Below are 114293 nucleotides of genomic sequence, written 5' to 3' on the forward strand. Positions count from 1 at the left end.
GTAGTCTTCCGGTTCCGCATACCCGACAGGTAGTTAAGAAAGCTGGCGACACGACTGATCGCAATACCAGTGGTCGAAAGGTGAACTTTCTCGATCGCGCGATGCCGTGGCTCGAAACCGTCGTTTGGGACCAGACCCGACAGTCGAATGCGGCGCGATGATCGCCGCCGCCAGAGCGAGGCTCAGTCGCCGCTAAGCGTTGTCCGATGATGTCGACGCCGGGAAAGCCGTCGCCTGAGGTGGCTCTCGCCCCGGAAGCGGTAGATGCGACACGCGCCACGCGAAATTTGATCGGCGCCGAGGTCACGCCATTGACGGGGCAGCCGAAGCGGTCGCGTCGGTGACGGGCAAGCGCTGCATCTGCTCCAATTCCGGCACAGAGCGCCTGCGCGCCATGCTAACCCGCACGCATCTGCTGCCCTTTTTCGATGGCGTGGTGTTTTCGTCGCTCGACACCCCGTCGGGCAAGCCGAAGCCCGCGCCCGACGTCTTCCTCTACGGTGCGGAGAAGATGGGCGCCGATCCCGCCAGAACCTTTGTCGTCGAGGATTCGGTGCACGGCGTTGCCGGCGCGAAGGCAGCAGGAATGAGGGTGATCGGATTCACCGGCGCCTCGCACAGCCATCCCGGCCATGCCGACCTCCTGATGGAGGCGGGCGCCGAGACCGCGATCCGCCGATGGGCCGACTTCGCGCCCATGCTGGCCGCGCTGTCGGAATGGTCGGAAGACGCCTGAGCCTAGCGCTTGGCGTTCGAGGGCTCGTCGAAGCCGACGAGGACGCGGATGTTGCGCGCCGTCGGGTTCGGCATCGAGATGCTGGCATCGCTGAACACGAACTGCGTGGCACCGGCGATGTCCGTGACGTTGACCTGATGGGTCTTCACGTCCGACTGAACCTGCTCGGTGTCGCGGAAAACCGTGACGCGCAGCGGCAGGTTGACCTGACCGGCGCTGCCCTGAGGGCCGGGGACCACACGGCCCGCCACGGCGATCGTCATGTTCATGATGCCGTTCTGATAGGTGCAGCTTCGCGTGGTGTCGCTGATCGACGCCTGATAGATCACGGACGAGGGATCGTCAGCAGCGTTGCGCTGGTACGTCGTGTGGACCGCGCCGTCGCTGCGCAGCGCAACCGACGGGCAGTAGGCCAGAAGCTCCTGCTGTGTAACCCGCGTGTCGGGCGCCGCGGCTGGCTGGGCGTTGCCGCCGCCCCCGAGGTTGAGCGCGCCGAGAGTGTCGCCGGACTGGCATCCGGAGACGGCGAGTATAAAGCCTGCAAGCGGCGATACCCGCCAGCTTTCTGCGTTCAAACAAACTGACAGCCATAAACTGCACTTCCCTCATGCAAAGCTGGCGTTCTATACCAACGCCGCAATGAAAATGCGACCATTGGATTGCGGTTTTTCCGTAGCCGGATTCAAGGTCCCGACGATGGACGAGCAATCATGCGTTATGTGAGCACCAGGGGCAGCGCGCCCGCACTCGGTTTCCGCGACGTGCTGCTGGCTGGGCTGGCTCGGGACGGCGGCCTCTACGTGCCGGCCGAATGGCCGAAGTTCAGCGAGGCCGACATCCGCGCCATGCGTGGGCTGGCCTATCCGGAACTGGCGGTGCGGCTGCTCACCCCGTTTGTCGGCGGCGAGATCGACGAGGCGACGTTCGCCCGCATCGTCCGGGAAGCTTACGCCACCTTCCGCCACGAAGCCGTCTGTCCCATCGTCCAGACCGGGCCCAACGAATTCGTGCTCGAACTCTTCCACGGTCCGACGCTGGCGTTCAAGGACGTGGCGATGCAGCTTCTGGCCCGCCTGATGGATCACGTCCTGGCGGAGCGCGGCGAGCGGGCGACGATTGCCGGCGCGACCTCTGGCGACACGGGTGGCGCGGCCATAGACGCGTTTGCCGGCCGCGACCGCACCGACATCTTCATCCTGTTTCCGCATGGCAAGGTCTCGCCGGTGCAGCAGCGCCAGATGACGACGTCGACGGCGGCCAACGTGCACGCGATCGCCGTCGAAGGCAATTTCGACGATTGCCAGGACCTCGTGAAGGGCATGTTCAACCACCATGCCTTCCGCGACAGGGTGCGGCTGTCCGGTGTGAACTCGATCAACTGGGCGCGCATCATGGCCCAGATCGTCTATTATTTCTCGTCGGCGCTTTCGCTCGGCGCGCCCGACCGGGCCGTTTCGTTCACCGTGCCGACCGGCAATTTCGGCGACATCTTCGCCGCTTATGCGGCCAAGCGTATGGGCCTGTCGATCGACCGTCTGGTCATCGCCACCAACGACAACGACATTCTGGCGCGTACGCTCGCCACCGGCACCTACGAGACACGCGGCGTGATGGAGACCACGTCGCCATCGATGGACATCCAGGTCTCGTCCAATTTCGAGCGACTGCTGTTCGAGGCGCATGGCCGAGACGCCGACAGTGTCGTGCGGGCGATGCAGGGGCTGCGTCAGTCCGGCAGCTTCGAGATCGGCAAGCCGGCGCTCGAGGCGATCCGCACCGAATTCGACGCCGGCCGCTCGTCAATGGCCGAGACGGCCGACACGATCCGCGACGTGCTTGCGAAATCCGGCTACCTCATCGATCCCCACACGGCCACGGCCGTGAAGGTCGCGCGCGAGAAGGCGGAGTCGACAACGCCGATGGTCGTGCTTTCCACAGCCCATCCGGCAAAGTTCCCGGCGGCCGTCGAGGCCGCATGCGGCGTGTCTCCGGCCCTGCCGGTATGGCTCGGCGACCTGATGGAACGGCCCGAGAAATTTGCGGTGCTTCCATCCGATCCGAAAATGTTGGAAGATCATCTCAGCCGCCTGTCCAGAGCGGCCCGCGAGAGTTCAGGGAGTTAAGCCTATATGGGTGTTGAGGTAAGCCGTCTGTCGAACGGCCTGACGGTCGCCACCGAAACCCTTCCCCACATCGAGTCCGTTGCCCTTGGCGTCTGGGTCAAATCCGGCGCCCGCAACGAACGCGACGACGAGCACGGCCTGGCGCATCTGCTGGAACATATGGCCTTCAAGGGCACTGGCGGCAGAAGCGCATGGAGGATCGCCTCCGAGATCGAGGATGTGGGCGGGGAGATCAATGCGGCGACAAGCGTCGAGACCACCTCCTTCTTTGCGCGGGTGCTCAAGGACGACGTTCCGCTCGCAGTGGACATCCTCGCTGACATCCTGACCGACTCAAAGTTTGACCCGCAGGAACTCGAGCGCGAACAGCACGTGATCCTTCAGGAGATCGGTGCCGCTCACGACACGCCCGACGACATCGTGTTCGACCGCTTCACCGAGACTGCATTCCGCGATCAGACGCTCGGACGCTCAATTCTCGGAACGCCGGAAACGGTGAAATCCTTCACCTCGGAGCAACTACATAAATTCATCGAGCGGCAGTATGGGGCAGACCGCATGGTGGTGGTCGCCGCCGGCGGCGTGACCCATGACGAGTTCGTCCGTGAGGTGGAGAAGCGTCTCGGCGGGTTCCGTGCCCAAGCCAAGATAGAAGAGCCTCGCCAGGCGATCTATACAGGCGGCGACTATCGCGAAAGCCGTGACCTGATGGATGCCCAGATCGTGCTTGGTTTCGAGGGCCGCGCCTATCATGTGCGCGACTTTTACGCCTCGCAGGTGCTTTCCATGATCCTCGGTGGGGGCATGTCGTCCCGGCTTTTCCAGGAAGTGCGGGAGAAGCGCGGGCTCTGTTATTCCGTCTACGCGTTTCATTGGGGCTTTTCGGACACCGGTGTTTTCGGCGTCCACGCTGCCACGGGGCGCAGCGACATAGCCGAACTCGTGCCCGTGCTCATCGAGGAACTCCAGCGCGCCGGCAAGGACATCAGTCAGGAGGAGCTTAACCGTGCGCGGGCCCAATATCGTGCGGGGCTCATGATGTCTCGCGAGAGTGCTGCGAGCCGCGCAGGGCAGATCGCGCGCCAGCTTCTGCTGTTTGGGCGTCCGATCGATACCGACGAACTGGTCGACCGGTTGTCCAAGCTGACCATCGAACGCCTGACGGACCTGTCTTCGCGCCTGTTCTCTACAAGGCCGACGATTGCCGCTGTCGGTCCGGTCGGCATGCTGCCCACCTTCGAGACCGTCAACGACCGCCTGTTGGGCATTGCGCCGGCCGCGCGCAAGCTCGCCGTCTGATCTCCAGCATCAATGCCGGCGCTGCCGTTCTTCAGCCGTCCGAAGCTGACGCTCAAGGGCACGCGTGTTACGCTGCGCTTGCCCGCACCATCCGACTACCACGAATGGGCGGCGTTGAGGCACGAGAGCCGCGCCTTCCTGGAACCGTGGGAGCCGCGCTGGGCGCGTGACGAACTGGAGCGCGCAGGCTGGCGCCACCGCATCCGCCGCTACCGAGAGGAATTTGCGGCGGGCACTGCCATTGCGTTCCTGATTTTCGAGAACGAGACTGATCGGCTCATCGGCGGCGTCACCATCGGCAATATCCGCTACGGCGTCTCGCAATCGGCACAGATTGGGTACTGGATGGGCGAGCGTTACGCCGGCAAGGGGTACATGCAGGATGCCATCCGCGCTCTGATTTCCCATGCGTTCGGCGCGATGAGGTTGCACCGTATCGAGGCCGCCTGTATTCCAGAAAACGCACGTTCGATCCGCGTGCTTGAAAAAGCCGGATTCACACGTGAAGGACTGTTGCGTTCATACCTGCGCATCAACGGGGTCTGGCAGGATCACTACATATACGCCCTGATCGCGGACGAGCGTCGGGACGCTGAAACAAAAGGCTGAACGTTTGAGATCGACAGTGCGAACGGGGCAACGGCTCGCATGCGCCTTTCTGGCGCTGGTATTTGCGATGCTGGCATTTCCCGCTTCCGCGATCGAGCCGATCAAGATTTCGCGTGAGGATGTCGCGCTCGACCTGTCGCGCGCCGTCGAAATCTACCGCTTCCAGGGCGAGAATTTTCAGGTGTCGACGGCTCCCGGCGTCGATGGAATCGTGCGGCGCATCGAGGTCGAAGCGCTGGACGAGCGCTCAAGCGGCGACTGGGCGGTCTTCGCCCTCGCCAACACGACCGACGAGCAGCTCGACCGGCTGATCGTCGCGCCGCATTTCAGGCTGGTTGGATCGGGTCTGGTCTGGCCCGACCTCGGTTCGAACCGCATCGCCGCGATCACGCCGAGCGAGGGTTTCGCGCTCGACCGCCAGGCCAGCCGCGACGCGGACGTTTTCCTCGTCACCCTCAATCCGGGATCGGTCGTCACCTTCATCGCCGAACTTTCGTCCCCACGGCTGCCGCAGGTCTATCTGTGGGAACCGGAGGCCTACAAGGACACCACAAACTCCTACACGCTGTTCCGTGGCATCGTGATCGGCATTGCCGGTCTGCTGGCCTTGTTTCTCACCATCCTTTTCGTGGTCAAGGGCACGTCGATGTTCCCCGCCACGGCGGCGCTTTCGTGGGCGGTGCTGGCATATATCTGCATCGACTTCGGCTTCCTCAATCAGGTGTTGGACATTACAGCCGGCAATGAGCAGCTATGGCGCGCAGGCACCGAGGTAGCGCTGGCGGCCACCTTCGTGGTCTTCCTGTTCACCTATCTGAACTTGAATCGCTGGCATTTGCATTTCAGCTACGGCGCTGTCGCGTGGATAATGGCGCTTCTGGCTCTCGCCGGCGTGGCGCTCTTCGACGCGTCGATTGCTGCCGGGGTGGCGCGTTTCTCTTTCGCGCTGACGGCGGTCGCCGGTATCGGCCTCATCGCCTATCTGTCGTTCCAGGGCTATGATCGCGCGATCATGCTGGTGCCGAGCTGGCTGATGATCCTTGCATGGCTTGTCGGCTCTTGGATGGCTGTGACGGGCGTGCTGGACAACGACATCGTCCAACCCGCGCTGGGTGGCGGTCTCATCCTGATCATTCTGCTGATCGGCTTCACGGTCATGCAGCACGCCTTTGCGGGCGGTGCCCTGCATCAGGGGCTTTTCAGCGACATGGAGCGGCAGGCGCTGGCCGTGACCGGGGCCGGCGACATCGTCTGGGACTGGGATGTGCTGCGCGACCGCGTGGTGACGAAACCCGACGTCTCCAAACAGCTCGGTCTTGCGCCTGGAACCCTCCATGGAGCCGCCCGCAACTGGCTGCCGGCGCTGCATGTCGATGATCGCGATACGTTCCGTACGACGCTCGATGTGATACTCGAACATCGCCGCGGCCGCGTCTCGCAATCCTTCCGGCTGCGCGGCGCCGACGGCCATTATCATTGGTTCACATTGCGCGCCCGGCCGGTCATCGGCTCCGACGGCGAGGTCATCCGTTGCGTCGGGACGCTGGTCGACGTGACCGAGCAGAAGAAGGCGGAAGAGCGTCTGCTGCACGATGCCGTTCACGACAACCTGACCGGACTGCCGAGCCGCGAACTGTTTCTCAACCGGCTGGAAGCGGTGATCTCCATCGCGCGGACCGAGGAGAGTGTTCGCCCGACCGTAATGGTGATCGACATCGACCGCTTCAAGCAGGTCAATGACGGGCTCGGCATCTCCGCTGGCGACACAATCCTGCTGACGATTGCGAGGCGTCTGCACAGGCTTCTCAAGCCACGCGATTCGCTTTCCCGCTTCGGTGGCGATCAGTTCGCGCTGCTGCTGCTTTCCGAACAGGATCCCGCACGCATCGCAGGCGTCGCGGATGCGGTGAAACAGGCGATCAACGCGCCGATCACCTTCGCCAAGCGCGAGATCGTGCTGGCCGCGTCCATTGGCCTCGTTTCGTGGAACTCGTCGCAGGCCGGGGCCGAGGACATGGTGAAGGACGCGGAACTGGCCATGCATCAGGCCAAGCGCTTCGGGGGTGACCGTATCGAGCCTTTCCGGCCTGCATTCCGTTCCGTGGGTACGGACAGGCTGCAGCTTGAATCGGACCTTCGCCGTGCGGTCGAGCGCTCGGAGCTGAGGCTTGCCTACCAGCCGATCGTGCGCCTCGAAGATCGTTCGATCGCCGGCTTCGAGGCGTTGCTGCGCTGGGAGCATCCACGGCGCGGATCGATTCCACCTTCCGATTTCATTCCTGTGGCCGAAAGCTGCGGATTGATCGTGCAGCTTGGCCTGTTTGCGATGCAACAGGCAGCGGACGATCTTGCTTCGTGGCAGAAACAGGTCGGCGACGTGCCGCTTTCAGTCTCGGTGAATCTGTCGAGCCGCCAACTCATCCGCCGGGACCTCGTAAGCGACGTGCGGTCCATCGTGGCTCGAGCCAATCTCAAGCCGCGCTGCTTCCGGCTGGAATTGACGGAGTCGCTCGTGATGGACAATCCCGAGCAATCGGCCCACATCCTGGCCAAGCTCAAGCAGTTGGGTATCGGCCTGTCGCTCGACGATTTCGGCACCGGCTATTCGTCGCTCGCCTATCTCACCCGCTTTCCGTTCGACACGATCAAGATCGACAAGAGCTTCGTCGACGATGCCAGCCCGAAGCGGGCAGTGCTGCTGCGGTCGATGGTCAACATGGCGCATGAACTCGGCCTGTCGGTCGTTGCAGAGGGCGTTGCCGACGAAAACGATGCGCTGGAGCTTCGCCAGATGGGTTGCGAATACGTGCAGAGCTATATGTTCGGCCCGCCCATGCAGGCCGACGCGGCGGTCAAGCTGCTCAAGGAGCAGTTCCCGCTGGTGCAGGCCTGATACGCCAGCGCCCGCTCGGAGAATACTGCCGATATGCCTGCGTTTCGATCAGGCGTGGCCGGCCTCGATGCTCAGATGCGCGGGGTTGATGCCGAGTGAGGCGAGAATCCGATCGTATTTGCGGTCGAGATCGGGATCGAACAGCAGGTCCATGGTGGCAGGGCAGGTGAGCCAGCCATTCTCGGCGATCTCGTGCTCCAGCTGTCCGGCACCCCATCCCGAATAACCCAGCGCCATCAGCGCGTGGCGGGGCCCGCTGCCCGCCGAGATTGCGCGCAGGATATCGACGGTTGCCGTCAGGCAGATCTCATCCGACACCGGCATCGAGGATTCGACCATGTAGTCGTCGCTGTGAAGAACGAAGCCGCGGCTTCGGTCGACGGGTCCACCATGACGGATGACGAGATCACGCGCCTGCGGCGGCAGGCGGATCGCCTGCTTCTCGTCGAGTACGCCAAGCTGCACCAGCAGGTCCGGGAACAGCATTTCCTGAACCTGATTGATGATCAGGCCCATCGCGCCTTCCTCGCTGTGCGCGCAGATGTAGATAACCGAGCGCGCGAAGCGCTCGTCCTTCATGCCCGGCATGGCGATGAGGAACTGGTCGTCTAGGAAGCCAGCCCGCGCCGACGTCTTTGAACCCGGAATATCCATGATGGAAGGCTAGCCTGTTTCCTTGCCGCTTGAAAGACGTAGCGAGCCCGCAATCGGGCTGCGGCTTTTCGCTCACACAATTATGATGATGAGCATATCGCCGCCGATTGCGAAACAGACGGAACCGTACCAAGTTCCAGCCCATGAAAATCACCCGCATTTCCGCATCGCTGCTTGTCCTTGCCGTGGCCGGCGCAGGTCACGCTCAGGCTGCTTCCAGCGAATGGCATGACGTCGAGGGAGGCGCGATACGCATCGTGACCAGCGGCGCGCCCGATGCCAGCGGGCAGGTGCGCGGCGCTCTGGAGATCAAGCTCGATCGTGGCTGGAAAACCTACTGGCGCGACCCTGGCGAGTCGGGTGTGCCTCCGACGGTCGCGATCCTGGCTGACGGGAACGAGACGCCGGTCCAGATCGACTACCCGGCGCCCAAGCGGTTCGATGACGGTTATTCCATCTGGGCCGGCTACGACAAATCGGTTTCGCTCGGGCTCACATTCACGCTGCCCGACGATACGGAACACGAACAGGTAGAGGCGGATGTCTTTCTCGGCGTCTGCGAAAGCATCTGCGTGCCGGTGCAGGCGCGGCTGACCCTGGACCCGAATGCCAACGCTCATGCCGGAGATGACATGACCGCCGTCGCTGCGGCATTTGCCGCGATGCCGGGGCCGGCACGAGCGGGATTTGAGGCCAGAGCGGTCGATATGTCGGGTGATCGGATGCAGGTCGAGGCAAAGTTGCCAGAGAATGTGAAGCCGCTGGAACTTTTCGTGGCCGGAACCGAAACGCTGGTGCTGGGCACGGCCGAGCTAGATGTTGCATCACGCACTTTCAGCATAGCCGTCCACGATCGCGACGAGGCTGGCGGCGACAAACAGCTTGCCTACACGCTGATCACCAGCGCGGGCGCGGTCAGCGGAACCCTCGATCTGCCGTGACCTGTTGCGTTCGCGCTGGGCAAAGGCTAACCGTTTCGTCCCACCAATAACCAATCTCCCGCTCTGCCTGAGGTAAACACGATGACGATCGCCGTTGGACAGAAACTGCCCGATGTCAGCTTGAAGACGATGACCGAAGACGGGATGAAAGACCTGAACACGGCGGATATCTTCGCCGGCAAGAAGGTCGTCCTGTTCGGCGTTCCAGGCGCGTTCACGCCGACCTGCTCCAACAACCATCTGCCCGGCTATCTCGAGAATTACGATGCGATCCTGGCGCGCGGCGTCGACACCATCGCCGTCGTCGCCGTCAACGACGCCTTCGTGATGTCGGCCTGGGCCCGCTTCACCGGCGGCGAGGGCAAGCTGCTCTATCTGGCCGACGGCAGCGGTGACTTCGCCAAGGCGACCGGGCTCGATCTCGACATGTCCGCACGCGGCCTCGGCCTGCGCTCGGCGCGTTTCTCGATGATCGTCGAAGATGGCACGGTCACCGCGCTGAACATCGAGGATTCTCCCGGCAGCGCCGTCACGTCGGGCGCCGCGGTGATCCTGGAGCAGCTCTGACCGCTACGGCTTCGCGGCGTCGATCCTGACCTTGTCAGGGTAGAAGGCGCCGTGGCTGGCTATGGCGGTCATCTCGTCGTAGGGCTCTTCGTAAACTCACAGGACATCGGCGGCTGCCGCGCCGTGGGCGCGGACGCTCCAGTAGGTCGCATCGCCCTTGAACGGACAATGCGTGGTCGTCGCGCTTTTCTCGAAATGCTCGAGATAGATATCCTCCAGGGGAAGATAGAGGACGGGCGGATAACTGCCTTCGCGCAGCTCGAGCGCCCGTTCGGATGATGCGATCACCGTGTCGCCAAAGCGAACCGTTACCGTGCCCGTGTAGGGCTCGACAACGATCCGATGGTCCGGTCGACGCTGGAAACCGGGTGCGGGGTTGGGCATGGCTTGCTCCTTCGTCGCTTCTCAAAGCTGAAGGTAGGAATGCCAGCCGGGATGTGAAGGGCTAGCCGGCTAGCTGGCGCGCAACCCTTGCGTCGAGACCCATGCCTCGCAATCGTCGAGGGCCTTTTCCAGCCGGTCGAAAAGCTCTTCCAACTCGCTCTCCGTAATGATCATCGGCGGGCACAGCGCGATGGTGTCGCCGATCCCGCGCAGGATCGCACCATGCGCCTCGCAGAACCGCGCGCATTGCGCGCCGACGCCGGACTTGGCGTCGAAGCTGCGCCTGGTCGCCTTGTCGGCTACCAGCTCCACGCCGCCGACAAGCCCGCAATAGCGTGCTTCGCCGACCAGCGGATGGTCCGCCAGTTTGCGCATGCGCTTCTCGAAAACCGGAGCAAGCTTGCGGACGTGGCCGAGTATGTCGCGCCGCTGGTAAATCTCGATCGCCTTGACCCCCAGCGCGCAGCCGAGCGGATGGCCGCCATAGGTGAAGCCGTGGCCGAAGGTGCCGATCTTGGCCGAATGGTCCACATAGGCCTGATAGATGTCCTCCGGCACCATGACGGCGCCCAGCGGCGCATAGGCTGCCGTCAGCTGTTTGGCGGCCGAGATGGTCGTCGGCTTCATGCCGAGCGTCTGGCAACCCCACCAGTTGCCGGTACGTCCGAAACCGTTGATGACCTCGTCGTCGATCAGGATGATGTCGTGCTCGTCGAGCACTTCCTGAATGGCCGGATAGTAGCCGGCCGGCGGCACGATCACGCCGCCGGCGCCCATCACGGGTTCGGCGATCATCGCCGCGATGGTGTCCGGCCCCTCGCGCTCGATGAGATCGCGCAGCGAGCCCACGATCCGCGCCACGAACTCGGCCTCGCTCTCGCCCTCCGCTCCGAAGCGATAGTAGTGCGGGCAGTCGGTATGCAGCACCCGGTCAACCGGAAGATCCCAGCCCATATGGTTATAGGGCAGGCCGGTCAGCGATGCCGACATGACGGTCACGCCATGGTAGGCTTTCATCCGCGAGATGATCTTCTTCTTGTCGGGCCTGCCGAGCGCGTTGTTCATGTACCAGGCAAGCTTCACCTGGGTGTCGTTGGCCTCCGATCCTGAGGAGGTGAAGAACACCTTGGAGATCGGCATCGGCGCGATCTCCTTCAGCTTCTCGGCGAGCTCGATCGCCGATTCCGTGCCCTTGGCACCGAACAGGTGATAGTAGGGAAGCGAACGGAGCTGCGCGGTGGCGGCCTCCACCATCTCCTCGTCGCCGAAGCCGAGGCCCGCGCACCACAGACCGGACATGCCTTCGATATAGGGCTTTCCCTGCGTGTCGTAGACGTAGACACCTTCGCCGCGCTCGATCACCAATGGCCCCATCTCACCGAGCTTGTGGATCGGCGTGTATGGATGCAGCACGGACGCAATGTCGCGTGCCTGAAGATTGGTGAGCGGGATCGGCTGGGTCATCATGGCCTCCTTGGTGGAGACCAAACCTACCTGCTAACGGATGGTCGCGTAAGGTCGCGCGGAAGCTGGTTCACATCGCCGTGGATGCTGGACCATCCCGGCGATGTTTCAGGCGGCGGTCGCCCAGCAGTCCGCGAGGCTCGCATAGGCGGCCGCAATTCGTGCAATCGGCAGGTCGCTCTCGGATGCCGGGATGACACTGGCGCTTTCCCCGCTGCATGGCAGGTCGATGATCGCGATCTCGCGGCCTTCGGCACTTTCGAGCGCGATCGCCGCCACCCAGTGGCCGACACCTTCCTTCTCGATCTTCATCTGGAACAGGAGCACGCCGCCGACGGCCTCGACCGTTTCGCGGATCGTCGTCTCGTACTGTTCCTCGCCGATCTCCTTGCGGCCGAGCTCCAGCTCGATCTCGACGGCTTCGAGCGATGCTATGACGGCGGGCGGGGGAGGGGGCTGAAGGGGCGGAGGAGTAGTTTCCGCAACTGACATATTCATGGGACGCCTCTTACGACACTGAATCCCTTACCGCCCCGCATTAACGGTTCGGTCGCAAAGATGGCGGCTTTGTGGCGAACGGTCCGAGGATGCCCGGACGACCTTGGAATCGAGGGGTTGAAGCACCCTTCCGGTTTCCCGGATTTGCCGCCGCCAACCACATGCCAGGGTGAATTTCGAAGGCGGGAGACTGGACAAGCCGCGTGTTCCGGCGAAGACTGCCGACAGCCAAAAAAGGAGGAGGAACGCGATGCATGGATTGATGCAGGATTGGCCGCTGCTCTGCCACAAGATACTGGACCACGCGGCAACGCAGCACGGCGCGCGCGAGATCGTTTCGCGCTCGGTCGAGGGGCCGATCGTGCGCACGACCTATGCCGAGACACGCCAGCGCGCGCTGAAGGCGGCACAGCTTCTCGAACGCGAGGGCTTTGCCGCCGGAGACCGGATCGCCACGCTGGCCTGGAATACCGGGCGGCATCTGGAGGCCTGGTACGGCATCATGGGTGTTGGCGGTGTCTACCACACGCTCAATCCGAGGCTTTTCCCCGAACAGATCGCATGGATCATGAACCATGCCGAGGACAAGGCGCTGTTCGTCGACCTGACCTTCGTGCCGCTGGCCGAGAAGATCGTCCCGCAGGTGCCGTCCGTGAAGCGCGTGATCGTCTTCACCGACAAGGCGAACATGCCGCAGACCTCACTCCCGAACGCGATAGCCTATGAGGAATGGCTAGCCGAAGCGGACGGCGACTTCCGCTGGAAGCAGCTTGAGGAAACGGCTGCCTGCGGCATGTGCTATACGTCGGGCACCACCGGCGATCCGAAGGGCGTGGTCTATTCCCATCGCTCGAACGTGCTTCACGCCATGATCGCCCTTGTGCCTGATGCGATGGGGCTTTCCTCGCGCGATACGGTGCTGCCGGTGGTGCCTATGTTCCACGCCAATGCGTGGGGGCTTGCACAGAGCGGACCCATGTGCGGGGCAAAGCTCGTCATGCCCGGCGGGCGCATGGACGGCGAGGCGATTTACGAACTGCTGGACACTGAGAAGGTGACCTTCACCGCCGCGGTGCCGACCGTGTGGTTGATGCTGCTGCAGCATCTGGAGGAAACCGGCAAGAAGCTGCCACATCTGAAGAAAGTAGTGATCGGCGGCTCTGCCTGCCCGCGCGCCATGACCAAGAAGTTCCAGGAGAACTACGACGTCGAGGTCATCCACGCATGGGGCATGACCGAAATGTCTCCACTCGGCACGCTGGCGACGATCAAGCCGGAATATCTGGAACTGGAAGGCGACGCCAAGCTCGACATACAGCAGAAGCAGGGTTTCGCGCCCTTCGGCGTGGAGATGAAGGTCACCGACGACGAAAACCATGACCAGCCGTGGGATGGAAAGACTTTCGGCAGGCTCAAGGTGCGCGGCCCGGCGGTGGCGCGCGCCTATTACGGCGGCGCCGGCACCGAGCAGTTCGATGATGAAGGCTGGTTCGACACGGGCGATGTCGCCCACATCGATCCGCAGGGCTACATGCAGATCACCGACCGGGCCAAGGACGTGATCAAGTCCGGCGGTGAGTGGATCTCGACCATCGATCTGGAAAACCTTGCGGTCGGGCATCCTGACGTCGCTGAGGCCGCTGTTATCGGTATCGCGCATCCGAAATGGGATGAACGGCCTTTGCTGGTCGTCGTGCGCAAGCCGGGCAAGGAGCCATCCAAGGACGAGCTACTCGGCTTCATGGAAGGGAAGATCGCAAAATGGTGGATGCCGGACGACGTGGTCTTCGTTGACGAGATTCCCCATACCGCCACCGGCAAGATCCAGAAGACGACGCTGCGCAAGCAGTTCGAAACCTACGAGCTGCCGACAGCCTGAGGCCTTCGCCCGCAAACCTTACCCCGCTGCCGTGTTATCTTCGACCGGCAGCGGGAACCATGACAGGAAGCATTCGAAAGCCCCACGGTCGCCGGTGAGCTCAACATCCTTGCTGGCAAGGGCACGATCCAGATCGGTATTGTTGGCAAGCAGCGAGTCCAGTGTCGAGGCCTCGGTTACCACCTCGGCGTCGGCATTGCCGTCGTGCCGATGCGCTGCGACTTCGAATTCTCCGTTACTTACCCGAACGCTGAACGGCACACCGTCGAGAACGAGCGAGAGCCGTAACGCCGCGTCGCCCGCAATCGTCGGGTCGAACAGTGTTCGGAGCGACAGCACCACCGACGCCGCGCTGATCGGCCTGCCCTGTGGCAGGGCAGGCGACTGTGCGCCCCACCGCCCGAGCTCGACCAAGACCGGCTCCAGCGCGCGACCCCAAGGGGTAAGTTCGTAGACGGATGATGCTGCCGGCGGCGGGAGACGGCGCCGGGTGATGATCCCTGCCACCTCCAGGTCTTCCAGCCGCTGTGTCAGGATGTTGGGCGTGATCGTGCGCAGGTCGGCCTTCAGGTCAGAGAAGCGCTTCGGCCCGAACATCAGCTCGCGAACCACCAGCAAAGCCCAGCGCTCGCCGATCAGATCCAGTGCAAACGCTGCGGCGCAGCCATCGTCGTAACTCCGTTTTCCAGCCATATGTCTCTTTTTCGTATTCGTCAGTAGCAAAATAATACCATCAGATTATAATAGCATACTACGTTATCCGGCCCACATGAAGCCGAGAAACGAAAAGGCAAAACCTCAGCCGTCTCGCGGCGTTGGAAAACCGGAGCCATTCATGACGACCACCGCGGCAATGCAATCAACCGCGACACCCCGCGCAACCGTCAAGGAATGGACGGGGCTGGCGGTGCTTGCGCTTCCCTGCATCCTCTATTCCATGGACCTGACGGTGCTGAACCTGGCGGTTCCAAAACTCACCGCCGATCTCGGCCCGAGCGCGGTCGAACTTCTCTGGATCGTCGACATCTACGGTTTCGTGCTGGCTGGCGCGCTGCTTTCCATGGGCGTTCTCGGAGACCGCGTCGGGCGTCGGCGTCTGCTGATGATAGGTGCTGCCGCATTCGGTCTTGCATCGATCGCCGCTGCGTTCTCGACCACAGTATGGATGCTGATCGCGGCCCGGGCGCTTTTAGGGCTGGCTGCGGCAACCCTTGCGCCTTCGACCCTGTCGCTTGTGACAAACATGTTTCGCGATCCCGCGCAGCGCACCTTTGCGATCGGTGTCTGGATCGCAAGCTTTTCGTCGGGCGCCGCGATCGGGCCGGTGCTGGGCGGCGTGGTGCTTGAATATTACTGGTGGGGCGCCGTTTTCCTGCTCAACGTGCCGATCATGGTGCTGTTGCTGGCGGTGGGGCCGTGGCTGCTTCCCGAAGCACGTGAAGCCGATGCGCCCTGGCCGGACTTCGTGAGCGCCGCCTTGTCGATAGTGGCCGTCCTGTCACTGGTCTATGGAATCAAGCTCTTTGCACATTCCGGTCCCAGCCTCGCCGTCGGTGCGGCGTTGGTTGTGGGCGTGCTGGTGGCGGCCCTCTTCGTGCGTCGGCAGAAACGTCTGGCCGATCCACTCATCGACCTGGCACTCTTCCGGCGACCGGCATTCAGCACGGCGCTGACGGTCAACATCTTCGGCTTCTTTATCGCTTTCGGCTCGTTTCTGCTGATCGCGCAATATCTCCAGCTCGCATTGGGCCTTTCCCCCTTGGAGGCGGGGCTGTGGTCGGCGCCTTCCGGCATCACCTTCGTGGTCGGCGCGCTGCTCACGCCGCTGATGACTCGCCTTGTCGCCCCGCAGAGGCTGGTTGCCCTGGCCTTGACGGTTGCTGCGGGGGCTTCCTGATGCTCGGCATCGGCGACGATCCGGACCTCGCGCGGGTCGTTGCGGGCTATGTCATCTTTCGTTCGGTCTAGCGCCCGTGTTCACGCTGACGACCGACCTGATCGTCTCGGCTGCCCCGCCGGAGCGTGCAGGCTCGGCCGCCGGCATTGCCGAAACCAGCACGGAGCTTGGCGGCGCGCTGGGTATCGCACTTCTGGGTAGCCTCGCTTCAGCGCTCTATCGACTAGACCTGAAGAGCAGCATTCAAGGTGTCGTTTCCGACACCGCGCTAGCCGAAGCAGGCGAAGCGCTTGGTCGCGTGTCTTCGCTTGCGGCGGAATTGCCGACCGCGCAGGGCGCTGCTCTGGTCGCGGCTGCGCAGTCTGCTTTCGGCAACGGCTTCCAGATGGCGGCACTGGCGAGCGCTGCCATCGCTCTTGGGACGGCTGCCGCCACGTTTCTGGTCATCGGACGGCAGTCAACTCCCGGAGGAGGTCCCTTTGACGCTCCGATAGCAAGCCGGTAAGAGGCTCGAACAGTCTCAGGCATGGCAAGGCACGGATGGCGACAGGACCGGAACGGCGGGTTTCGCCGATGGCGCAGCGAGCGAGGAGGATTGCCGGCTTTTCGCTCGTGCTTTTGATCGTTGCCGGTGTCGGCCATCGTTACGGGATGGTCGAGACCGTCGCGTATTTCTGGATTCTGGCGCTTGTGGCCGGACTGGCACTCCTGGCGCTGGGGCTGGCCGCCGGCGGTTTCTGGCGGCTTTGGCTGTATGGCGAAAAGGCCGGCAAAGCGTCGCTTGCCGCAACCCTTCTCGCGGTGATCGTGCTCGCACCCTACGCGGCCGGCGCTTATTTCGTACTGCGCTACCCCGTGCTGAACGACATCTCGACCGACCTCGTCGAGCCACCGCAGTTCGTTCTTGCTCCTGCGCGCCGCAGCGGGGCCATGAACGCCATCGTGCCGATCACGCGCGAGGCCGCCGCGTTGCAGACCGAACATTATCCGGATTTGAGCGGGCGCCGTTACGACGCCTCGATGAGCAGGGTCATGAATGCCGCCGCGGCGGTGATTGCCGCGCGAGGCTGGAAACCCTATGCGCGCTTGCCTCTGGAGGCCGAGCACGGGGAAGTTTCCATCGAACTGGAAGCGCTGACGCTGCTGGTCCGCTTCCCGGCCGATGCGGTGCTGCGACTGACGGACGAGGGCGCGTCGACCTTCGTCGACATGCGCCTGAACACCCGCTACGCCAAGCACGACCTTGGCGACAATGCACGGCGCATCCGCGCCTTCATGTCCGACCTGGACGCCGAGTTCGCGCGGCAGTCGCTGGAGATCATCGATATCCCGGCCTCAGACGAGGAAGAAGACCCGGTCGATTGACGGCTCACCTTCGGACGCCGCGATGCCTCGGCCGACAAGGTCCTCCAGATGTGCGAGCACTGACAAGCCGGCTGCGCCGTAGAGGCGCGGATCGGTGTCTCGGTAAATGGCTGCGACCATCTCGGGAATGGTGCGGTCGCCGCGGCGAAGCCGCTCGATGATGGCCCGCTCACGCATCTTGCGATGCGCCTTCAGTCCCCGCATGAAGGCGGCAGGCTGGGTCACCGGCCCGCCATGGCCAGGCAGGAACAGTCGATCGTCGCGGCCCAGAAGGCGGTCTAGCGAAGCCATGTAATCGGACATCGCCCCATCGGGCGGCGCCACGATGGATGTCGACCAGGCCATCACATGATCGGCCGAAAACAACATGCCCGTTCCCTCCAATGCGAAGGAAACGTGGTTGGCGGTGTGGCCGGGCGTATGGATTGCGCGCAGCGCCCAGCCGTCACCCTCGACCAGTTCGTCATCGGCCAGTGTGACATCCGGCATGAAATCCGTGTCGCCGCTGGCGTCCAGCGGATTGATCTCGCCGATGCGCAGCGGCCTTGCCGGCCGATGCGGTCCTTCGGCCAGCACGGTCGCGCCGGTTCGCTCCGCCAGCTTCCGGGTCAGCGGCGAATGATCGACGTGGGTGTGGCTGACGAAGATATGACTCACCGGCCTGCCTGCAATCGCCCGTATGAGAGCACCGAAATGCGCGTCGTCTTCCGGACCCGGATCGATGACCGCCAGTGTGTCTCGTCCAACCAGATAGCTGTTGGTGCCGTGAAAGGTGAAGGCGCTCGGATTGTTGACCGTGATTCGCGCCACATCGGGCGCGACCTCGACCGCCTCGCCATAGGCGGGTTCGAACTTTGTATCGAAATCGAGTGCCATGGAGAGGTGCCGTAGCGATGTGGAAAGGGCAGGCGAAACGAGTTGCCGCATATCATGGAAGACCATATAGGGGAACCATCGCACCGGGCAGCCTTGCCCGCCGACACTCTGATGGAGAACGACATGTCCGCCGCAATCCTGTCTCGTCCGCTGGTTTCGCTCGCATTGCCCGAAAAGGGCGTTGCGCGTTATGCCGTGCTCGCCTTCCTGGCAGTCGCCGGCACGCTGCTGCTCACCCTGTCGGCCAAGACCAAGGTGGTGCTCGGCCCGGTCGACATGTCGCTGCAGACGCTTGCCGTGCTCGGCATTGCCGCAAACCTTCGGGCTCCGGCTCGGCGTTGCGACGCTGCTGCTCTACATGGCCGAGGGCGCCATGGGCTTCCCCGTCTTCCAGTCGACCCCCGAGAAGGGAATCGGCATCGCCTACATGATGGGCACCACCGGCGGCTTCCTCGCCGGCTTCGTCGTCATGGCGGCAATCGTCGGCTGGGCCGCCGATCGCGGCTGGGATCGCAACCCATTCAAGCTCTTCGGCGCCATGCTTGCTGCCGAGATCGTCATGATGGCGATGGGCTTAGCCTGGCTCGCCGGTATCATCGGCGCTTCGGCATCCTGGCAGTTCGGCGTTGCGCCATTCATCCTGCCGGACCTCATCAAGGTTGCGCTCGCCGCGGCAATCGTGCCGGCCGTATGGGCGCTGTTTGCCCGCCGCTAAAGGCGCTTGAGACACCCCAAGAAAAAAGAAGGGCCGGTCGATCGACCGGCCCTTCTGCGTTTAGCTGTGTTCGGTCTCAGCGACCGATGAAGTCCACGATGGTCGCGATGATGCGATCCTGATCCTCCGTCGAGAGGTAGGGGTGCATTGGCAGGCACAGGATTCGCGACGGCAGTTCTTCCGAGAGCGCCAGCCCGCCCGGCGCGGTCTGGTACTGAGAATACGCCACCTGCTGGTGCAGCGGCTTGACGTAGTAGATCACCGACGGGATGCCCTGGGCCTGCAAATGAGCTTTCAGCTCGTCCCGGCGCGGGGTTTCGATGGCATACTGCGCCCACGCCGAACGACTGCCGGCGGAAACCTCAGGCACCTTGACGACGCCCTGCAGGCCTTCCTTGTAGCGCCGCGCGACCGCCTGGCGCTTTTCCATCTCGTCTTCGAGGATGGCGAGTTTCTCGATCAGAATGGCGGCCTGCAGCGTGTCGAGACGCGAATTGATGCCGACATGGACGTTGTCGTACTGCGTCTCGCCCTTGCCGTGGAAGGCCAGCGAGCGCAGCTTCTCAGCCATCTCGTCGTCGTTTGTGAACATCGCACCGCCGTCGCCGTAGCAGCCCAGCGGCTTTGCGGGGTAGAAGCTGGTGGAGCCGACCTGGCCGAAGCTGCCGCACATGCCGTTGCCGAACTTGCCACCGATTGCCTGGGCCGCGTCTTCGATGACGGCGAGCCCGTGGCGCTCGGCGATCGCGGTGATCGCGGAATAGTCGGCGGAAAGGCCGAAGAGATCGACGGGGATGATGGCGCGCGGGGTCAGCCGACCTTCCGCCTTGACCATCTCGATAGCGTCCTCGAGGCTGGCGGGGTCGATGTTGTAGGTATCCGGATCGATCTCGACGAAGACCGGCTCGGCCTGCCTGAGCGCGACAACTTCAGCCGTGGCAGCAAAGGTGAAGGAGGGGCAGAAAACGGCGTCGCCGGGGCCGACCCCATAGGCCATGAGCGGGAGCAGCAGCGCGTCGGTACCATTGGCACAGGCGACCACGTGCTTGACCCCGACATAGTCGGCCAGCGCGTTTTCGAATTCGGCTACTTGCGGCCCGAGTATGTATCGGCCGTCGTCGACGACACGGTCGATCGCCGCTTTAAGCTTGTCGCGAATGCGCTCCCGTTGAGCGCCCAGATCGATGAATTGCATGTCTTCCCGTTCACTGTGATGCGGCCCGCCTGCCTTGCGGTGACGCTGTTAGCAGAGTTGGGGGAGACCGAAAGCGTGGCGGTGAAGTGACTTGGGCCGCGGGGAGGTCGAGCGTCGATGGCTGGGGCGCCTGGATTCGAACCAGGGAATGGCGGTACCAAAAACCGCTGCCTTACCGCTTGGCTACGCCCCAACGCGGCCGGCCGTTCCATATCGCGTGCGCCCGACGTCGTAAAGCCTCAACTTCGCGGTCGGCGCTGAACCGGGCCTCGCGGCAGATACGAAAAATCATGCAGGCCGCACGGGGTAGGGCTGCCGGTATTTTCTGCCGTTCGGCGCAAATTTGAAAAACGCGGTTTTGTCCGCACCCTGGGGCGTCGGGTAATTTTGCATCATGCCCGCTGTCGACTGGGGCGCGCCGCCAAACAGCTCGTTTTGGCGGCATCTCGCGAAATGGTGCCTATCGGATATGAAGCAAACTTTGTCAGCGCAGCGCCCAGCGCTTTCCCATCTGGACAGGCTGGAGGCCGAGGCGATCCACATCTTCCGGGAGGTGGCGGCAACCTTCGCCCGCCCGGTGATGCTCTATTCGGTTGGCAAGGATTCGTCCGTGCTGCTTCACCTGGCCATGAAGGCCTTCTATCCGGCGAAGCCTCCGTTCCCGTTCCTGCATGTCGACACCACCTGGAAGTTCCGCGAGATGATCGCCTTCCGTGACGGGATGGCGGCGACGCACGGCCTCGACCTGCTGGTCCATATCAATCAGGAAGGCGTTGAGCAGGGCATCAACCCGATCGACAGCGGCTCCAACGTCCACACCCATGTGATGAAGACGCAGGGGCTGCGCCAGGCGCTCGACAAATACGGTTTCGACGCCGCTTTCGGCGGTGCCCGGCGTGATGAGGAAAATCGCGCGCCAAGGAGCGTATCTTCTCTTTCCGCGACGACAAGCACGGCTGGGACCCCAAGAACCAGCGCCCGGAAATGTGGAAGATTTACAACACGCGGATCAACCAGGGCGAATCGATCCGGGTCTTTCCGCTCTCCAATTGGACCGAACTCGATATCTGGCAGTACATTCTTCAGGAGAACATCCCGATCGTGCCGCTCTATTTCGCCGCGAAGCGGCCGGTGGTCGAGCGCGACGGCATGTTGATCATGGTCGACGATGGCAGGCTGAAGCTGCAGCCCGGCGAAGTGGTCAGTGAGCGTCTCGTGCGTTTCCGCACGCTTGGTTGCTACCCGCTCACCGGCGCGATCGAATCCGATGCCGATACGCTGGAGGGGATCGTCTCCGAAATGCTGACGGCACGCACCTCCGAACGCCAGGGGCGTCTCATCGACCGTGACGAGGCGGGTTCGATGGAGAAGAAGAAGCGGGAAGGGTATTTTTGATCATGCTCCAGAAATGTGGCAGAGGCTCGGTCCCCATCAAGCGATGTCCTGGACTATCTAGCGGAGCAGGAACGGAAGTCGATGCTCCGCTTCCTGACCTGCGGTTCCGTGGACGACGGCAAGTCGACGCTGATCGGCAGGCTTCTCTATGACACCAAGTTGATCTTCGACGACCAGCTCGCGACCCTCGAGCGGGATTCCAAGAAGCACGGCACCACCGGCGACGAGATCGATTTCGCACTGCTGGTTGACGGACTTGAGGCTGAGCGCGAGCAGGGCATCACGATCGATGTCGCCTACCGGTTCTTTTCGACGCCCAAGCGCAAATTCATCGTCGCCGATGCGCCGGGGCACGAACAATACACCCGCAACATGGCAACCGGAGCGTCGACGGCCGATCTCGCCATCGTGCTGGTCGATGCGCGCAAGGGTATCTTGCCGCAGACCCGCCGCCACTCGTTCATCGCCTCGCTCCTTGGCATTCGCCACATTTTGCTGGCAGTGAACAAGATCGACCTCGTCGACTACGATAGGTCGACTTTCGACAGCATCGCCTCGGAGTATCGGGCGTTCGCCGGCCAGCTCGGTTTCGCCTCCGTCGTGCCGGTCCCCGTTTCGGCGCGCTACGGGGAGAACGTCGTCACGCGTTCAGTAAACACCGGCTGGTACCACGGCCCGACGATGATCGAGCATCTGGAGACAGTGAAGGTTGACGAGGACCGGGCACAGAAACCCTTCCGCTTTCCCGTCCAGTATGTGAACCGGCCCAATCTGGATTTCCGCGGTTTCGCAGGCACGATAGCTTCCGGCACTGTGCGGCAGGGCGATGAGGTTGTGGTCGCCAAGTCCGGCAAGACGTCACGCGTCAGCCGTATCGTTGCAGCCGGCGGCGATCTCGCTATCGCGCGCGAAGGGCAGGCTGTGACGCTGGTTCTCGACGACGAGGTTGAAGTATCGCGCGGCAACATCCTGGTCGCGCCGGATGCGCGCCCGCAGGTGGCCGACCAGTTCGCGGTCAACCTCGTTTGGTTCGATGAGCACGCCCTGATTCCCGGACGGTCCTATCTCTTGAGAACCGAGACAGACCAGGTTGGCGCTACCGTTACGGAACTTAAGTATCGTACGAATATCAATAACTTCGCGCATGAGGCGGCGAAATCGATGGAGATGAACGAGGTTGGTGTTTGCAACATCTCGGTGCAATCGCCCCTCGCGTTCGACAAGTTCGCCGACGACCGGACGACCGGCGCATTCGTGCTGATCGACCGCATAACTAACACCACGGTCGGTGCAGGCATGATTCTGCATCCGCTGCGCAGGGCTGCCAATATTCACTGGCAGGCACTGGATGTGAACAAGAAGGCCCGCGCCGACCTGAAACATCAGAAGCCAGCGGTGCTGTGGTTCACAGGCCTGTCGGGTTCCGGTAAGTCGACCATCGCGAACCTGCTTGAAAAGAAGCTGCACGCCTCCGGGCGTCACACCTACATTCTCGATGGCGACAATGTACGCCACGGCCTCAACCGCGACCTCGGCTTCACCGAGGAAGATCGCGTAGAGAACATTCGCCGGGTGGCCGAGGTGGCGCGCCTGATGGCCGATGCGGGTCTGATCGTGCTCGTCTCCTTCATCTCGCCCTTCCGTGCCGAACGCCGGATGGCCCGCGAACTGATGAGCGATGGCGAATTCGTCGAGGTGTTTGTGGACACGCCGTTCGAGGAGTGCGCGCGGCGCGACCCGAAGGGGCTCTATGCGCGGGCGCTCAAGGGTGAGATCGCCAACTTCACGGGCGTCGATTCCCCTTACGAGGCACCGGAGAATGCGGATGTTCATCTGGAGACCGCCGGACGCGCGCCAGAGGAGATGGCCGACGAACTGGAAAATTGGTTGCGCCAGCGCGGCTATTGCTGACGGTGCGCCGACGCTGTATCGCGATGGCCATGCAGATATTGCCTGACGACAGAGCCGTGAATGCCGTTCTTGAACCCCTCGCATTGGCGGCGGGGCGGCGGATCATGGAAATTTGCGACCGTGGCTTTGCCGCCGAGCAGAAATCCGATTGCTCGCCAGTGACCGAAGCCGATCGGGACGCCGAGGCAATCATCCTCAAAGGACTTCGCGAGAGCTTTCCCGGCATTCCCGTTGTTGCCGAAGAGGAGGCCGCTGAGGGGCACGCGCCCGATTCTGTCGGCAGTGTCTTCTTTCTCGTCGATCCGCTGGACGGCACGCGGGAGTTCGTCAGCGGCAATGGCGACTTCACCGTCAACATTGCGCTGGTGCGTGACGGCACGCCTGTCATCGGCGTGGTCTATGCACCCGCGCGGAGGGAACTCTATTCGGGCTATCCCGGTTCGGCGTCACTGGTTGCGACCGATGCCGACCATAAAGCGCGCGACCGTCGCGCTATCGTTGTGCGCGATGGCTGCGCGCCGCTGACCGTCGTCGCAAGTCGCTCCCACAACACGCCTGACACCGATGCCTTCATTGGCCGTTACGAGCCCGCGCTGCGCATTTCCGTCGGATCGTCGCTGAAATTCTGCCTGCTTGCATGTGGCGAGGCGGACCTCTACCCGCGCCTCGGGCGTACGATGCAGTGGGACACTGCGGCAGGCGACGCGGTGCTACGAGCAGCAGGCGGCATGACCCGCACTCTGGACGGCAAGCCGTTTCGTTATGGTGCGGGCACAGCGGAAGGCGACGCACCTTTCGCGAACCCGCATTTCGTTGCCGAAGGCCGGCTGCCGCGCGATTAGGCTGCGGCGACCATAACGGCCGAATAACCCGTTTCCCGTGTGATCTCACCGTCAAGCGCATGTGGCAAAAAGGCTGCCATGGGCCGCGCGGGATTTGCCATTCGCGCCCGCATGCCTATAACCCGCCCCGAGACCCGAAGGCGAATTGCACGATGACCACGATTGCCACCCCGTACTATCTGATCGACAAGCAGAAGCTGCTTCGCAACATGGAGAAGATCGCCTATGTGCGCCAAGCCTCTGGCGCCAAGGCGCTGCTGGCGCTCAAATGCTTTGCGACATGGTCGGTCTTCGACCTCATGCGCGACTACATGGATGGTACCACCTCCTCGTCGCTCAACGAGGTGCGGCTGGGGCGTGAGAAGTTCGGTGGCGAAACCCACGCCTATTCGGTCGCCTACGCGGATCACGAGATCGACGAGGTAGTTTCCCACGCCGACAAGATCATCTTCAACTCCATCGGCCAGTTCGAGCGCTTCGCCGATCGGGCGACCGACATTGCGTGCGGGCTTCGGCTCAATCCGCAGGTCTCGTCATCGAGTTTCGATCTCGCCGACCCGGCGCGCCCGTTCAGCCGGCTGGGTGAATGGGACGTTGCCAAGGTCGAGACGGTGATGGACCGGGTAACCGGCTTCATGATCCACAACAACTGCGAGAACGCCGATTTTGACCTGTTCGACCGGATGCTCGGCCAGATCGAGGAACGGTTCGGCACGCTGCTGTCGCGCGTCGACTGGGTCAGCCTCGGCGGCGGCATCCATTTCACCGGCGACGACTACCCGATCGACGCATTCTGCGCGCGACTGAAGGCGTTTGCCGAGCGCTACGGCGTGCAGGTGTATCTCGAGCCGGGCGAAGCTTCGATCACCAGGAGCACGACGCTCGAGGTGACGGTGCTCGACACGCTCTTCAATGGCAAGAACCTCGCCATTGTCGACAGCTCCATTGAAGCGCACATGCTTGACCTGCTGATCTATCGCGAGACCGCCAAGATCGAACCCAACGAGGGCGGGCACACCTACATGGTGTGCGGCAAGTCGTGCCTTGCGGGCGATATCTTCGGCGAGTTTCGCTTCCCGGACGAACTCAAGGTCGGAGACCGGATCTCCGTCCAGGATGCCGCCGGTTATACCATGGTCAAGAAGAACTGGTTCAACGGAGTGAAGATGCCGTCGATCGCGGTGCGCGAGCTCGACGGAACCGTAAAGGTCGTGCGCGAGTTCGGCTTCGACGATTATGCTGCGAGCCTTTCGTAGGCCCGTCCCGTTTCAAGCAGTCTTGAAGGAGACAGACCCCCGAAATGAAGAAAAACGTTCTCATCATCGGCGCCGGCGGCGTGGCGCAGGTCGTGGCGCACAAATGCGCGCAGAACAACGACGTTCTCGGCGACATTCATGTCGCCTCGCGAACCGTCGAGAAATGCCACGCCATCGTGGATTCGATCAACGAAAAGAAGGCTCTGAAGACCGACGGCCGGGTCGAGGCTCATGCACTTGATGCAATGGATGTCGGCGCGACAAAGGCGCTGATCGAGAAGACGGGCGCTGAAATCGTCATCAATGTGGGCTCGGCCTTCGTCAACATGTCGGTACTGTCTGCCTGCATCGAGACGGGCGCGGCCTATATCGACACCGCCATTCACGAGGATCCGCTGAAGATCTGCGAGACGCCGCCGTGGTACGCCAACTACGAATGGAAGCGGCGCGAGGAATGCGAGAAGGCCGGCGTTACGGCCGTTCTGGGCGCGGGCTTCGACCCTGGCGTGGTGAACGCCTATGCCAAGCTAGCCTATGACGAATATTTCGACCGCGTCGACACGATCGACATCATCGACGTCAATGCCGGCAGCCATGGCCGCTGGTTCGCGACCAATTTCGACCCGGAGATCAATTTCCGCGAGTTCACGGGGCAGGTCTGGTCCTGGCAGAGCAACGAATGGGTTTCGAACAAGATGTTCGAGGTCCGCAAGGAATGGGACCTGCCGGTGGTCGGCACCAGCACGACCTACATGACCGGGCACGACGAGGTGCACTCCCTGTCGCAGAATCTCGGCGTGCCGACAGTGCGCTTCTGGATGGGCTTCGGCGACCACTACGTCAACGTCTTTACCGTGCTCAACAACCTGGGGCTCCTGTCCGAGCAGCCGGTCACCACCGCAGAAGGGCTGGACGTCGTGCCGCTGAAGGTGGTGAAGGCCGTGCTGCCCGATCCGTCATCGCTCGCGCCGAGCTACACCGGAAAGACCTGCATTGGCGACCTGGTCAAGGGCGTGAAGGACGGCAAAGAGCGCGAGGTCTTCATCTACAACGTGGCCGACCACAAGGAAGCCTACGAGGAGGTTGGCAGCCAGGGCATCTCCTACACTGCCGGCGTTCCTGCGGTCGCGGCCGCGATGCTGATTGCGACCGGAGAGTGGGACGTGAAGAAGATGGCCAATGTCGAAAACCTGCCGCCGCGTCCGTTCCTCGCGGTGCTCGACAGGATCGGCCTGCCGACGCGGATCCGTGAAGGCGAGGACGACAGGGCGCTCGACTTCGCCTAGTTTCCACTGAACGTGCCTGTAACCCGCCTCGGCCAGACGCCGGGGCGGGTTAGTTTTTGGCCGTTGCCAGCATGCGCTGGTAGAACATGCCGATGCCGATCAGCACGCCGCCCAGCCCCATGAAGGAGAGGGCGCGCAGCACGCCTTCGAGCTGGCGCATGTCGTAGAGGAAGACCTTGGCCACGGCCACGACGACCAGCACCGCCGAGGCGAGACGCAGGGCCCGCGAACCGAAGCGTAGTCCGGCGACCAGCAGGAGTACCCCGAGCACCAGCCAGACGGCGGAGTGTGTGTACGCCTCGACTTCGCCCATGCCCTTCCAGGCCCCGATGAACTCGCCCTGGAACAGCCGCCGTACGGAGAGCGTGACATAGGCAAAGCCAAGCGCTGCCGCACAGATGGACAGCATCGCGACGTACCAGTCCGGCCGGATGCCCCGAGCGCGCCATGCCAGCGCAGCCAGCGCGACCGCGGGCATCAGATAGCCAAGCAGCAGAAGGTTGACGACGGGAATGGTGCCCGTGGACTCGTTTGTGAGCAGCGGGTTGAGGCCAATGAAATGCGCGCTCGCGATGAACAGGACCGAAAGCATGCCGAGCCCGATGGAACCACATCGGAACACGGGGCTCGGCGAGCGCCTGTCCAGCGCCAGGAGTACCGCGCCGCCGCCGATGGCGATGAGCGTGTAGATGGATTGCTCCCCGAGTGTCGGCTCGCTCGCATCGATGACGCCGCCATACATCGCATGCCGCGCCAGCATGCCCGCACCCACCATCGCGAAAAGCGCCGAGAAAGCTTCCATCGCCAGCCGCGCCCTGCCGTCGGTGGTGCGCAGCAATTGCCATGCGGCATAGGCGAATGCCGCAGCAGGCAGCAGGTAGCCCGGCGTCAGCGCGTTGAAGAACGGCGTCGTGCCGAGGAATTCCGGACCGGCGATGGTCGGATCGACAATCACCCTGCCAAGCGTCACTGCCGCGAAGCCGGTTGATAGCCAGCCGAGCACAGGCCACCGCCGCAGTCGTGTCAACGCAGCCGGCAAAGCTGCGGCGATGCCGGACAGCACTGTTGTCAGTACCGGACCGAAACCGGTGACGAGCGCGAGGCACATGGCTGCCGCTGCGCCTGCTGCGAGGAAGGTAACCGCCCAGCCACCGGTCTGCGGTGGTTGCTCGGCTCGGGCGACCAGTTCTGCCGCTGCACCCAATGCTCCCGCAAGGACGAATGCCGCTGCGGCAAAACGCCAGTCGATGTTGAGATTGCCGTGGAGGAACCAGGTGATCGCGAGTGTGCTGACGGGTACCACCGCAGCCCAAAACGCCCAGCTCAACGCCTGAACAGGATTGGCTGCGACCGAACGCCTGGCCATCGCAATGCCACCGGCAAAAAACAGGATCGCGATGGCGGCGGAATAAGGCGCGAAGCCGCCGGCGCCGATATCCGCCCAGATTCCGTCCATGGCGAAGCGGCCGCCATAGAGGTCGAAAATGAAATCGCCATTCAGAATGCGCAGGCCCTGGAGGACGATTGCCGCCAGTCCGGCTGCGTGCAGCATCGCAATCGCGCGGGCGCGCCATGCGGCCACGCCGAGCATGGCGGTTATCAACGCCGCGGCCCAGACATTGCTGGAGGTCGTGCCGTCGAGATTGACCGTAGTGAGCGCCATGAGCGCGGCGAAGATCGCAGCGACCACGGACGCGGCATCGGTAGTGCGGGTGGTGTCGGCATCGGACCGTCTGGCAAGCCAGATGCCACCGAGAACGGCAAGTCCCAACAGATGCAGGAATACGAGTGGGCCCGCCTCAGGTACGGGAGCGCCGGCGAGATAGGCGACGCTCCACAGGCCAGCGCCCAGATATGCGCCCGATGCCAGCAACTGCCAGCGCCTTGTGGCTGCGACGGCAACGGCCGCGCTCAGCACGATCGCCAGGTAGATGAAAAGCGTCCACGCGCTCGGCGCGTCGGACGCGACCAGTAACGGCGTCAGGTAGGAGCCAAGAAGCCCGAGGCCGGCGAGCGCCTGTCCGTGAATGAGCGCTGCGGCGACGGTGGCCAGCGCTAATGCGCCAAGCAGCACGAACGCGGCAGTCGGCCCGATGAAACCGTAGATTCCATGAGCAGCGTAGGTGGCGCCAAACAGTGTGAAGGCACCGGCGGCCGTCAGAATGGCAGGGATATAGGCGGCATCCAGCCCTCCAACGGGCGATCGGAAGCCGCGCCGTCTTGCCAATTCGCCCGCGCCGGCCAGCAGTGCGCCGAACACAGAGGCGAAAGTGAGTCGTACGCCGGGGCCGAATATGCCGGCCTCGATCGAGTAGCGGACAAGGAAGACACCGCCCAGCGCCAGCGCTAGACCCCCGACCCAGACAGCCCAACGCGTGCCAAGCGTCGTTTCAAGATCCGGCTTTCGGGTCACTTCCGTGACGTCGGCCGGGGCGGTTGCCGCTGCTTCGTCGCTTGTGGCGCGTGCCGCAGCAGCCAGAGCCCAAGGGCTTGGCGACTGCTCCTCAATATCGGGCTCGCCTTCCTCGACCGGCGCGGGTTCGACAGGCTCGACGGTGCCCTCTTTGATGGAAACAAGCGTTGCTTCCGTTACCGCCGCGGGCGCTACGTTGGCGGCCATTGAACTGTCAGCCGCGACCCGTGCCTGCAACGCAACGAGCTGACGTTCTAGTTCACCGAGACGCGTGTGCTGTTTGCGCAGCACGGCGAACACCGCGATGGCGGCTATGATGACGATGAATTCCATCGCGGGGCTTCCCTCTCTCCCGGCGCGAGTCGCCGCAGAAGGATGGCTACCGCCTATTGCCCGTTCGTTCAATCTGGCCGTGCATTGGCGGTCTTTTGCCGCCCTGACCGGTGAGCAGCCGGTTTAAATCCGCCTAGCTGCCCGCAGCACCCGGTTGAGAAGCCTTCTCGTTCGCCTGTTGAACCGGCCGGTCGCGCGCGAGCAGGTCGCGCAACACGATCTCGGTCTCGATCAGCAGGTTTCTCACTTCATGCGCAGGCAATGCATCCAGATGTTCCAGAGCCGATTGCACATTCAGCAAAAGATCAACGCCACGCTGGTGAAGTTTCAAGTTGGCCCCCTGTAACCCGCATAAAGCGCGATTTTAGCCGCTGAAATGTTACCGCGCAAACGAGAGTTTGCATCCTTGTGCAACAAATAGCCGCTCGAAAAAGTCTGGGAGCATGCGGATTGGAGATGTGCCTCAGGGCAGGAAGGCGACTTCCAGATGGCGGTCCGCTCTCGCGACAACCCGGCATCTCTTTTCAATCAGTTCCGGTCCGATACGCAGCGCGAAACCGTCAGGAACGCCGTTCGTGCTCGATACATCGATGCCGGCACCGTCTTCCCCAACGACCGCACCGTACAGTCGACGGTCGAGGAGCGGTTCTGAAAGATAATGAGGCCGGATTTCAGGACGCGACGCCGATCCGATATCTGCGGAGCTGCCGTGCAGCGGTTGCGCCCCTCATGCTTCGAAACATACATCGCAGTATCTGCCGCAGCCAGCAGCGCGGCAAAATCGGAGACCCCGCGATCAAGCGTCGCAACGCCGAAGCTTCCGGTAATATTCAGTTTTTGAGGGCCGACGTCGATGGGGCTGGAGGAAAGTGCGCTGCGCAACTTTTCGGCCGCGTCCAGCGCGCCCTGGAGGGGCGTCTGGGGCATCAGAATGGCGAATTCCTCGCCGCCCACTCGCCCGAACAGGTCCGATTCGCGCAACGCCGAGCGAACGGTGTTGGCGGCGCCTGACAGCACCAGATCGCCCGCCTTGTGGCCGTGGTTGTCATTGACGGCTTTGAAATGGTCGAGATCGAAGGTCACACAGGACAGGCTATGGCTGTGCCGGCGCGCCGCGGCGAATGTGCGATTGCTTTCTTCCATGAACACGCGGCGAGCCACGCAGCCGGTCAGGTCGTCGGTCGCGACATGCCTGCTGAGTTCCATCATGTTCATCGCGATTGCCGCGATATCGGACAGGATTTGCGTTTCGCGCGCTGTCCATTTGCGCGGCCGATAATCGATGGCACATACAGTGCCAACGACCTCGCCTTCGCGGGCCCGAAGCGGAACGCCGGCATAAAAGCGTATGCCTGACGTTCCCGTCACGAAGGGATTGTCGAGAAATCGGGGATCGAGTGCTGCATCCTCCACGACCATATGTTCGCCGGAGACGATGACGTGCTTGCAGAATGTGTCAGGCCTCGCCGCCTCCTCATTCGCAAGACCGGTATGGGCCTTGTACCACTGACGGTGCGCATCCATCAGGGAAATGATGGCAACCGGCACGTCGAATACGCTTTCGATGAGCGAGGCGAGTTGCTGGAAGGCGGGGTCGCGGGGCGTATCCAGGATGTCGAGCCGATCCAGGGCTTCGAGGCGCAGGGCCTCGTCGACACTCAGCAGCGGACTTGGAACGGCGAGCACATTCTGAGTCATAATCTCTCCTGCCACGCCCACACCGACATGCCCCAAATCAATTAGCGGCGGGTTAATTGCGACGGGTATGCCGCCGACGGCTCCCACGCGGGTTCAGTCGCAGGTCTGCACGCCTATCCAGAGCGCGACGAAACGCATGTTCTGAGAAGTATCGGGAAATGGCCAGATCGTTGGCCGGCATGGTCGGAGTGGCAGGATTTGAACCTGCGACCCCCTCGTCCCGAACGAGGTGCGCTACCAGGCTGCGCTACACTCCGTGACCAGCAGGCCGGGCTTATAGCGTTCGGCCGCATCGCCCGCAAGCCCGAACCGGCGGACAATCGCTATTTATACGCCGGGCGTCAGTAAGGGCTGTCGACGTCCCCCGTCTCCACGTACACCGACTTGAGTTGCGAGTAGTGGGAAAGCGCGGCCAGCGAATTCTCTCGGCCGATGCCGGACTGCCTGGCGCCGCCGAAAGGCAGTTCGACCGGCGTTAGATTGTAGGTATTGATCCAGCAGGTTCCCGCTTGGAGCTCGCCGATCACCCGGTGCGCGCGCGGCAGATCACGTGTGAACACGCCGGCCGCCAACCCGAATTCGGTATTGTTGGCGCGTTCGATCGCCTCGACCTCGTCGGAGAAGGAGAGCACGCTCATGACCGGCCCGAAAATTTCCTCGCGCGCGATGCGCATGTCGTCGGTCACGGCGGTGAAGATGGTCGGTTCCACGAACAGGCCGTTCTCGAAACCCTGAAGCTGGGGCACGGTGCCGCCATAATGGAGCTTGGCGCCTTCGGACTTGCCGATCTCGATGTAGTCCGTGACTTTCTCGTGCTGCGCCTTGTTGATCAGCGGTCCCATCTGAGTGTCAGGGTCGAGCGGGTCGCCGATGACGATCTTGCTCGTGCGGGCGGTCAGGCGTTCGAGGAAACGCTCATAGATGCCGTCCTGCACGAAGACGCGGGTGCCGTTCGAACATACCTGCCCGGTGGAATAGAAATTGCCAAGCATCGCGCCGCTGACGGCGTTTTCCACGTCGGCGTCGTCGAAAATGATGATCGGCGACTTGCCGCCCAGTTCCATCGTCGCGTGCTTCATGTGCGAGCCGGCCAGCGACAGAACCTTCTTGCCGGTCGGCACCGAGCCCGTCAGCGAGACCTTGGCGACTGCCGGGTGCGCGACCAGTGCGGCGCCAACGTCGCCGAAGCCCTGAACGACGTTGAAAAGCCCCGCAGGCAAACCGGCTTCCGTGTAAATCTCGGCAAGCCGGAGCGCGGATAGCGGCGTGACCTCGGACGGCTTGAAGATCATGGCGTTGCCCATGGCCAGCGCCGGCGCCGATTTCCAGCCAGCGATCTGGATCGGATAATTCCACGCACCGATACCGACGCACACACCCAGCGGCTCGCGCCGCGTGTAGGCGAAGGGGCCGCCGCCAAGGTCGACATATTCGCCATGATAGCCCGCAACCGCGCCGCCGAAGAATTCGAGGGCCTCGGCTGCCGATGCAGGATCGGCGACCGTGGTTTCCTGCAATGGCTTGCCGGTATCCAGCGTTTCAAGCCGCGCGATCTCGTCGTTATGCCGGTAAAGCAGCTCGGCTGCGCGACGCAGGATGCGGCCGCGCTCGGCGGGGCGCATACGGGCCCATTGCTCCTGGGCGGCGCGTGCGGCTTCGACTGCTAGTTCGACAATATTGCCGGTCGCCGCGTGCAGCCGCGCGATCACCTCGCCGGTGGCGGGATAGATCACCTCGAGCGGCTGGCCCTGTTCGTCGTCGACGAAACGGCCGTTGATGTAGTGCGATGCCTTGGGCTGGGCGCGCATACCGGAACTCCTATCGGTCGGAAATCTGCCAGCGTGGATTGATCCACGGCTCCTGATTGGATGGGCTGAGCGGCTGGCGGCCGAGGATGTGGTCGGACGCCTTTTCGCCCACCATAATGGAAGGTGCGTTGAGATTGCCATTGGTGATGCGCGGGAAGATCGAGGAATCAGCCACACGCAGCGCCTCCACACCGATAACCCGGCATTCTGGGTCGACAACGCTCCGGGGTCGTCGGCGGCTCCCATCCGGCAGGTGCCGCATGGATGGTAGGCGCTCTCCGCATGCTCCCGGATGAAATCGTCGAGCTGGTCGTCACTCTGAACGTGCTCGCCGGGCGAGATTTCGCGGCCACGGTAAAGGTCGAACGCCGCCTGTCCGAAAATCTCCCGGGTGAGCCGGATGCAGTGGCGGAAGTCCGACCAGTCGTCAGGGTGGGACATATAATTGAAGCGGATGAGCGGCTTTTCGCTGGGATCGCCCGAGCGAAGCGTGACGGCCCCGCGCGACCTGGAGCGCATCGGCCCGACATGGGCCTGGAAGCCGTGCGCCTTCGCCGCCGCCTTGCCGTCATAGCGGATGGCGACGGGGATGAAGTGATACTGGATGTCGGGATAGTCGACGCCTGCTGCCGAACGCAGGAAGGCGGCCGCCTCGAAATGGTTGCTCGCGCCAAGGCCAGACTTGAAGAACAGCCACTCGGCGCCGATGAGCGCCTTGGACCACAGGTTCAGCTTCGAATAGAGCGTGATCGGCTGGAGCGATTCCTGCTGGATGTAGAGCTCCATGTGGTCCTGCAGGTTCTGGCCGACTCCTGGCCTGTCGGCGACGACAGCGATGCCGTTTTCCCGCAGATGGTCGGCGGGCCCGATGCCGGAAAGCATCAGCAGTTTTGGCGAGTTGATCGAGGAGGCGGCAAGCACCACCTCACGTCGCGCCTTAACGACCTGAATCTTTCCGCGAGCTTCGATTTCCACACCGACGGCGCGTTGATTCTCGATGACCACACGCCGCGCGAAGCCGTTGACGAGATTCACGTTTCTGCGTTTCAGCGCGGGGCGGAGATAGGCGTTGGCGACGGACCAGCGGCGACCTTTGTGGATCGTCTGCTCCATCGGGCCGAAGCCTTCCTGCTTGGCGCCGTTGTAGTCCCGCGTGAGCTCGAAACCGGCCTGTCTGCCTGCTTCGACGAAGGCCGAATAGAGCGGGTTCTTCCGCGGCCCGCGTTGCACGTGGAGAGGGCCGTCATGGCCACGCCAGCCATCTTCGCCGCCATGCGAATTTTCCATCCGCTTGTAGTACGGCAGCACGTCGGCATAGCCCCAGCCGGCCGCGCCCTCATCCGCCCAGTGGTCGAAATCGCGGGCATGTCCGCGCACGTAGACCATGCCGTTGATGGACGACGAGCCGCCGATCACCTTGCCACGCGGCGTCGCCAGCACCCGCCCGCCGAGATGAGGCTCGGGCTCGCTCTGGAAGCCCCAGTCGTAGCGCCGCATGTTCATCGGGAAGGACAGGGCAGCCGGCATCTGGATGAATGGGCCGATGTCGGTGCCGCCATACTCGATCACGATCACCGAGTGCTTGCCGTCCTCCGACAGCCTGTAGGCCATGGCGGCACCGGCCGAGCCCGAGCCGACGATGACGAAATCCGCTTCAAGCATCGCCGACATGCCGCATGAAATCGGCCAGCGCGACATTGCCGCCAGACGAGACCACGAGGATCGTCTTGCCGGCGACGTCCGCTTTGCCCGCAAGCAGGGCGGCGAGCGAGGCGGCGCCCGACGGTTCGAGCACCAGCTTCAGCCGCTCGAAGGCGAATTTCATCGCGCTTCGCACTTCCGCATCGCTGATCGTGACGGGACGGGCGCCAGCCTTTTCCATTGCCGCGAAGGGTGCGACGCCCGGGCGACGTGCCATCAGCCCGTCGCAGATTGACGGCGGGGTCGTCAGCGGAACCGTTTCGATCCCGCCTTTCGAAAGCGAGGTGCCCATGCCGTTGAAGCGTTCGGGTTCGATGGCGATGATCTCGGTTGCCGGCGAAAGGTAGTGAAAGGCGAGCGCCACGCCGCCGATCAGTCCACCGCCGCCAACGGGACAGAAGACCATGTCGGCCGCCGCATTGAGTGCGGCGAGCTGGTCGATCGCTTCGATGCCGACGCCGCCCTGGCCGGCCACGACCTCGGGATCGTCGAACGGATGGAGAAGGGTCAGCCCTTCATCCACGGCTATCTTCTGCGCGCGCTCCAGAGCGACTTCCTCCCGCGCCCGGCTGCCATGCTCCGTTTGAACCACGCGTGCTCCGTAGCCGCGCGTGGCGTCGCTCTTGGCCTTCGGCGCATCGATGGGCATGACGATGGTGACGGGCACGCCGAGCGCCTGGCCTGCCGCAGCCAGACCCTGCGCGAAATTGCCGGAGGAGTAGGCGACGACCCCGCGTTTGGCCTCTTCGGTTGAAAGCTGCTTCAGGCGCCAGTACGCACCGCGCACCTTGAAGGAGCTCGCCCATTGCAGCGACTCCGGTTTGACGAAGACGCGCGCCGCACCGGTGAGCGCGGCAAGTGCGGCCGATTCAAGCAGCGGCGTAAGCTGCGTTGCCTGCGAGGTTGCTGCATAAGCGCGGCGAAGATGCTCCAGATCCGGGATCATTTGGCCCTCAACGCGTCGTAGGAAACCATCACGTGCTCGGCATACGCCGGACGGGCGACAAGCCTGTCGTAGTAGGCGCGCAGGTTGGGGGTATCGGCGCGGTCGAAGTCGAGCGTGAAATAGCGATAAAGCAGCGTGCCTACGATCATGTCGGCAAAGCAGGGTTCGTCGCCGCCGAGATACGGACCGTCCGCGAGCCGCGCGTCGAGCATCCGAGCCAGCGGCTTAAGCTTTTCCACGGCGGTCGTGAACGCGGCGGCATCACGGTTTTCCGGCTTCTGGAGAAGCGACCAGAAGACGCCCGTGAGAAAGACAGGGCCGAAGCTTGTCTTGATCCACTCCGCCCATTTGTCGACCCGCGCGCGCTCGAACGGATCGGTAGGCCAGAACGCCCCGGAGCCGTACTTGGCTCCGAGGTAGCGCACGATCGTAGCACTCTCCCACAAGGGTTCGGCATCGCCGTCGATGAGCACCGGCACGAGGCCGTTGGGGTTCATCGCCCGGAACTCTGGCGTGTCGACCTTTCCGAAGCTGTGCCCGGCGTCGATACGATGGCATTCAAGACCGATCTCTGCCAAGGCCCACATCACGATCTGGACGTTCGAAGATGTTGCGCGGCCCCATACGGTGATCATCTCATTCTCCCCTTGGAAAGCGTTGGCGGTCTTCCAGTACGTTCAGGTCCATGTGATTGCGCATGTAGCGCTCGGACGCCTTCTGCAGCGGCTGGAAGTCCCACGGATAATATGCGCCGTTGCGCAGCGCCGGGTAGACAACCCAGCGCCGAGCCTGGCTCTCACGCACCTCGGCGTCGAAGCGGGCCAGATCCCAGCGGGCACGCACCGTCTCCATGAACCGCTGGACGGTGGCCTGATTGACGGGATCGGCCGCGAGATTGGTCAACTCCCGCGGATCGGCTTCCAGATCGAAGAGTTGCGGCGGATCGAGCTCGCAATGGACGAACTTCCAGCGTCCCTCTCGGATCGCGACCAGCGGGGCGTAGGATCCTTCGGCGGCATATTCCATCAGCACCGGTTCAGCGCGCGGCTCGCCACGTGTCAGTGGCAGCAGCGACTGCCCGTCGGCCCACGGCGCCACCGCACTCAAATCCACGCCTGCGAGGTCGCAAAGCGTGGGCAGGATGTCGAGGTTCGATACCGGGCTGTCATGGCGGCCGGCCGGGATTCCGGCGCCGGCAATCATCAACGGCACCCGCGCGGAGCCTTCGAAGAAGCTCATCTTGAACCAGAGGCCGCGCTCGCCGAGCATGTCGCCGTGATCGGAGCAGAACAAGATGACGGTGTCGTCCAGCATGCGCGTGCGCTCGAGCGTGTCGAGCAATTCGCCAACCTTGTCATCGAGATATGAGATGTTGGCGAAATAGCCGCGCCGCGAGCGTCGGACGTCTTCCGGCTGGATGTCGAATGAATCGTAGTCGCTGGCCTTGTAGAGGCGCTGCGAATGCGGGTCCTGCCGCTCGTATGGGATGAAACCGACTTCCGGGTCCAGCCGCTCGCAATTCTCGTAGAGGTCCCAGTATTTGCGTCGCGCGACATAGGGGTCGTGCGGGTGAGTGAAGGAGACGGTCAGGCACCACGGACGGCGCGCTTCATCCTGCGATGCGCGGGAAAGCTGGTAGAGCTTCTGGACGGCGTGGTGCGCGACCTCGTCGTCATATTCGAGCTGGTTGGTCGTCTCGGCCACGCCGGCCCCGGTGACGGACCCAAGGTTGTGATACCACCAGTCGATGCGCTCGCCCGGCTTGCGGTAGTCGGGCGTCCAGCCGAAATCGGCGGGATAGACATCGGTGGTCAGCCTTTCCTCGAAGCCGTGAAGCTGGTCCGGTCCGACGAAGTGCATCTTGCCGGAAAGGCAGGTCTGGTAGCCGGCCAAGCGCAGATGATGCGCGAAGGTGGGGATCGACGAAGCAAACTCGGCAGCGTTGTCGTAGACGCCGGTGCGTGACGGCAGCATGCCGCTCATGAAGGCAGCGCGGCCGGGTGCGCAGAGCGGCGAGGCGGTATAGTTGTTGGCGAACCGGGCCGAGCGCTGCGCCAGCGCCTTCAGGTGCGGCGCGTGCAGGAAGTCGGCCGGCCCGTCGGGAAACAGCGTCCCGTTGAGCTGGTCGACCATGATGACGAGAATGTTCGGCCTGCCGGTCATGTGCGAGCGGTCTCCCTTGTCAGCCGGGTTTCAAGATAGTCATCGACGAGCGCGACGGCGCTTGCCGCATCCGCAGCGCCATCCACGAGCGCGCGGCGGATGTAGAGCCCGTCGATCAATGCCGCGATACCTTCCGCGGTACGCTCGGCTTCGCGCTCCGGCAGCAGTTCGCGCAGTCCGCTCATGAGATTGGAATGAAGCCGACGCGTATAGACGCGCAGCAGGCGGCGCATGGGGGCGGAGCGCTGCGCTTCGACGTAGAAGGCGAGCCAGGCCGCGATCGTTTCGCGGCGGAACTGGCTGTGCGCGAAGTTGACCGCGATCACCGCGCTGACGCGGCCGAGCGGGTCCGAGACGCCGGCAAGCGCGGCCACCGAATCCCTGCCGAGCTCGCGCAGTATGTGCCGCATGGTTGCTTCGAGCAGGTCGTTCTTGCCGCCGAAATAATGATGCGCGAGTGCCGCCGAAACGCCGGCGCGCGTGGCGATTTCGGACATCGTGACGTCGAGCGAGCCGCGTTCGCCTATGGCGAGCACGGCGGCATCGATCAGCGCCTTGCGGCGCAGGGGTTCCATTCCAATCTTGGGCATAGCGACTCCTGAAGGGAGCCTATTATTGATTGACCAATCAATCAAGAAAAACGGCGTGTTCGCGCTTGCGAAAAAGGCTTTACGGCGGCGCACAAACAGTTCATCGTTGAACAATATATAAGTATGCGCCGAACCGGATCGGCCATGTTATGTTGAAGTCAGGGAGAGAAGAATGACAGCTTGTATCGTGGGCTGGGCCCATTCGCAGTTCGGCAAGCTTTCCGACGAAACCGTGGAAAGCCTGATCGTCAAGGTGACCAACGACGCCCTCGAGCACGCCGGCATCGGGCCTGAGGATGTCGACGAGATCGTTCTCGGCCATTTCAACGCAGGTTTTTCCGCGCAGGACTTTACCGCGAGCCTCGTTCTGCAGGCCGATGACAGGCTGCGCTTCAAGCCGGCGACGCGCGTCGAAAACGCCTGCGCGACCGGTTCCGCAGCCGTGCGCCAGGGCATCCGCGCTCTGGAGGCGAGGGCTGCGCGCGTGGTTCTGGTGGTGGGCGTCGAGCAGATGACGACGACGCCGGGACCCGAGATCGGAAAGAACCTTCTGAAAGCCTCCTACGTGGTTGAGGAAGGCGACATCCCGGCGGGCTTCGCCGGCCAGTTCGGCAAGATCGCCGCCGCCTATTTCCAGCGTCACGGCGACCAGTCGGACGCGCTCGCCCGCATCGCGGCGAAGAACCACAAGAACGGCGTCGAAAACCCCTATGCGCATATGCGCAAGGATTTCGGCTACGAGTTCTGCCGCACCGAAAGCGATAAGAACCCCTTCGTCGCCGGCCCGCTGAAGCGCACCGACTGTTCGCTGGTCTCAGATGGTGCGGCGGCGATCGTGTTGACAGACGCGACCACCGCGTTGTCGATGAAGCGCGCCGTCGCTTTCCGCGCCAACGAGCACGTGCAGGATTTCCTGCCGATGTCGAAGCGCGACATCCTTCTGTTCGAAGGCTGCGAGGCAGCCTGGGAGCGCGCGCTGAAGAAGGCTGGTGTGTCGCTTGACGACCTGTCTTTCGTCGAGACGCATGACTGTTTCACCATCGCCGAACTGATCGAGTACGAGGCGATGGGGCTGGCTCCGCGGGGGCAGGGCGGCAAGGTGGCGCTTGAGGGCCAGACGGAGAAGGGCGGCCGGCTGCCTGTCAATCCGTCCGGTGGGCTCAAGGCCAAGGGTCATCCGATCGGGGCCACGGGCGTGTCGATGCATGCGCTGACCGCGATGCAGCTTACCGGCGAAGCCGGCGGCATCCAGGTCGAGGGCGCAAAGCTCGGCGGCATCTTCAACATGGGCGGCGCCGCCGTCGCCAACTACGTGTCCATCCTCGAACGGATCAAATGAAGCCATCCGCCATCGTCACTGGGGGCGCATCTGGCATTGGCCTTGCCACTGTCGAATGGCTCCTCGACGATGGTTGGCCGGTAGCCGTGCTCGATTCCGATCCGGTGGCGCTCGTTGCCGCTGAGGACATGTTTGCGGGTGAGAGCGCGGTCTTCATCGGCGTCGACGTCACCGACGAGGAGATGGTCGCGGAAGCTTTTGACCAGGCCGTCGACGCGCTCGGCCCGCTGGGCGGGCTCGTCAACTCCGCCGGCATAGCCATGGACGTGTCGGTGATGGAAACCACGGCCGAAAAGTTCCGCGAAGTGCTCGACGTCAATCTCGTCGGCACGCTCATCGCCTCGAAGGCGGCGGTGGAGCGGAAGGCCGAGACGCTGTCGATCGTCAACATCGCATCCGTCTCCGGTTTGCGTGCAAATCAGGGCCGCTGCGCGTACGGCGCGTCGAAGGCCGGCGTGAGGCTGATGTCGGAGGTGATGGCTGTGGAGCTTGCCACCCGCGAGGTTCGGGTCAATTGCGTGGCGCCGGGCCCGATCGACACGCCGATGGTCGCGCGGCTGCATGGCGAGCACGCCCGCAGACAGTGGCTCGATCGCCTACCTCAAAGGCGTTACGGAGAGCCGGACGAGGTTGCGGCCGCGATCGCGTTCCTGCTGTCGCCGGAGGCCAGCTACATCACCGGCCAGACGATCGCGGTCGATGGCGGCTTCATGGCAGCCGGGATCATCCGCCGGGACAATTCGTAACACGGGAGACTATTCGACATGAGGAAATGGGCTGCGGTCCTGGCGATGACGCTTGCCACCACTTTTGTGGCTTCGGCGCAGGATGCCGATGTCGACGCCTACGTGCAGGCGTTCTGCAGCCTGCGCGAAGCCGATGGCGGCGCGGCGCGGATCTATCTGCTGAGCCCCGGTCTGACCGAAGTGGTGACGGCCGCGCTGGAGAAGAACGCGGCGATACAAGCCGAAACGCCTGACGAGAAGCCGCCGCTGGGCGATGGCGTTCCCTATCAGGGTTTCCAGGACTACGCGCCGGTCTGCGAACCCGGCAAATCCGTCGCGGAAGGCGACAAGGTTGTAGCCGAGGTGAAATACGCATTTCCGGACCAACAGGACGCCGACGCGATGGACCGGCTGGTGCTCGTGAAGGGCGAGGGTGAGGTCTACGTGATCGACGATATCCGCTATGGTGCGGAGGGCGACGAGAACACGCTGCGCAGCGCGCTTGCCGGTGCCTTCGCCGACTAGCATCCGCAAGGCGGTGGCAATCGACCGGAGAAGAGGAATGCTGACGTCACGCGAGCCGGAGAAGGAAGCGGCGAAACTCGTCATCGACCGGCTCTGGTGCGTAAATGATCCGACCTCGGACGGCTTCGAGACGCTGCTGCCATCGGGCCGGGCGCAGATCATCTTCAGCTTTCAAGTTCCGCTCGATGAGCATGACCCGACAGCGCCGCAACCCCGCGCCGGCTCGCTGCATGTGCTGCAGGGGCCATCGACGCAGCCGCGCCGCATAGCGCGCGCGTCGCAGGTGTCGTCCTGCGGCGTGAGCCTCCGGCCGGGCGGTGCAGGCGCGCTCTTTGGCCCGGTGATCGACCAGACGACCGATAAGGTCATCGACCTCTCCCGCTTTTGGGGTGATGAAGCCGGGCAGATCCAGAAGCGGTTGAAAGCACTCGAATCGCATGATGCACGCCTCGATCTCCTCGAAGCGGAAGTCGAAAAGCCGCCTGCGCGACTTGGCAGCCGCCGCGCTGCTGGCCCGCGGCATCGAGCGCATGAGGAAGGGTGTCGCTATCAAGGACGTTTGCGCGGGCGAAGGGCTTTCACCGTACGTCTTCAGGAAACTCTTCGTCGCCAATGTCGGCATGACGCCGAAGCGCTATCTCAGGATCGCGAGGTTCCGCGACGCGCTCGGGCGTCTCACGCCGGCTTCCTCACTGTCCGACCTGGCATTCGATGCGGATTTCGCAGACCAGTCGCACATGACGCGCGAGATCGAACAGTTCGCGGCCATGACGCCCGGTCGCCTGCGCGCGAGCAATCGACCCTATGCCGGCCACGTTCGCGATCCTTCCGCGTAGCTTTTCGTTCAAGACGCATCACTGCTCATGACGCTAATGCCGGGCCCCTCAGTAGCTGCAGGAGATCGCCATGCCAGATGTTGCCAGCCCACGGGCGGCCTTTCCCCGCCTGATCGTTCGTGACGCCGATGCCGCGATCGGCTTCTTTGAAAAAAGGCACTTGGGGCCCGGCTCATCGAACGCTTTGCCGAGCCAGGCGGACGTGTGGCCTTTGCCAGATTGGCCTCGGGAGATTTTACCTTTTCACTGAGCGAAGAGGTGCCCGAATGGGGATGGACCTCGCCGATCACGCTGGGCGGTTCTCCGGTCCTTATGCAACTTGACCTGGACGACTGCGACGCTGTCGCTGCTCGGATGGAGGCCGAGGGCGCGGAGATCGTCATCCCGATCAAGGATCGTCCTTATGGCAAACGGGAAGGTCGGCTGCGCGACCCTTTCGGCCATCTTTGGATTCTCAGCCGGGAGCTGACGGCATGATGGTTCTACGCATCGTTCCGAACATCGCGGCCGAGAAGGTTGCCGAGGTTCGCGACTTCTACACCGAGCTCTTCGGGCTCGAAATAGTTATGGATTTCGGCTGGATCGCGACGCTTGCCACCGATGCCGCCACGAACCCGCAGGTCAGTATCATGTCGGTAGGTGGTTCCGGCGCGCCGGTTCCCGACCTTTCGATCGAGGTCGACGACGTAGACGAAGCCTATCGCCGCGCTATCGCGATGGGATGCACGATCATTCATGACCTGACCGATGAGCCGTGGGGTGTGCGGCGTTTCTTTACCGAGGATCCGACCGGCAAGCTGCTCAACGTGCTCTCGCACCGGAAATGAGGCCTACCAGATGTCGGCGACGCCAATGCTGCCCAATGCCGGCACCTTGAGCGCCGGGTTCACGAAGTCGACGCCGGCGACGACACCGAGCAGATGGACCTCCAGCCCGCTCCGCGCCCCTAGGGCGAAACCGGCCAGGCCGCCCAGCGTGACATGAAGGTCCCGCCGATCGGGCGCCAGCCGCACGGAGGCAAATCCGGGGGCATAGTCGCGCCCGGTCGCGTTTGGCGGTAGCCTGATGCCGATGCCGGGGACCTCTCGCAGCACATGGGCGACGAAGCTGTTCGAGTTCGGCCCCGGCCAGATGCGATAGCCGCCATTGTTACGCCAGGGGTAGTCGGCAATCGCCGCTTCGACCTGCGGAATGAGACGCTCAGCCTCTTCGCCGGTGATGGAATGGACGAAGAAGGGCCGGTTCGAGTACCAGTGCGCGTCGGCGGGATAGCCGTTGCGCCGGATCGGCATACCCCAGCCGACCTTGTCGTAGCGCTCGTAGTTCGCCTCGCCGGGGCGCTTGATGACGATCCAGCTATGCACGGCGAGAGCACCCTTGAGCCCACCAGTGCGCGCCGCCAGCACATGGATGGCGGCCCCGGGCGCCTGCGCGGGCGGAAGCACGCCACTGGACTGCCAGTTTGCGGCACGCCATGAGGCCGGACGGTCCAGCATCGCCCACCAGGCCGAGGTGGCGGCGACGGGCAACAGGAACACGACCACGAAGACGGCGAATGTGCCCTTGAGAATCTGGAACAAGCGAAAGCCTTTGCGTCGAACGGTATCAGAGATTACAGCCTCGGAACGCGAAATTCCGGTGAGATAATGGCAAATCCAGTCCTCGTTGAAGTCACGCGCGGTAACATCGTCGAGAGCCGGCATCGCGGCGCGGCCATGGTGGTCGATGCCGACGGCAAGGTGGTGCTCTCGATCGGCGATGTCGAGCGTCCGGTTTTCCCTCGATCGGCGGTGAAATCTATACAGGCACTGCCGTTGTTGGAATCGGGCGCCGCCGACGCTTACGGATTCGGTGAACGCGAGATCGCGCTGGCCTGCGCGTCGCATTCGGGCGAGCCGGAACATGCCGCGCTCGCGACCGCCATGCTTGCAAAGGCCGGGCTGGACGAAACGGCACTGGAGTGCGGCGCGCACTGGCCGTCTGGGCAGGAGGCGGCGCTGGACCTTGCTGCCGGCGGCGGAAAGCCCGGAGCCCGGCACAACAACTGCTCCGGCAAGCATTCAGGATTTTTGTGCACCTGCCGCCATGTCGGCCTGGAGCACAAGGGCTACGTGCGCGCCGGGCATTCGCTGCAGGAGATGGTGCGTGAGGCGATGGAGGCGGTGACCGGGGCCGCTCACGGCGCGGATGTCTGCGGCACCGATGGCTGTTCGATCCCGACCTATGCGGTGCCGCTGAAGAACCTCGCGCTCGGCTTTGCCCGCATGGCGACGGGGCAGGGGCTCGGGACGGAGCGGGCGCGCGCTGCAAGGCGCATTCTGGCCGCCTGCATGGCGGAACCGTTTTATGTTGCGGGCACCGACCGACTGGATACCCGCCTGATGAAGGCTACGGCCGGCCGAATCATGGTCAAGACCGGCGCAGAGGGCGTTTATTGCGCCGCCGTGCCCGAGCTTGGTCTGGGCGTCGCCATCAAGTGCGACGATGGCGCTGGCCGGGCCGCCGAGGTGGCGGTGGCAGCCATCCTGGCGAAGTTGTTGGCAGACAATGCCGAACTGGCAGGCGCTTTCCGGGATATGGCAAATCCTGTGCTGCGCAACTGGAACGGGATACAGGTCGGCCGGCTGAGGCCGACTGCCGAGCTTGTCTAGCTCACGAGATTACGCTCGACCCTCAGATGGGCGAAGCGGGTATCGTCGTCGCCGGCGAGATCGCCTGTGGCGGGATCGGCCCAGCGGTATCCGACCACCCCGCGCTCCACGGCTTCGATGATGTTGTCGGCGACAATCGCCGAACCAGCGCCTTCGACCACCGAGACGGCGATGCCTTCGCCCGCCATGCGGATGACATTGCCGGTCGCAGCTACATTGCGCAGGAACGGTCCCCAGCCGAGCATCATGCCGTAGCGGGGTGCTTTCTCGATCACGTTACCGCTGACAGCGGCTTCGGCCTCGACGCTGATGCCGATGCCGAAACCGACGGCCTCGAAGGCTTCGTAAGGAGCTTCATCGACGAGGTTTCGCACGATGTTGCCGTTGCAAACGGCCATGCGGCCACCCTCGTTGGAATTGGCGATGGATATGCCGACTGCCGCCCCGTCGACGATATTGGAACTAATGACAGCCCCTTCGAACGAGAATTCGGAGTATATCGCCGTTTCTCCCGAGCGCAGGCACTGGTTGCCGGTGATGTGGACGTTGCCGGCGCTGTTCGCGCGAATGGCCGAGAAGGCGCAGTCGGCAACGTGGTTGTTCGAGACGATGACGTTGTCGGCGCGGAAGACATTGATGCCGTTGCCATATTGGCCGGTACCGCCGCTGCGCGCGCCGATCCGCTCGATGCGGTTGTTGATGACGATCGAACCGTCGCCCGCCGCCTCCCAGCGATGCACGAGAATGCCGCCATCGGCACAGTCGGCGACGACGTTCGATGCGATCCGCATCCGGCCGGCTTCGACGCTATAGAGCGCGTACTCGGCAGCACCCGTGATCGTCGATCGCTCGACGGAGCCCGAGACGCGCTCTAGCGCGATTGCCGAGCGCGCGCTGTCGGTCACTTCGCACCGGTCCATGGTGAAGGAAGCCACACGGCGCATCTCGACCAGCGCCTGGGCCTGTTCGCCGAGCGGCCGGTTGGCACCGTCGATCGAGAAGCCCGTGAGGTCCACGGTAGAGGCGTCTTCGGCGGCGAAAAGGAAGCCGCCGCCACCATAGACGATACGGGTCGTGCCCGGCACGCCGATCAGCCGCGTTTCGCGCGGGAAGCGGATGTTGGAGACGACATAATCGCCCGGCGGCAGGAATACGGGCGCGCCGCGCTCGTCGGCCGCGTCGAGCATCTTCTGGAAATTGCGGCTCTGGTCGTCGACAGCGCCGGGCCGGACGCCGAATTCTTCCGCGTTGATGGAGCCGCGGATGGCGGCCGTCACGGTCAGGTCCGACAGAGGTGAAGCCATCGCGCGCGTTGCCAGCCCGCCAAGCGCGAGGCCAATACCTGTTGCGAGAAACTTCCGTCTGTCCATCTTCGATACAATCCCGTCCTGTCAGACAAGCCGAAGCATGAAGCGTGCCATGCGTCGGTGGATCGGCTCGCGCTTGCCGATTCCGGGGTTCGGACCTAGATTCACTCCATGAGCAGAGCTTTTACCCGAGAAGACGATGGCGACGGCGCGCTGCCCGATATTGGAGAGCGGCCCGTCAGCCAACACCGAAACCTGGTGACCCGCGAAGGGCTTGCCGCGATCGATCACGAAGTCACGCGATTGCGCGAAGAGCTCGCACGCGCGGAGGCGGAAGGCGTGCGCGAACGCATAGCGCTCGTTTCGCGAGATCTGCGCTATTGGAATGCACGGCGCGAAACGGCCGAACTGTCAGAGCCGCATGACGACAAGGTCGTACGTTTCGGCATGCATGTCATTATCGTCAACGACGACGATGAACGGCGCACCTGGAAAATCGTGGGCGAGGACGAGACGGACGTCTCAGCCGGCAAGATTTCCCACGTTTCGTCAATGGCACAGGCGCTTTTCGGCAAGAGCGTCGGAGACGTCGTGACCGTTAGCGGCAAGGATTGGGAAATCGTCGAACTCGGCCTTTAAGGCGTGTCGCGATAACAGACCAAGTCAATCGTCCAGAAGCGCATCGAGACGCACGGGCGGCAGCTTCTCGCAGAAGACCACCCCGTCCGATGGGGGATTGCGGCGCTCCGTTGAAAGCGTCGGCGCGGCGCCCTCGTCTGTACCCTGCCCGTGCAGCGTGGTGCCGACGATCTTCAAACGGTCATCGCGCAAACGCTGGGTGCGTCTTTCGCGCGCCTCGACAACCCGCTTCTGAAGCCGACCAGCAGCGAGACTGGCAAGCAGACCGCCTTCGGATTCGATCTGCCGGAATTCCTCCCAGGCTGCCTCGCACAGCGAAGCGGTGAGGATATCCAGGTCTTCGGAGCCGGTCTGCGGATCGCCGAGCAGGCTGAGATTGGTCTCGTTCGCCAGAATGAGCTGCGCATTGCGTGCAAGCCGCCGCGCTTTGGATTCCGGCAATCCGTGTGGAAGCGTATGCGGCAGCACGCTGATTGTGTCGGCCCCGCCAGCCGCCGCGGCGAACGCTGCCAGCGTAGAGCGCAGAATGTTCGTCTCGACAGCCCGCGCACTCATCATCCTGTACGACGTTTCGACGTGCACCTTGGTCGGCGAAGGCGGAATACCGCATGCTTCCTGCGCCTTGGACCATAGCTTGCGCAGAGCCCGCACCTTCGCGACCGACAGGAACTGATCCTGGTCGACGGACAAGGCGAAACCGATGTGAGGCGTAGCATAGACAAGCGGCTGGCGCGCTTCCTGGAACATGCGCAGGTGAGAGACGGCACTGGCCAGCATCGCGCCGAGCTCCTGTGCCTCCGTCGCGCCGGCGTTGTGGAACACGCGGCCGTCAGCCTCCAGAAGCACAGCCGGAATGCCCATGCCGAAGAAATGCGCCAGCGATTGCGGCATTGATGCCTGCAAGGCCTCGATCGACATCCGCAGACTGCCGTTGCCGGCAAAGATGGCGGCTGGATCGATGCCGAAGGACAGTCCCAAACGCGTCGGGTCAACCTTCTTGCGGCGCATCAGTTCGACGATCCAGTCGACGGACGCGCGGCTCGACGGATGAACGTCGATGCGCAGATAGATCCTGTTCAGGGGAATGTTGTGGAGGGCTGCTGCAAGCGCCTCGGGCTTGGCAGGAAGGCCGAAGCCGAAAGCGTTCGGGGCATCCTCGAAGACGATTGCCAGGCCGGTTGCCCCGTTGGCGATGTCTTCCTGAGCCTGCGCATTCGCACGCTTGGCATCCGAATCGTCTACGCGCTGCACGACGGTCCATCCTGCCGCCGCTCGTGACATCAGCCCAGGCCGAGACCGGTCCTGCCTGATGCTTTCGAATTGCAGGTCGGCATAGGATGGCACTGCGGGCGCTTCGGTGTGCGCAGCCGTGGGGCCACGCACCGATTCCAGCCATTGCGAACGGCCGATCGGCGGAAAACTGCCGGTATTTATGATTGCAGCTTCCATGCCTGCTCCCATCTCCGCCTTATGGCGAGCGTCGTCGCAAGTTTAGGATGCACGCCAGCTTGCTGCAATGCGAAGCGGCACCCCCGATAGGCTTATCACGGCTGATGACGGCATTTCATGAACGCGTGTGTTCATTCGGCAACGGCTAGCATCATCCGCATTGGCAGGGTCCGCCGGGGTGGCTATACCGGCTGGGCAGCCCGTGCCGGCCACGGAAACGATAGCGGAGAGGGAACTCATGTGGGACGAGCAGCAGAAGAGCATATTTCTGGGGGCCAGTCGCAAGCCGGATGACAGCTATCAGCAGCCCGAGGAATTACTGCTGAAGTTCGGCAATCGCCACGGGCTCGTGACTGGCGCGACCGGCACCGGCAAGACGGTGACCCTGCAGATCCTGGCAGAAGGTTTCTCCAATGCGGGTGTTCCGGTCTTCTGCGCCGACATAAAGGGCGACCTGTCCGGCATAGCAATGATGGGCGAGGCCAAGGACTTTCTGCTGAAGCGCGCCGAAACGATCAAGCTGGAGCCGTATGAGTTCGGCGAGTTTCCGGTCATCTTCTGGGACCTGTTCGGCGAGCAGGGGCATCCGATCCGGGCGACCGTTTCGGAAATGGGACCGCTGCTCCTGTCGCGCCTGATGAACCTCTCCGAGGCGCAGGAAGGCGTCATGAACATTGCCTTCCGCATCGCCGACGAAGAAGGCCTGCTGCTCCTCGATATGAAAGACCTGCAGGCGATGCTGGCCAACATGGCCGAACGTGCGTCGGAGATCGGTGCGCGCTACGGCAACGTATCGCGGCAGTCGGTCGGCGCGATCCAGCGCCAGCTCCTGGTGCTGGAACAGCAGGGTGGTACCTACTTCTTCGGCGAGCCGGCGCTGAAGATCAGCGACATCATGCGCACCACGCGCGACGGGCGCGGCGCGATCAACGTGCTGGCAGCCGACAAGCTGATGATGAATCCGCGGCTTTATGCAACCTTTCTGCTCTGGCTGCTCTCCGAACTGTTCGAGGAACTGCCCGAGGTCGGCGATCCGGACAAGCCGAAGCTGGTGTTCTTCTTCGATGAGGCGCACCTGCTGTTTGACGAAGCGCCGCGCGCGCTGGTCGAACGCGTCGAGCAGGTGGTGAGGCTGATCCGCTCGAAAGGCGTGGGCGTTTATTTCGTCACGCAAAACCCGCTGGATGTGCCGGAAACGGTGCTGGCGCAGCTCGGCAACCGCATCCAGCATGCCCTGCGCGCCTATACGCCGCGCGAGCAAAAGGCGGTGAAGACGGCCGCTGATACGTTCCGCCCCAACCCGGATTTCAATTGTTTCGAGACCATCACCCAACTCGGCACCGGCGAGGCGCTGGTTTCGACGCTGCAGGAAAAAGGCATCCCCTCGATGGTGCAGCGCACGCTTATCCGGCCGCCTTCTGCGCGGATGGGTCCGATCACCCCGGACGAGCGCAAGAAGGTGATGGGACTGAGCCCCGTGGCTGGCCAATACGATCAGGCCGTGGACCGCGAGTCGGCGTACGAACTTCTTCAAAAGAAGGCCGAGGAGGCAGCCAAGACCGCCGAGCAGGAAGAACGACAGGCCGAGAAAGAAGCCGCGAGCGAAGGCGGTTCCGGCTGGACGCTACCCGATTTTGGCGGCTCCAGTGGCGGAAAAGCGCCGCGTAAGACTTCCGGACGTAGCGGCTACCAGCGTCAGACCGTGACGGAAGCCGCCATCAAGTCAGTCGTGCGCACGGTTGGTTCGACGCTCGGCCGCGAACTTGTCCGCGGTATTCTGGGCAGCTTGCGCAAGCGGTAGCGCTAATAAAGAAGCGGCGGAGCGCTGACTCCGCCGCTGAACTCTCACCTGCGCATCATCACTTCAGGCAGTGACGCGCAGGCCCGACGTGACAACGATTGGCGACTTTTCCGCCACGCGGTCATACAGGTCCATGACATCCTGGTTGATAAGGCGCACGCAACCTGAAGACACCGATTTGCCGATCGACCACCATTCCGGCGAGCCGTGAAGGCGGTAGAGCGTATCCTTGCCATCCTGGTAGATGTAGAGAGCGCGCGCGCCGAGGGGATTATTCACGCCGGCGGGCATCCCGCCTTCCCACTCGTTGGTACCCGGCACCTGCCGTGCGGTGTATTTTTTCAGCTCAGGCTGGCGCGCGATCATTTCTTCCGGCGGGAACCAGCGCGGCCAATGCTGCTTCCATTCGATCACGCCATTGCCCGACCACTCGAAGCCCTGACGGCCAAGCCCGACGCCGTAGCGCATCGCGCGACCAAAGCGCTGCACGACGTATAGGAAGTGGTTGGAGGTGTCTACCACGACCGTTCCAGGCCGTTCGCCCGTTGGGTCCGGTACGACCTGACGCAGATATTGCTTGTCGATCCGGTCGAACGGCACTGCCGGTACGGCGTGTCCACCGTCGTTCACCGCCGCGTACATGGAAACCGGCGCTCCCAGTTCGGGTTCGATAGGGCGAGCTTCCTCGATCACACGGTCACGTCGGGGCGGGCCGCTCGTAGTGCAGCCCGCGAGGGCGGTTGCAGCGGCCGCAGCCGTTGCGGACGCAAGCAAAGAGCGTCGGGTCATCAATGGATTGGTGGGGGCGGCGGACACGTCGGCTCCTTGGACGATTCAAGCGACAGAAATGAAGCGGAAGCCGGACACGAGTTTCTCCCCGAAACCAATCCCCGATCCGGCTCCGTGGACAGGTGATCCTGACTTTGTCAGAAACATGGATAACAATTACCTAACACAGCCGGTGCTCGACCACTGTTGCCGCACCGCAACAGAGGCGGCAAATGACTTTCAACGGCGTGGTTGTCGGAGCTAGAGGGCCTACAGCCCGTCGAGCGACGGAAGGATGAGCGCGGGCGGGTGATCCCTGTATTCGTCCGGCTGGCCGGTCCGATTGATCCACACTGTCCTGAACCCGAATTTGTGAGCTCCCGCGACATCCCAGCGGTTGGAGGACTGGAATGACACCGACTGCGGGTAGAGGCGCCATGCGGTCGTGACCATCTCGTAGACATCTGGAACGGTCTTGTAGCGACCGATCTCATCAACGGAGAACACTTCGTCGACGACGGTGTCGAGCGCGGCCGATTTTACGGCCGATTCCAGCATGGCCGGCGAACCGTTGGACAGGATCGCAATGCGCCCCCGGCGGCCTTGAGTGCTGCGAGTACGGCCGGAACCTCGGGAAAGCAGTCGAGTCGCCAATAGGCGTCCAGCAGTTTGCCGCGCAGCGCGGATCGGCGGTCGGAACCTTGAGGAACGCATAGTCGAGCGCTTCTTCCGTCAACTGCCAGAAGTCCCGGTAGCTGCCCATCAGTGTCCGGACCCATGAATATTCAAGCTGCTTGGCCCGCCAGATCTCCGAAAGGACCTGTCCATCGGGCCCTATTTCGCCGGCATGGCGGCGCACGGCCGCGTGCACGTCGAACAGTGTACCGTAGGCGTCGAAGACATAAGCGGAATGGGTCATGGCAGTTGCACCTTTCGCGGCCGACTTGATCCCAATGGCAGGATGCGGTCAAGCGATGGCTGCCGTTGGGGCTGGACCGAAAGAAGCCGCCTCGCTGTCGGTTGACGCGGCGCGGCAAAGGCCGTTCGATGGTGTACATCAGAAGAAGGAAAGCCAGCATGAGCCTGTCCACCCCAGCGCAAACAACCACATGGACATTCGTCGATGGCGACTGGCACGAGGGCAACGTGGCCGTTGTCGGCCCGCGCAGCCACATCATGTGGCTCGGCTCAAGCGTCTTCGATGGCGCACGCTGGTTTGAAGGGGTTGCCCCCGACCTCGATCTTCATTGCAAACGCGTCAATGTTTCCGCGATCGCGCTCGGCCTGAAGCCGACCAAGACCCCCGAGGAAATCGTCGCGCTGACCTGGGAAGGGTTGAAGAAGTTCGACGGTAAGACAGCGGTCTACATACGGCCGATGTACTGGGCCGAGCACGGCGGCTATATGGGCGTGCCCGCCGATCACGAATCGACGCGCTTCTGCCTGTGCCTCTACGAAGCGCCGATGCTGGAGCCGACCGGCTTCTCGGTTTCCGTGTCGCCGTTCCGTCGCCCTACCATCGAGACGATGCCGACCAACGCCAAGGCCGGCTGCCTTTATCCCAACAACGGCCGCGCAATTCTCGAGGCGAAGATGCGCGGCTTCGACAACGCGCTGGTGCTCGACATGCTCGGTAACGTGGCCGAGACAGGGTCTTCGAACATCTTCATGGTCAAGGACGGTCATGTGCTCACGCCGGCGCCGAACGGCACCTTCCTGTCCGGCATCACCCGATCCCGCACGCTGACGCTGCTTGCCGAGGCGGGCTACAAAGTGGGCGAGCGCACGCTCAGCGTTCGCGATTTCATGGAGGCCGATGAAATCTTCTCCACCGGCAACCACTCGAAAGTCGTGCCAATCGTGCGTATCGAGAACCGCGACCTCCAGCCGGGGCCGGTCGCCAAGAAGGCCCGCGAACTCTATTGGGAATGGGCCCACTCCTGATCTTTGGCCTGATCGCGGAGCAATTTTCACATTCCGCGCGGAACGGTGTTGCGCCCGTGCGGATTGCCCCTATGTAGAAGCTGAGCCATCAACCCATTCATTTAAGCAAGGGAGAATTTGCCATGGCCTTCGAACTGCCCGAACTGCCTTACGATTACGAGGCCCTGCAGCCCTACATGTCGAAGGAAACGCTGGAGTTCCACCACGACAAGCATCACAAGGCCTATGTCGACAACGGCAACAAGCTGGCTGCCGAAGCGGGCATGGAAGATCTCTCGCTGGAAGAGATCGTGAAGCAGTCGTACGGCAAGAATCCCGGTCTCTTCAACAATGCGGGCCAGCATTACAACCACATCCATTTCTGGAAGTGGATGAAGAAGGGCGGCGGCGGCAAGAGCTTGCCGGGCGCGCTGCAGAAGGCGGTCGACAGCGACCTCGGTGGCTACGACAAGTTCCGCTCAGATTTCATCAATGCCGGCACCACCCAGTTCGGTTCCGGCTGGGCGTGGCTGACGGTCAAGAACGGCAAGCTCGAGATCACCAAGACGCCGAACGGCGAGAACCCGCTGGTGCACGGTGCCGAGCCGATCCTCGGCGTCGATGTTTGGGAGCATTCCTATTACATCGACTACCGCAACGCGCGGCCGAAATATCTGGAAGCCTTTGTCGACAGCCTGATCAACTGGGATTACGTGCTGGAGCGGTACGAAGCGGCGACCAAATAAGCTCCGTATCGATCGGACATTGGAAAGGCCCCGGGCGACCGGGGCCTTTTATTTTGCCCGGACGCGGCGCGCGATCACGCAACCGTGACGAGTGTGCCGGGCGATTTGACTTTGACTATGCGAAGAATCCGCGAAGATCGGTCCGAAATTCCGTTCCAGCCATTGCCAGATATCGGAGCCCTTCATGAAATTGTTCGCATATGCCGCAGCAGCTCTTACGGCCATGAGCGTCGCCGCCGCCGCCGACGCGTTGGAAGACCGGCAGAACCTGATGAAGGAGCGTGGCAGCTTGATGCGCATTCTGGCGCCGATCGCCCAGGAAAAGCAGCCGTTTGACGCGGCAACCGTGCTCGATGCGCTTGAGAAGATGAACGCGAACGCGCAGGCCACCACCGACGTGGCGGCACTTTGGCCCGAGGGAAGCAATACCGGCGATACCGAATCGTCTCCGAAAGTATGGGAGGACATGGCAGGGTTCCAGGCAGCCAACGACAAGTTCGCCGCCGACACGGCAGCGGCAGTCGCGGCTGCCCCGCAGGATCTCGCCGCATTCCAGGCGGTCTTCCGCCCCGTCGCCAGCAATTGCGGCTCCTGCCACGAAGCCTATCGCATGTAGGCTCGGGCCATCGCATTCGCCTCGATGTCCCGTTCCGGCAAATTTCTGCTGAGCCTGGCCGTGTTGGCGCTGGCCGGAGTCGCAGCCTTCTGGTTCGCCAGTGCGCCGCAGCCGCTGGATGATGCAGCGCTGGCCGAACTCGAAGGCGGCGATGCCGGGCGGGGCGAACAGATATTCTGGGCAGGCGGCTGCGCCTCCTGCCATGCGGCGCCCGGAGCGACTGGCGACGACCGGTTGGTTCTTGTCGGTGGTGTCAGGCTTGAGACCCCGTTCGGGAACTTCGTCGCGCCGAATATCTCCCAGCACCCACAGGATGGCATTGGCGGCTGGTCGGCCGGCGATCTGGGCAACGCCATGTTGCGCGGCGTTTCGCCGGCGGGCGAGCATTATTATCCTGCCTTTCCATATGGGTCATATACCCGGATGAAGCCCGGTGACGTAGCCGACCTTCACGCGTTCCTGATCACGCTTCCGGAGGTGGAGGGCAAGGCGCCGCAAAGCGAAATCGCTTTCCCGTTCAGCATGCGACGCGGCATCGGTCTCTGGAAGATGCTCTTCCTGAACGATGAGCCTGTCGTGGCGCTCGACAATCCATCCGAAACGATCGCGCGCGGTCAATACCTTGTCGAGGGTCCCGGCCATTGCGGCGAGTGTCACACGCCCCGCAACGCGCTCGGTGGGCTCGACAGGGGGCAATGGCTTGCCGGAGGTCCCGCTGCCGAAGGTGGGGGCAGGGTGCCCAACATCACCTCCGGCGAGGGCGGGATAGGCGACTGGAGCGAGGCCGAAATCGCAGACCTGCTCGAGACCGGTTTCACGCCCGATTTCGATTCAGTCGGTGGCTCGATGGCGTCGGTCATACGCAACATGGCGGAACTGCCGTCTTCGGACCGTGACGCCATCGCCGCCTATCTGAAGGCCATACCCGGACATCCTGATGGATCCTGAACGATCCTAGGCCTTGCCTACGACCTTCAGTGCGAAAGCGTAGCCGTAGGCGATTTCCTCAAGGCGGGAGAAACGGCCCGACGCACCTGCGTGGCCCGCGTCCATGTTGATGCGGAACAGGACCGGATTGTCGTCGGTCTTGCGCGCGCGCAGCCGCGCGACCCATTTGGCAGGCTCCCAATAGGTAACGCGCGGATCGGTGAGGCCGGCGACCGCGAGGATCGGCGGATAGGCCTGGGCGGACACGTTGTCGTAAGGTGAATAGGCCGCAATCGTTCGATAGTCGGCCGCAGATTCAATCGGGTTGCCCCATTCCGGCCATTCCGGCGGGGTCAGCGGCAGGGTTGCGTCGAGCATTGTGTTGAGCACGTCGACGAACGGAACCTCCGCGATGATGCCGGCGAATGCCTCTGGCGCCATGTTTGCGACGGCACCCATCAGCATGCCGCCCGCAGATCCACCCTGAGCGACGATGCGGTCGTGGCTGGTCAGCTTCTCGGCAACGAGGCGGCGCGCGGCGGCAATGAAATCGGTGAAGGTGTTTTGCTTGCGGTCCCGCTTGCCGTCTTCGTACCAGCCATAGCCCTTGTCCTTGCCGCCGCGGACATGCGCGATGGCATAGACGAACCCGCGATCGACCAGCGAAAGACAGTTCGTGTTGAAGGATGCCGGGATCGCGATGCCGTAGGAGCCATAGCCGTAAAGCAGGCATGGCGCGGTGCCGTCGAGCGGCGTGTCCTTGCGGTAGAGCAATGACACGGGAACCAGTTCGCCATCCGCCGACGGCGCGAGCAGACGCCGTGTCACATAGTCGTTCGGGTTGTGGCCGGAAGGCACTTCCTGCGTTTTCAGAAGCACACGCTCGCGGGTGCGCATGTCGTAATCGTAGACCTGCGCGGGGGTGGTCATCGACGAGTAGCTGAAGCGGATGATGTCGGTTTCGTATTCGTAAGAGCCGGCCAGTCCAAGCGAATAGGCTTCTTCCTCGAAGGCCACCACGTGCTCTTCGCCCGTAGCTCGGTGGCGCACGACGATGCGCGGCAGCCCATCCTTGCGTTCCAGCCGGACAAGGTAGTCCCGGAAACCCATGACTGACAGGATCAGCCGTCCAGGCTCGTGCGGGACCAGTTCGGACCAGTTCGCCTCGCGCGGATCGGACACCGGTGCCGTCATGATGCGAAAGTCCTTCGCGCCCCCGAGTTCGTGAGGACGAAGAAGACATCGCCGCCTTCCTCCAGATCGTACTGAATGCCCGCTTCGCGGGCTTTCACGAGAACCGGTTCCGCGTCGGGTCTGGCAGCGGGCAGCAGACGGTACTCGCTCGTTTCGTGATCGCTGATCGAGATCATGATCCAGTCGTTCAGGCGGGTTCCGCCCACGCTCATGAAGAAGCCCGGATCGGTTTCCTCGTAGACCAGCCTGTCCTGCGCGGTATCGGTGCCAATGCGGTGGTGGAAGACCTGCGAGGGGCGATGGTTGTCATCCAGCCTGGTGTAGAAAAAGCCGTTGTCGGTGGCATCCCACTGGCCTTCTCCGCCGGTGTCGGCGATCAGGTCTGCGAGGTCCTCGCCGGTCTGAAGGTCGCGAACCTTGAGCGTGTAGAACTCGGAACCCTTGTCGTCGAAGCCCCACACAAGCCGCTCGTGGTCGCCAGCGTGATCGACGCCTCCGATACGGAAATAGGCCTTGCCCTCGGCTTCCGCGTCACCATCGATGAGTATGGCCTCCTCCCCACCTTCGCGCGGAACGCGGAAAAAACGCGGATGCTGGCCGCCGGTGCGGTAGGACGTACCGTAGGCGAAAGGACCATCCTTCATCGGCACGCTCGAATCGTCTTCCTTGATCCGCCCCTTCATCTCGCCGAAGAGTGTTTCGCGAAGGGGGCCGTGTCGGCCATCAGCGCCGTTTGATACGCGTTTTCCGCCTCCAGGTGCGACCGGATCGCCGGATCGAGCTTCGACGGATCCTTGAACATCTCCTGCCAGTTGTCGGCGCGCAGCCAGGCGTATTCGTCGACGCGCTCGATTCCGTGACGCACATCGCTATGCGGGCGTTGTTCGGCGCCTGGCGCGGTGGCGGTCGAAAACCTTGCTGTCGATGACATGTTGCTTGCTACTCCTCGTCGATGGTCGTGGGAACCGACATGTACTGGCCCGCCGGTCAGACGCGCAGGCCATGCGAATAGGCAGATGTGGTGAGGGGCGCAAGGGATGCCAAGCCCAGACGATTTCGGACCGGGAAGCCACGCCTGGCGTCTTCGGTCCGACAGCTAGGCCTCGTCTATGACAACTATTGAATTGAGCAAATGCCCAAAGAAGATCGATATGTCTTATACTGATACTTAATTTGATTTTTTGGGAAAATAGAAGATGAAGAATTGACTTGCTGTACTGTTGGCCCCATGTATGCGGCGTAACGCGAATCGGAAGGTGCAACACAAATGCGCCCGTGCGTTATATTCCGGGAGCGGACATGCCTCGGAAGGTGCAATTTCTTACCATACTGGGGCCAAATGATGGACATTACCGAAACTCCCGCGAGAAATGACGAGATGCTGATCGAGCTGACCGCCGATGTGGTGGCAGCTTATGTCAGCAACAATCCGGTTCCGGTCGGCGATCTTCCTAATCTGATCGCGGACGTTCATGCTGCACTCGGTCGCGTCGGCGGTGCGCCGGAAGTGGCGCCGGTAGACAAGCAGAAGCCGGCGGTGAATCCGAAGAAGTCGGTTCACGACGACTATATTGTCTGTCTCGAGGACGGAAAGAAGTTCAAGTCGCTGAAGCGGCACCTGATGACCCATTACGGGCTGACGCCCGACCAGTACCGCGACAAGTGGGGTCTGGATGCGAGCTATCCGATGGTCGCGCCGAACTATGCGGCAGCGCGCTCTCAGCTTGCGAAGAAGATGGGCCTGGGCCGCAAGCGCAAATAGGCGCTGGGTCCTACATCGCTTTGATTAGACGAAAGCGGCGTCGGTGGCGCCGCTTTCGTGCGTTAAGGCCACTAGTCGAGCAGCGTGCCCGCACTGTGTCGCAGTCGGTTCAGCGTTTGCTTCAATGCGATGTGCCGATTGAGATCGTAGCTCCAGTGGCGGCGCATGCCCCGCAGACGCTCGCGCTCGATCAGCCGCTCAAGCTTGAGCGCAATCCTTTTCTTTTCAACCCGCGGCGCCGATAGCGCGTCGGCAAGATCCACCCCGCACGTGAGAAAAAGCGCCGCCGTCTGCCCGGCAACGCGCTGTTCGTGATGCTTTTTGCGCTGGAAGGCATGGATGTCGCTGCAAAGTGTGTCCACCGGAAAGCTCCTTCTTGTCTTGATGCCTGGATCATCGGTGGTGGCTGGACCCGGTGGATAAAGTCATGCGCGGAAATGACGGTGGCCAGAAAAATCGGCTTCAATTTCAGAGCCATAGGAATTTTCCGGGTTAAATTAGTTCTCTGTTTGTTCACACTCTGATGGCGCCTTGATATAAGAAATCATTCCTATTCATGGGGTGAGATCTTGTTGTCCACGGCGCTAAAACAAACGGATGAGACGGAAGGCGATACCGCAGCAGTTGCTCAATCGCCTGCTGCCCGTCTGCAGAAGCTTTCCCCCGCCGAACGAGTGCCTGCGATCTGCGATGCGGTGATCGACATCGCTGCTGCGCTTTTCAATGTCAGCGGGCGTGAACTGCGCCATCCCGGCCGCTCGAGTCTGAGCGTCAGCAGGGTCAGGCAGATCGCAATGTATGTGACCCATGTCGCTCTTGGGCTGAGCATGCGCGAGGTCGGTCAAGGTTTTGGCCGCGACCGGACGACCGTCCTTCACGCGTGCCACCAGATTGAGGACATGCGGGACGATCAGGAATTCGACGGCATCGTTGCGATGACCGAGCGGGTGATGACGGCGGCGCTGGGGCGTCCGGGAGAATAGAGAGGCTTACATGATGCAAGGTAAGGGGGCTGTGCGCGCGATGCGGTTTCTTGCAAGGGGAGCTGCATCCTTGCGCAAGGCAGGCGCGGGCGGCGCAACACTGCTTGAGGGCGGTGATCGCGGAACGATCGCGATCGAGACGGATGCGCTGGGGCGCCTGGCGAATGCGGGGCTGGTCTCGATTTCCGATGAAGAAATCAGGCTGACGGAGGTCGGAACGCGCTCGCTACGAGAAGTGACTACCATGCAGGTGGAACAACCGCAGGCCCGCAGTGAGATCGGCGCCGCCACGGTTGTGGTGGAGGGCGCGAGCCAGTCTGTATCGATCAACCATGCCGAGTCGCCACTTGCACTTTTGTGGCGACGCAAGGCGCGCGACGGCTCACGCTTCCTAGAAGCACGGGAGTTTCGGGCAGGCGAGCGCCTCAGGTCTGATTATACCCGCGGGCAGCTTGTGCCGCGCCTGGGCGTCAACTGGAACAGCTTCGGCACGGGGCACGCGGACGGCGGCGGTGCGGGCGGCATCGCCGACCTGACCGACGCGGCTCTCGCGGCGCGCAAGCGGGTCGACCACGCGATCAGCGCGGTGGGCCCGGAACTTGCGGGCGTGCTGGTCGATGTATGCTGCTTCCTCAAAGGGCTCGAGCAGGTGGAGGCCGAACGAAGATGGCCGGCACGCTCGGCAAAGGTGGTGCTGAAATCTGCGCTTTCGGCGCTGGCACGACACTACGAACCGAACCCCGCCTCTCGGGCTCGGGAGCCTCTGCTCCATTGGGGAACGGATGATTACCGTCCGACCATTCGCTGAGCTGATCAGGATACTGCGGGCGCGGACAACGCGTCTTCCGCCTCGCGGCGGATGCGCTGAACCATCGAGCGCAATCCATTGGCCCGCTGTGGCGTGAGATGCTCGTCGAGCCCCAGTTCCCGCAGCGTTGCTTCCGCATCGGTGGCAAGGATTTGCGATGCCTTACGGTCGGAATACAGTGCAAGCAGGATAGCGACCAGCCCTCGCACGATATGGGCGTCGGAATCGCCGAGGAACTTCAGCGTCGGATCATCGCCCTTGCCCCGGGTCGTGTGCAGCCAGACCTGGCTGGCGCAACCGCGCACCTTGTGGGCGTCATCACGAGCGTCGTCCGGATAGGGAGGCAGGTCTCCGCCCAGTTCGATCACGTACCGATAGCGATCCTCCCAATCGTCGAGGAAGGCGAAGTCGTCGCGGATGGTTTCGATCGTGGCGCTCATCGCCCGGATATAGAGTGTGCCGCCTTCGCTGTCACTCCTGCGGGCGTGCCACGGGCTCGGAGGGCGTCGGCACCGATCCGGTGTGGATCGGCTCAACCGGCGGGACAAGGTCTGAACTCGCAGCCATATTGGACGTCTCGCCGAAATGCTCGTCCAGCAAGCCGTAGGCGATACGCGCGCCTTCGCGGGCCCGGACACCGATCGTCTGCATGGCAGACCGTCCCACGTCACAGACATCCGGCTGACGTTCACACAACCCCGCCATATCGCCGATTGCCGCACGGGCCGCAAAGAAGGCCTCGATGGCTCCCACGGTGGGCTGGCCTTCGTTGTTCTCGGCCCCGCCGAACGGAATCAGCAAGAGCACCAGCGACAGCCAGAAAGCAGACTTGATCAGGAACCCCATGACTTCACCCTCGATATCAGCGCGGACTCATCCCCAATTCCGCGAATGCAGTCATACAATGCACGACGCGCGCAAAAGACCGCTTGCGGCACTCGGTCAGATTCGCATCAAATTCAGTTCAAATTTTAGCTTTCCGCATTCGTATCGATCTTGAATCTGAGTTGATACGAATGCTTGTTAGGTCAGTCGCTGCTTAACTATATGAAATTGCGTGCATAATTGGCCTGCCTGATTGGCCGGCGTCTCATTTCGAGGTGCCGGTTCGGGACGATCCCGCCCTTACCCTCTGTTTACCATGGCGCGAATTCGGCCCTTTCTGCAGCGAATAATCCTTTGGAAAGCGGTGTCTCGGGGCCGATCGCGGCGTCGCGTTTATTCATTCCTTAAACCGCGGCTGCGAGTGTCGGGGCCAATGAGATTGATCCGCAAAAGCGGACACTGTGCGAGTGCGTTGAGTTGAGTGCAGATGCAACCAGACCGGGCAACTGGATCACAGGGCTGATCGCGGTAAGCGAGCGCCTTGTCCATCCTGCCGTGCACGGAAATGAGCGTGAACGGCAGCATCGCCTGCTGGTCGCGCTTCTGGCTGGACCCTTCATCCTGACGGCCGCGATCGTGCAAGTTACGATGCCGGCTTATGGCCCTTCGGTCAGCATGGCGCTTCTATGTGCCACCTACGGGCTGAGCTGGCTGGCGGCGCTGACAACAAGTACTCGGGGCTCTTCCCGCACAATGGAGATCGCGGTGCTCGCGGGCGCGGCAGGCGTCTCCGGTCTGCTGGTCGCTTTGGGCGGCGGTTTCAGTGCGCCGCTGGCGGTTCTTGTGGCTGCATTGGCGGCTGAAATCTATTGGATCAGCCGTTCGCGCAACGCCGCCATGATCGGCGGCGCGATGGCTTTCGGTTCAGCCGTTCTATTTGGTCAGGCAATTGCAGCCGAGGGCGCATCGATGTCGGCCTGGGTCTGGGCGACGCCATTGCTCTACGTCGCGACGCTCGTTGGCCGTTTGCTGAAGTATGAGCCACGGAATCAAAACGGTGCCGTCGATCTCGCCAGCGTTCTGCCTGAAGCCTGTTTCGATGCGCTGGTTGCAAGGATCACCCGCGTTGGCGAAGTGGAGAACGCGTCGAGCCACGCCTTGGCCACGCTTGGCGTCGAGCCCGAGTTGCTGCTTGGCACCGGACTGTTCGAGCGCATTCATGTGGCAGACCGGGTCGCGTTTCTGTGCACGGTGGCAGACGTTCACGACAGCGGCAGGCCGGCGCGGTGCGAGCTGCGTATCCGCATGCCGATGACGGTCGACGGGAGCAGGGGCGGCTACCGGCACTTCGATCTCGAGATTCTGCGCGCACGCAAGGGTGACGATACGGTTGTCGCCATCGTGCGCGACGGACGGGAAATAGCCGAGCTTCGCGGCGAACTTGCGCGCGCCGTTGAACAGGCGGGTGCGATGGAAGTGGCCAAGAGCAGGTTCCTCGCCGCAGTCAGTCACGAGCTGCGCACACCGCTGAACGCGATCATCGGGTTCTCGGACATGCTTTTGCATCCGGAAATTTCCGGCGAGTTGGCGGCCAAGCAGGCCGAGCACGTGCAGTTGATCGGCGAAGCGGGCAATCATCTGCTGTCGGTCGTCAATGCGATCCTGGACGTCTCGAAGATCGAGTCGGGCTCCTATCAGATCTATGTCGAGCCGTTCGATCTTAAGCCGGCCGTGGAGATGTGCCGGGCGATGCTGGAGCCGCAGGCAAAGGCAAAGAACATTGCGCTGTCCGTCAGGCTGCCGCAGGGGTTGAGCCCGATTGCGGGAGACCAGCGGGCGGTGCAGCAGATCCTGCTCAACCTTTTGTCCAACGCCATCAAGTTCACGCCTGACGGTGGCAGCGTCAGCGTCAGCGCGGCTTCGCACGGCGATACTGTTCGTATTTTCGTCAACGATACAGGCATCGGCCTGTCATCGGACGAGCTGGCTCAGGTCGGAAGGCCGTTCGTGCAAGTGCACAACGACTATACGCGCCAATTCCAGGGGACGGGCCTCGGGCTGTCGCTGGTCAAGGGGCTGGTTGAATTGCATAAGGGCACGATGACCATCGAGAGCGCCACGGGGCTGGGCACGACGGTGACAATCGGCCTGCCATCGGCAGCGCCCAGCGAGCTGGGCGGCGATGATGACGAGAACGAAGTTGAGGCAACACGAGGCGAGAAAGGGGAGAGATATGGCATCGCGCTCCGCAAGACCGCCTAGGCGCCGTACGGCGGCTGAGGAAATTTTTGACGAGGGAAGCGGCGTCGCAGCTTTCCTGATGCGCCATAGGATGGCGGTGGGCGGCTTGACCGCATTCGCAGTGGCGTTTTCCTATGTCGCGGCAAATGCGGTCTGGTATCAGCCCCATGCCCACGGCAGCGCATTCTTCGCAACGCGGCCGCTCGTGGCTACGCCGGAAAGTGAATTCGCAGGCGGCGGAGCAGAGATCGCCGACGGCGAGACGGTGATCCGGCTGGAGCGCGAGGAGCAGACTTCGTCGGCAGAGTTGCCGTCAGCTCGACCGCAGACGACGCAGACACCGGCGATAGAGACGCTGATCGCCGCGCCCGCGCCGAACCCGGCCGAAGTGCCCATGCCGGCAATCTCGCCGCGAGGCGATCCGGTCGTAGAGGACGTCCAGCGCATTCTGGCCGAGCTGAAGCTTTACGACGGCAAGATCGACGGGCTGACTGGCCCGCAAACCCGCAGCGCCATCGAGGGCTATCGCAAGATGGTCGGCCTGAGCGTCTCAGCGGAAATCGACGATCAGCTTCTGACGCAGCTTGGCGCGGCGCCGCGTTCGGTAAGCGGGGCCCCGCCTTTGCCTGAGGGTTCGCCAGGTACTGACCTGATCGAGACGTCGTCGGCTGGGGTCGGCGATGCCACCGTCAAGCGTATCCAGGCCGGCTTGAAAGCGTTCGGGAATGAGGGGATCGAGGTCGACGGGGTCGTGGGTTCCAGGACGAGGTCGGCGATACTCGAGTTTCAGTCGCTGTTCGGCCTTCCCGAGACCGGCGAGCCCGACGAGGCGCTCTATGCGAAGATGCGCGAGATCGGCCTTGCGGACTGAGTTCCGCACATGCGTCTAACAACCGATTTCTGGGTTTCATCGATCGTCCGACGGGCCTTTTCCGCCGGCGGTTTCGCTGCTGTCGCGCGGCGCGGCGCCAGCGAGGCGGGGGCTGTGATGATTACCCAGCGCGACCGCATGGGACAGACCCGACTTTACGGACCGGCGCCTCAAACCAGCTATGAGGATGCGAAGCCAGACCAGCGGCTTTTCGTTGAGCTTCTGAATTCGGATGACGAGCAATCGATCCACGACAAGATAGAACGGGAACTGCGGTTCGATCCGGATATCTGGGTGGTTGAGCTCGAAGTCGACGACGCACTGTTCGCAGAACTTGTGAACGTTACGACGCCCTGAGCCTCGTCGATGATGGGCCCCGTTGGTTGGCCGGTTCTCGATGAAGATTCTCGTGCGGCGATTCGCGCCATGCTTCGACAAATCTCGATGCGGTTTCGGAGCTTACGGCAGCGTAGGCATCGAGAAATGCGGCGATGGAGCGGATGTCCTGGCTGCGGTCGCGGCGGACGCACTGCATCAGCAGAAACGCCTGCTCATCTGAAAGACATAGCGCACGCAGGGCAACGATGAAGGACGAGACATCGCTGTCGTCGGCGATCGCGGCCGCGCGCTGGAGGCCGATGCCGAGTGCGTCCGCAAGCGCCGTGTGGAAAAGGGTGGGTGCGCCGGTGAGCGCAGTGGACCTCAACTTGAGATAGGGTGTGGGCTCGCTGTCCCAACGCAGATTCACTACCGTGCCCGGCGGCAATGCGCTTTCCTGTGCCAGGGCTCCCGCAGGTCGCATCATGTGACGGAGACGCTCGCGCGCCTCCTCGGCGGCACCGGTTTCCTTCTCGGTCGATACTGGCGAATGCTCCATGGCGCCGACCATCTGCACCAGGCGCCTGATTCGGTCGTCGAGCCCGGCGCGTGCGGCGATCGCCCGCGCGTGCCCTAGTCCATGGCGCCCGATGAGGGCGACCAGGTCGATATTTGTCAGCACCGGGGAACTGACAAGCAACGGCGCGGAGATATCCGCAGGTAGATCGGCAAGGCGGCGGACCAAGGCAGCGGGCGCGTGGGGCGTTTCTGAAAGAGCTGCCGCCACGAAGCGCAGCGTTTCATCCGAAACCCGCCCCAGCAGGGGTGTCGCCAGGTCGTCCAGTTGTGCGATTTCGCGTCGCGTCGGGCGCGGGGTCGCGCAGAAAGCCGTAACCGACGCCCGCAGAAGCCGTTCCGGTCGGCCGGCGGCGCGATGCGAATTGTACGGGTGGGATGCCAAGCGATACACGTGGAAACGTCCGATACGCAAATCAACACAAACGGGTGTCGTGCCTATCGAGCTGGCTGCGAGTCCCCGTATCGACTCAAATTAGAGTGTATTCGTTAGCGTCGTGTTAACCCTCTGATGCGCTTAGTTGGGACGGAGGCGTAGCGTTCTGCTCCGGTCTAACCGAGAAAAGAGCATAGTCATGGCTACCATACTTCCCTTCGTGGTCCGCCCACGCGCGACGGCATCGGCCCCGGACCGACAGGGACACGGCACGATCATCATCTTTCCGGGCATTCGTTATGAGAAGGCGCGCGAGAGCATCGAGCGCGACGGTCATGAGACCCCGGCTACGGTTGATGGCGGGTCGCGCAAGGGCAAGCGCAAGGCACGCTAGGGCAACGTTCGCCCGCAATCAGCCTGAGACGCAGCTCAGCCCTGCCAGATAGCGCGTGACCGTCGGCTCCCAGCTTTCATCGGGAGCGAAGGCGCGCACCACCACGATGCCTTCGTCGACATCGGCTTCGACGAAGACAGCGCGGTCGTAATCCGCCGGCAGCGCATTGCGCAGGTCGATCATCTGTTCGGAAGTGGCGACGACGAAATCGAGCGCTCCGTCGGTCGAGGACCGATCGTTCAGGCTGAAGATGTTCTGGCCCGCCCTGTCGTAGACGGAGATCGACCAATAGGGGACGTCGCCCCGGCCGGTCATGTGAAGGGTGCCGTCACGCAGGTCGAACCGGCACGCCGCCGCATCGAATAGCGGGTCCAGCGAAGAGATCAGCGGCGCGGCATCGGCTGGATCAAGGCGCGTCACGGCATAGTAGTTGGCTTGTCTGGACAGAATCGACCACGCGTCGCGCTCGGAATAGGAGGGCAGCATCAGCAAAATGGCGATGTGCACGATGCCCGCGCCCACCAGGCCCAACACCAGTGCATGCAACAGCCCCGTCCAGAACGGGCGCGTGGTGCGGGGCTCAGCCATCGCAGCCCTCGCGCAGCACCTGCGGAAGCTCCACGTCGGCGATCCGGGCGCTGGATGCTACCGCAGTATCGTAGAGGGTCAGCACGAGAGCAAATGCACCGCTGCCGTCAACGGCAAGCCAGTTACCGGGCACAGGATTGCGGGAGACGGTGGTTGCCACAGTGTTGTCGGACTGCCGCAGCAGTGCGTAGGAATGCAGGGCAGGAACGCTGTCGTCGGGAGCAATAAATCCGCCGTCTGCATCGCGCGCCGAAAGCGTCCAGAAACGCGCGGGAGGCAGGCTGCCCTCGACTCGGTAGTCGCATTCGCGACGCAGAAGTGCGCCTGACGCATCGCGTGTGGCGGTAAAGACGAGCCCCTCGGCATAGCCCAGGGCGAGATCGGCTTCGCGCGAGAACCTGGCTTTCGAATAGGGGTCCGCGGCCGGCGTGCCGCGCTTGGGATACGCTGTCCAGTTGCCGATGGTAACGGTTCCGAACTCGAAATCGCGCTCGACCACAAGCCAAACGCTTGCAGCACCGCCACCGATGGCGATCGCAAGTGTCAGTGCGGTCAGGAAGATCGTCTTCAGCATCGATTGCTATCGAGGTCAGTCATTGTTCAGGCGGGATATGGCAACTGTCGCGCGCACACAGCGGTTGCCGTCCTGCCCGCGAAAGTCAAGGCAGAGCTGTCACCTACAGCGAGGAAAGTGTTTCCGGTCCCGGCGGAACCTCGAGACGCGGCGCGTTGCGGAATTCGCCGGACATCTCACTCAGCAGGCGTGTGGTGCGTGCCGACAGGACGGAAGGCCTTTCATCCTGGGCCGCCTCGCCGTTTTCGCCATCTGCACTTGCGACAGCGGCGTCGGCTGGCTTGTCGATAAACGGATTCTCGATGCCTGGGATAGGTTTGAGCTCGACGTTCTGGTGCGCGTACTCCATCAGCCTCTGCCACACCATCGCGGGGACGGAACCGCCGGTCATGTTGCGGGTCGAAGTGTAATCGTCGTTGCCGAGCCAGACGGCCGCCGTGTAGTTGCCGGTAAAGCCCACATACCACGCATCGCGATAGGCCTGGGTCGTGCCGGTTTTGCCCGCTGAACGGATACCGGGGAGGGCGGCGCGCCGCCCGGTGCCAATCTCCGGGATCTGCACGAGGATGGAATTCATCGATGCCGCAGCCTGCTCGGACACCACGCGTCGCGGTTCGGGTGCGTCGCGGCCATAATCGTAGACGATGTCGCCGGAATGGGTCAGGAGCTGCGTGATGCCGTGACGCTTGCCCACGAATCCGCCCGTTGCAAGCGTGAGATAGCCGGTGGCCTGGTCCATGACGGTCATGCCCGACGTGCCGAGCACCATGGTCTTGTGGCCGTTGAGTTCGGACTCGACGCCCATCGCCTTGGTCGTCTCGATGACCGCCGGAATGCCCAGATGGTCCTTTGCAAGCCGCACCGGCACAGTGTTGAGCGAGCGGATCAGCGCGTTGGAAAGCGGGACGCGGCCTGCATAACTGCGACCGTAGTTGCGCGGTGACCAGCCGCCCCACGAGATCGGCGCGTCGGAGATGACGGAATCGGGCGTGAAGCCCGCTTCCATCGCTGCCGTGTAGACATAGACCTTGAAGGACGAGCCGGTCTGGCGTTGTGCGCGCGTGGCACGGTTGAACTGGCTGCGTGCATAGTCGCGCCCGCCGACGATGGCGCGGACCGCGCCGTTGTTTTCCAGCACGACCATTGCGCCCTCGGTCACGCGGTAGGCCTGGCCGTGCTGACGCAGGTTGAACTCGACCGATTCCTCGGCTGCCTTCTGCAGGTTGAGGTCGATGGTGGTCCGTGCGACCAGCGCATGGGGCCCATTCTTCGGCGCGATCTTCTTGACCTCCTCGAACGCCCAGTCGAGGAAGTAGTCGGGGCTGTCCTGACTGCCACGGTCTATCGCGGTGGCCGGATGCAGACGCGCGGAAAGCACCTGCCCCTCGGTCATGAAGCCGCTTTCGACAAGGTTGGAGAGCACAACGTTTGCGCGGCCGCGCGCGGCGGGCAGGTTGATATGCGGCGCGTAGTTGCCGGGAGCCTTGAACAGGCCGGCGAGCATCGCTGCCTCGGCGAGGTTAACCTCCTTGATGCCCTTGTCGAAGTAGAAATCTGCGGCGGCCGTGATACCGAACGTACCGCCGCCCATATAGGCGCGGTCGAGATAGAGCTGGAGGATTTCCTTCTTGGAGAGGTTCCACTCCAGCCAAAGCGCCAGATAGGCTTCCTTGATCTTTCGCTCCACCGAGCGCTCATTCGTCAGAAACAGGTTCTTGGCGAGCTGCTGCGTGATGGTGGAGCCGCCCTGGACGACCGAGTTGGCGCGCACGTTTTCGCCCATGGCGCGGGCAAGGCCGATGAAGTCGATGCCGAAATGCTCGAAGAACCGCCGGTCTTCTGTCGCCAGAACCGCCTTGATGACATGGTCTGGTATCTCGTCGACAGGCACGGAATCGCGCTGGATGATGCCGCGTTGTCCGATCTCGTTGCCGTAGCGGTCGAGGAAGGTGACGGCATAGTCGCCCTGGCTGCGCCAGTCCTTGGCGGTTTCCTCGAAGGCGGGCAGCGCCAGCGCCAGCATGACGATCGTGCCCAGCGTGCCGAGCGTGAACCCTTCGCTGCCAAGCTCGACGAGCGCGCGCCGCCAGCCGGTCACCCGGAAGCGGCGAAAGAAGATGGTGATGTTTTCCCAGGCCTCTCGAGCCTTCAAGCCCGCTTCGTAGAGGCTGGAATCGATCCAAGCATCGATGGCGAGCAGACGCGTTGCCCGCGCGGCCTTCGATTTTCTCGCCTCGAACGGATTTTCCATTACACCCACGCCACGCGATCGACCCCGCCTTGCCCGAGTGTCGCTCGATCAGCGGGCAGTCTACGCAGGGTCAACTTACGACTTTTCTTGCCTATTTCGATACCGGGAACAAGGACTAGTCCGATAAATCCGTGGTGATCGTAAATTTCGCAGCGGCAGTGTGTGAAGAAGGTCGCACTCGCTGGCGATGGCCGGTGCGGGTCGTATCCACCCTTTCAGCCGGCTTCCATGATCGTAAGATCCGTGAAGCGCCGCACCGTGCGCAATCGGCTGAATAGGGGGACGGCGAAGGAGCCCGCGTAAGCTGCCGCGACGAAGACCAGCGCGGCATCTGGCGATGCCGTTCCCGCTATGAAGCCGCCAAGAAGCGCTCCCACGGGCCTGATCCCGTAGATGGCTGTCTGGATGACGGCATTGACGCGGCCGAGCATGGCCGCGGGCGTGACCAACTGGCGGACGGAGTTCTGCGTGGTGAGCCACATTGACGGGCCGAAACCCAGAATGAAGAAAGCAGCATAGACCGGCAGGACCGAACCGCCGGGAGCGACCGCAAACAGCAAGAGGATGGCAGCCACCGAGCTGCCCGGCCCGAAAAGCAGGAAGAAACTGGTGGGCAGCACCGCCGATAGACGACCAACGGTGAAGGCGCCGAGTGTGGCCGCCAGCCCGAAAGCCGAGAGCGCGATGCCGAACACGCCCGGTTCGGCTAGATAGATGTCGACTGCCAGCGGCACCATGATCGCGAGCAGGGCCGCGAAGGCGAGGTTCCACAGGACGGCGCAGAGCGCGATCGGCAGCAGGAGCTGATGCCGCAGGACGAAGCGGCCACCTTCGCGGATGAGGCTGAAAATTCCGGCTGGCTGTGGCGGCGAGACCGGAAAGCGCGGCAGCCCGATTGCGGCGGCCAGCGCCAGAAGCCCGCCCGCGGCAGCAACGACGAAGACCCAGTTTGCTGTCCGGGTCGTAATAATGAGGCCGATTGCGAGCGGAACGGCGAAGGAGCAGAGCGCGCGTGCGAGGTCGAGGCGGGCATTGGCCCTTGCGAGATCGGATGGCTGGGCAAGGCGCGGCAAGATCGACAGGCTGACCAGCACGAAAACGACGATGCCGAATCCGCCGACAACGACGAAGGCGCCGAACCCGACGAGGCTGCCCCCGAGAATGCTCAGGGCAGCACCGCCGAAACCGGCAAGCGAGATGACAGTGGAGGCGATGGCGACCGTGCGCGCCTGGGCACGGTCTATGATGAGGCCGAAGGGCAGGGAGCCCAGCAAATGGGCCATCGACTGGCATGCAACGAGTAGGCCTATCACCTGGGCCGGCGCGCCGAAAACGAGCGCGGCGACCAGCGGGACCGCGACGAGCGCGATCTGGTCTGCGAGATGCATGCCGTAGGCGGCGAAGGTCAGGTTGCGGATGGCGCGCATGGAAAGGCCCCAACGTTGATGTTGGGGCGCAGCTAGCGCTTGCGCAGCCACATGCTCCACCCGAAACCTGCCAACCGGATCAGGCGCGGGCCTTCCTGCCTAATCGGGCAGGCGGAGCCTTACCGGCTTCGGGCTGTCGCGCAGGATCGTACCCTTGGCCTCCATGTCAAGCTGGGCGGCCTTGAGCCACCAGCCGGCCTTGTCGCCGCCCGGAAAGAGGTCCTGGGGCAGCAGTGGCAACAGCTTGGCCTTGGCCTCGGCCACAGTGAGCCCCGGCGAGGAACTTGGCAGGACCGCAAGCAGCGCGTCGCGCATCGCTTCGTATTTGGCTCGGTTAACCCGCACGGTGCGACCGGGCGAGACGGCGTTTTCGATTTCGATCTTGCCTTCAGCGGGCATCGAGGGTGCCTTTCACATAGTCGATCTTGGGAACGCGGAAGCCCATGGCGGCCCAGGCGATGACCAGCTTGGCATAGAAGCGCAACGTATGTGTCTTCGGGTTCGGCACGTCGTCGGGCAGTTGCACGCCGGGCGGCGTGTCGCGGGTCATGGTGCGCAGGTCTAGTGGGGGCAGGGTGCCCTGGGGCCAGAGTGTGCCGAAAAGGTCCAGCCAGTGCCCATCGGTGAAATCGAGGAAGATCGGCGTGTTGCAACAGGTAGCGACCACGCGCCTTGTCTTGCTGTCTGCGGTGAGGCGGTGCTCGCGCAGGAACTCGGCCCCTCGCACGCAGCGGACGCGATCCTTGCGGTAGACGACGTGGAACGTCGCGCCCTTCTCGTCGACGATCGGTTCCGCGCCGGGCAGGGTGGCGAAGAACGCGCCGGCCTTCTGGCAGTCGGAACACAGGCATTCGGCGGTGAGGATCGGCGCGCCTTCTACGCGCATCGCTACCTTTCCGCAGGTGCAGCTCAGTTCGGTATGGCTGGCCATCGGTAGTCTCCATGAGATTATTAAATAGACTGGACGGTCCAGTTTGATTTGTCAAGCGGCCGTGGTATACTTTGCCGGTTCATGCCAAGAGCAGGTGCCATGTCGAACGGAGCCGCCACCCGCACGCGAAGAAGCCGCGAGAAGATCATCGCGGCGGCGGAAGAGGTGTTTCTGCACAACGGTTTCCTGGGCGCCAACATGGATACGGTGGCCGAGCACGCCGGCGTTTCCAAGCAGACTGTCTATGCGCATTTCCATTCCAAGGAGGCGCTGTTCATCCAGGTCGTCGAGGCGATGACCGGGGGGCTGCTCGCGAAATCCGTGAAGACGAGGAGGATGTGTTCGGCGACCGCTCGGTGCGCGATTTCCTCATGCAGTTGGCGCTGGATCAGCTCACCGTTGTGCTCACGCCGCGGCTGATGCGGTTGCGGCGCATGGTGATCGGCGAGGTGGAGCGTTTTCCGGAGCTCGGCCGATCCCTGCACGACAACGGGCCGGGGCGCTCGATCCGCCGGATGGAGCGGGCGTTTGCGCACTATACGCGGATCGGTCAGCTTGCGACGCCGGACCCGAGGGCGGCAGCCGTGCAGTTCAACTGGATCCTGATGGCCGCGCCGACGAGCGCGGCGATGCTGCTGGGCGATGCGGGTATCCCGAAACCGGCCGAACTTCGCAGCCACGCCGCCGAGGCGGTGCGCATCTTCCTGTGTGCCTTCGGGCCGGATGCGCCTCGGGTGGAGTGAGGCGGCAGGGCAACGAACTCGGGCTTAACGCGGCGCCAATCACCCCCACTCCGTCTTGCTTTGCAAGCCACCTCTCCCCTAAAAAGGGGTAGAGGAAGGGTTCCAGGCGGTTCGTCTAGCGCTTCCTCTCCCCCGTCGAACGGGGAGAGGTGGCTTGCGAAGCAAGACGGAGTGGGGGCGATCCCGCGTCCGTTAACCTGTGGGTTCTCTGCCGTGGGTGAGGCCGCTGCTTTCTTGACTTGCCATATGGCGAATACTATATTGCCATTTGGCAAGGAGATTTCGACATGGCACAGCCTGTCACATCCGACGAACTGCTCGACGTATCGGAGGCCGACGAGCGGGCAGCCATCGTCAAGGCACTGACGCGCATCGCCGCGCTCTGGAACCTCACCAACGATGAGGCGGCCGCGCTGGCCGGCGTGAACGTGCGGACATGGTCGCGCATGAAGGGCGGCACCTTCTCCGGCACGCTGAACCAGGACCAGGAGATGCGGGCGAGCCTGCTGGTGGGCCTCTTCAAGGGGCTGCGGCTGCTCTTCAACGGACCGCTGACCTATGAATGGCCGAAACGTGCCAATCAGGGTTTTGACGGCCGGGCGCCGGTGGAGCTGATGGTGCGTGACGGCATTCCCGAAATGGTGCGGATGCGCCGCCACATCGACGCCCTCAGGGGTGGCGCGTGAGCGCTTGCGACGTCCAGTTCATCGACGAACAGAACACGCATCGTCTTCTCTCCAGCGCCTATGTCGACGAGCCGGCCATCGCGCCGCTCTGCGACGACGAGGGCGAGAAGGCGATACTGGACAGGCTGGAGGCAAGAACCAGCAACCGGCTGCTGGGGCAGGACGGCCAGCTCGACGAGGTGGACCCGAGGGAACTGCTGACGGAGACGTTCGGCTATGGCTGGTCCTTCGTCAACGCCGCGTTTTCCTACACGCGCATCGGCGGCAACCGGTTCAACCGGGAAGGGCGGGGCGCATGGTATGCCGCGCTCGCCGTCGAAACCTGCCTGGCGGAGATCGCCTTTCACCTCGGCCGCGAACTGAAGAACACCGGCGAGACCGAGAACGTCACCCAATATGTGCAACTGATGGCCCATATCGCCGGCCCGATGGCATGCCTGCTCGAGCACCGCGACGCCGCAAGCCTGAACCCCGACCCGCTGGTCGGCTATCCGGCGGGGCAGGCTTTCGCGGCCGACATCCGCGCCAGGGATCTCGTCGGCATCCGCTACCCTTCGGTGCGCCACGCCGGCGGCGTATGCCTCGCGGCTCTGAAACCCTCCTGCATCAAGACCGTGACGCGCGGTGACGCGTTCGTGCTTACTTGGTCGGGCGGGGAGGGGCCGGTGGTTGAGAGGGTTTAGGTTTGGTGGGAGTGGTTCTTGTGAGAATGCGACGACGTGTTGCGAGGCATGGCCGAAAGCAAGGGCCTTACCTATCGGCGGATTGGTGAAGCCGGTCATGCCTAAACAGAAGGCGCGGAAGCTTCTCCGCAGGCGCAAGGGGTTCGGCCCGAAATAGCACACGAGGCGACCCATCATCGCCCACCAGGAATACCTCTGCCGCATCTCCTTCGCATGGCGACGGGAGCATCTCTGGTGGGTAAGTGATGCTCATGATATGTAAGACCCGCTTGAGGGAGGAATAATCGATGGCGAGGGCACAATACTTCGTGGTCCGACATGAAGGGCAGTGGAAGATCAGTTTTGAAGGAAACCACTACGGGCCTTACGACACACAAAAGGCCGCTATCAAAATAGCGATCGATACAGCCAAAAAATCTGGCGACAGCGGGCACGATGCACAGGTGCTTGTGCAGGGCACGGATAGCAAGTTCAGGACGGAATGGACGTACGGAAACGATCCGTACCCACCTCCGGGTTAGGCTTATCCCTTAGATACCGAAGGCGGGGACTTCTTGTCTCCGTCCTTTTCATTCGCCGCCTTGTCGTGCGGCTTCGGTGGTGACTTGAGCATCCGCTTAAGCGTCTCGTTGAACCGCTCTTCCTCTGTCTTTTTTCGATGTCCGACAAAAGCAAACTCCGAAAGCTTCATGAACAGTGGCGATCCTACCGCTACAACAGGCGAATTGAAATCGCAGTTGGGCGGATCGCCACCGAATGGTCACGGCTCGAATATGCCACCAATCAGCTCCTTTTAGAGATGATGGCCATGCCGAACCCAACGCTCTCCCGAGTGATAGGGAATGAGATGGGGCACCGAAACAAGCTGTCCGCTATTCGCGCCCTCGCTATCAAGATGATGGAGCCGAAAGACGCCAAGTTTGTGGTCGAGCTGATTAACTTCATCGACAACGAACTGCGGCCATGCCGCAACGACTTCGTTCATGGGATATTCAAAGGTCTGCCTGACACCCGCGCGCTTTACCACAGGACCCGAATAACCAAACCAAAGCCCTACGAACTGCACGTCGATGTCGAAAGGGTTGGTTGGGATTGTTGAGGTGTCAGATATGCCGCGCGCGGCCATTCGGGATTGCATGAGGGCGGTCCTGTTTTTGTCAATGCACTTCAACGCGGATGAAGCCGAAGTGAGTCCGACTGTGACCTGGATGGACACCGCGAAGGACTGCCTGCACTACGCTAGAGGGGCCATGGACGAATACAAGCGCGCGGCGATCTCGGAAAGTGAGTAGTGACCGTAAGCGTCCTACGGCAGATATTCGCGGAGTACCGCCACGCCCGCCTCAACCATCTGAGGCGTGACTTCGATCTCGTATTCGGTGCCGGTCTGTCGCTTTTCGGTATCTCACATGATCCGTGCTTTTTCTGGCATGACCTAGGAAAAAATTCCTTGACACCGTGACGGTGCTTTGGTAGGTTGTCGCTATCGTCGAAGAATTGCGCCTGACGGCGGCGTCTCCGGCACAATCTTTCCCGAACGGATCATTGTCTTTCATGGCCAGGCAGACCAGGCGGCGGTGCGTTATCGCGGCTGCGCGGTGGGGTGCCGTGCGCGCGGTTGCTGAAGGTGGTGCGACGCCGGGGAACCTTGCAGCGGCGCTGGGGTGCAGCGAGGCAACGGTGCGGCGGCGTGCGAATGGCGAGGGCTGGGTTTGGCGTTCGCGAAACGCGGATGCGGTTTCCGCGCCGCAGGTCGCCGGTGGCGCGGCTGACGATGGTTTTGTTGAGCCGCAGCCGGGGAGGACCCGGTGTCGATGATGGCGAGATGCGCGGCGCATGTCGCCCGCCAGGTCGGCGCGCTGGTCTCGCGTGCCGAGACGGGGAGCAAATCCAGAAGACCGAGATCGAGGCGCTTGTCGCCCTCATGCGCATGATGGAGCGCTGGGACGCGCTGGCCACGGAACGCTCGCAACAAGAAAAAGAAGAATTGGGCGATGAAGAGCTGGCCGCCATACTCGGGCGCATCAACGATCGCATCATCGAACTGGCTGAGGGACTTGCAGGCCAACTGGTCGCGGCGCGTGCTGACGCCCGACCGGCTGAAGCTGCTTCGTGACGCTTGGGTCGGACAGGCGCGGCTGGCGCAATATCCGCTCGGGTCCGAATTGCTGGGCCTGCCGCCGATTGTCAACTGGCTGGTCGTCGGTGGACGCGGCTCCGGCAAGACGCGGCTCGGCGCGGAATGGGTGAACGCGCTGGCGCGCGGGCTCGGCCCGTTCTCGCACCGGCACAGGCATATGCGCATCGCGCTGGTGGGCGAGACGCTGGGCGACGTGCGCGAGGTGATGGTGGACGGACCTTCGGGCATCGCGACGATCGCGCGCCAGGATCGGCCACGCTACGAGCCGACGCGGCGCAGGCTTTTGTGGGATAGCGGCGCGGTGGCGCAGGCGTTCTCCTCGGAGGACCCCGAAAGCCTGCGCGGGCCGCAGTTCGAGGCAGCCTGGTGCGACGAGGCGGCCAAGTGGAAGAATGCGACGGCGTGTTTCGACATGCTGCAGTTCGGGCTGCGGCTGGGGCGGCAGCCGCGCCAGCTCGTGACAACGACGCCCAAGCCGGTGCCGCTCATCAAGCGGCTGCTGGCCGATCCGGCGTTCACCGTGACGCGCATGGCGACGCGGGAGAATGCGGGAAACCTCGCAGCGGGCTTTCTGGAGGCGGTGCGCGCCCGCTATGCGGGCTCCCGGCTCGGTCGCCAAGAGCTCGACGGCGAGATGATCGAGGATCGCGCCGATGCGCTGTGGACGCGCGCGGCGCTGGATATGCCGGCCGCGCCGGTCGGGATGCTGCGGCGCATCGTCGTCGCGGTGGACCCGCCGACAACATCGCGGCGGACTTCGGATGCGTGCGGCATCGTGGTGGCTGGTCTCGATGAAAGCGACCGCGCGATCGTGATCGAGGACGCGACGATGGCGCGGCAAGGCCGCAGGACTGGGCGGCGCGCGCGGTGGCGCGGTTTCACGCTCACGAGGCGGATTGCGTGGTCGCCGAAGTCAACCAGGGCGGCGAGATGGTGACGGCCGTGCTGCGCACGGTCGACCCCACCGTGCCGGTGAAGGAAGTGAGGGCAAGCCGCGGCAAGTGGCTGCGCGCCGAGCCGGTCGCAGCACTCTATGCGCAGGGGCGGGTGGTACATGCGCGCCACTTTCCAGAACTCGAGGACGAGATGTGCGATTTCGGCCCCGACGGGCTTTCGGGCGGCCGCTCGCCCGACCGTGTCGACGCACTGGTGTGGGCGATCACCGAACTGCTGCTTGGCCGGGCGAACCGGCCGCGCATCCGCAATCTGAGCTGAACGGGATATGATGATGGGTTGGAACTGGCCGTGGAGACGGGGCCGGCGCGATGGCGCGCGCCTCGAACGCAAGGACGGCTACGGCTTCGTGGCGCTGCACGCGCAGGGCGACGCCCGCTGGACGCGGCGCGACTATGCGGCGCTGGCGCGCGAGGGGTTCATGCACAATCCGGTCGTGCACCGGGCGGTGCGCATGGTGGCGGAATCAGCCGCCGCCGTGCCGTGGCTGCTCTATGACGGCGCGGAGGAACTGAGCGAACACCCGCTGCTGGAACTCCTGGCGCGCCCCAACCAGCGAAGCGCCGGCGCAGGCTTCTTCGAGACGCTCTACGGCCACCTGCTGATGTCGGGCAACGCCTATGTCGAGCTGATCGAGGCGGCGGACGCACGCGAACTGCACCTGCTGCGGCCGGATCGGGTGGCGGTGGCGGCCGACGCGTCCGGCTGGCCGGTGGCGCTCGAATACCGGCAGGGCGCGACGAAGCGGCGGATTCCGCTGGATGATGGCGCGCTGCATCTGTCGCTGTTTCACCCCCTCGACGACCACTACGGCTTTCCACCCCTGCAGGCGGCGCTGATGGCGCTGGACATCCACAACGCGGCGGGGCGCTGGAACAAGGCACTGCTGGACAACTCGGCGCGCCCTTCCGGCGCGCTGGTCTATGCGCCGAAGGAGGGCGGAAACCTCAGCGAGGAGCAGTATGAGCGGCTGAAGGTGGAGCTGGAGGACGGCTATTCGGGCGCGTCGCGGGCCGGCCGACCGATGCTGCTGGAAGGCGGCCTCGACTGGAAGGCGATGGGGCTTTCGCCGAAGGACATGGACTTCATGGAGGCGCGAAACGGCGCCAGCCGCGACATCGCGCTGGCCTTCGGCGTGCCGCCTATGCTGCTCGGTATCCCCGGCGACAACACCTATTCGAACTACCAGGAAGCCAACCGGGCCTTCTACCGCATGACCGTGCTGCCGCTGGTGGCGCGCACGGCGGTGGAACTGTCGGCCTGGCTCGGGCCGCGCTTCGGGAGCGGATTGAGGCTCGGCTTCGACGCCGACCGGATCGACGGCCTCTCGGCAGAGCGCGAAGCGCTTTGGGCGCGGCTGGGTGCTGCCGACTTCCTGACCGACGACGAAAAGCGCGAGGCGGTCGGCTATGGGCCGCGCGGTTGAGGCCACCGGCATTCGGAGCGGAAACGAAATGACGGATGCAAGCTGGCTTTGGCTGGCCAAGTTCGGCGGCGCCGTGGCCGGCTCGGCCATCTCTCTCGCCTATGTGCTGCCGGCCGGGCGGCGCGAAGCGGCGATCCGCTTCGGCATCGGGGTTGCGAGCGGGTTGGCATTCGGCGGAACGGCCGGACTGAAGATCGCGGTGGAGCTGGGCATCGAGGAGAGCCTCGGCCCCCACGAACTGGTGCTGATGGGATCGGCGGCGGCGAGCCTGAGCGCCTGGTGGGCGCTGGGTCTCGTCATGCGCGTATTCAGGGCGAACGGGCGCAATCGGAGCAACGAACATGATGCATGAGATGCCGCTGGCCGCGCGCGAGCGCAAGTTCACCGACGTGTCCATCGGCACCATCGGACGGGACGGTACGTTTTCGGGCTATGCGAGCCTGTTCGGCAAGGTCGACCTGGCGCGCGACATGGTGGAGCCCGGCGCGTTCGCGCGCGCCTTGAGGCTGCGCGGTGCCACCGGCGTGCGCATGCTCTACCAGCACGACCCGGCACAGCCGATCGGCACATGGCTGGAACTGCGCGAGGACGAGCGCGGCCTGTTCGTGCGCGGTCGGCTGGCACGCGGCGTGGCGCGGGCCGGCGAGGTGCTGGAGCTGATGCGCAGCGGTGCGCTCGACGGGCTCTCCATAGGCTTTCGGACAGTGAAGGCGCGCCGGGATACGAAATCCGGCGTGCGCCGGATCGTCGAGGCCGACCTTTGGGAAATCTCGATCGTGACCTTTCCGATGCTGCCGGGCGCGCGGATCGAAAGCGTCAAGGATGATGCATCCGCGCTGCCATCGGTGCGGGACTTCGAACGTTGGCTGACGCGCGACGCGAAGCTGACACGCGGGGAGGCGCGCACCGTGATCGCGCGCGGCTTCTCCAGCCTGCTGCGCGAGCGGGATGCCGCGCGAGGCACACCGAACCGCCTTGCCGGGCGAATACGCGAGGCGACACGACTGATCAGAAATGAGGACCAACAGACATGACGACCCATGAGGCCGCACCCGAAATCAAATCGGAAGGCGGCGGCTTTGCCGCGCTTTCGGATACGTTCGACGAATTCATGACCACCTTCGCGGAATTCCGCGAGGCAAACGACCGGCGCCTGCGCGAGATCGAGACACGCAAGGGCGCCGACACCGTGACCAGCGACAAGGTCGACCGCATCTCCGAAGCGCTCGACCGCCAGAAGCAGGTGCTGGACAACCTGGCGCTGAAGCGCGTGCGGCCGGCACTTGGCCGCGACGATGCGTTTTCGGTCGCCGGGGCCGAGCGCAAGCAGGCATTCGACGCCTATCTGCGCTCGGGCGACGAACATGCACTGCGGTCGATCGAGACCAAGGACATGTCATACGGGTCCGGGCCCGACGGCGGCTATCTCGTGCCCGACGAGGTGGAGGCCGAGATCGGCCGGCGCCTTGCGGTGATCTCCCCGATCCGGTCAATCGCTTCGGTGCGACAGGTTTCGTCGGCGGTGCTGAAGAAGCCGTTCATGACCTCTGGCCCGGTGGTCGGATGGGTCGGCGAGACGGCGGCACGTCCGAAGACCACGTCGCCGGTTCTGGATGCGCTCCAGTTTCCGACGGCGGAGATCTACGCGATGCCTGCGGCGACGCCGTCGCTGCTCGACGACAGTGTGGTCGACCTCGACCAGTGGATCGTCGGCGAGGTGGAATCCGCCTTCGCCGAACAGGAGGGCACCGCCTTCGTCAGCGGTGACGGCAGCGACAAGCCGCGCGGCTTCCTCGACTACGATCAGGAGCCGGAGGCAAGCTGGGCGTGGGAGAAGATCGGCTACATCGCGACGGGTGTCGACGGCGCCTTTGCGGCCAGCCACCCTTCCGACAAGCTGATCGACACGATCTACGCGCTGAAGGCCGGCTATCGGCAGAACGCCAACTGGGTCATGAACCGCAAGACCCAGGCCGCGATCCGCAAGATGAAGGACGCCGACGGCAATTATCTGTGGCAGCCGCCGGCGGTGCCCGGCGGTCGCGCGGTGCTGATGGGCTTCCCGGTCGTCGAGGCCGAAGACATGCCCGACATCGCCACCGACGCCACCGCGATCGCCTTCGGCGACTTCCAGCGCGGCTACCTTGTCGTGGATCGCGCCGGCGTGCGAGTGCTGCGTGATCCGTATTCCGCCAAGCCCTACGTGCTCTTCTACATCACCAAGCGGGTGGGCGGCGGCGTGCAGGACTTCAACGCGATCAAGCTGGTCAAATTCGGCGTGGCATAAGACCCGGCGATAGTCCCTTCGCCGACAAACCACGCCGCGACGGCCCCGGTTCCCCTTGCCGGGGCCGTCTTCTTTTCATCCGCACCCTTCGAGGCATGCATGACACTATTGCGAACCGTGGCGCCCTCGGCCGAGCCCGTCACGCTGGTGGACGCCAAGCGCAACCTGCGCATCGACCATGACAGCGAGGACGCGCTGCTGGATGGCCTGATACGCGCCGCGCGCGAGGAGGTGGAAGCCGCATGCGGCCTGGCGCTGGTCGACCAGTCGTGGCGGCTGGTGCTGGACAGGATGCCATCGACGCAGCGCGTGCTGCTCCGCAGGCATCCGGTGCGCGAGGTACTTTCCGTGACGATCTACGACGAGGACGGTGCGGCGTCCGTGACCGATCCGGCCCGGTATCAGCTCGACGCCCACGCACGGCCGGCGCGTTTGCATTTCGTGGACGGCCCGGAGCCGGGCCGTGCAATGAACGGGATCGAGATCGACTTCACAGCAGGTTTCGGCGAAGCGGGGACCGATGTGCCCGATTTGCTGAAACGAGCCATGCTGTTGCTGGTCGCGCACTGGTACGAGTTCCGCGCGCATTTTGCGCCGTCCGCGCAGCCGGTTTCGTATCCGCCGGGTTACGAGCGCCTGATCGCTCCCTGGCGGACGCGGAGGCTGTAGATGCGGACGGAATTCATCGACCCGGGATCGTTCCGTCACGAACTCGTCCTGGAAACGGTTTCGACAATTCCCGATGGGGCAGGCGGGTACACTGAAGCGTGGGCGGAGGCCGGCACGATCTTCGCGCGGATCGAGCCGTTGGCAGCGAAGAGCCGATACGGCGCCGATCAGACGCTCGAGAAGGTAACGCATCGTGTTACGCTGCGTTACCGCGAAGACCTGCGCAGCGGCATGCGACTGCGCAAGCTTGGGCGGCTGTTCGACATCGTGACTGTCCACGATCCCGATGAGACGGCACGCTATCTGGTTTGCACGGTGACGGAGGCGGGGCTTTGAAGGCGGCGATGAAATTGACGCTCGACGGCCTGATGCGAGCGTTGCAGATGAAGGCAGCAGGTGCGCTGGACACCAAGGCCGCGGCAAGCGCGATGCGGGCGCGGCGAAAGGCCATGACGGAGGCGCGGGACCGTGAGGCGACATCGCGCGCCAGGAGGCAGCAATGAGCTCGGCGGCTACCGCGCTGCGCAAGGCCGTGTATGCAGCATTGAGCGGGAATGGCGACCTGACGGCAAAGCTCGGTGAGAGCCGCATCCACGACCATGCGCCCGCCAATGTGGCGTTTCCCTATCTGACGTTCGGCCTGACCTCGATGCAGGACTGGAGCACCGACACCGAGGATGGCAGCGAGCATGTCTTCACGGTCCATGTCTGGTCGAAGGCCAAGGGCCTGTCGGAGACGCTCGATGTGATGGAAATCGTGCGCTCCACGCTGCACGACGCGAACCTGGCGTTGGAAGGGCACCATCTGGTTAATCTGCGTCGCGAATTCGAGGAAGCGCGTTTCGACGACGATCTCGCGGTTCATCACGGCACCCTGCGGTTCCGCGCCGTGACCGAACCGGTCGACTGACCCTTTCATTTCTTCACATCATTGCAACACAGAGGAGGCTCGCTGTGGCAGCACAGAAGGGCAAGGATCTTCTTTTGAAGGTCGACAATGGCGGCGCGTTCACGACTGTCGCGGGTTTGCGCACCAAACGTCTCGCCTTCAACAGCGAGACCGTGGACATCACCGATGCCGATTCCACCGGGCGCTGGCGCGAGCTTCTGGCCGGCAGCGGAGTGCAGCGCGCATCGCTGAGCGGCGCAGGCATCTTCAAGGACGCGCAGTCGGACGCACTTATCCGGATCGCCTTCTTTGGCGGATCGGTCACGTCATGGCAGTTCGCCATACCGGATTTCGGGACGGTAGAGGGGCCGTTCCAGGTGACGGCGCTTGAATATACGGGCAACCACGACGGCGAGGTGACATTCGAGATCGCGCTCGAATCCGCCGGCGCAATCGCGTTTGCGGCCGCGTGATGCCGGCGAACAGGAGACGCGGCGAAATCGCCGCCATCATTGCCGGTCGCGATTGCGTGCTATGCCTGACGCTCGGGGCGCTCGCGGAACTGGAAACCGCGTTCGGTGTCGATGATCTCGGTGCCCTGGCCGAGCGGTTTGCCTCGGGCAGGCTCTCGGCACGTGATCTCACGCGCATCATCGCAGCCGGATTGCGAGGTGCGGGTGCGGCCGTGAGCGACGACGATGTCGCGGGAATGACCGTCGAGGGCGGTGTAGCCGGCTTTGCCCGCATCGTAGCCGATCTGCTCAAGGCAACGTTCGGGGATTCCGGCGAGACCCGGCCGGACCCTTGAACGCCGCAGGCGGCAAGGCGCGTCAGTTCCCGTGGGATCAGGTGATCGCCATCGGGCTGGGCCGGCTGCGGCTTTCCCCGCGCGACTTCTGGGTGATGACGCCGCGCGAACTTGCCGGCGTCTTGCGCGGTTTGAATGTGGTGTCGGGCACCGTGGCAGCGCCACGGCGTGGAACGCTTGAAGCGCTGATGAACAGGTTCCCGGACGGTGCTGAAAGGCAGGATCGATGAACGACTCTCTCAAGCCGCTGGAGATCCAGTTCGAGATGGACACGCAGCCTTTCGCGGATGCGATGCGGGAACTGGCGGACCTGTCCGACGCGTTCGGCCGGCAGCTTACGGGTGCGCTCAGGGATGCGGCGATCAATGGCCGGTCGCTGGAGGACGTGCTCCAGCGCATCGGTCTGAACCTGGCGAGCATGGCGCTGAGCCAGGGGCTAAAGCCGCTGTCGGGCCTGATATCCGACCTGCTGCCGCGTCTCATCGGTGGATTGCCATTCGCCACGGAGGCCGGCGCGATGAGAATGCCGGACTTCTTTCCAGACGTGGAAGCGATCTCCATGGGCGCGCCGATACCGTCATCGGCCTCGACTGGCGCCGAAGCCGGTCAGACCGCAGCGCGTGCCGGGTTGCCGGTCAATGTCGTCTTCAACGTGACGGCTCAGGATGCGGCCTCCTTCCGCAAATCCGAGGCGCAGATCACCGGCATGCTGGCGCGTGCGGTGTCGCGCGGCGCGCGCACATTGTGAACCGGAGAGGCAGATGGACAGCTTTCACGAGGTCCGCTTTCCTGTCGGCGTGTCGTTCGGCGCGACGGGCGGGCCGGAACGCCGCAACGAGATCGTCGCGCTGACATCGGGACGGGAACGCCGAAACCTGCGGTTCGCGCAGTCGCGTCGGCACTTCGATGCGGGCACGGGCGTGCGATCGCTCGCCGATCTCTACGAGATCATCTCGTTTTTCGAGGCGCGTCGCGGCTCATTCCACGGCTTCCGCTTTCGCGATCCGTTCGACATGAAATCATGTCCACCGGACAATGCGCCGTCTGCCACGGATCAGATCATTGGCACCGGCGACGCCGCGACGGCGAGTTTCCAGCTCATCAAGCGCTATGGCAGCGGTGCGGATTCCTACCTGCGCCGGATATGCAAGCCCGTGGAGGGTAGCGTGCGGGTTTCCGTTGACGGCATGGAACGCAGCGACCCGGCAGATTTCACCGTCGACCATGAAATCGGCATCGTGACTTTCGGGCCGAGTGCCATCCCGGCAAACGGCCAGGTCGTTCGCGCCGGATACGAATTCGACGTGCCTGCCCGATTCGACACCGAGCGCATCGCCATCAGCCTGAGCGCCTTCAAGGCCGGGCAGATCCCGTCCATCCCGATCGTGGAGATCGAACCGTGAGCAGCTTCTCGCCTGCATTTCGGGAGCATCTCGATCGTGAATGCACGACGCTCTGCCATTGCTGGCGCGTCGCCCGGCGCGATGGCCAGACCTATGGCTTTACCGACCACGACAGGGTGTTGATCGTGGACGGACAGACCTTCGAGCCCGAAAGCGGCTTCGCCCAGAGCGAGGCGCGCACGTCGCTTGGCATGGCACCGGACAGCGTCGATGTGGAAGGCGCGCTTTCATCGGACCGGCTGACGGAGGAGGACATCCAGTCGGGACTGTTCGATGGCGCCACGGTCGAGACGCTGCTTGTAAACTGGTGCGAACCTGACCAGTTCGCAACGATCCGCACTGCTATCGTGGGCAAAATGACGCGCGCCGATGGTCGATTTGTTGCGGAACTGGAAAGCGTCGCAGCAAGTCTTGACCGGCCCAGCGGGCGCTATCTGCGCCGTGGCTGCGACGCGCGCCTTGGCGATGCGCGGTGCAGGGTGGACCTGGGCGCCGCCGAGTTCAACGGCAGTGGCGCGGTCATTGCGATCGCGGCACCGGGCATGCTTCGCGTCAGCGGCCTGGCGGATTTTGTGGCGGGCTGGTTCTCGTTCGGCGAGATCACCTGGACGAGCGGCGAGCTTGCCGGACGAACGTCGGCGATCGTCGATCACCGCAACGCATCCGGCACTGTGATGTTGGCCGTGCCGTCCGGGGAGCGTCAGCCGGCGCCGGGTGATGCGTTCACCGTGCTTGCCGGGTGCGACAAGCGTTTCGCGACGTGCAAGGCCAAGTTCTCCAACCCGATCAACTTTCGTGGCTTCCCGCATTTGCCAGGCAATGACGCGGCCTACGGCTATGTCTCAGAAGGCGGGAATTTCGATGGGGGCCAATCGTAGAATGAACCCTGAACTGGAAGACCGTAAAGCGGCTGCAGCAGTTTTGGCCGAAGCGGTAACATGGATCGGCACGCCATATCGCCACCAGGGATCGACCAAGGGCGTGGGATGCGACTGCCTCGGCCTCGTTCGCGGGATATGGCGTGCCGTCTATGGCAAGGAACCGGAGGCGCCGGGACCTTATGCGCCGGACTGGGCGGAAGCAGGAGGTCGGGACCGCCTGTTGGAGGCTGCTGGCCGACACTGTGCGGAGAAGGCTATCCACGAAGCACTGCCCGGCGACCTCATCGTTTTCCGCTGGCGGGTTCATCACGCGGCGAAACATGTGGGCATCCTGATGAGCGAGGACCGTTTTCTTCATGCCTATGAAGGGCATGCAGTGACGGCTTCTGCGCTGATCCCGCAATGGCGTCGCCGGATCGCCGGCGTTTTCGTCTTTCCCGACCTTCCGCCGTACTGAGGAAGCATTTCGATCATGGCGACTATCGTTCTGCAGGCTGCCGGGGCCTTTCTCGGCGGCATTCTTGGGCCTGTCGGAGCCGCTCTGGGTTCCGCAGCCGGCGCGATGGCCGGCTATATGCTCGATCGCAGCCTGTTGCAGAGCTTCCAGCATGTGGAAGGGCCGCGACTGAGCTCGATGCGCCCGTTCATGGCGGAGGAAGGCGCGCCGGTCGCGCGCGTTTACGGCACAGTGCGAACCGGCGGCAACGTCATCTGGGCAACACGCTTCGAGGAAAGCAGCCAGTCGCGGCGCGAGGGCGCCAAGGGTGGGCCGAAGGTGACCACTTATGCCTACTTTGCCAATGTGGCATTCGCGCTGTGCGAGGGCGAGATCAGCGGTGTGCGCCGTGTATGGGCGGATGGGAAGGAGCTGGACCTCGAGCAGATTACGATGCGCATCTATCGAGGGAGCGAGGACCAGCCGGTCGACCCGCTGATCGCTGCAAAGCAGGGCGAGGGCAATGCGCCCGCCTATCGCGGCATGGCTTGTGTGGTCTTCGAGCGGTTTCCGTTGGCCGAATACGGCAATCGCATTCCGCAATTCCAGTTCGAGGTTATGCGGGCGACGGGTTCGTTGAACGACAAGGTAAAGGCGGTCGTGCTGCTGCCCGGTTCAACCGAATATGGCCTGCTGCCGCGCGCCGTCACCCGCGCGCCTCGGCCGGGCGTGACGGAGCAGATCAACAGGAACATGCTCCAGGGCGCATCGGACCTTGTGGCGTCGCTGGACGAATTGCAGGCGCTGTGTCCGGATCTCGAAGAGGTCGCCATCGTGGTCACCTGGTTCGGCAGCGATCTGCGCGCCGGTTCGTGCACGATCCGGCCGGCAGTCATGCACAGCGACACTCACGGCTATTCGGAACCGTGGAGCGTCGGAGGCATAACGCGCGCTGCTGCTACCACGGTGAGCTCGGTCGACGACCATGCATCGTTTGGCGGCACGCCGTCCGATCGCTCGGTCATCGAGTGCATCGGCGAGATCAGGAGTCGCGGCCTGCGGGCGATGCTCTATCCATTCGTCATGATGGACATCCCGCCGGAGAACACCCTCCCCAACCCGTATGGAGGAGAAAGCCAGCCCGCCTTTCCCTGGCGCGGGCGCATAACCTGTAATCCCGCGCCCGGCGCGGAAGGAAGCGTCGACAAGTCTGTCGGCGCACGCACGCAGGTGGCGTCCTTTTGCGGGAGCGCGGAGGTCGCCGATTTCGAGGTTCATGGAGGCGGGGTCGCGTATACGGGCGACGGCAGCGACTGGGGTTATCGCCGGCTAATCCTGCATTACGCGCATCTCGCGGTTGCTGCGGGCGGTGTCGACGGGTTGCTGCTTGGATCGGAAATGCGCGGGCTGACGACGCTTCGTGACGAAGCGAATGCGTTTCCTTTCGTGGAAGCGCTTTGCCAACTGGCCGGCGAGGTGCGGGATTTGCTCGGCCCCGAGGTGGCCATTACTTATGGGGCCGACTGGTCGGAATATTTCGGTCATCAGCCGGCCGACGGGTCCGGTGACGTATTCTTTCACCTCGATCAGCTGTGGTCGCACGACGCAATAACCGCGGTTGGCATCGACAACTACATGCCGCTCTCCGACTGGCGCGACGAGGACTACGCCGGAGGAAATCCCGACGGGTTCCGCAGCCCTTACGACGTGGACGGATTGCGCGGGCAGATCGCCTCCGGGGAAGGGTATGGCTGGTATTATGCCAGCAATGCTGCCCGTGCCGACCGACACCGGTCGCCGATTACGGACGGTGCTTATGGAAAACCCTGGGTCTTCCGGTTCAAGGACATCAGGTCGTGGTGGGAGAACCAACACCACAACCGGATCGGCGGCATCGAAGCGGGCGTGCCGACGGACTGGGTACCGGGTTCGAAACCTGTCTGGTTCACGGAAATAGGGTGTCCAGCGGTCGACAAGGGGCCGAACCAGCCAAACGTGTTTCCCGACGCATTGTCGTCAGAGGCGGCGTTGCCGCATTTCTCATCGGGCGGGCGTTCGGATGACGCTCAGCGGCAGTTCCTGTTGGCGCATCTCGACCACTGGAATCCGGCCAGCGCCGTCTTCGATCCGGCGCAGAACCCTCTCTCGCCGATCTATGGCGGCCGGATGGTCGATGCGGATCGGCTATATATCTGGGCCTGGGACGCGCGTCCTTTTCCTGCGTTTCCGGCGCATTCGGCGCTCTGGAAGGATGCGATCAACTGGCACAAGGGGCACTGGCTGAATGGCCGGCTTTCGGGCATTGCACTGAGCGATCTGGTTCGGGCGATCCTGGCCGATCACGGTTTCACCAATGTCGACGCTGCGCGCTTGAGTGGTACGCTTTCAGGCTACATGCTCGAGGCGCCGACCACGGCGCGCGCGGCGCTTGAACCGCTGGCGGAATTGTGCGGCCTTGCCGTGCGCGACGAGGCCGGCACAATCCGCTTTCAAGATGCGAACGCGTTCGAGGGCGATTCAGTCAAGATCACAGAGATGATCGTTGAGGAACAGGCGGCTACGCTGGAGCGCGTCCGCCTTCCCGATCGCGAACTGGCGACGGAAGCGGAGCTCGCCTTCGCCGACCCGTTTCAGAGCTATCAGCCGGCGCTTGCGCGAGCCGCTTCGCCGGGTGCCGCCAAGGGCGGAAGCCGCGCGCTCAGCATTCCAGGGTGCCTCGAGATAGGGGCCGCATCCGCTTTGCTGGACGACTGGCTGGCACGACAGCGCAATGGAAGGGAGAGTATCGCATTTTCGGTGCCACCCGGACAGGTCGACATCGCTCCGGGGACGCTTATCTCAATGGCAGGCGAGACTGGCGGACGCGAGTATGTCGTAAACGAAGTGGAGATCGGCCTAAGCCGACGGGTTTCGGCACGGCAGGTCGTACGCTCCGCGCCGACGCCGTGGCATGTCACCAGCCTGGCAGGTGCCGACACGCGTCCGTCCGTTCCCGGGGCGCCCTATGTGGTTCTGCTGGATTTGCCGATGTTACCGGGTAGCACGACACCGGAAGACCAGTTCCGCGTTGCCGCCTACGCGTCACCATGGCGAACACAGGCAGCTTATGCCTCGCCGGAGGAAACCGGTTTCGCCCTTACCGCCAGCATCGCCGCACAGGCGACCATAGGCGAACTGGTGGAGGCGAAGGGGCAGGGGCCGGAAGGAAGACTGGACCATCACGGGGCGATCACTGTTGCCTTGTTCGATGGCGCGATGGCTAGCGTACCGACCCTTCAGCTTCTGAACGGCGCAAACATGGCCGCCATCCGCGCCGACAACGGCGTTTGGGAAATCGTCCAGTTCGGCGATGCGGAAGAAATAGCGCCATCGGTCTGGCGGCTGACCAGGCTGCTGCGCGGCCAGCAGGGAACCGGCGATGCGCTGGCTGTCGGCGTCTCCGCGGGCGCCCCGTTTGTTCTGCTGGACCACGCCGTCGTCAAGGCCGGTCTGCCGCCCGAGCAAGCGGGGCTCGCCCTGAACTGGATGGTCGGACCAAGCGGCCAGGATTTTGGTGGGCCTACGCATGTCGGACTGGCAACGGCAGGCGGCGTCAGCGCGCGGTTGCCTCTGGCGCCTGTGCATCTGCGCCTAGCCAGGCAATCCGGTGGCGATGCACTCGTCACATGGACAAGACGCGGCCGGATCGATGCCGATAGCTGGCTTTCCGAGGAGATACCGCTGGGCGAGGAATACGAACGCTACCGCGTCGAGGTGCGGGACACGGGTGGTGCAATGGTTCGCACGGCAGAAACGGCTGCCGCGAACTGGATCTACGACGCGGCGTGGATCGCTTCCGATCTTCCAGCCCTGCCGGCGGGCATCGAAATCACCGTCCGGCAGATCAGCGCTACGGCCGGGGCAGGGCTGCCGACGACCCGGGCGTTCCTGATTTTGTGAACCGGCTCGCAATAATCGCAATCAACAAGGAGAGTAGTGCATGGAAATCCGCAAACCGTGGTATCTTTCACGAACGATCTGGGCCGCGCTCGTAATGGTTGGCGCGACGACGGCTGGCGCGTTCGGGATATCGGTCGAGGAAGGCGAGACGCAGGCGATTGTCAACGCAATCCTGCAGGCCGTCGCCGCCGTCGCCGGGGTTGCCGCCATATTCGGGCGACTGGCCGCGACCACCCGGATCGACTGAACGGGCCATATAGCAATTGTTCATTCCGTGTTCAGCCGCGTTGGGTTAGAAACACGCCATGACCCAGTTCCGAACCCTTCTGCGTAAAGCGACCATCGGCATTTCGATGGCAGGCGTGTTCGCATCCTCCGTTGTGGCGGCACCCCTTGCGGTGCCGTCAGTGCCGGGCGCGCCCAATCTGGTTGTACCGGTGTCGGGCGACTGCTACGCCATCGGAATGCAACAAGCAGCCCAGGTAGGCGGCCAGCTTGCCCGGGCCACGCCGGAGGTGCGCGGAGGCCAGCAGGTCTGCGTGATCGTGGTGCTGATGCCAGCGCGGGATGGCCAGCGCCCGCGGCGCAATGAGATCGTCGTGCCGATGGGCTGAAGACAGAAGCCGGCAGCCACTTTGCCGGTATGCCCGAATCCGGCAATATCCGCCGAGGGTCAACTTTATCCGACAGGAAACCCCATGCGCATACTCGTGGTCGAGGACGACAAGGACCTTAACAGGCAGATCGCCGATGCGCTGACCGATTCCGGCTATGTGGTCGATCGCGCCTACGATGGCGAGGAAGGGCATTTCCTTGGCGATACCGAGCCCTACGATGCAGTGGTACTGGATATTGGGCTGCCGCAGATGGACGGTATCAGCGTGGTCGAGCGCTGGCGGCGCGACGGCCGTAAGATGCCGGTTCTGATCCTGACGGCGCGTGACCGCTGGAGTGACAAGGTTTCCGGCATTGACGCAGGCGCCGACGATTACGTCACCAAACCTTTCCACATAGAGGAAGTGCTGGCGCGGCTACGCGCGCTCATACGCCGCGCTGCCGGCCATGCGTCTTCCGAACTGAGCTGCGGCCCGCTGCGTCTCGACACCAAATCCTCCAAGGCGGACGTGAATGGCGTGCCGCTCAAGCTCACGTCCCACGAGTTCCGTCTGCTCGCCTATCTGATGCATCATATGGACGAGGTGGTGTCGCGCACCGAGCTGGTCGAGCATCTTTACGATCAGGATTTCGATCGCGATTCCAACACGATAGAAGTGTTTGTGGGCCGGTTGCGCAAGAAGATGGGTGTCGATCTCATCGAAACCGTGCGCGGCATGGGGTATCGCATGCGCGAGGTGCAGGATTGACCGGCGCGCGCGAGCGCAAGACCTGATCGGCGGGCGGCGATGTCATCGCTGAGGCGCCGGTTCAACTCCCTTACGTTTCGAGTCGTCGCCTTCTCGACTCTTTGGGCCGTGGTGGCGCTCGTTGTCATCTCGACAGTGATCTCCTCGCTTTTCCGGCAGGTCAGCGAACGCGGCTTCGAAAGCCTGCTGACGGCGCATCTCTTCAATCTCATCAGTTCCGTGGGCGTCGGCGACGGCGGCAGGCTGGAGGGAACGCCCAATCTGGGCGATCTGCGATTCACCGTGCCGCAATCGGGGTGGTACTGGTCGGTCGAGCCGGTATCCGGCGTCAGCGGTCAGCTCAGCTCGCTGTCGCTGACGAAGCCGGTTCCGTCACCGCCTTCGTCCCAGGTGCCGTTCAGCAGCGAATTCCAGCGCAGCTATGTCACCAACGGGCTGGGAGGGGAGACGATCGAGGTGTTCGAGAGCGAGTTCGTGCTCGACGGTGACAACAGCATCGCCCGCTTCCGCGTGATGGGTAATCGCACAGAACTTGAAGCCGACATCTCCGATTTCGAACATCGGCTATACCTTTACCTGACGATCTTCGGCGCCGGTATGATTGCAATCAACGCGCTGGCCATCATTGTCGGTCTCGATCCGTTACGGCGTGTGAGCCGATCGCTGGCCGAGATCAGGGCCGGCGCGGCGCAGAGGCTCGACGGCAACTTTCCGGTCGAAATCGCGCCTCTTGCCAACGAGACGAACGAACTCATCGAAAGCAACCGGCGCATCGTCGAGCGATCGCGGACGCAGGTGGGTAACCTCGCGCACTCTCTGAAAACACCTCTGGCCGTGCTGACGAATGAGGCGCGTGCCATCGGCGGCGCGAAAGGTGGGCTGATCGCGGACCAAGCCGCTTCCATGCGCCAGCAGGTGGAGCACTATCTCCAACGCGCCCGGATGGCCGCGCAACGCGACACGATCGTTTTCCGTACGCCGGTAAAAGCGACACTTGAGCGAATGGTCCGTGTCGTGGGCAAGCTCAACCCGCAGACGCGGCTGTTGACACACTTTCCGCAAGACGAGCTCGTATTCGCAGGCGAGCGGGAGGATCTGGAGGAGATTGTCGGAAATCTCCTCGAGAATGCGATGAAATGGGGTCGGAAGACGGTTTCTATTGGCCTGGAGGCGACGCCGGAAGAAGGCCAGCATCGCAGCTTCAGCCTGATCGTCGAGGATGACGGGCCTGGCATTCCCGAAGAGAAGACGCGCGACGCCCTCATCCGCGGGCGGCGGCTGGACGAAACGAAACCGGGTACGGGACTTGGTCTCGCCATCGTCGCTGATTTGGTCAAGGAGTATGGTGGCAGCCTTCAACTGTCCCGCTCGGAGCTGGGCGGGCTCAAAGTGTCGGTGGTACTGCGTCGTGCCCAGGAATGATGCTTAAATTGCCGTCATGCCATTTATGCGCCAAAGTCGCAGGCAAGAAGGCTTGAACTGATGGCAGGCAGAGCCGATCTACCTGCCGGCGATAGCGGAAAGGCGTTCAAGGTTATGGGCTGGAAGACTGGCTTTGCAGGCCTGTTGGCGATGGCAGTTCTGTCGGCATGCTCGACGACGGGCGGCGGCTCCGGTTCGGTCGTGCAGGCCTTTGCAGAGGATAGCCGACCCGCCGAGAAACCTGTTGCCGCTGCAATCGTGGACGCCATGGGCGGTGGGTTGATTGGCGGCCAGATCGGTACCAATCTTGACCAGAGAGAGCGCCGCCGTGCGCTGGAGGCGGAATACAGGGCGCTGGAATACACGCCTGCCGGACAGGCCGTTGCATGGGGCAAGGAAGGTGGGCGCCGTTACGGCGAGGTCGTCGCCGGTTCGCCCTATCGTGTCGGCTCGCAGGATTGCCGACAGTATGTCCATACCGTCACCGTCGGCGGACAGGCGAATTCCGCGCGCGGAACAGCGTGCCGCAATCCGAACGGAAGCTGGACGCCGCTCGCGTAGGCTGTTGCGGGCGCAGGAACCGACAGTCGCCAAAAAGCCGCACGTGCCGGTCATTGGCTTGCCATGATGCAGCGGGTATCTGGGGTTCATGCTGTTCTGGATCGTTGCCGCACTTCTGACGCTGCTCGCCTGCCTGGCGATTCTTGTGCCGATGGTGCGCGTGAAGGCACACGCGAGCGCGGACTCGGATCACGACCTTGCGGTGTACCAGGACCAGCTCGCCGAGCTTGAGCGTGATGTTGGCCGTGGCGTGATCGGCGAGACCGAAGCGGAACAGGCCAGAGCCGAGATTGGCCGCCGCATACTGCGGATTGCAGGCGAGGGGCGGGGCACCGGCTCTTCGAAAAGTTCGAGAACAGGTCGAACGATTGCTACGCTCGCTATCCTCGCAGTGCCGCTGGCGAGTTGGGGTATCTACGCGGTTACCGGCTCGCCGGAGCTGCCGGGGCAGCCGCTGCAGGAGCGGCTCACCGCCAATCCCGCCGAAAACAGCATAGAGGAGCTGGTGGCGCGTGCGGAGGGGCATCTGACCGCCAATCCCGAGGATGGCCGGGGTTGGGACGTCCTTGCGCCAATCTACTATCGCATGGGGCGCTACAACGATTCCGTCGTCGCCTACCGCAATGCGATCCGCCTGCAGGGTTCGAGCGTAACCCGGGAGCTCGGGCTTGGTGAAGCGATCGCGGCCAATGCCGGCGGTACGATCACCGTCGAGGCGCAAGCCGCACTGGAAAGGGCCCTGGTGCTGGAGCCACAGAACCCGCAAGCGCAATTCCTGCTGGCAACCGCTCTGGCACAGGAAGGCAAATCCGCCGAAGCTTCACAGGCCTGGCGATCGATGCTTGCGGGTTTGCCGACAAACTCGCCATGGCGCGGCGCGGTGGAACAATCGATTGCCCGTCTGGGGGAGCAGCCGGCGATACCGGGACCCTCCGCAGAGGACGTCGAGGCCGCAGACTTGATGTCGGACAAAGACCGGGCTCAAATGATCGAGGATATGGTTGCAGGGCTCGACCAGCGTCTGCGCGACAATCCGCAAGACGCGGAAGGGTGGCAGCGGCTGGTGCAGTCCTATGTGGTTCTTGGCAGACTGGACGATGCACGCGACGCGCTTCAACGTGGACTTGACGCGCTGGGTCGGCCCAGTCAGCCGGCAGCGTCGCTTGAAACCTTCGCTGCCGAACGAGGCGTGACGCTGAACGGACAGGCGGAATGATGACGCGCAAACAGAAGCGACTTGCGGTGATCGGCGGGGCCATGGTCTTTCTCGCGCTGGCGTCCGGTCTGACGCTTTATGCGCTTGGCCAGAAGACTTCGTATTTCTACATGCCTGCCGAACTTGTCGCAGCGCAAATCGAGCCGGGCCAGCGGATCAGGCTCGGCGGGCTGGTCGAGAAAGGCACTGTACTTCGCGGTGAGGGACAGGACATTTCGTTTTCGGTCACCGACCAGGTCGGTTCGGTCACGGTGGCCTATAGCGGCATCCTGCCCGATCTTTTTCGGGAGGAGCAGGGCGTCGTGACTGAAGGAACACTGCGACAGGACGGTGTCTTCGTGGCCGATAGCGTCCTTGCGAAGCATGACGAGAATTATATGCCCAAGGAAGTGGCCGACGGCCTGAAGGCCACCGGCCTTTGGCAGGACGAGGACTAACGGAGGCGCTGAACGTTGATCGTTGAAACCGGCCACTTTGCGCTTGTGCTGGCTTTCGCGCTGGCGCTGGTTCAGTTCGCCGTTCCGCTGGTCGGCGCACGGACAGGTGATGCGCGGCTAATGGCGGTCGGCGGCCCGGCTGCTGTCGCCGGCTTCGCGCTGGTGGTGCTGTCCTTCTTCGCCTTGACGGCAGCCTACGTGCAGTCGGACTTTTCGGTTGCCAATGTCTGGGAGAATTCCCATTCACTGAAGCCGATGCTCTACAAGGTGACCGGCGTCTGGGGCAATCACGAGGGCTCCATGTTGCTGTGGGTCCTTATCCTCACCTTCTTCGGCGCGCTCGTGGCATGGTTCAGCGGCAATCTTCCCGCGACGCTGCGGGCGAACGTATTGTCGATACAGGGCCTTATCGGCGCGGCATTTCTGCTTTTCATTTTCGCTACCTCCAATCCATTTGCCCGGATCAACCCGGCTCCGATCGAGGGGCGCGACCTCAATCCCATTCTGCAGGACATCGGTCTGGCGGTGCATCCGCCGCTGCTTTACCTGGGATATGTCGGCTTTTCCGTCTGCTTTTCCTTCGCGGTTGCCGCCCTCATCGAGGGCAGGATCGATGCGGCGTGGGCGCGCTGGGTTCGGCCCTGGACGCTTGCAGCCTGGATATTCCTGACCGGCGGTATAGCGATGGGCTCCTACTGGGCCTACTACGAATTGGGTTGGGGAGGATGGTGGTTCTGGGATCCCGTCGAGAACGCTTCGTTCCTGCCATGGTTGTCAGGCACCGCGCTGCTTCATTCGGCCATCGTCATGGAAAAGCGTTCGGCATTGAAGATCTGGACGCTGCTGCTCGCGATCCTGACCTTCTCGCTGTCGTTGCTCGGTACGTTTCTTGTACGCTCCGGCGTGCTCACCTCGGTCCACGCTTTCGCGACCGACCCATCACGCGGTCTGTTCATCCTCGCCATCCTGGTGTTCTTCATTGGCGGTTCGCTGAGCCTGTTTGCACTGCGCGCGTCATCGCTGACGCAGGGCGGGCTTTTCCAGCCGATCTCCCGCGAGGGTGCGCTGGTCCTCAACAACCTGTTTCTGACGACCGCAACCGCAACCGTGCTGATCGGCACGCTCTATCCGCTGCTTGTTGAAGCAGTGACGGGCGACAAGATTTCGGTCGGCGCGCCGTTCTTCAATATGACATTCGTGCCGCTGGTTGTGCCGTTGTTGCTGGCGGTGCCGTTTGGGCCTTTGCTTGCCTGGAAGCGCGGCGATCTTGCTGGCGTCGCCCAGCGTCTCTTTGGAACTGCCGGCGGCGCATTGCTGGCCGTGATGATCGCGCTTTTCTTCATTGACGGTACCGGCGTACTGGCTGCCCTCGGCATCGGCCTGGCTGTGTGGCTTATGCTGGGTGCGGTCACGGATCTCGCGCTCAAGGCGGGTATCGGCAATGTCGGCGCCAGGGTGGCCGTTCGCCGGTTTGTCGGCCTGCCGCGCTCTGTCTTTGGCACGGCCCTCGCGCATTTCGGCCTTGGCATTACGACGCTGGGCATCGTTGCCGTCATCTCGCTTGAAATTGAAGAGATCGCAGTCATGCGTCCGGGCGACACTCTGACGGCTGCTGGATACACGCTGCGTTTCGAGGAAATTTCTCCCTACAGGGGCCCGAACTATACGGAAGATCAGGGCCGCTTTGTCTATTTCGACGCGGCTGGCCGGCGGGTCGGTGAAATCGTGTCCTCAAAGCGCTTGTACACCGCCCGCCAGATGCCGACGACGGAGGCGGGCATAGCAACACGTGGTTTCAGCCAGCTCTACGTGTCGTTGGGCGATCCGACCGCCGATGGCGGTGTGGTCGTGCGGGTGTGGTGGAAGCCGCTCGTTCTGCTGATCTGGCTTGGCGGCGTGGTCATGATGGCCGGTGGTACCGTCTCGCTTCTCGATCGTCGATTGCGTATCGGGGCCCCAGCGGCCCGTCGCGAGCGTGTTGCTCGCCCGGCCGAGGCCGCAGCTGAATGAAGCGCTTCCTGACGACACTTATCTTTTGTGCTGCGCTGGCGATGCCGGCCTTCGCCGTGCAACCGTCCGAGGTGCTGGATGATCCGGTCCTTGAGAAGCGGGCTCGCGACCTTTCAGCAGGCTTGCGGTGCATGGTCTGCCAGAACCAGTCTATCGATGACTCCGATGCCGAACTGGCTCGCGATCTGCGCGTGCTGGTGCGAGAGCGTTTGGTTGCCGGCGAGACCGACGAACAAGTGATCGATTACGTTGTTTCGCGCTACGGCGAATTTGTCCTGCTCAGGCCCCGCTTCAGCATGCGCAACGCAATGCTATGGGCTACGCCCGCAATACTGCTTCTGCTAGGCGGCGGCGCATTGATGATTTACGCCTCACGGCGGCGGCGTGTGGCGCCGTCGACCCTGAGCGACGAGGAAGAAAGCCGCCTTCGTGACATCCTGAAGGGCTCTGAATAGTCTGCCAGCGGCAGGGTCGTCGGCAATATTACCAAAGTTTCATGTGCCGGAAAGAGCGCCGTAAGGTTGGCGGTCCTATCTGTGTATCCAGCGATGCGAGCCATCCGCATCCAAGAGGATTTCACAAAGGATTCCATAGTCATGGCAAACAGCACCAATACCGGGTCGAAAACCCGCAAGCGTCTCCTGGCAACAGCAGCTTCCGTCGCACTCGCCGGAGCGATCGGCCTCGGTGCAGTCGCGTCCGGCACCGTGCCGGTCATGGCCGAAGCCGTCCGTGTTGAGGGCGTTCAGGCACCAAGCTTCGCCGATGTCGTAGAGCAGGTCACGCCCGCTGTCGTCAGCGTTCGCGTACAGGCCAAGGTCGAGCCCGTATCCGACCGTGGCGACGGCAACTTCTCTTTCGATATGCCGGGTTTCGAGGACCTGCCGCGCGATCATCCCCTGTATCGCTTCTTCCGCGACTTCCGTGGCGATCGCGACTGGCGCAATGACGGCGGCCAGCGCGGCGAGCGTTTCGACCGTCGCGAACGTCGGGAGCGCGCACGTCCCGTTTCGCAGGGCTCGGGCTTCTTCATCTCGGAAGACGGTTTCCTCGTCACCAACAATCATGTCGTCGAGGGTGGTTCCACCTTCACCGTGGTAATGGATGACGGCGAGGAGCTGGATGCCCGGCTTGTAGGGACCGACCCGCGAACCGACCTGGCAGTGCTCAAGGTCGAGGAAGCACGCAAATTCACCTATGTGAGCTTCGCCGATGACGAAAAGGTCCGCGTGGGCGACTGGGTCGTCGCCGTTGGCAACCCGTTCGGCCTTGGCGGCACCGTCACGGCAGGTATTGTTTCGGCTCGCGGCCGCGACATCGGCGCCGGCCCCTACGACGACTTCATCCAGATCGACGCCGCGGTCAATCGCGGCAACTCCGGTGGCCCCGCCTTCAATCTCTCGGGCCAGGTGGTCGGCATCAATACGGCAATCTTCTCGCCGTCCGGCGGCAATGTCGGTATCGCCTTTGCGATCCCCGCTTCGACTGCGCAGGACGTGGTGACGAGCCTGATGGAAAGCGGAGCCGTTCTGCGCGGATGGCTCGGCGTCCAGATTCAGCCGGTTACGCCCGAGATTGCTGAATCGATCGGCATGGAGAACGGGAAGGGCGCGCTGGTCTCCGACGCCCAGGCAGACGGCCCCGCGCGTGACGCCGGTATCCAGGCGGGCGATGTGATCACGGCGGTCAACGATCGCGAGGTTGCTTCGCCACGCGAGCTGGCGCGCATCGTCGCCAACTACGCGCCGGACACCAAGGTCGACGTGACCCTGTGGCGCGGCGGTTCCCAGCAGCAGGTGAGCGTTGAGCTCGGCAAGCTGCCAGGTGAGGACCAGCTGGCTTCGCGTGAGGCGGCGCCCGCACCCTCGTCCAACAACACTACGCTGGAGGATTTCGGCCTCACAGTGACGCGGGCCGAGGAGGGCGATGGCCTGGTCGTGACCGATGTCGAGGCTGGCAGCGCGGCTGCTGATCGCGGCATCCAGGCCGGAGACGTGATCGTCAGCGTCAATTCTATGGCGGTCAGCAATTCCGACGACGTCGCCAAGGCGGTGGCGGAAGCGGAAGGGGCCGGCCGCAAGGCTGTCCTCGTGCAGATCAGTCGCGATGAAGGCAATCGCTTCGTGGCGCTTCCCATTACCAGCGGCTGACGTCGTTCTCGTTCCGCCAGGCACATGTCCCCCGCCTGCCGGAAGGGGACCTTGGAGCCCCAAGCCTGCGTCTGGTTTTGGCAACGGGTTCCGGCGGCGACGGTCTTGAAGGGCCGTCGCCGCTTCGCCGTCTCGCCACGCCGTGTTTTTGCGTATAGTCGGTCCATGAAGATTCTTGTTATCGAAGACGACCGCGAGGCTGCCGAGTATCTGGAGAAGGCGCTCGGCGAGGCCGGTCACAACGCCCATGTCGCCGGCGACGGCGAAACTGGGTACACGCTCGCAGGCGACGGTGACTATGACGTGCTCGTGGTTGACCGGATGCTGCCGAAACGCGACGGGCTTTCCGTAATTGCGGGGTTGCGCGCACGCGGCGTGGAAACGCCCGTACTGATCCTCTCGGCACTGGGTGAGGTCGATGACCGTGTCACCGGCCTGCGTGCCGGCGGTGACGATTATCTGACCAAGCCCTATGCGTTCAGCGAGCTTCTGGCGCGCATAGAGGTGCTCAGCCGCCGCGCTGGCACGAAGGACGTGGAAACCGTCTATCGGGCGGGTGATCTGGAGCTCGACCGCCTGTCCCACACCGTCAAGCGCGCGGGCAAGGAAATCGTTCTCCAGCCGCGTGAGTTTCGCCTGCTCGAATATCTGATGCGCCACGCGGGCCGCGTCGTCACGCGCACCATGCTGCTTGAGAATGTCTGGGACTATCATTTCGACCCGCAGACAAACGTTATCGACGTGCATGTGTCCCGCTTGCGCTCCAAGATAGAGAAGGGCTTCGACGCCCCTGTCCTGCATACGATCCGCGGCGCCGGTTACATGCTGAAGGCGGGATAGCGTGGCGGCATTGACCGCGATCATGAAGACTACGGCGGCGCGGCTTTCCGCGCTGTTTCTTGTCCTGTTCGCGCTCTGCGCGACTGTTCTGGTCTTCTACATGTCGTCGCTGTCTGTGCGTATGTTGACGACGCAGACGCAGGAAACGGTCGCCGCCGAAGCGCAGGTGCTCGGGCGCGCCTATCAGCGCGGCGGACTTCCTCTGCTGGTCCGTTTCGTTGAGACGCGCTCGCGCCAGCCGGGCGCAAACCTCTATCTGGTGGCCGATCCCAACGGGCGCATTCTTTCCGGCAACGTTGAAAGCCTTGACCCCGGCGTGCTCGAAACGGATGGGTGGACGGAGCAGGCATTCGAATATCGCCGGTTCGGCGTAAGGGGCACCGCTAATGGCGACGATCCTGTAGGTACGTCGCGGCTCGCGCACCGCGCGGTCGCCCTTGTGCTTCGCCTCCCCAACCAGATGATCCTCTTGGTGGGCCGCGATCTGGGCGAGCCGGAGATCGTCCGCGACATCATCAACCGGGCGCTGATTGTTGCCTTCGGCATGATGGGCGTCGGCGCCCTGCTGATATGGTTTTTGTCGGCCGCCGCGCCCTGAAGCGCATTGATAACGTGTCTGAGGCAAGCCGCCGCATCATGGGCGGCGATCTGTCCGGTCGCCTGCCGGTGACCGGTTCCGGCGACGAGTTCGACCGGCTTTCCGAAAACCTGAATAGGATGCTGGCGCGCATCGGCAAGCTCAACGACGGGCTTAAGCAGGTTTCCGACAACATCGCCCACGATCTGAAGACACCGCTGACGCGGCTTCGCAACAGGGCAGAGGCAGCGCTTTCAGGCAAGAAGACCGCCACCGAATACCGCGAGGCGCTTGAGGCGAACATCGCGGAGTCCGATCATCTGATCCGCACCTTCAATGCCATCCTGATGATCTCCCGGCTCGAGGCGGGCTATTCTGCGGAGCAGACCGGGCCGGTCGATCTGGCCGAGATTGTTGCAGATGTGGTCGAGCTCTACGAGCCGGTAGCCGAGGAGCAGGGTGTCATCCTCGAAGCAACGGTACCGAGTGCCGCGATTGTTCCGGCCAACCGCGAGCTCGTAGCGCAGGCTCTTTCCAACATTGTCGACAACGCGATCAAATATTCCGCCGGCAGCGGCGATGCGCCCAAGGTGGTCGTTTCACTGCTTCGCGAGGCCAACAGCGTGGTCATGGAAGTCGCCGACAACGGGCCGGGCATCGGGGAGGACGATCGTGAGCGGGTCACCGAACGGTTCGTGCGGCTGGAGCAAAGCCGGTCGCAGCCCGGATCCGGGCTTGGGCTGAGCCTCGCCAAGGCGGTGATGAAATTTCACGGCGGCGGGCTTGAACTTTCGGGCAGAAACCCCGGACTATCGGTGCGGATGGTCTTTCCGGGGATTCGCGTAAGGCATGAGCAAGATCGACACAGGCGAAGCATGGTTCGGCGCGCCCGTTGCAGCGCTTCAACCGCTAGACCCCGACAATGCCGCCGCCGAGCTGCGCGATCTCGCTGAGACAGCCGACGAACATGGCCTGAAACGACTGACGAAGCTGGCGGCGGCACAGAGTCCGCTCGCTTCGTTTCTCGGAACTGTCTTCGACCTGTCGCCCTTCATGCGCGACTGTGCTCGTCGCCGGCCTGAGACGCTGGATGCATTGTTCGACCAGCCGCTGGAAGAACGCCTTGATGCAGTTATCGACCGCATCGGTGGCCGGGGCCGTGCCGAGGATCAGAGCGAATCCGGCTTGATGGCTGAGCTGCGCGGCCTGAAGGGAGAGGCGCACTTCCTGATCGCGCTGGCCGACCTTGCGGGTGCAGCCGACGCGCAGATGACCGTGCAGCGGCTCAGCCGGCTGGCCGATAGCTGCGTTTCGGCAGCGGTCGACTTCCTGCTTTGCGATGCGCACCGCGCCGGCAAGATCGCGCTGCCGGACCCCGCCAATCCTGGCGTCGGCTCAGGCTGGATCGTGCTCGGCATGGGCAAGCTCGGCGCGTGCGAACTCAACTTCTCGTCGGACATCGACCTGATCGTGTTCTTCGAGCCCACGGCGGCCGCGATCGCCGATCCGCTGGAAGCAACGGACCTCTTCTCGCGCCTGACGCGCCGGCTCGTCCGCATCCTGCAGGACCGCACCGAGCACGGCTACGTCTTCCGGACCGATTTGCGGCTGCGTCCAGATCCCGGCTCTACGCCGCTGGCGATCCCCGTCGAGGCTGCGCTTCACTATTACGAAAGCCGTGGCCAAAACTGGGAGCGCGCCGCGATGATCAAGGCGCGGCCGGTGGCAGGGGACCTGAAGGCCGGTGCCGCCGTGCTCAAGGAGCTGACCCCATACATCTGGCGCAAGTACATGGATTTTGCGGCCATTGCCGATGTCCATTCCATCAAACGCCAGATCCATGCTCACAAGGGTCATGGCGAAGTGGCGGTGAGGGGCCACAATGTGAAGCTCGGGCGCGGCGGCATCCGCGAGATCGAGTTTTTCGTGCAGACCCAGCAACTCATTGCCGGCGGCCGCTTCCACGAGCTGCGCGGCCGCGAAACGGTGGCGATGCTTGGCGAGTTGGCTGCGCGCGGCTGGATCACGTCGGAGGTGCGCGATGCGATGGCCGCGCAATATTGGTTCCTGCGCGATGTCGAGCACGCGATCCAGATGGTGGCCGACGAACAGACCCATAACCTGCCGGAAGACGACGAGGGGCTCGAGCGCATCGCGCATATGCTGGGCTTCGAGGATGCCGAGGCGTTTTCGGCGAAGTTCCGGGCCTCGCTCCACCTTGTGGAAAAGCACTATGCTGCGCTGTTCGAGACAGCACCGGAACTGTCGCGCGGTGTCGGCAATCTGGTCTTCACCGGAGATGTCGACGATCCCGGGACGCTGGAAACGCTCCACGACCTGGGGTTCTCCCGGCCGAGCGACATCTGTCGGGTTATTCGCACCTGGCATTTCGGCCGCTACCGCGCCACCCAATCGGCTGAGGCGCGCGAACGGCTCACCGAGCTGACGCCGGCACTGCTCGAGACCTTCGGGCGCACGAGGCGCGCCGACGAAGCGTTGCTGCGCTTCGACGAGTTTCTCTCCGGCCTGCCCGCCGGCATCCAGCTGTTTTCTTTGCTGCAGTCGAACCCCGCCTTGCTCGATCTGATCGCGACGATCATGGGGGCGGCCCCCGGCTTGCCGCGATCATTACGCGCAGGCCGCATGTGTTCGACGGGCTGCTCGACCCGGGACTGATGTCGGAACTGCCCAACAAGGCCTATCTGGCGAGCCGGCTCGAGGCTTTCCTGCAAGGCGCCGATCTGCATGAGGAAAAGCTCGACCGGCTGCGCATCTTCGCTGCCGAGCAGAAATTCCTGATCGGCGTGCGTCTGCTGACCGGTGCGATCGACGCGGTGCGTGCCGGCAAGGCGTTCTCGGATCTTGCCGACCTCTCCATCGGCGCGGCGCTGGAGGCGGTGAAGGAAGAGTTCGCTGTGCGGCACGGGCACGTGTCAGGCGGGCAGGTGGCAATCCTCGGCATGGGCAAGCTGGGCAGCCGTGAACTCACGGCAGGCTCCGATGTCGACCTGATCCTTCTTTACGATCACGACCCGAACGCCGACGAGTCAGACGGCGAGAAGGGCCTGGCGCCTTCGCACTACTATGCACGGCTGACGCAACGGCTAATCGCGGCCGTTTCCGCACCGACAGCGGAAGGCGTGCTCTATGAACTTGATCTGCGCCTGCGCCCCTCTGGCAACAAGGGGCCGGTTGCCACCCATATCGAGGCGTTCCGGAAATACCAGCGCGAAGAGGCGTGGACCTGGGAGCACATGGCTTTGACGCGCGCCCGGCCCGTAGCCGGCGATGCCGAATTCTGCGACGCTGTCGAGGCGGAGGTGGCCGAAATCCTCGACCATCCGCACGACCGGGCAAAGGTGTTTCGCGATGCCGTCGAGATGCGTGAGACGATCGCGCAGGAAAAGCCCGCGCGCGACATCTGGGATTTGAAGCTGATACCCGGCGGCCAGATCGATCTGGAGTTCGTCGCGCAATGCGCGCGCCTCACGGACAATATCGAGCCCGATCGATGGCCGCCGACATCGACCGGCGACGGTTTGGCCAGGCTGACTCCCGCCTTTTGCGATGCGCAGACGCGCGAGGAGTTGCAGGCGGCCTATGGGCTCTACCTGTCGCTGACGCAGATCATCCGGCTTTGCCTGACAGGTCCGTTCGAGCCCGAAGATGTGCCGCCGGGTCTTGCCGACCTGCTCCTGCGTAGCACTGATCTTCCTGAACTTTCAGTGCTGGAAGCGCATATCAAGGAGACCTCGAAGCGCGTCGAAGGGCATTTCAGGACGCTGCTGCGCGCGGGTTGACGTAAAGAGCTCCGGCTGGCGTGCCGCTTTTCAGGCGGCCGCCTTCAGCTTCTTACCGACGGGGATACGCACAGAGACGATGGTACCTGCGCCTTCGGTCGACCTGATCTTGAGCGCGCCGCCGTGTAGTTCGGCGAGCGAGCGGGAGATCGCAAGTCCCAGCCCGGAGCCGGTGTGGTTCTTCGAGAACTGGTTCTGCACCTGTTCGAACGGGCGGCCGAGCTTCTTCAACGCATCTTTTGGAATGCCGCAGCCTGTATCCTCGATCGTCAGCATCACCGCGCCGGCGACCTTGCGCGCGCGCAGCGAGATATGACCACCCTGGCCGGTGAACTTCACCGCATTTGAGAGCAGGTTGATGACAATCTGCTTGATGGCGCGGCGATCCGCATGCAGCACCATCTGGTCGGAAATCTTCGTGTCGAGCGTGATCGACTTCTCGGCTGCCTGCAGCGCCACCACCCGCACGGTCTCGGTGATCAGCGGATGCAGGTCGATGCCCTCGCGGTCTATCGAGAACTGTCCGGCCTCGATCTTCGACATGTCGAGAATGTCGTTGATGACGCCCAGCAGGTATGAGCCGCTGGCGTGGATGTCCTTGACGTATTCGTCGTACTTGTCCGATCCGAGCGGCCCGAAATAGGCCTGCTGCATCATTTCCGAGAAGCCGATGATGGCGTTGAGCGGTGTCCGCAGCTCATGGCTCATATTGGCCAGGAACTCGGACTTCGCACGGCTCGCGGCCTCCGCGCGCTCGGTTTCCTTCATGTATTTGCGATTGAGCTCCACCAGTTCCGCCGTGCGCTCGCCCTCGGCCTTGCGGGCGAGGCTCAGGTCGTGAATCGTTGCCATCTGGCGGCGTTCGCTATCGACGAGCTTCTCCTGATGCAGCTTCATCTGCGTGATGTCGGCGCCGACCGACACCATGCCACCATCACGGGTGCGCAGTTCATTGACCTGCAGCCACCGTCCGTCGACGAGTTGCCGTTCATAGGTCGCACCACCGGATGGGCCGTTGGGGTTGGCAAGGCGGCGCTGGTGCACCGGCGCTGTCATGCGCTCCTCGACGCTGGCGCGAGGGGTGCCGGGGATGATGTCCTCGTCGCACAGGCCGTTATCCTGCTTGTACTTGGAATTGCACATCACCAGGCACTGCCTGGAATCCCACAAGACGAAGGATCCGAGATACTCTCGATGGCTGTGCGCAGCCGCATGTCCGCCGTCTCGGAGCGCTGGGCGAGTGTGCGCTGCTCGGTCACGTCAACCGCGATGCCGATCAGGTGCACCTCTGGCGCATCCGGGTCGCTGACCTGCGCCTTGGCGCGGATCCAGACCCACTGACCGGCGGCGTTGCGCATCCGGAATACGTGGTCGACCTGGCCGACATCGCGCGACACGATGCGGTTTGCGAGTTCGAAAAGGTCCGCATCGTCCGGATGGATGATTTCCGCGACAGCCCCGAACGACAGCATGGCTTCGGACGGCTCATAACCGAGCATCTCGTACATTGAGCGTGACCAGTACATCTGACCCCGCACCATGTCCCAGTCCCACAGCCCGCACCTGCCGCGCACCAGCGCCAGGTCCACGCGTTCCTGCGCTTCCAGGTACAGACGATCGGCGGCCTGCGCCCGCGCTGCCTGGCCGAAATAGGCATAGAGTATCACGATCAACACCCCGGCCGTCGCCACGAACAGGGTGATGTTGAGGGTGACGGCCTTGTTCCATTCGGCGAACACATCGTCCTGCGAGATCATCGCAAGGGCTGCCCCGAGGCGGCTGTCGTCTATGCCCATGGCCGCGTACCAGGTCTTGTCGCCGACACGGACTTCCATCACGCCGGCGCGTTCGCCGAAGAGGAAGAGCGGCTGCGCGCCGGACAGGACCGTTTCCAGCGAGCGCCCGACCCACTGCGCGCCGGCAGGGGTGGCGGCTTCGATGACGAAGCGGTCGTCGGTGACGACCATGACATGCCTGCTGCTGATGGAACCGTAGAGGGCGACATTGCTGATCAGGGCGTCGAAAGTCTCCCTGTCAGGTTCTCCCTCTGCCTGAGCAACGGACATGGCGTGGGTGAGGTGGCCGGCGGCCAGTCCCAGCAACCCCTTTGCCGAACGCTCGACGTCATCCCGCTGAGCCAGCAGCGACATGCAGCGCGTGCCTGCAACGATGATGAGAAAGATCACGATCAGGATAGGGATAAGGCGCTTCAGGATCGGCTCTGCCGCGAGAAGCTGGCGGTAGGCAGGCGCGGCGATCATGCGTGCATGGCCGGTCAACTGTCCGCGCGCATGCCGGGCAACCTTATGCCGGGCATGCATAATCCCCTCGGCCGCGTTCCACGCGTCCGCCTTTGCCATGAATGGCTCCCCGATCTGTCCCTCAAATGATCCGGCAACGCCGCACGCCCGAATCATGCATAAAGAATCAGACGCGATTCGCGCTGTCTAGTGGCCGCGGGCCGAAAGTTACGAATTCGTTACCTGCCGGCTGTGCTCAGATTGTCGGGCGCGGCGTCAGCGTCCTGCGAACTACGCCAGGGTCCGTTCGACAATGTCGCGCAGATCGCTGGACAGGTCCTTCGGCGCCGCAATTGCAAGCAGCGCTTCCCGCGCGGCGGCCTGTCGGTTCGGTTCGAGCGAGCGCCACGAGCGCAACGCCGTTGCCAATCGTGCCGCCAACTGCGGGTTCCGCTTCTCGATCTCCAGCACCGTCTCGGCGAAAAAGCGGTAGCCATCGCCGTCGGCGCGGTGGAAACCGGTCTGGTTGAGCGTCGAGAATGTTCCGATCAATGCCCGCACGCGATTGGGATTGGCGAGCGAAAAGCCTTTGTGGCGTGTCAGCGATTTGACGAGGTCGAGCGCAGCCTCGCCGGGAACAGTCGCCTGTGTCTGGTACCATTTGTCGAGTACCAGCGGGTCGTCGCCATATTGCGCTTCGAACGTATCAAGCGCCCGCTTTGTCGCGTCATGGCCGGCGAATCTGTGCGCGAGCACTGTCAGGGCCGCCGCCTTGTCGGTCATGTTCGTTGCTTCGTTAAACTGGTTCGCGGCAAGCGCCGGATCGTCGTCGGCGGCAGAGAGATAGCCGAGCAGGGTGTTGCGCAGGGCCCTCTGGCCCGCACTTTCCGCATCGGGGCTGAATGTGGAGCTATCGTCCAGTTCGGCATAGAGGCTGCGGAAAGTTTCGCGGTTTTGCCGTGCTATCGCATCCGTCAACGCTTCGCGGGCAATGAAGATCGCATCCGGATCGATGTTGGCGCCGATCTCGCGGGCAACGTCGGCTTCCGCCGGCAGTGTGAGCGCAAGCGCGCGGTAGGCCGGCTCCAGCGTCCGGTCGGCCGCGATCTCGCCGGCTGCTTCGACCAGGCTGTGGTCGAACTCCGGCTGCTTCTGGCCGCGCACCATGCGAAAGCCCTGTATCAGCGATTGCGTGAAAAGCGTCGTCAGCGCCTGCCAGCGGGCAACCAGATCGCTGTCGTTGCGCGCAAGGAACAGCAGGTCTTCGGGGCGTTGCTCCACCGACAGCGTGATCGGCGCGGAAAAGCCGCGATTGAGCGATAGCACCGGGCGGCTTTTCACGCCGTGGAAGCGCACGAGATGTCGCCGCTTCTTCACGTGGATGACGCCGTTCTCAACGGTAGCGCCTTCCACGCTCGTGGGCTCGATATCCTCGCCGTCCTCTCCGACGAGACCGAACGCGAGCGGGATATGCATAAGGCGCTTGCGGCTTTCCGAAGGGGTGGGCGGCACGGACTGCTCGATCTCCATCCGGAATTCGCTGCGCTCGGCATCGTGAACGCTGGAAATCGAGAGGTTCGGCGTGCCGGCCTGATGATACCAGAGCGCGAACTGAGAGAGGTCGCGTCCCGATGCATCCTCGAAGGCCTTCAGGAAATCCTCGATCGTCGCCGCATCGCCGTCATGCCGGCTGATGTAGAGCTTCATGCCTTTTCGGAAATCGTCGGCTCCCAGCACGGTGCGGATCATGCGCACCACTTCGGAACCCTTTTCGTAGACCGTGGCCGTGTAGAAGTTGTTGATCTCGCGGTACCTGCGCGGACGCACGGGATGCGCGAGCGGCCCCTGGTCCTCGGGGAACTGGTGGGCCCGCAGCGTCCGCACTTCGGCGATGCGCTTGACCGCGCGGGAGCGCTGGTCGGCCGAAAACTCGTGGTCGCGGAAGACCGTCAGCCCTTCCTTCAGGCAAAGCTGGAACCAGTCACGGCAAGTGATTCTGTTTCCTGTCCAATTGTGGAAGTATTCGTGAGCAATGATCGCTTCGATATTGGCGAAATCGGCGTCTGTGGCGGTCTCTTCGTCGGCAAGCACATACTTGTCGTTGAAGATGTTGAGCCCCTTGTTCTCCATCGCGCCCATGTTGAAGTCGGACACGGCCACGATGTTGAAGATGTCGAGGTCGTATTCGAGCCCGAAAACCTCCTCGTCCCATTTCATCGAGCGCTTCAAGGCATCCATCGCGTAGGCGGCGCGCGCCTGCTTGCCATGTTCCACATGAATGCCGAGCGCGACCTTGCGGCCGGATGCCGTGACGAACTCGTCGCGCAGCACCGCCAGGTCGCCCGCAACGAGAGCGAAGAGATAGGACGGCTTGGGGAAGGGGTCGTGCCAGACGGCAAAGTGGCGCCCACCGTCCAGCATTCCGCTTTCGACCAGATTGCCGTTCGACAGCAGTATCGGCGCGTCCTTCCGGTCCGCTTCGATCCGCACCGTATAGATGGAGAGCATATCCGGACGGTCGACGAAATACGTGATCCGGCGGAAGCCCTCGGGTTCGCACTGGGTGCAATAGACGCCGTTCGAGCGGAAAAGACCCATCAGCGTGCTGTTGCGGGTTGGGTCCAGCCTGGTCTTGATCGTCACGCTGAAGCGCTGTGCCTGGGGAGGCCGGGCGATGGTCAGCCGCTGTGGCGTCACCTCGAACGACGACGCGTCCGCTGACTTTCCGTCTACGGCCAGGCTCTCAAACACCAACTCGTCGCCTTCGAGCACCAGCGACGCATTTGCAGTCGCGCCTTCGCCGCGCTCGATCTCCAGCTCTGCCGTCACAACGGTGGCGTCGCCGTCCAGCACGAAGGTAAGTTGCGTGGTGGGAATGATAAAATCGCTGGGCCGATAGTCCTCGATCCGGAAAATCTGGCCTGTGTCCTTGCGCATGCGCTGTCGTTCCTGCTGGTGGCGCGGCCTGACCGCGCAACAATCGGGTGCCGTGCTCTTTACATGATCCCGACGCTCGACAAAACTGACAGCGAACCTATCTCACAATGGTCGACAGATCGTTTCCGGGAAATCGTCATGAACGTTATGACCCGAAATTCGGAATGGGCGCGTCCGTTTTGCGCGTCGAGGACGAGGCTTTCATCACTGGCAAGGGCCGCTATACGGACGATATCTCGCCCGACGGTACTGTCCACGGATACGTGCTGCGCTCACCGATTGCGAAGGGGACGTTCCGGATCGGATCCGTCGAGGCGGCGCGCGCTGCGGAAGGCGTGCATCTGGTCCTGACCGGCGCTGACATTGCACATCTGGGCGACCTGAAGACCGGGGGCATGCAGAAACAGCCCGACGGCTCGCGTGCGCCCGGCCGCGACATTCCTATCCTGTGCCGTGATCGCGTCAGCTATGTCGGTGACGCGGTTGCTTTCGTGGTTGCCGATACGCGGGCGCAGGCGCAGGACGCCGCGGAACTCATCGAGATTGATTTCGAGGCTGAAGACGCCGTTTCCGGCACCGCCGAGGCGCTCGACGACGACGCGGAACTGGTCTGGCCCGAGCATGGCACCAACAAGGCGTTCGAATACGCCATTGGCGACAAGACCAAAACCGATGCAGCCTTTGCCGGTGCCGCACATGTCACGCGCATTGAGTTCGCCAACAATCGTCTGGTCTGCAACTACATGGAAGCGCGCGCCGCGATCGGCGAGTGGAACGAGGCCGACGGACGTATGACCCTGACGACCGGGTCCCAGGGCGTGCATTCGATGCAGCGCATCATTGCGGACCAGGTATTCGGCATTTCGCACGACAAGTTGCGCGTCATCACGCCCGATGTCGGCGGTGGCTTCGGGCCGAAGGTTTTTGTCTACCGCGAATACCCGCTGGTTCTGGAGGCGGCGAAGCGGCTGGGGCGACCTGTGAAATGGACCTGCGACCGTACGGAGCATTTCCTGACGGATGCGCAAGGCCGCGACAATGTGGTCACGGCCGAGATGGCGATGGACGCTGACGGTCGTTTTCTCGGGCTTCGCGTGCGACTGGCGGCAAATATGGGCGCCTACACGCATCAGTTCGGGCCGTTCATCCCCTATGTGGGCGCCAGCATGTCCACCGGCGTCTACGACATCGAGGCGCTCGATGTGGCGATCACCGGCGTCTACACCAACACCTGCCCGGTAGACGCTTATCGCGGTGCGGGACGGCCGGAAGCGGCGTTCCTGGTCGAAAAGCTCGTGGATGCCTGCGCGCGTGACCTCAATCTGTCGCCGCATGAGATCCGGCGACGCAACTTCATCAGGCCGGACCAGTTTCCCTATCGGACACAGACCGGCCGCAACTACGATGTCGGCGAATTCGAAGGCCATATGAACCAGGCGATGGAGCGCGCCGACTGGGCGGGCTTCGAAGCCCGCCTCGAGCAGTCGAAGGCATCGGGCCGGCTGCGCGGTATCGGCATGGCGACCTATATCGAGGCCTGCGCCTTTGCCGGTTCCGAGCCCGCCCATGTGGAGTTGGGGGACGACGGCGTCGTGACGTTGCTGATCGGCACCCAGTCCAACGGTCAGGGCCATGCGACCGCGTATGCGCAACTGATCGCCGACAAGCTCGGGCTGGACGTTTCGCAGGTGCGTATGCATCAGGGCGACACCGACCGGCTGGACAAGGGGGCGGCACGGGTGGCTCGCGCTCGATCCCGCTGGGTGGCGTTTCGGCAGCGCGGGCCGGCGAGGATCTCGCCGAAAAGATCAGGAAGATAGCAGCCGACGAGCTCGAAGCGGCGGCCGCCGACATAGAACTGGTCGACGGCGAGGCGCGTATCGTCGGCACTGACCGGCGGATCGACTTCTCTGCAATTGCCAAGGCCGCCAAGTCGCCAGACGACGTCAAGGGGTTCGGCGAATTCGTGCAGGACGAGGCGACCTATCCGAACGGCACGCATATCTGCGAGCTGGAGATCGAGCCGGAGACCGGCCAGATCGAAATCGTCAACTACACGATCGTCGACGATTTCGGGGCTACCGTGAACCCGGTGCTGCTCGCGGGGCAGGTCCATGGTGGTGTGGTTCAGGGCATCGGCCAGGCGCTCACCGAGGACACGGTCTATTCGGAAGACGGGCAACTCCTGACGGCGAGCTTCATGGATTACGCCATGCCGCGTGCCGACATCGTTCCGTCCTTCCATTTCGAGACCCGCAATGTGCCCTCGACCACCAACGCGCTCGGCATCAAGGGCGCTGGCGAGGCCGGCACCATCGGCGCGACCCCGGCGGTGATGAATGCCGTCACCGACGCGCTTCACAGGGCATGCGGAATCGGCCATATCGAAATGCCCGCCACGCCGCAGCGCGTATGGCAGGCGCTCGCCGAGGCCCGACCGTCCTGATGAGTTCCTGCTGATGCCCATTCCCTCTACCGCCGGCCTCGACAGGCCGGCCTGATCTCCATGGCCGTACAACAATCTTCGTCGGCCATGGCCGGCGGCACCAATCCGCTGCGCGGCATAGCGATGAAGATCGTTTCCGTTTCGGTGTTCGTGGCCATGTCCGCGCTCATCAAGGCGGCAGGGCAGTTGCCGGCGGGGCAGATCGTTTTTTTCCGTTCGTTCTTTGCCATTCTGCCGATTCTGGCCATGCTGGCCTGGCGTCACGAACTGCGCACTGCGCTGCACACGTCCAATCCTCTGGGTCATATCGCGCGTGGTGTGGTTGGCGTCAGCGCCATGGGGCTCGGCTTCTTCGCGCTGACCCGGCTGCCTTTGCCGGAGGCGATCACCCTCAACTACGCCCAGCCGCTGCTAGTCGTCGTTTTCAGCGCGCTGTTTCTGGGCGAGACGATCCGCGTCTATCGCTGGACGGCGGTTGCCGTCGGCCTGTTCGGCGTCGTCATTATCTCCTGGCCGAATCTGACGCTGTTCGCCGGCGCGGCTGGCATGGAGAGCGAGCAGGCGTTGGGTGTCGCGGCTGCCCTTGTCGGCGCTGCTGTCTCGGCGGTTGCCATGCTGCTGGTGCGCCGGCTGGTCCAGACCGAGAAAACCGCGACCATCGTGCTGTGGTTCTCGCTGACGGCCTCTTTCATGGCGCTGCTGACGCTGCCTTTCGGCTGGACGGCGCTCTCGGCCTCGCAGGCTGCGCTGCTCGTCGGAGCGGGCATTTGCGGTGGGCTGGGCCAGATCCTGATGACGGAGAGTTACCGCTACGCGGAAGCCTCCACCGTAGCGCCTTTCGAATATTCGTCCATGATACTGGGCATCGCGGTCGGCTATCTGGCCTTCGGCGATCTGCCCACTGTCTACACCATCGTCGGCGGGTTCATCGTCGTCGCCGCCGGCATCTTCATCATCTGGCGCGAGCGGCAACTGGGGCTCGAGCGGGGCAGGGCGCGCAAGGTCGCGCCAACGCAATAGGGCGCAGGCCTACCCGCCGGAAGCGAGCGCACGCAGAAGTTCGCCTGTGCGCGCGTCCGCGGGAAAGAACGATTCAATAGCGATCTCCGACAGCGTCACGTCGAGCGGTGTACCGAACACCGTTATCGTGCTGATGAAAGACAGCACCTCGTCTCCGGCGCGCAGGCGCAGCGGCACGGCTACATTGGCGGCCGCGTCATACGCCTTGCCGTTACCGCGCGGGCGGCCCGGGTAGCCCGAGAGCTCCTTTTCCAGCGCTTCGAGCGCCGGGTCGGCTGAGGCCTCGATCTGCAGCTTGAGGCGCTCGATCAGATGGTTGCGCCATTCGTCGAGGTTGACGACCCGTGGTGCCAGCCCCTTCGGATGAAGCGTGAGCTGCAAGACGTTGACAGGCGGTGCGAGTAACGACTGGTCTTCGATGCCCGCCAGCAGCGGTCCGACGGCGGCGTTGGCAAGCACCATGTTCCAGCCCCTGTCGACTGCGATGGCCGGATAGGGCTCGTGGCCCTTGAGCACCAGCTCGACCGCCGCCAGTGCCGGCTTGAAGGAGTCGTCCTCGAGGTTGCGCTCGCCGTAGATCGGCGCGAAGCCTGCCGCGACAAGCATCTGGTTGCGCTGGCGCAATGGCACGGCCAGCCGCTCGGCAAGCCTCAGGACCATCTCGCGCGACGGCGATGAACGGCCGCTTTCCAGAAAGCTAAGATGGCGCTGGGATATTTCGGCCTCGAGCGCAAGGTCGAGCTGGCTCATGCGGCGGCGCTGCCGCCATTCCTTGATCAGCGTACCCGCGCCCGGCTGCATCGTGTTCATCGCTTCTTCCCCGGATGATGTCGTTGGTCATCGAAATCTATCCGTCCGAGGTGCGATTTCCTATTACCTGATGCGTAATCGCCAGCGATCCGAAATGCGGTCATCTTCCCGGCCATCGGGTTGGCAAACGGCTCACAGCAGGCCAGCCCAGGTTTCAACCAAGGGAGAACGACCATGACCATTCCGATGAACTCTTTCCTCAAGAACACCCTCCTGCTCGACGCCGTGGTGTCCGGTGCAGCCGCCGTGCTGATGGCGGCCGGCGCCAGTCTGCTTGGGCCGTTCCTGAATCTGCCGGTCTCGCTGCTGTTCTGGGCCGGCATCGTGCTGCTGCCCTGGGTAGCGCTGCTCGTGGTGCTGTCGCGCCGCCAGAGCCTGTCGCGTATGGTGCTGCTCGATGTGGTGCTGGTCAACGTCGCCTGGGTTCTTGCCAGCATCGGTATCGTCGCTTTTGGCTACGTCGAGCCGAACATGCTGGGTGTGGCCTTCGTGGTGGCACAGGCTCTCGCGGTGGCGTTCTTCGCGGTGCTCCAGTATGCCGCGCTGCGTCAGGCCCGGCCGGCAATGGCATGAGCCTATCCTCGAAGCACTTCCAGCTTCGCCTTCACTTCCAGCAGATCCCGCCACGCAAGTTTCTTGTGGGCGGGATTTCGCAGCAGATAGGCCGGGTGCAGCGTCGGCATCGCGGCGATCTCGACGCCCGAAGCCGTCGCATGCGTCTTCCACTTGCCGCGCAGCCGCAACACGCCCTCGGTCGCATGCAGCAGCACCTTTGCAGATGGTCCGCCCAGCGTCACCAGCACCTTGGGAGCGGCGAGCTCAATCTGCCGTTCGATGAACGGGCGGCAGATTTCCGTTTCCAGAGGCGTCGGCGTGCGATTGCCGGGCGGCCGCCACGGAATGACGTTGGCGATATAGGCGCTGGTCCGGTCTATGCCGATTGCCGCCAGCATCCGGTCCAGCAACCGGCCGGAGCGGCCGACGAAGGGCAGCCCCTCAATATCCTCGTCGCGCCCCGGTGCTTCGCCGACCAGCATCAGGTCGGCCTGCGGGTTTCCGTCGGAAAATACGGTCTGCTTGGCCGTGAATTTGAGGTTGCAGCCGTCGAAGGCCGAAACGATCTCGCGCAATTCCTCCAGCGACTTCGCCTCCCGTGCGACCTCGCGCGCACGGGCTGCCTGGGCTTCGTCCGGAACCGCCATCGCGGGAGCCGGTCTGGCCTGAGCCTGAGGTATTTGCGCTTTGGCGTCCCGGGCTCTGGCTGGCTCGTCTTTTTGCGGAGCCTGCGCACGCGCCGTTGTTGCTGCCGATTCCTCGAACCGGTCGACCGGCTCGTCGAACAGCGCCTCGTCGACGCCCGCATCCGCATAAAAGCGGAGGAGGTCGGCAAGGTCGGGCAGGGGATGCTTAGGGTCGGCAATCGACATCACGGCTCGATCTTATGCGAGCGCCGGCCTCAGGAGAAGGGCACGGTCGGGTCCTGCACCAGAAAGAACTCCCATCGCGGCGTAAAATCCGTGATGAAGATGCGAAACGTCGCCGTTTGCAGCGGATCGGTATATCCGTTGCGAAAGATCAGCCGGTCATAAGGCTCGAGGTCGCGGCTGTATTCGGCATAGCGGTCGGAGGAAATATTGCTCGTTTCCGTCCGCCGCTGATCGAAGGAAAGCCCATCGCCGAAGGTGCTCGGTTCGCCGACGATCTCCTGCAG

General features: G+C 63.4%; 101 protein-coding genes, 2 tRNA genes and 14 pseudogenes (1 of these 117 running past the window's edge). 77 read left to right on the plus strand and 40 right to left on the minus strand.

Features of this window, described 5'->3' with window-relative positions; all coding sequences use genetic code 11:
* Window positions 1-307 precede the first annotated feature (307 nt).
* Window positions 308-736: pseudogene (locus HK436_RS11680) on the plus strand (HAD-IA family hydrolase); the annotation flags it as partial.
* 2 nt (window positions 737-738) lie between these two features.
* Here the strand turns inward: HK436_RS11680 and HK436_RS11685 are convergent.
* Window positions 739-1311 carry a hypothetical protein gene (locus HK436_RS11685; RefSeq protein WP_173190151.1) on the minus strand — a complete coding sequence of 191 codons (573 nt, stop codon included), beginning with the start codon at window positions 1309-1311 and terminating at the stop codon, window positions 739-741.
* Between the two features lie 135 nt (window positions 1312-1446).
* Between HK436_RS11685 and thrC the strand changes: the two genes are divergently transcribed.
* The 4 genes from thrC to HK436_RS11705 all read left to right on the plus strand — a co-directional run bounded on the left by thrC (window position 1447) and on the right by HK436_RS11705 (window position 7660).
* On the plus strand, window positions 1447-2859 hold the full coding sequence (gene thrC, locus HK436_RS11690; RefSeq protein WP_173190153.1) for a threonine synthase: 1413 nt from the start codon (window positions 1447-1449) through the stop codon (window positions 2857-2859).
* 6 nt (window positions 2860-2865) lie between these two features.
* A complete protein-coding gene (locus tag HK436_RS11695) occupies window positions 2866-4158 on the plus strand; it encodes a M16 family metallopeptidase (RefSeq protein ID WP_173190155.1) in 1293 nt (430 codons plus the stop codon).
* 12 nt (window positions 4159-4170) lie between these two features.
* Window positions 4171-4767, plus strand: a complete 597-nt coding sequence (locus HK436_RS11700) for a GNAT family N-acetyltransferase (protein WP_173190156.1) — start codon at window positions 4171-4173, stop codon at window positions 4765-4767.
* 67 nt (window positions 4768-4834) lie between these two features.
* A complete protein-coding gene (locus HK436_RS11705; protein ID WP_173190158.1) occupies window positions 4835-7660 on the plus strand; it encodes a sensor domain-containing phosphodiesterase in 2826 nt (941 codons plus the stop codon).
* A gap of 48 nt (window positions 7661-7708) precedes the next feature.
* On the opposite strand, the gene HK436_RS11710 is transcribed toward HK436_RS11705, so the two are convergent.
* On the minus strand, window positions 7709-8314 hold the full coding sequence (locus HK436_RS11710; protein ID WP_173190160.1) for a YqgE/AlgH family protein: 606 nt from the start codon (window positions 8312-8314) through the stop codon (window positions 7709-7711).
* Window positions 8315-8457: 143 nt separating this feature from the next.
* Between HK436_RS11710 and HK436_RS11715 the strand changes: the two genes are divergently transcribed.
* Together HK436_RS11715 and HK436_RS11720 are read left to right on the plus strand one after the other, a co-directional pair.
* A complete protein-coding gene (locus HK436_RS11715) occupies window positions 8458-9255 on the plus strand; it encodes a protein-disulfide reductase DsbD domain-containing protein (RefSeq protein WP_173190162.1) in 798 nt (265 codons plus the stop codon).
* 81 nt (window positions 9256-9336) lie between these two features.
* Window positions 9337-9822, plus strand: coding sequence for a peroxiredoxin (locus HK436_RS11720; RefSeq protein ID WP_173190164.1), 486 nt, complete (start codon window positions 9337-9339; stop codon window positions 9820-9822).
* Between the two features lie 96 nt (window positions 9823-9918).
* Here the strand turns inward: HK436_RS11720 and HK436_RS11725 are convergent, their stop codons facing one another.
* The 3 genes from HK436_RS11725 to HK436_RS11735 form a co-directional block, all read right to left on the minus strand.
* The gene (locus tag HK436_RS11725) at window positions 9919-10206 is read right to left on the minus strand and encodes a DUF427 domain-containing protein (RefSeq protein WP_312860587.1); all 288 of its coding nucleotides are present in this window, start codon (window positions 10204-10206) and stop codon (window positions 9919-9921) included.
* Window positions 10207-10275: 69 nt separating this feature from the next.
* Window positions 10276-11670, minus strand: a complete 1395-nt coding sequence (locus HK436_RS11730; protein WP_376769190.1) for an aminotransferase — start codon at window positions 11668-11670, stop codon at window positions 10276-10278.
* A gap of 108 nt (window positions 11671-11778) precedes the next feature.
* Window positions 11779-12168: a hypothetical protein gene (locus HK436_RS11735; protein WP_173190168.1), complete on the minus strand. Its 390-nt coding sequence runs from the start codon at window positions 12166-12168 to the stop codon at window positions 11779-11781.
* 250 nt (window positions 12169-12418) lie between these two features.
* Here HK436_RS11735 and HK436_RS11740 point away from each other — a divergent pair, with 250 nt between their 5' ends.
* Complete coding sequence (locus HK436_RS11740) at window positions 12419-14047, plus strand: fatty-acid--CoA ligase (protein WP_173190169.1); 1629 nt, start codon at window positions 12419-12421, stop codon at window positions 14045-14047.
* Between the two features lie 18 nt (window positions 14048-14065).
* Here the strand turns inward: HK436_RS11740 and HK436_RS11745 are convergent, their stop codons facing one another.
* Entirely contained in the window at window positions 14066-14740 is a 675-nt protein-coding gene (locus tag HK436_RS11745) for a winged helix-turn-helix transcriptional regulator (protein ID WP_173190171.1), read from the minus strand.
* Window positions 14741-14882: 142 nt separating this feature from the next.
* Between HK436_RS11745 and HK436_RS11750 the strand changes: the two are divergent.
* Window positions 14883-16449: pseudogene (locus tag HK436_RS11750) on the plus strand (MFS transporter).
* A 35-nt stretch (window positions 16450-16484) separates the two neighbouring features.
* Window positions 16485-17309, plus strand: coding sequence for a DUF1499 domain-containing protein (locus HK436_RS11755; RefSeq protein WP_173190173.1), 825 nt, complete (start codon window positions 16485-16487; stop codon window positions 17307-17309).
* Here HK436_RS11755 and HK436_RS11760 read toward each other — a convergent pair.
* Window positions 17280-18185: an MBL fold metallo-hydrolase gene (locus HK436_RS11760; protein WP_173190176.1), complete on the minus strand. Its 906-nt coding sequence runs from the start codon at window positions 18183-18185 to the stop codon at window positions 17280-17282. The two genes, HK436_RS11755 and HK436_RS11760, sit on opposite strands and share 30 nt — an antisense overlap.
* Before the next feature lie 123 nt (window positions 18186-18308).
* On the opposite strand from HK436_RS11760, the pseudogene HK436_RS11765 reads away from it, so the two are divergent.
* Window positions 18309-18900: pseudogene (locus tag HK436_RS11765) on the plus strand (biotin transporter BioY).
* Between the two features lie 76 nt (window positions 18901-18976).
* Here the strand turns inward: HK436_RS11765 and HK436_RS11770 are convergent.
* Complete coding sequence (locus tag HK436_RS11770) at window positions 18977-20095, minus strand: DegT/DnrJ/EryC1/StrS family aminotransferase (RefSeq protein ID WP_173190177.1); 1119 nt, start codon at window positions 20093-20095, stop codon at window positions 18977-18979.
* Between the two features lie 118 nt (window positions 20096-20213).
* A tRNA-Gln gene (locus HK436_RS11775) sits at window positions 20214-20288 on the minus strand.
* Between the two features lie 276 nt (window positions 20289-20564).
* Here HK436_RS11775 and cysD point away from each other — a divergent pair.
* The 5 genes and pseudogenes from cysD to HK436_RS11800 all read left to right on the plus strand — a co-directional run bounded on the left by cysD (window position 20565) and on the right by HK436_RS11800 (window position 26785).
* A pseudogene (gene cysD / locus HK436_RS11780) lies at window positions 20565-21490 on the plus strand (sulfate adenylyltransferase subunit CysD).
* A 15-nt stretch (window positions 21491-21505) separates the two neighbouring features.
* The gene (cysN, locus tag HK436_RS11785; protein WP_173190178.1) at window positions 21506-23401 is read left to right on the plus strand and encodes a sulfate adenylyltransferase subunit CysN; all 1896 of its coding nucleotides are present in this window, start codon (window positions 21506-21508) and stop codon (window positions 23399-23401) included.
* 23 nt (window positions 23402-23424) lie between these two features.
* The gene (gene cysQ / locus HK436_RS11790) at window positions 23425-24243 is read left to right on the plus strand and encodes a 3'(2'),5'-bisphosphate nucleotidase CysQ (RefSeq protein ID WP_376769160.1); all 819 of its coding nucleotides are present in this window, start codon (window positions 23425-23427) and stop codon (window positions 24241-24243) included.
* A 152-nt stretch (window positions 24244-24395) separates the two neighbouring features.
* On the plus strand, window positions 24396-25499 hold the full coding sequence (gene nspC / locus HK436_RS11795) for a carboxynorspermidine decarboxylase (RefSeq protein WP_173190180.1): 1104 nt from the start codon (window positions 24396-24398) through the stop codon (window positions 25497-25499).
* A 44-nt stretch (window positions 25500-25543) separates the two neighbouring features.
* The gene (locus HK436_RS11800; RefSeq protein ID WP_173190182.1) at window positions 25544-26785 is read left to right on the plus strand and encodes a saccharopine dehydrogenase family protein; all 1242 of its coding nucleotides are present in this window, start codon (window positions 25544-25546) and stop codon (window positions 26783-26785) included.
* 49 nt (window positions 26786-26834) lie between these two features.
* On the opposite strand, the gene HK436_RS11805 is transcribed toward HK436_RS11800, so the two are convergent.
* The 10 genes and pseudogenes from HK436_RS11805 to betI all read right to left on the minus strand — a co-directional run bounded on the left by HK436_RS11805 (window position 26835) and on the right by betI (window position 38437).
* On the minus strand, window positions 26835-29531 hold the full coding sequence (locus tag HK436_RS11805) for a DUF2339 domain-containing protein (protein WP_173190184.1): 2697 nt from the start codon (window positions 29529-29531) through the stop codon (window positions 26835-26837).
* Between the two features lie 133 nt (window positions 29532-29664).
* The gene (locus tag HK436_RS11810) at window positions 29665-29862 is read right to left on the minus strand and encodes a hypothetical protein (RefSeq protein ID WP_173190185.1); all 198 of its coding nucleotides are present in this window, start codon (window positions 29860-29862) and stop codon (window positions 29665-29667) included.
* A gap of 197 nt (window positions 29863-30059) precedes the next feature.
* Window positions 30060-31229 carry a sensor domain-containing diguanylate cyclase gene (locus HK436_RS11815; protein WP_376769161.1) on the minus strand — a complete coding sequence of 390 codons (1170 nt, stop codon included), beginning with the start codon at window positions 31227-31229 and terminating at the stop codon, window positions 30060-30062.
* A 180-nt stretch (window positions 31230-31409) separates the two neighbouring features.
* Window positions 31410-31486: transfer RNA gene (locus HK436_RS11820), tRNA-Pro, on the minus strand.
* A gap of 84 nt (window positions 31487-31570) precedes the next feature.
* Entirely contained in the window at window positions 31571-33037 is a 1467-nt protein-coding gene (gene betB / locus HK436_RS11825) for a betaine-aldehyde dehydrogenase (RefSeq protein WP_173190187.1), read from the minus strand.
* Window positions 33038-33047: 10 nt separating this feature from the next.
* Window positions 33048-34699, minus strand: a pseudogene (betA, locus tag HK436_RS11830) (choline dehydrogenase).
* Window positions 34692-35684, minus strand: coding sequence for a pyridoxal-phosphate dependent enzyme (locus HK436_RS11835; protein ID WP_173190189.1), 993 nt, complete (start codon window positions 35682-35684; stop codon window positions 34692-34694). Before HK436_RS11835 ends, betA begins: the two are co-directional and overlap by 8 nt.
* Complete coding sequence (locus HK436_RS11840) at window positions 35681-36319, minus strand: glutathione S-transferase family protein (RefSeq protein WP_173190191.1); 639 nt, start codon at window positions 36317-36319, stop codon at window positions 35681-35683. Before HK436_RS11840 ends, HK436_RS11835 begins: the two co-directional genes overlap by 4 nt.
* A 1-nt stretch (window position 36320) precedes the next feature.
* Complete coding sequence (gene betC / locus HK436_RS11845; protein ID WP_173190193.1) at window positions 36321-37847, minus strand: choline-sulfatase; 1527 nt, start codon at window positions 37845-37847, stop codon at window positions 36321-36323.
* Window positions 37844-38437 carry a transcriptional regulator BetI gene (gene betI / locus HK436_RS11850; RefSeq protein WP_173190195.1) on the minus strand — a complete coding sequence of 198 codons (594 nt, stop codon included), beginning with the start codon at window positions 38435-38437 and terminating at the stop codon, window positions 37844-37846. The genes betC and betI overlap by 4 nt, the downstream gene beginning before the upstream one ends.
* Before the next feature lie 172 nt (window positions 38438-38609).
* Here betI and HK436_RS11855 point away from each other — a divergent pair, with 172 nt between their 5' ends.
* The 7 genes and pseudogenes from HK436_RS11855 to HK436_RS11885 all read left to right on the plus strand — a co-directional run bounded on the left by HK436_RS11855 (window position 38610) and on the right by HK436_RS11885 (window position 42689).
* Window positions 38610-39776, plus strand: coding sequence for an acetyl-CoA acetyltransferase (locus tag HK436_RS11855; protein WP_173190197.1), 1167 nt, complete (start codon window positions 38610-38612; stop codon window positions 39774-39776).
* On the plus strand, window positions 39773-40522 hold the full coding sequence (locus HK436_RS11860) for an SDR family NAD(P)-dependent oxidoreductase (protein WP_173190199.1): 750 nt from the start codon (window positions 39773-39775) through the stop codon (window positions 40520-40522). Before HK436_RS11855 ends, HK436_RS11860 begins: the two co-directional genes overlap by 4 nt.
* 18 nt (window positions 40523-40540) lie before the next feature.
* Complete coding sequence (locus HK436_RS11865; RefSeq protein WP_173190201.1) at window positions 40541-41026, plus strand: hypothetical protein; 486 nt, start codon at window positions 40541-40543, stop codon at window positions 41024-41026.
* 37 nt (window positions 41027-41063) lie between these two features.
* Window positions 41064-41339 (plus strand): annotated as a pseudogene (locus HK436_RS33530) (hypothetical protein); the annotation flags it as partial.
* A 217-nt stretch (window positions 41340-41556) separates the two neighbouring features.
* Window positions 41557-41862 carry a helix-turn-helix domain-containing protein gene (locus HK436_RS11875; RefSeq protein ID WP_173190204.1) on the plus strand — a complete coding sequence of 102 codons (306 nt, stop codon included), beginning with the start codon at window positions 41557-41559 and terminating at the stop codon, window positions 41860-41862.
* 165 nt (window positions 41863-42027) lie between these two features.
* Window positions 42028-42339: pseudogene (locus HK436_RS11880) on the plus strand (VOC family protein); the annotation flags it as partial.
* Complete coding sequence (locus HK436_RS11885) at window positions 42336-42689, plus strand: VOC family protein (RefSeq protein WP_173190206.1); 354 nt, start codon at window positions 42336-42338, stop codon at window positions 42687-42689. The pseudogene HK436_RS11880 and the gene HK436_RS11885, both read left to right, overlap by 4 nt.
* A 3-nt stretch (window positions 42690-42692) precedes the next feature.
* On the opposite strand, the gene HK436_RS11890 is transcribed toward HK436_RS11885, so the two are convergent.
* Window positions 42693-43442 carry a DUF3750 domain-containing protein gene (locus HK436_RS11890; protein ID WP_244648913.1) on the minus strand — a complete coding sequence of 250 codons (750 nt, stop codon included), beginning with the start codon at window positions 43440-43442 and terminating at the stop codon, window positions 42693-42695.
* A 66-nt stretch (window positions 43443-43508) separates the two neighbouring features.
* On the opposite strand from HK436_RS11890, the gene HK436_RS11895 reads away from it, so the two are divergent.
* Window positions 43509-44513: an asparaginase gene (locus tag HK436_RS11895; RefSeq protein WP_173190210.1), complete on the plus strand. Its 1005-nt coding sequence runs from the start codon at window positions 43509-43511 to the stop codon at window positions 44511-44513.
* Here the strand turns inward: HK436_RS11895 and HK436_RS11900 are convergent.
* Entirely contained in the window at window positions 44510-45883 is a 1374-nt protein-coding gene (locus tag HK436_RS11900; RefSeq protein WP_173190212.1) for a TIGR03808 family TAT-translocated repetitive protein, read from the minus strand. The two genes, HK436_RS11895 and HK436_RS11900, sit on opposite strands and share 4 nt — an antisense overlap.
* Before the next feature lie 108 nt (window positions 45884-45991).
* Between HK436_RS11900 and HK436_RS11905 the strand changes: the two genes are divergently transcribed.
* A complete protein-coding gene (locus HK436_RS11905) occupies window positions 45992-46459 on the plus strand; it encodes a GreA/GreB family elongation factor (protein ID WP_173190214.1) in 468 nt (155 codons plus the stop codon).
* A gap of 24 nt (window positions 46460-46483) precedes the next feature.
* On the opposite strand, the gene HK436_RS11910 is transcribed toward HK436_RS11905, so the two are convergent.
* Window positions 46484-47908, minus strand: coding sequence for a methylmalonyl-CoA mutase family protein (locus tag HK436_RS11910; RefSeq protein WP_244648914.1), 1425 nt, complete (start codon window positions 47906-47908; stop codon window positions 46484-46486).
* Between the two features lie 238 nt (window positions 47909-48146).
* Between HK436_RS11910 and HK436_RS11915 the strand changes: the two genes are divergently transcribed.
* The gene (locus HK436_RS11915; protein ID WP_173190218.1) at window positions 48147-49709 is read left to right on the plus strand and encodes a helicase HerA-like C-terminal domain-containing protein; all 1563 of its coding nucleotides are present in this window, start codon (window positions 48147-48149) and stop codon (window positions 49707-49709) included.
* Between the two features lie 63 nt (window positions 49710-49772).
* On the opposite strand, the gene HK436_RS11920 is transcribed toward HK436_RS11915, so the two are convergent.
* Window positions 49773-50498 carry a L,D-transpeptidase gene (locus HK436_RS11920; RefSeq protein WP_173193403.1) on the minus strand — a complete coding sequence of 242 codons (726 nt, stop codon included), beginning with the start codon at window positions 50496-50498 and terminating at the stop codon, window positions 49773-49775.
* Between the two features lie 249 nt (window positions 50499-50747).
* Window positions 50748-51396 (minus strand): annotated as a pseudogene (locus HK436_RS11925) (haloacid dehalogenase type II).
* 158 nt (window positions 51397-51554) lie between these two features.
* Here HK436_RS11925 and HK436_RS11930 point away from each other — a divergent pair.
* The 4 genes from HK436_RS11930 (at window position 51555) to HK436_RS11945 (ending at window position 54710) form a co-directional block, all read left to right on the plus strand.
* Window positions 51555-52421, plus strand: a complete 867-nt coding sequence (locus HK436_RS11930) for a branched-chain amino acid aminotransferase (RefSeq protein ID WP_173190220.1) — start codon at window positions 51555-51557, stop codon at window positions 52419-52421.
* Between the two features lie 122 nt (window positions 52422-52543).
* Window positions 52544-53146 (plus strand): superoxide dismutase, encoded by a 603-nt coding sequence (locus HK436_RS11935; RefSeq protein WP_173190221.1) that lies wholly within the window; start codon window positions 52544-52546, stop codon window positions 53144-53146.
* A gap of 184 nt (window positions 53147-53330) precedes the next feature.
* Window positions 53331-53762 (plus strand): c-type cytochrome, encoded by a 432-nt coding sequence (locus HK436_RS11940; protein WP_173190223.1) that lies wholly within the window; start codon window positions 53331-53333, stop codon window positions 53760-53762.
* Window positions 53763-53786: 24 nt separating this feature from the next.
* Complete coding sequence (locus HK436_RS11945) at window positions 53787-54710, plus strand: cytochrome c (protein WP_173190225.1); 924 nt, start codon at window positions 53787-53789, stop codon at window positions 54708-54710.
* 6 nt (window positions 54711-54716) lie between these two features.
* On the opposite strand, the pseudogene HK436_RS11950 reads toward HK436_RS11945, so the two are convergent.
* A pseudogene (locus HK436_RS11950) lies at window positions 54717-56814 on the minus strand (S9 family peptidase).
* Between the two features lie 411 nt (window positions 56815-57225).
* On the opposite strand from HK436_RS11950, the gene HK436_RS11955 reads away from it, so the two are divergent.
* Window positions 57226-57645, plus strand: a complete 420-nt coding sequence (locus HK436_RS11955) for a Ros/MucR family transcriptional regulator (protein ID WP_173193405.1) — start codon at window positions 57226-57228, stop codon at window positions 57643-57645.
* Window positions 57646-57716: 71 nt separating this feature from the next.
* Here the strand turns inward: HK436_RS11955 and HK436_RS11960 are convergent, their stop codons facing one another.
* The gene (locus HK436_RS11960) at window positions 57717-58007 is read right to left on the minus strand and encodes a cytoplasmic protein (protein ID WP_312860589.1); all 291 of its coding nucleotides are present in this window, start codon (window positions 58005-58007) and stop codon (window positions 57717-57719) included.
* Between the two features lie 210 nt (window positions 58008-58217).
* Between HK436_RS11960 and HK436_RS11965 the strand changes: the two genes are divergently transcribed.
* Together HK436_RS11965 and HK436_RS11970 are read left to right on the plus strand one after the other, a co-directional pair.
* Window positions 58218-58628, plus strand: a complete 411-nt coding sequence (locus HK436_RS11965) for a helix-turn-helix domain-containing protein (RefSeq protein ID WP_194248527.1) — start codon at window positions 58218-58220, stop codon at window positions 58626-58628.
* A 70-nt stretch (window positions 58629-58698) separates the two neighbouring features.
* A complete protein-coding gene (locus HK436_RS11970) occupies window positions 58699-59436 on the plus strand; it encodes a DUF6456 domain-containing protein (protein WP_244648916.1) in 738 nt (245 codons plus the stop codon).
* Between the two features lie 5 nt (window positions 59437-59441).
* On the opposite strand, the gene HK436_RS11975 is transcribed toward HK436_RS11970, so the two are convergent.
* Together HK436_RS11975 and HK436_RS11980 are read right to left on the minus strand one after the other, a co-directional pair.
* Entirely contained in the window at window positions 59442-59876 is a 435-nt protein-coding gene (locus tag HK436_RS11975; RefSeq protein WP_173190229.1) for a SufE family protein, read from the minus strand.
* Between the two features lie 31 nt (window positions 59877-59907).
* Window positions 59908-60282 (minus strand): DUF5330 domain-containing protein, encoded by a 375-nt coding sequence (locus tag HK436_RS11980; protein ID WP_173190231.1) that lies wholly within the window; start codon window positions 60280-60282, stop codon window positions 59908-59910.
* Window positions 60283-60738: 456 nt separating this feature from the next.
* Between HK436_RS11980 and HK436_RS11985 the strand changes: the two genes are divergently transcribed.
* The 3 genes from HK436_RS11985 to HK436_RS11995 all read left to right on the plus strand — a co-directional run bounded on the left by HK436_RS11985 (window position 60739) and on the right by HK436_RS11995 (window position 63730).
* Window positions 60739-62523 (plus strand): sensor histidine kinase, encoded by a 1785-nt coding sequence (locus HK436_RS11985; protein ID WP_173190233.1) that lies wholly within the window; start codon window positions 60739-60741, stop codon window positions 62521-62523.
* Between the two features lie 76 nt (window positions 62524-62599).
* Window positions 62600-63373 (plus strand): peptidoglycan-binding domain-containing protein, encoded by a 774-nt coding sequence (locus tag HK436_RS11990; RefSeq protein ID WP_312860590.1) that lies wholly within the window; start codon window positions 62600-62602, stop codon window positions 63371-63373.
* 9 nt (window positions 63374-63382) lie between these two features.
* Window positions 63383-63730 carry a DUF1491 family protein gene (locus HK436_RS11995; RefSeq protein WP_173190237.1) on the plus strand — a complete coding sequence of 116 codons (348 nt, stop codon included), beginning with the start codon at window positions 63383-63385 and terminating at the stop codon, window positions 63728-63730.
* On the opposite strand, the gene HK436_RS12000 is transcribed toward HK436_RS11995, so the two are convergent.
* A complete protein-coding gene (locus HK436_RS12000) occupies window positions 63717-64661 on the minus strand; it encodes a hypothetical protein (protein WP_173190239.1) in 945 nt (314 codons plus the stop codon). The two genes, HK436_RS11995 and HK436_RS12000, sit on opposite strands and share 14 nt — an antisense overlap.
* A 181-nt stretch (window positions 64662-64842) precedes the next feature.
* On the opposite strand from HK436_RS12000, the gene HK436_RS12005 reads away from it, so the two are divergent.
* The gene (locus HK436_RS12005) at window positions 64843-65037 is read left to right on the plus strand and encodes a hypothetical protein (RefSeq protein WP_173190241.1); all 195 of its coding nucleotides are present in this window, start codon (window positions 64843-64845) and stop codon (window positions 65035-65037) included.
* An 18-nt stretch (window positions 65038-65055) separates the two neighbouring features.
* On the opposite strand, the gene HK436_RS12010 is transcribed toward HK436_RS12005, so the two are convergent.
* The 6 genes from HK436_RS12010 to HK436_RS12035 form a co-directional block, all read right to left on the minus strand.
* Window positions 65056-65625 (minus strand): DUF1254 domain-containing protein, encoded by a 570-nt coding sequence (locus HK436_RS12010; RefSeq protein ID WP_173190243.1) that lies wholly within the window; start codon window positions 65623-65625, stop codon window positions 65056-65058.
* The gene (locus HK436_RS12015) at window positions 65618-66199 is read right to left on the minus strand and encodes a DUF1214 domain-containing protein (RefSeq protein WP_173190245.1); all 582 of its coding nucleotides are present in this window, start codon (window positions 66197-66199) and stop codon (window positions 65618-65620) included. The genes HK436_RS12010 and HK436_RS12015 overlap by 8 nt, the downstream gene beginning before the upstream one ends.
* 103 nt (window positions 66200-66302) lie before the next feature.
* Window positions 66303-68450: a transglycosylase domain-containing protein gene (locus tag HK436_RS12020; RefSeq protein WP_173190247.1), complete on the minus strand. Its 2148-nt coding sequence runs from the start codon at window positions 68448-68450 to the stop codon at window positions 66303-66305.
* A 215-nt stretch (window positions 68451-68665) separates the two neighbouring features.
* A complete protein-coding gene (locus tag HK436_RS12025; protein ID WP_173190249.1) occupies window positions 68666-69877 on the minus strand; it encodes an MFS transporter in 1212 nt (403 codons plus the stop codon).
* Window positions 69878-69976: 99 nt separating this feature from the next.
* The gene (locus HK436_RS12030) at window positions 69977-70276 is read right to left on the minus strand and encodes a DUF6958 family protein (protein WP_173190251.1); all 300 of its coding nucleotides are present in this window, start codon (window positions 70274-70276) and stop codon (window positions 69977-69979) included.
* Window positions 70266-70808 carry a GFA family protein gene (locus tag HK436_RS12035; protein WP_173190253.1) on the minus strand — a complete coding sequence of 181 codons (543 nt, stop codon included), beginning with the start codon at window positions 70806-70808 and terminating at the stop codon, window positions 70266-70268. Before HK436_RS12035 ends, HK436_RS12030 begins: the two co-directional genes overlap by 11 nt.
* 99 nt (window positions 70809-70907) lie before the next feature.
* Here HK436_RS12035 and HK436_RS30545 point away from each other — a divergent pair, with 99 nt between their 5' ends.
* From HK436_RS30545 to HK436_RS12210, 37 genes and pseudogenes are all read left to right on the plus strand, one after another.
* Window positions 70908-71228 carry a TetR/AcrR family transcriptional regulator gene (locus HK436_RS30545; RefSeq protein ID WP_206680519.1) on the plus strand — a complete coding sequence of 107 codons (321 nt, stop codon included), beginning with the start codon at window positions 70908-70910 and terminating at the stop codon, window positions 71226-71228.
* Complete coding sequence (locus HK436_RS30550) at window positions 71147-71551, plus strand: TetR/AcrR family transcriptional regulator C-terminal domain-containing protein (RefSeq protein ID WP_206680520.1); 405 nt, start codon at window positions 71147-71149, stop codon at window positions 71549-71551. Before HK436_RS30545 ends, HK436_RS30550 begins: the two co-directional genes overlap by 82 nt.
* Before the next feature lie 287 nt (window positions 71552-71838).
* Entirely contained in the window at window positions 71839-72237 is a 399-nt protein-coding gene (locus HK436_RS31360; RefSeq protein WP_173190255.1) for an antitoxin Xre-like helix-turn-helix domain-containing protein, read from the plus strand.
* On the plus strand, window positions 72234-72920 hold the full coding sequence (locus HK436_RS12050; RefSeq protein ID WP_173190257.1) for an RES family NAD+ phosphorylase: 687 nt from the start codon (window positions 72234-72236) through the stop codon (window positions 72918-72920). The genes HK436_RS31360 and HK436_RS12050 overlap by 4 nt, the downstream gene beginning before the upstream one ends.
* Before the next feature lie 287 nt (window positions 72921-73207).
* Window positions 73208-73441 (plus strand): DUF2188 domain-containing protein, encoded by a 234-nt coding sequence (locus tag HK436_RS12055; RefSeq protein WP_173190259.1) that lies wholly within the window; start codon window positions 73208-73210, stop codon window positions 73439-73441.
* A gap of 137 nt (window positions 73442-73578) precedes the next feature.
* Window positions 73579-74019: a hypothetical protein gene (locus HK436_RS12060; protein ID WP_173190260.1), complete on the plus strand. Its 441-nt coding sequence runs from the start codon at window positions 73579-73581 to the stop codon at window positions 74017-74019.
* Between the two features lie 825 nt (window positions 74020-74844).
* Complete coding sequence (locus HK436_RS31365) at window positions 74845-75036, plus strand: hypothetical protein (protein ID WP_244648921.1); 192 nt, start codon at window positions 74845-74847, stop codon at window positions 75034-75036.
* Window positions 74978-76275 (plus strand): annotated as a pseudogene (locus tag HK436_RS12065) (DNA-packaging protein). Before HK436_RS31365 ends, HK436_RS12065 begins: the two are co-directional and overlap by 59 nt.
* 13 nt (window positions 76276-76288) lie before the next feature.
* Window positions 76289-77440, plus strand: a complete 1152-nt coding sequence (locus HK436_RS12070; protein ID WP_376769191.1) for a phage portal protein — start codon at window positions 76289-76291, stop codon at window positions 77438-77440.
* A 28-nt stretch (window positions 77441-77468) separates the two neighbouring features.
* On the plus strand, window positions 77469-77792 hold the full coding sequence (locus HK436_RS12075; RefSeq protein ID WP_173190264.1) for a DUF6107 family protein: 324 nt from the start codon (window positions 77469-77471) through the stop codon (window positions 77790-77792).
* Complete coding sequence (locus tag HK436_RS12080) at window positions 77785-78474, plus strand: HK97 family phage prohead protease (protein ID WP_173193411.1); 690 nt, start codon at window positions 77785-77787, stop codon at window positions 78472-78474. The genes HK436_RS12075 and HK436_RS12080 overlap by 8 nt, the downstream gene beginning before the upstream one ends.
* Complete coding sequence (locus tag HK436_RS12085; RefSeq protein WP_173190266.1) at window positions 78471-79727, plus strand: phage major capsid protein; 1257 nt, start codon at window positions 78471-78473, stop codon at window positions 79725-79727. The genes HK436_RS12080 and HK436_RS12085 overlap by 4 nt, the downstream gene beginning before the upstream one ends.
* 99 nt (window positions 79728-79826) lie before the next feature.
* On the plus strand, window positions 79827-80396 hold the full coding sequence (locus tag HK436_RS12090; RefSeq protein WP_173190268.1) for a head-tail connector protein: 570 nt from the start codon (window positions 79827-79829) through the stop codon (window positions 80394-80396).
* Window positions 80397-80732: a phage head closure protein gene (locus tag HK436_RS12095; protein WP_173190270.1), complete on the plus strand. Its 336-nt coding sequence runs from the start codon at window positions 80397-80399 to the stop codon at window positions 80730-80732.
* 8 nt (window positions 80733-80740) lie between these two features.
* The gene (locus HK436_RS12100; protein WP_173190271.1) at window positions 80741-80899 is read left to right on the plus strand and encodes a hypothetical protein; all 159 of its coding nucleotides are present in this window, start codon (window positions 80741-80743) and stop codon (window positions 80897-80899) included.
* The gene (locus HK436_RS12105; RefSeq protein ID WP_173190273.1) at window positions 80896-81306 is read left to right on the plus strand and encodes a DUF3168 domain-containing protein; all 411 of its coding nucleotides are present in this window, start codon (window positions 80896-80898) and stop codon (window positions 81304-81306) included. Before HK436_RS12100 ends, HK436_RS12105 begins: the two co-directional genes overlap by 4 nt.
* Window positions 81307-81350: 44 nt before the next feature.
* Entirely contained in the window at window positions 81351-81758 is a 408-nt protein-coding gene (locus HK436_RS12110) for a phage major tail protein, TP901-1 family (RefSeq protein ID WP_173190275.1), read from the plus strand.
* Window positions 81758-82093: a gene transfer agent family protein gene (locus HK436_RS12115; protein WP_173190277.1), complete on the plus strand. Its 336-nt coding sequence runs from the start codon at window positions 81758-81760 to the stop codon at window positions 82091-82093. The genes HK436_RS12110 and HK436_RS12115 overlap by 1 nt, the downstream gene beginning before the upstream one ends.
* Window positions 82090-82323, plus strand: coding sequence for a rcc01693 family protein (locus HK436_RS12120; RefSeq protein WP_173190279.1), 234 nt, complete (start codon window positions 82090-82092; stop codon window positions 82321-82323). Before HK436_RS12115 ends, HK436_RS12120 begins: the two co-directional genes overlap by 4 nt.
* Window positions 82320-82841, plus strand: coding sequence for a phage tail tape measure family protein (locus tag HK436_RS12125; protein WP_244648923.1), 522 nt, complete (start codon window positions 82320-82322; stop codon window positions 82839-82841). Before HK436_RS12120 ends, HK436_RS12125 begins: the two co-directional genes overlap by 4 nt.
* Window positions 82842-82854: 13 nt before the next feature.
* The gene (locus HK436_RS12130) at window positions 82855-83496 is read left to right on the plus strand and encodes a DUF2460 domain-containing protein (protein ID WP_173190281.1); all 642 of its coding nucleotides are present in this window, start codon (window positions 82855-82857) and stop codon (window positions 83494-83496) included.
* Window positions 83493-84374: a phage/gene transfer agent baseplate hub protein gene (locus tag HK436_RS12135; RefSeq protein ID WP_173190283.1), complete on the plus strand. Its 882-nt coding sequence runs from the start codon at window positions 83493-83495 to the stop codon at window positions 84372-84374. The genes HK436_RS12130 and HK436_RS12135 overlap by 4 nt, the downstream gene beginning before the upstream one ends.
* Before the next feature lies 1 nt (window position 84375).
* Window positions 84376-84834, plus strand: a complete 459-nt coding sequence (locus HK436_RS12140) for an NlpC/P60 family protein (protein ID WP_173190284.1) — start codon at window positions 84376-84378, stop codon at window positions 84832-84834.
* Window positions 84835-84849: 15 nt separating this feature from the next.
* Window positions 84850-88752, plus strand: a complete 3903-nt coding sequence (locus HK436_RS12145) for a baseplate multidomain protein megatron (RefSeq protein ID WP_173190286.1) — start codon at window positions 84850-84852, stop codon at window positions 88750-88752.
* Window positions 88753-88792: 40 nt separating this feature from the next.
* The gene (locus tag HK436_RS12150; protein ID WP_173190288.1) at window positions 88793-88999 is read left to right on the plus strand and encodes a hypothetical protein; all 207 of its coding nucleotides are present in this window, start codon (window positions 88793-88795) and stop codon (window positions 88997-88999) included.
* 58 nt (window positions 89000-89057) lie between these two features.
* Window positions 89058-89366: a hypothetical protein gene (locus HK436_RS12155; RefSeq protein ID WP_173190290.1), complete on the plus strand. Its 309-nt coding sequence runs from the start codon at window positions 89058-89060 to the stop codon at window positions 89364-89366.
* 84 nt (window positions 89367-89450) lie between these two features.
* Window positions 89451-90116 carry a response regulator transcription factor gene (locus tag HK436_RS12160; RefSeq protein ID WP_173190292.1) on the plus strand — a complete coding sequence of 222 codons (666 nt, stop codon included), beginning with the start codon at window positions 89451-89453 and terminating at the stop codon, window positions 90114-90116.
* A gap of 39 nt (window positions 90117-90155) precedes the next feature.
* Window positions 90156-91538, plus strand: coding sequence for an ATP-binding protein (locus tag HK436_RS12165; RefSeq protein WP_173190294.1), 1383 nt, complete (start codon window positions 90156-90158; stop codon window positions 91536-91538).
* A gap of 60 nt (window positions 91539-91598) precedes the next feature.
* Window positions 91599-92099 (plus strand): RT0821/Lpp0805 family surface protein, encoded by a 501-nt coding sequence (locus tag HK436_RS12170; protein WP_244648925.1) that lies wholly within the window; start codon window positions 91599-91601, stop codon window positions 92097-92099.
* A gap of 88 nt (window positions 92100-92187) precedes the next feature.
* Complete coding sequence (ccmI, locus tag HK436_RS12175) at window positions 92188-93315, plus strand: c-type cytochrome biogenesis protein CcmI (RefSeq protein WP_173190296.1); 1128 nt, start codon at window positions 92188-92190, stop codon at window positions 93313-93315.
* Window positions 93315-93752, plus strand: coding sequence for a cytochrome c maturation protein CcmE (gene ccmE, locus HK436_RS12180; RefSeq protein ID WP_173193417.1), 438 nt, complete (start codon window positions 93315-93317; stop codon window positions 93750-93752). The genes ccmI and ccmE overlap by 1 nt, the downstream gene beginning before the upstream one ends.
* 18 nt (window positions 93753-93770) lie before the next feature.
* Entirely contained in the window at window positions 93771-95762 is a 1992-nt protein-coding gene (locus HK436_RS12185) for a heme lyase CcmF/NrfE family subunit (protein WP_173193419.1), read from the plus strand.
* Window positions 95759-96217: a cytochrome c-type biogenesis protein gene (locus tag HK436_RS12190; RefSeq protein WP_173190298.1), complete on the plus strand. Its 459-nt coding sequence runs from the start codon at window positions 95759-95761 to the stop codon at window positions 96215-96217. Before HK436_RS12185 ends, HK436_RS12190 begins: the two co-directional genes overlap by 4 nt.
* A 141-nt stretch (window positions 96218-96358) precedes the next feature.
* Entirely contained in the window at window positions 96359-97912 is a 1554-nt protein-coding gene (locus HK436_RS12195; protein ID WP_173190300.1) for a Do family serine endopeptidase, read from the plus strand.
* 165 nt (window positions 97913-98077) lie between these two features.
* The gene (locus tag HK436_RS12200; protein ID WP_173190302.1) at window positions 98078-98752 is read left to right on the plus strand and encodes a response regulator transcription factor; all 675 of its coding nucleotides are present in this window, start codon (window positions 98078-98080) and stop codon (window positions 98750-98752) included.
* Between the two features lie 22 nt (window positions 98753-98774).
* A pseudogene (locus HK436_RS12205) lies at window positions 98775-100282 on the plus strand (sensor histidine kinase).
* Window positions 100179-103129 (plus strand): annotated as a pseudogene (locus tag HK436_RS12210) (bifunctional [glutamine synthetase] adenylyltransferase/[glutamine synthetase]-adenylyl-L-tyrosine phosphorylase). Before HK436_RS12205 ends, HK436_RS12210 begins: the two co-directional pseudogenes overlap by 104 nt.
* Window positions 103130-103159: 30 nt before the next feature.
* Here HK436_RS12210 and HK436_RS12215 read toward each other — a convergent pair.
* Window positions 103160-105489 (minus strand): annotated as a pseudogene (locus HK436_RS12215) (PAS domain-containing sensor histidine kinase).
* A 171-nt stretch (window positions 105490-105660) separates the two neighbouring features.
* Window positions 105661-108306 (minus strand): aminopeptidase N, encoded by a 2646-nt coding sequence (pepN, locus tag HK436_RS12220; RefSeq protein ID WP_173190304.1) that lies wholly within the window; start codon window positions 108304-108306, stop codon window positions 105661-105663.
* 164 nt (window positions 108307-108470) lie between these two features.
* On the opposite strand from pepN, the pseudogene HK436_RS12225 reads away from it, so the two are divergent.
* Window positions 108471-110752 (plus strand): annotated as a pseudogene (locus HK436_RS12225) (xanthine dehydrogenase family protein molybdopterin-binding subunit).
* Between the two features lie 60 nt (window positions 110753-110812).
* Complete coding sequence (locus HK436_RS12230; RefSeq protein ID WP_173190306.1) at window positions 110813-111772, plus strand: DMT family transporter; 960 nt, start codon at window positions 110813-110815, stop codon at window positions 111770-111772.
* 9 nt (window positions 111773-111781) lie between these two features.
* Here the strand turns inward: HK436_RS12230 and HK436_RS12235 are convergent, their stop codons facing one another.
* Complete coding sequence (locus tag HK436_RS12235; protein WP_376769162.1) at window positions 111782-112582, minus strand: helix-turn-helix domain-containing protein; 801 nt, start codon at window positions 112580-112582, stop codon at window positions 111782-111784.
* A 174-nt stretch (window positions 112583-112756) separates the two neighbouring features.
* Between HK436_RS12235 and HK436_RS12240 the strand changes: the two genes are divergently transcribed.
* The gene (locus tag HK436_RS12240) at window positions 112757-113155 is read left to right on the plus strand and encodes a hypothetical protein (protein WP_173190307.1); all 399 of its coding nucleotides are present in this window, start codon (window positions 112757-112759) and stop codon (window positions 113153-113155) included.
* A gap of 2 nt (window positions 113156-113157) precedes the next feature.
* Here the strand turns inward: HK436_RS12240 and HK436_RS12245 are convergent, their stop codons facing one another.
* Both HK436_RS12245 and HK436_RS12250 read right to left on the minus strand, forming a co-directional pair.
* A complete protein-coding gene (locus HK436_RS12245; RefSeq protein ID WP_173190309.1) occupies window positions 113158-114009 on the minus strand; it encodes a uracil-DNA glycosylase in 852 nt (283 codons plus the stop codon).
* Between the two features lie 29 nt (window positions 114010-114038).
* Window positions 114039-114293, minus strand: partial view of a hypothetical protein gene (locus tag HK436_RS12250; protein ID WP_173190311.1) — the 3' portion only. It continues 342 nt past the right edge of the window; only the last 255 of its 597 coding nucleotides appear in the window; the start codon falls outside the window, past its right edge — the gene reads right to left on this strand; it ends in the stop codon at window positions 114039-114041.

This window comes from Neoaquamicrobium sediminum, from assembly GCF_013240295.1.
GTDB classification, from domain to species: domain Bacteria; phylum Pseudomonadota; class Alphaproteobacteria; order Rhizobiales; family Rhizobiaceae; genus Aerobium; species Aerobium sediminum.

Bases quoted from the DNA above. Each gene is read 5' to 3' on its own strand.
- thrC (WP_173190153.1), top strand. From the start codon at position 1,447: ATGCGTTATGTGAGCACCAGGGGCAGCGCGCCCGCACTCGGTTTCCGC.
- HK436_RS11695 (WP_173190155.1), top strand. From the start codon at position 2,866: ATGGGTGTTGAGGTAAGCCGTCTGTCGAACGGCCTGACGGTCGCCACC.
- HK436_RS11700 (WP_173190156.1), top strand. From the start codon at position 4,171: ATGCCGGCGCTGCCGTTCTTCAGCCGTCCGAAGCTGACGCTCAAGGGC.
- HK436_RS11705 (WP_173190158.1), top strand. From the start codon at position 4,835: ATGCTGGCATTTCCCGCTTCCGCGATCGAGCCGATCAAGATTTCGCGT.
- HK436_RS11710 (WP_173190160.1), bottom strand. From the start codon at position 8,314: ATGGATATTCCGGGTTCAAAGACGTCGGCGCGGGCTGGCTTCCTAGAC.
- HK436_RS11715 (WP_173190162.1), top strand. From the start codon at position 8,458: ATGAAAATCACCCGCATTTCCGCATCGCTGCTTGTCCTTGCCGTGGCC.
- HK436_RS11720 (WP_173190164.1), top strand. From the start codon at position 9,337: ATGACGATCGCCGTTGGACAGAAACTGCCCGATGTCAGCTTGAAGACG.
- HK436_RS11725 (WP_312860587.1), bottom strand. From the start codon at position 10,206: ATGCCCAACCCCGCACCCGGTTTCCAGCGTCGACCGGACCATCGGATC.
- HK436_RS11730 (WP_376769190.1), bottom strand. From the start codon at position 11,670: ATGACCCAGCCGATCCCGCTCACCAATCTTCAGGCACGCGACATTGCG.
- HK436_RS11735 (WP_173190168.1), bottom strand. From the start codon at position 12,168: ATGAATATGTCAGTTGCGGAAACTACTCCTCCGCCCCTTCAGCCCCCT.
- HK436_RS11740 (WP_173190169.1), top strand. From the start codon at position 12,419: ATGCATGGATTGATGCAGGATTGGCCGCTGCTCTGCCACAAGATACTG.
- HK436_RS11745 (WP_173190171.1), bottom strand. From the start codon at position 14,740: ATGGCTGGAAAACGGAGTTACGACGATGGCTGCGCCGCAGCGTTTGCA.
- HK436_RS11755 (WP_173190173.1), top strand. From the start codon at position 16,485: ATGGCGACAGGACCGGAACGGCGGGTTTCGCCGATGGCGCAGCGAGCG.
- HK436_RS11760 (WP_173190176.1), bottom strand. From the start codon at position 18,185: ATGGCACTCGATTTCGATACAAAGTTCGAACCCGCCTATGGCGAGGCG.
- HK436_RS11770 (WP_173190177.1), bottom strand. From the start codon at position 20,095: ATGCAATTCATCGATCTGGGCGCTCAACGGGAGCGCATTCGCGACAAG.
- cysQ (WP_376769160.1), top strand. From the start codon at position 23,425: ATGGCCATGCAGATATTGCCTGACGACAGAGCCGTGAATGCCGTTCTT.
- nspC (WP_173190180.1), top strand. From the start codon at position 24,396: ATGACCACGATTGCCACCCCGTACTATCTGATCGACAAGCAGAAGCTG.
- HK436_RS11800 (WP_173190182.1), top strand. From the start codon at position 25,544: ATGAAGAAAAACGTTCTCATCATCGGCGCCGGCGGCGTGGCGCAGGTC.
- HK436_RS11805 (WP_173190184.1), bottom strand. From the start codon at position 29,531: ATGGAATTCATCGTCATCATAGCCGCCATCGCGGTGTTCGCCGTGCTG.
- HK436_RS11815 (WP_376769161.1), bottom strand. From the start codon at position 31,229: ATGACTCAGAATGTGCTCGCCGTTCCAAGTCCGCTGCTGAGTGTCGAC.
- betB (WP_173190187.1), bottom strand. From the start codon at position 33,037: ATGCGCGCCCAGCCCAAGGCATCGCACTACATCAACGGCCGTTTCGTC.
- HK436_RS11835 (WP_173190189.1), bottom strand. From the start codon at position 35,684: ATGATCCCGGATCTGGAGCATCTTCGCCGCGCTTATGCAGCAACCTCG.
- HK436_RS11840 (WP_173190191.1), bottom strand. From the start codon at position 36,319: ATGATCACCGTATGGGGCCGCGCAACATCTTCGAACGTCCAGATCGTG.
- betC (WP_173190193.1), bottom strand. From the start codon at position 37,847: ATGACCGGCAGGCCGAACATTCTCGTCATCATGGTCGACCAGCTCAAC.
- betI (WP_173190195.1), bottom strand. From the start codon at position 38,437: ATGCCCAAGATTGGAATGGAACCCCTGCGCCGCAAGGCGCTGATCGAT.
- HK436_RS11855 (WP_173190197.1), top strand. From the start codon at position 38,610: ATGACAGCTTGTATCGTGGGCTGGGCCCATTCGCAGTTCGGCAAGCTT.
- HK436_RS11860 (WP_173190199.1), top strand. From the start codon at position 39,773: ATGAAGCCATCCGCCATCGTCACTGGGGGCGCATCTGGCATTGGCCTT.
- HK436_RS11865 (WP_173190201.1), top strand. From the start codon at position 40,541: ATGAGGAAATGGGCTGCGGTCCTGGCGATGACGCTTGCCACCACTTTT.
- HK436_RS11875 (WP_173190204.1), top strand. From the start codon at position 41,557: ATGAGGAAGGGTGTCGCTATCAAGGACGTTTGCGCGGGCGAAGGGCTT.
- HK436_RS11885 (WP_173190206.1), top strand. From the start codon at position 42,336: ATGATGGTTCTACGCATCGTTCCGAACATCGCGGCCGAGAAGGTTGCC.
- HK436_RS11895 (WP_173190210.1), top strand. From the start codon at position 43,509: ATGGCAAATCCAGTCCTCGTTGAAGTCACGCGCGGTAACATCGTCGAG.
- HK436_RS11900 (WP_173190212.1), bottom strand. From the start codon at position 45,883: ATGGACAGACGGAAGTTTCTCGCAACAGGTATTGGCCTCGCGCTTGGC.
- HK436_RS11905 (WP_173190214.1), top strand. From the start codon at position 45,992: ATGAGCAGAGCTTTTACCCGAGAAGACGATGGCGACGGCGCGCTGCCC.
- HK436_RS11910 (WP_244648914.1), bottom strand. From the start codon at position 47,908: ATGGAAGCTGCAATCATAAATACCGGCAGTTTTCCGCCGATCGGCCGT.
- HK436_RS11915 (WP_173190218.1), top strand. From the start codon at position 48,147: ATGTGGGACGAGCAGCAGAAGAGCATATTTCTGGGGGCCAGTCGCAAG.
- HK436_RS11920 (WP_173193403.1), bottom strand. From the start codon at position 50,498: ATGACCCGACGCTCTTTGCTTGCGTCCGCAACGGCTGCGGCCGCTGCA.
- HK436_RS11930 (WP_173190220.1), top strand. From the start codon at position 51,555: ATGAGCCTGTCCACCCCAGCGCAAACAACCACATGGACATTCGTCGAT.
- HK436_RS11935 (WP_173190221.1), top strand. From the start codon at position 52,544: ATGGCCTTCGAACTGCCCGAACTGCCTTACGATTACGAGGCCCTGCAG.
- HK436_RS11940 (WP_173190223.1), top strand. From the start codon at position 53,331: ATGAAATTGTTCGCATATGCCGCAGCAGCTCTTACGGCCATGAGCGTC.
- HK436_RS11945 (WP_173190225.1), top strand. From the start codon at position 53,787: ATGTCCCGTTCCGGCAAATTTCTGCTGAGCCTGGCCGTGTTGGCGCTG.
- HK436_RS11955 (WP_173193405.1), top strand. From the start codon at position 57,226: ATGGACATTACCGAAACTCCCGCGAGAAATGACGAGATGCTGATCGAG.
- HK436_RS11975 (WP_173190229.1), bottom strand. From the start codon at position 59,876: ATGAGCGCCACGATCGAAACCATCCGCGACGACTTCGCCTTCCTCGAC.
- HK436_RS11980 (WP_173190231.1), bottom strand. From the start codon at position 60,282: ATGGGGTTCCTGATCAAGTCTGCTTTCTGGCTGTCGCTGGTGCTCTTG.
- HK436_RS11995 (WP_173190237.1), top strand. From the start codon at position 63,383: ATGCGTCTAACAACCGATTTCTGGGTTTCATCGATCGTCCGACGGGCC.
- HK436_RS12005 (WP_173190241.1), top strand. From the start codon at position 64,843: ATGGCTACCATACTTCCCTTCGTGGTCCGCCCACGCGCGACGGCATCG.
- HK436_RS12010 (WP_173190243.1), bottom strand. From the start codon at position 65,625: ATGGCTGAGCCCCGCACCACGCGCCCGTTCTGGACGGGGCTGTTGCAT.
- HK436_RS12015 (WP_173190245.1), bottom strand. From the start codon at position 66,199: ATGCTGAAGACGATCTTCCTGACCGCACTGACACTTGCGATCGCCATC.
- HK436_RS12020 (WP_173190247.1), bottom strand. From the start codon at position 68,450: ATGGAAAATCCGTTCGAGGCGAGAAAATCGAAGGCCGCGCGGGCAACG.
- HK436_RS12025 (WP_173190249.1), bottom strand. From the start codon at position 69,877: ATGCGCGCCATCCGCAACCTGACCTTCGCCGCCTACGGCATGCATCTC.
- HK436_RS12030 (WP_173190251.1), bottom strand. From the start codon at position 70,276: ATGCCCGCTGAAGGCAAGATCGAAATCGAAAACGCCGTCTCGCCCGGT.
- HK436_RS12035 (WP_173190253.1), bottom strand. From the start codon at position 70,808: ATGGCCAGCCATACCGAACTGAGCTGCACCTGCGGAAAGGTAGCGATG.
- HK436_RS30545 (WP_206680519.1), top strand. From the start codon at position 70,908: ATGTCGAACGGAGCCGCCACCCGCACGCGAAGAAGCCGCGAGAAGATC.
- HK436_RS31360 (WP_173190255.1), top strand. From the start codon at position 71,839: ATGGCACAGCCTGTCACATCCGACGAACTGCTCGACGTATCGGAGGCC.
- HK436_RS12055 (WP_173190259.1), top strand. From the start codon at position 73,208: ATGGCGAGGGCACAATACTTCGTGGTCCGACATGAAGGGCAGTGGAAG.
- HK436_RS12060 (WP_173190260.1), top strand. From the start codon at position 73,579: ATGTCCGACAAAAGCAAACTCCGAAAGCTTCATGAACAGTGGCGATCC.
- HK436_RS31365 (WP_244648921.1), top strand. From the start codon at position 74,845: ATGCGCATGATGGAGCGCTGGGACGCGCTGGCCACGGAACGCTCGCAA.
- HK436_RS12070 (WP_376769191.1), top strand. From the start codon at position 76,289: ATGGGTTGGAACTGGCCGTGGAGACGGGGCCGGCGCGATGGCGCGCGC.
- HK436_RS12075 (WP_173190264.1), top strand. From the start codon at position 77,469: ATGACGGATGCAAGCTGGCTTTGGCTGGCCAAGTTCGGCGGCGCCGTG.
- HK436_RS12080 (WP_173193411.1), top strand. From the start codon at position 77,785: ATGCATGAGATGCCGCTGGCCGCGCGCGAGCGCAAGTTCACCGACGTG.
- HK436_RS12085 (WP_173190266.1), top strand. From the start codon at position 78,471: ATGACGACCCATGAGGCCGCACCCGAAATCAAATCGGAAGGCGGCGGC.
- HK436_RS12090 (WP_173190268.1), top strand. From the start codon at position 79,827: ATGACACTATTGCGAACCGTGGCGCCCTCGGCCGAGCCCGTCACGCTG.
- HK436_RS12095 (WP_173190270.1), top strand. From the start codon at position 80,397: ATGCGGACGGAATTCATCGACCCGGGATCGTTCCGTCACGAACTCGTC.
- HK436_RS12100 (WP_173190271.1), top strand. From the start codon at position 80,741: ATGAAATTGACGCTCGACGGCCTGATGCGAGCGTTGCAGATGAAGGCA.
- HK436_RS12105 (WP_173190273.1), top strand. From the start codon at position 80,896: ATGAGCTCGGCGGCTACCGCGCTGCGCAAGGCCGTGTATGCAGCATTG.
- HK436_RS12115 (WP_173190277.1), top strand. From the start codon at position 81,758: ATGCCGGCGAACAGGAGACGCGGCGAAATCGCCGCCATCATTGCCGGT.
- HK436_RS12125 (WP_244648923.1), top strand. From the start codon at position 82,320: ATGAACGACTCTCTCAAGCCGCTGGAGATCCAGTTCGAGATGGACACG.
- HK436_RS12130 (WP_173190281.1), top strand. From the start codon at position 82,855: ATGGACAGCTTTCACGAGGTCCGCTTTCCTGTCGGCGTGTCGTTCGGC.
- HK436_RS12140 (WP_173190284.1), top strand. From the start codon at position 84,376: ATGAACCCTGAACTGGAAGACCGTAAAGCGGCTGCAGCAGTTTTGGCC.
- HK436_RS12145 (WP_173190286.1), top strand. From the start codon at position 84,850: ATGGCGACTATCGTTCTGCAGGCTGCCGGGGCCTTTCTCGGCGGCATT.
- HK436_RS12150 (WP_173190288.1), top strand. From the start codon at position 88,793: ATGGAAATCCGCAAACCGTGGTATCTTTCACGAACGATCTGGGCCGCG.
- HK436_RS12155 (WP_173190290.1), top strand. From the start codon at position 89,058: ATGACCCAGTTCCGAACCCTTCTGCGTAAAGCGACCATCGGCATTTCG.
- HK436_RS12160 (WP_173190292.1), top strand. From the start codon at position 89,451: ATGCGCATACTCGTGGTCGAGGACGACAAGGACCTTAACAGGCAGATC.
- HK436_RS12165 (WP_173190294.1), top strand. From the start codon at position 90,156: ATGTCATCGCTGAGGCGCCGGTTCAACTCCCTTACGTTTCGAGTCGTC.
- HK436_RS12170 (WP_244648925.1), top strand. From the start codon at position 91,599: ATGGCAGGCAGAGCCGATCTACCTGCCGGCGATAGCGGAAAGGCGTTC.
- ccmI (WP_173190296.1), top strand. From the start codon at position 92,188: ATGCTGTTCTGGATCGTTGCCGCACTTCTGACGCTGCTCGCCTGCCTG.
- ccmE (WP_173193417.1), top strand. From the start codon at position 93,315: ATGACGCGCAAACAGAAGCGACTTGCGGTGATCGGCGGGGCCATGGTC.
- HK436_RS12190 (WP_173190298.1), top strand. From the start codon at position 95,759: ATGAAGCGCTTCCTGACGACACTTATCTTTTGTGCTGCGCTGGCGATG.
- HK436_RS12195 (WP_173190300.1), top strand. From the start codon at position 96,359: ATGGCAAACAGCACCAATACCGGGTCGAAAACCCGCAAGCGTCTCCTG.
- HK436_RS12200 (WP_173190302.1), top strand. From the start codon at position 98,078: ATGAAGATTCTTGTTATCGAAGACGACCGCGAGGCTGCCGAGTATCTG.
- pepN (WP_173190304.1), bottom strand. From the start codon at position 108,306: ATGCGCAAGGACACAGGCCAGATTTTCCGGATCGAGGACTATCGGCCC.
- HK436_RS12230 (WP_173190306.1), top strand. From the start codon at position 110,813: ATGGCCGTACAACAATCTTCGTCGGCCATGGCCGGCGGCACCAATCCG.
- HK436_RS12235 (WP_376769162.1), bottom strand. From the start codon at position 112,582: ATGAACACGATGCAGCCGGGCGCGGGTACGCTGATCAAGGAATGGCGG.
- HK436_RS12240 (WP_173190307.1), top strand. From the start codon at position 112,757: ATGACCATTCCGATGAACTCTTTCCTCAAGAACACCCTCCTGCTCGAC.
- HK436_RS12245 (WP_173190309.1), bottom strand. From the start codon at position 114,009: ATGTCGATTGCCGACCCTAAGCATCCCCTGCCCGACCTTGCCGACCTC.